This window comes from Microcoleus sp. F4-D5 (assembly GCF_036704885.1).
Taxonomy (GTDB): Bacteria; Cyanobacteriota; Cyanobacteriia; order Cyanobacteriales; family Microcoleaceae; genus Microcoleus.
Map to the genome: position 1 here is coordinate 1 of NZ_JAUBSX010000019.1, position 105,008 is coordinate 105,008.

Consider the following 105,008-nt stretch of genomic DNA (forward strand, 5'->3'; position numbering starts at 1 on the left):
TTCCTTCTTCCTTCTTCCTTCTTCCTTCTTCCTTCTTCCTTCTTCCTTCTTCCTTCTTCCTTCTTCCTTCTTCCTTCAGAAGCCTTCCACATTGTCAAACAATAGAAAGCAAAAGTAATCGCCGCAGTGAGGGGATAGTCGAGCAAAAATTGCAAGCGGAACCGATAAAGTCCCGGTAACAAAACGCAAATTGCAGCGGCCCACAAACCGACTTGCCGGTTAAATAATTGGACGCCTAGACTGTAGACTGAAGCGAGGAGAATTGCACTAAATAATAGATGAACGAGGGTTGCCCGATCGCCCCCAGTACCGAAAACCTGAAGAAATGGAACCGTTAAGATGTATGCCAAGGGCGGAATTTTCGTCGAAAGCAGCCAGAAGTTTGTCCACCACTCCCCGGAAAACCACTGAGGATGCTGCAACGCCTGCAAGTATTTCAGGGTGCTAGTCAGATAGTCTGCTTGATCCCACGCCGGGACAGATCGATCGAGGGCAAACCAGAGGCGATCGCTAATTGCCCCCAGCAGCCAAATTATGCCCAAGACAAGCAGACTCTTGCCCTCGCTGTCCCGATGTTGCTGTGCCATTGCGATTCTTGGATTTTAGGTTGCAGCTTTTAGCTTACAGGAGGGCGGTTCGGGCGATCGAAAATTAATTTAAAAAAGTGCTTGCTAAATTCTGTATGTGTCTGCTAAGATAGTAAAGCGCGAAAAAACAAGCCGGGATAGCTCAGTTGGTAGAGCAGTGGACTGAAAATCCACGTGTCACGAGTTCAAGTCTCGTTCCTGGCATCGCAAAGCCCTCACAAAGTTGAGGGTTTTTTTTTAGGAAAAATGCGGGCAATGCAGCTAATCAAGATGTATGTTTGCCGGTGGCGGGGTGACAACCCCGCCGGAAACCCAGACAGAGCTGATATTTGACCGACTTGTGCTAAAAAAACATAGGTCAAATCAGACAAAAATTACATTCGAGTGTAATTGTCAGATTAATAAGTCCAATTTTGCTTGGTCTGCAAGCTATAGGTTCCATCTTTCACATTCACCCGCTCAGGAATCAGATCTAAATCTCTAAATATATTTGCCTGGTGCTGTAGGGCAGTGAGCGATTGGTCGTCGATCGGGATAATAGCGCGTTCCGCACTACGTTGCTGTAAAATTTCTACAATCGATGGATCTATTTCATGGTGTTCTGCCAATCGCACAGCAGCTTCTAATTCCTGTTTCTTAGCCCAAGCTCCCGCTTCATTTACCTCTTCTAAAATCACCTTGAGCAAGTCGGGATAGTCGCGTACTAACTCTGGAATCGCGTAGTAATAGGTCGGAACTTCTAAAGAGGCTTTGTCACCAAAGATGCTCTCTAAGTCTGCAATCGATCGCCCTGGATAAGCGCTTCGGGCTTGAGTTGTCGTGTACGGAACCCAAATCACCCAAGCATCGACTTCACCTTGTCGGAATAGGCGCAACGCCTGTGGCTGGGTCACATAAATTGGCTCAATGTCACTAAACTCTAATCCCACTTTTGCCAGTGCTCGCACCAGCACGTAATGAGCGCTTGAGCCTTTGTCAAAAGCTATCTTTTTACCCTTCAGGTCGGCAACCGTCTGAATTGGCGAATCTTCTGGTACTAGAATCGCTTGACCTTTGGGAGCAGTATATTTTTCTTTAGCCACCCGCACAAACACATGATCCGCTGCTTGCGAGAAGATGCTGGCCGTACCACCGCCGCCGCAGAAATCGATCGTCCCGTTGCTTAATGCTTCTATCAGAGAAGAAGCTGATAAGAAGCTCGTCCAAGTAACAATCAGCCCAAATGGTCGCAAACGGCTTTCGAGCAAACCTCGATCGCGCATGACTTCCAGATTTGTCATACCCTCTGGATAACCGATTTTGAGTTGCTTGAGCCGCCGCGCTTGCTCAGCTAAGGGTGTGTTGCCCGATTGAGCAGAACGGTTAGAAAACCAGCGATCCAAAACTACACAGAAAAGTATGCCCCCCACAAACAGTCCCACCGTTTCCAGTAACCGGATTGTTGAGTCTTTAGGCAATTTGACCTGATTTACCTGACTGACTGCAGGGGAGAGTACATTGCCAGAGGCAGAAGCGGCAACAGCATGACTGTCAAAAGCCAGACTCAAGACCAAAACCGAGACCAGGCCGATACAAAACAGACCTGCCAACCGATAGGCCGCCGATCTGCGAGCGGCCGAACTGAGCGACCGTAAGATATTTTGACCTCTGCCTCTGGGCAGAAGGTCAATCAAACGGCTAATCATAATGACTCCTTTGATAAACACAGGTGATGGACATTCTTGGATGAATTGAAGATGGGGGCTCAAGTCAAAGCACCGCTTGATACGGATAAACTACCAAATTTGCTCGCTTGTTACACCCAATATGCGATACTCACATTATCATATCGAGATTATGGTGATTTTTCACAGCGGTTGAGAAATCGGTAGTTTCGGCGATCGGATAGGTATTGAGCGAGAGATGGTAATGGATTGGTTAATTGCAACAATTAAGATCGGACTGGCTGTTGCTGTCGCAACAACTTTTGACGACAACATTTATCTGACGGCCTTCTTCAGTGAGGTCAATCGTACTTTTCGTCCTCAACACGTTGTGGTGGGTGAGCTTCTGGGGTTCACCGCATTAATCGCGGTCAGTTTAGTTGGTTTTTTGCTGGGGCTAGCAATTCCCTCAACTTGGACTGGGCTACTGGGGATTTTGCCGATACTCATTGGCTTGAATAATTTACTCAACCTTAACAAGGATGATTCAGCCGAAGATAAGTCAGATAATCTGAAAAGAAACTCTAAATTTCGAGGCTTTGATTCAAGAAGGCGATCGCTCTGGGAAATAATTCGCGATCCGCAGACTTATCGCGTTTCCGCAGTCACGATTTCTAACGGCGGCAACAATCTTGGCATCTATATTCCCCTATTTGCTACTAGCAGCATTCAAAATCTGGCTGTGATCGTACCGATTTGCTATTTTATTGTTGGCTGCTGGCTGTTTATGTCCTATACTCTGACGCATCTACCTGGTATTGCTGTGGTGCTCAGCCGTTATGCGAGCAAGTTTTTCCCTTTCGTGCTGATGTGGCTGGGTTTCAGAATTCTGATGGACAGCGAATCCTATCGTCTTTTTCTACCGAACGCTTGACAGACTCATGCGATCGCAGCATCGAAAAAATCGATGACAACAGTACCATTCTCTACAATAAAGGAAGAAAAAAGACTTGAACATAATAGATTAATACTAAAAAAAGCTAGGCCGTAAATCTCAAATCAGTGGTCTATCAATTTAATCTCCTTGCCATTCCCTATCTCTGGCAGTTCCTTTTTAGGGAGTAGCGGCGTGGCTTCAATTTCTTGCCGGATTGCTGTTCTGACCTCGCAGTTACTATTCAAGCAATCGATCGGGATTTGAACGGAAACAGAGGTAAAAATCATCTCTGTATCGCTGGTTGTGCTAGTCATTCATACCCACCAATCCATTCTCAACAGTCAGCCCAGAAAATACTTATTGATTGCAACGCCATCAAGCATCGAAGTGACAAGAATCATGCCCTGGACATCTTGGCAAACCTGCTCGGATTTCAACCATTGCCGTTGAGCTGAGATTGTTGAGAACAGACACGGGCGATCGCCAAATTTAGATTGTATCGTTTCATGTCGCATTGCCAGATAATAGTTGCTCAGACAGCATTTCACTGCGGTTATCACCCTCTCGATCCGTTGAGTTTTGTGCTGTTTCTGGGGGCTTTACGTGCTGATTGCGTTACTGTCGCCGAGAATTTTTTTGAGAGTGAATTATTTAACTGTCTTATTTTTGAGTGAGGTACGACGCTAATTCTGGAATTTCACCGGCGCGCTGCCACTCGGCTTCCCCGCGCCGGACTTTGGTTCGGGCTGTGATTGCCTGAACCTCCCATAATTGCAATTTGGTATAGGGCCCCTTGGCTTCTCCGCTGCGAAATACATACCATTGAGCAACTTCAGGAGTTGGCTGGGTCGATCGTCTTACTGACTTCATCCGATTCATTCCAGTTGTGGCTTTGAGCTGGTTGAGTTCTTGTTCTACCGGATTCGGAGGCGGTGAGTTAGAATTGGGCGAGCGCTTTTTTGTAGCCTCCTGAGCTTTAGCTTTGGCGGCTGACTTTGCAGCCCGTCGATGCCGAGCCCACAGATCGTACTGGTAAAGGTAGGCTGAAATTATCATCATCCCGATGGGGATTATGTCGAGTTTCAGCAAGATCATGCTTCGCCTTAGCAAGTAAAAATCGTACTCGTAAGCGTCGGCTTTACTAGGAATCGGCACCAGGTAAGACACAACAAAGGCTGAGATAATAAACGCTACAAAACTGATAATGAAAGCATTTAACCCTTCTTTCCAGTGCGCTCGCTTCAAGCCAGGCCAGCGGTCAATTAGGTACTGGCGGACACCATCAAGCTTAGGATGCGCTGGTAGATGTGTCAGCAAGGGCTTTACAGCAGATGCAATTGCCCAATGAAAAAAGGTAAACACAAACGGTACTGTAACCCAGGCTCCAATCATGACGGCGAAAATGCTGTCACTGTGTCGGAGGGGAAGTTGAGACTTAACTAGGAGAGTAAGAGTGTAGAGCAGTGCACAGGCTCGCATCCAGGAGATAGGATAAGGGAGCCACTTTGGCCAAGTTATTGCGGTCATCTGAGAAAATCGTATTGTGTGGTAATAAGATTTTCTCAGATGTTGGGTCAGCGTTTTAACAATAGCGCTACTTTCTGGGCAGTGCGATCGGCGCTTAAGACGATCGCTTGAGACCGCTCGCCCGCTCTGGAACAATTTAAATTAAGTTCCTGCAATTTACCAACTCTAGAAAAAAGATAACTGTGCTTCTCTGAGTTCCTTGTCCCTCAAAAAATCATCGATTCTATTAGCCACAATCTCACAGTAATCAGCCCTAATTTCAAATCCAATAACTTGACGCTGCAAACCCAGAGCCACAATTGCTGTAGTACCGGAACCCATAAACGGATCTAAAACAATGTCGTTTAAATTCGATGCAGACTTGATGATGCGATCGACAACAGCAACAGGAAATTGAGCTGGATGAGGCGTGCATTCTTTTGAAGCTCGATTTTTCCCCGAGGTAACTTTTGGGAACTGCCAAACATCCGTCGGATTTTTGCCTTTTAAGTTTACTTTAATCTTGCCGTTCTTTTTCTGATTCGGGTATTTCACATTTGGGTCGCGCACTTCATCCAAATTAAATGTATACTTGTCTTGATTTTTCACATACCAGAGAAACTTTTCATTGCGGGGCGAAAAGAACTTGCTGCCCGCAACTCCCGCGCCGTAGTTCCAGACAACTTCTTGAATCAGATAAAAAGGCACTTTGTCCCAAAGCAGGTAGGAAATCGGAATTGCTTTTGCCCGATCGCGAATTGACAAATAACCTAAATTCAGCCAAAAAGCTCCTCGATCGAGCGTTAGCCGATAAACCTCGGCTATCCACTGCTGGCACCAGTTTAAATACTCATCTAACCCCAAGGATTTTTCGTACTCTTTGCCGATGTTATAAGGCGGGCTGGTAACGGTTCAATCTACAAATTGATCCGGCAGCAGCTTCAATGCTTCCAAACAATCCATGTTATAAATTAGGCAATTAGGAGCTTGGAAGTACGGTTTACCTAAAATATTCGCGATATCAGTCAAGCTCATGAAATATTAGGGAAATATTTTGTTGACAAGATGCAATAATTATAGTAAGTGAGTTGAGAAATATTGTCAAACTCATCTGGATTGGGCGATCGCCCTGCCGGAAACAAAAGGTTACAATCAAAAATAGATTCTATTTCCATAACATTACTGTTTATAGCTTGAACTTCTCTGTGCCCAATAACAACTCCTCAACTCAATCCTTTCAATTTGACTCAATTGACAGCGCCCTCGCAGACCTCAAAGCAGGTCGCCCCTTGGTAGTAGTCGATGACGAAAATCGCGAAAACGAAGGCGATGTGATTTGTGCCGCCCAATTCGCCACCCCCGACAACATCAATTTTATGGCCGTCAACGCGCGGGGTTTGATTTGTCTGGCCTTGAGTGGCGAAAGGCTCGATCGCCTGGAACTGCCCCTGATGGTCAGCAAAAACACTGACAACAACCAAACTGCCTTCACCGTCAGCATCGATGCAGTCAACGGCGTCAGTACCGGCATCTCGGCCGAAGACCGCGCCCGCACCATCCAAGTCGCCATCCACCCGGACACCAAACCTCAAGACTTGCGCCGTCCCGGTCACATTTTCCCCCTGCGGGCGATCGACGGCGGCGTCCTCAAACGCGCCGGTCACACCGAGGCCTCGGTTGACCTCGCCAGACTCGCCGGTCTGTATCCCAGCGGCGTCATCTGCGAAATTCAAAACCCCGACGGTTCGATGGCGAGGTTGCCCGAATTAATCGAGTACGCCAAAACCCACAACCTCAAAATAATCAGTATTGCCGACTTAATTAGCTACCGGCTCAAGCACGATCGATTCGTCCGCCGCGAAACTGTCGCCAAATTGCCCACTCAATTCGGCGAGTTTATGATTTACGCCTACCGCGACACTCAAGACAATTCAGAACACGTTGCTATTGTCAAGGGCGACCCGGCAGAATTTAAAGACAAACCCGTGATGGTGCGGGTGCATTCCGAATGCCTGACCGGCGATGCTTTGGGCTCCCTGCGCTGCGACTGCCGGATGCAACTGCAAGCGGCACTGAAAATGATCGAAAATGTCGGTTCTGGCGTCATCGTTTATTTGCGCCAAGAAGGTCGGGGCATTGGATTGGTAAATAAACTAAAAGCTTACTCGCTGCAAGATTTGGGATTCGATACAGTAGAAGCTAACGAACGGTTGGGATTTCCCGCCGACTTGCGAAACTACGGCGTCGGAGCGCAAATGCTCAACGATTTGGGAGTTCAAAAAATTCGGTTGATTACCAACAACCCGCGCAAAATTGCCGGTTTGAAAGGTTACGGCATTGAAGTAGCCGATCGCGTCCCCTTACTAATTGAAGCCACAGATTACAACTCGATCTATCTGGCAACAAAAGCCGAAAAACTCGGTCATATGCTACTGCAAACTTATTTAGTAACAGTGGCAATTCAGTGGAACGAAACGAAGGAAGAAGCCAGAAGCCAGAAAGCAGAAGGAAAAGAGGAAGATTCTGCTATTCAAAATCGTTACGAACACCTCGAAAAACTGCGGCATTTGGCGGCTAGCCAGCACTTGCTGCTGCAAGAAGAAGCGCGGCCGGTCGGAATAGCCCTTTTCGGAGAAGGCTCCCTCATCGTTCACCTCGGCTTCGATCAACCCGGACTCGCAGCCCCCGACTGGTACTCGGAGGTAAACCATCCTTACGTCAAGGCGATCGGCAAAATTCTGCGCGAAATCAGCACCGAGCCGAATTTGGAAACATTAGAATTCATGGTTTCCTCCGGTGCAGATCCGCTCAAAACCCTGCAAGTCCAGCTCGATCGCGAGACATTCCTTTTGTCAGAATTAACCGGAATTTGCGATCGGCTCGAACCTCAAAAAATCTACAGTTTTGCCCCTATTCGCTGAAGCTAGAAGGTAGAAGGCAACCCCCCTACCCCAGCAGGGGGGAACGCAGAAGCCAAGAAAAACTGTGAATTACAGAACAATACTTGTTGATACCAGCATCTTTATTTCCTCAGAAAGCAGCAGCCAAGAAAAACAGTTAACAACAAAGTTGGTTGCAGTCTAACAAGTCGATGCAGCGGAGATTTGAGAGAGTATCGTAGATGCAAATTTATATTATTAAACAGTATTAATAGTCATTAAATTATTCATTAGGAGTTTTAGTTAATGTTAATTTTTTTAGACATTGATGGTGTACTTATTCCAGACAGAAGACATGAAACATCGAGCTGGCAAACAGAGATAATGAAATTTAATTCAGATTGCCTCAATCACTTTGAAAATGTTCTTCGTTCCTACCCTAATGCACGAGTAGTAATTTCATCGTCTTGGCGTGAAATGTTTCCCTTCGAGGTAATCCCGCCATTATTTTCACCAGATATCGCTACCCGTATTATCGGATTCACCCCTTTTCTCAACCCCAAAAATATTCACCAACACAAATATCTACGACACCAGGAAGTTCTTGAATATCTTCGACAAAATCAAGCCGAAAACTCACCTTGGGTAGCCGTTGACGATATTCCAGAACACTATCCGCCAGATGCACCTGTTGTGGCTATTGATGATTACAATGGTTTTGACCAGAACTCAGCCAAGGTACTTTCAGAATATCTAACTTGATTTCAAAGGTTAGGAAAAAAGTATCGGAATACAGAGGGTGAATTTGACATGGAAATGAACGTTGGTGACTTTCTGCACCGACTCGACCTCAGGGGACAACCGCTTAAAGGCACCAACCTCGGCGGTGCGGAACTCCGGGGAGCAAACCTCAGAGGCACCGACCTCCGAGAAACCAACCTCAGCGACGCTATGCTCAGGTATGCAGACCTGATCGAAGCCGACCTCACCGGCGCCAATCTCAGCGGGGCGGATTTAGGTGAATCATTTCTCAATTTAGCTAACCTCACTAGAGCGGATTTGACCGGTGCTGTCCTCCGAGAAGCTACTCTGGTAGGAGCAGAACTCACTCAAACCAACCTCAAACAAGCAAGTTTGATCAAGGCTAATTTAGTTGGAGCAAATTTCCAGGAAGCCAACTTAACCAGAGCCAACCTCAGCGGAGCTGATTTGCGCGGTTCTCAGTTGAGCGGGGCCATTTTAGACAAAGCCGTCTACAACAACCGGACTATCTTTCCCGACGATATTGACCCGGGTGCAATGGGAGCATTTTTGCTAGCTCCCAATGCTTCTCTCCCCGGCTTAAATCTGGCTATGGTAGATTTGACCGAAGCCGATTTAAAAGGAGCCGATTTGCGGCGGACCAACTTATACAAAGCTATTTTATTTGGTGCAAAACTCGATCGGGCAAACTTAGCAGGAGCCAACCTCAGCGGCGCGGACTTGAGGGAAGCCAGTTTGAGCGGCACGATTTTGGAAAAAGCTGTTTACAGCAACAAAACATTGTTTTCAGAAGGCATCGATCCGGGTCTGGGCGGCGCTTATTTAATTGCTCCCAATGTATCGCTGCAAGGGGTAAACTTAACGGGAGCAGACTTAAATGGGTCAGATTTAAGCGGAGCTAATTTGAGCGGTTCTAACTTAAGTTCGGTTAATCTCAAAAATGTAGACCTCACCAGAGCCAGCTTAAAAAAAGCTTATCTCAAAGGTGCAAACTTGGAGGGAACTGATTTAAGAGGAGCCGATTTAAGCGGCGCAATTTTGCACCAAGTAAACTTGAGTTCTGCTGACCTCCGGGGTGTAGACTTAACAAGAGCCGACCTCAGCGGGGCTAATTTAAGCGATGCCGATTTGAGGGAGACAGATTTCACCGGAGCTACTTTGCTGTTCGCTAACTTGAGCGGGGCAGACTTAAGAGGTGTAGACTTGACAAAAGCTGACCTCAGCGGCGCGAAGTTAAACGAAGCTGACCTCAGAAAAGCAGATTTGATGAGAGTAAATTTGGAGGGAGCAGATTTAACTGAGGTAGACTTGAGCGATGCTCATTTATTCCGAGTTAATCTTAGAGGTGCTAACCTCAAAGGTGCTAACCTCAAAGGTGCAAGTTTAAAAGGGGTATTTTTGACCGACGCTTATTTGAGCGAAACTGATTTGACCGATATACATCTGAATCCGAGTTTTTTTGACTTGCCACTAGAATCGGAATGGTAATTAGTTGACTGTTAACAATCGAAAATCTAAAATAAAAAATTGCCCAGCGAAAATTGCTCGATTATTAACAATCTAAAATCTAAAATCTAAAATCTAAAATGGATCGACCGTTAGGCTCTGTTATTCAAGGCTCCCTGAGCAAGGGATTAGAAGTGCGACTGCACGCCGACGTTTCGGTGGAAGATATGAGGGTGGGAAAATTTCTAGTAGTGCGGGGGGTGCGATCGCACTTTTTCTGCATGCTCACCGACGTGTCTCTCGGAACTTCCAGCGCCCGCATTTTATCGAACCCTCCCAATCCCGACGACGATTTTCTTCTAGCAGTGCTAGCCGGTAGCAGCACCTACGGTACGATCGAACTGTCGCCGATGTTGATGCTGACTGCGGAACGAGAAAAACAGCAGGCAATTTTCGACCCGACGAAAAACGGCGGAGTCCGCGAGAAGGAGTTGGCTTTAGGAAATTTGGCTTCTTTTGAGTCACAAACGGGCGCGGATATTGAGTTGCTGCCGGTCAAAACTATTCCCAGCCACTTTTCGCAGGTGTTTGATGCCAAAGAAACCGATTTTCGGGCAGTTTTTGGCTGGGAAGATGACCCGTACCGCCGCAATTTTGCGATCGGCAAACCGATTGACATGGACGTTGCTGTGTGCTTGGATTTAGATCGGTTTGTGGAACGCAGCAACGGAGTTTTTGGCAAGTCGGGAACGGGAAAATCTTTTCTGACGCGCTTGCTGCTATCGGGAATTATTCGCAAGCAAGCTGCGGTTAATCTAATTTTTGATATGCACTCGGAGTACGGGTGGGAAGCAGTTTCGGAAGGGAAACAGTTCAGCACTGTTAAAGGTTTGCGCCAGTTGTTTCCCGGTCAAATTCAGATTTATACCCTCGATCCAGAATCGACAAAACGCCGGGGAGTCCGCGACGCTCAAGAGCTATTTTTAAGTTTCGATCAAATTGAAGTCGAAGACATCGCGCTGGTGCAGCGCGAGTTGAATTTGTCGGAAGCTAGTATCGAAAATGCGATTATTTTGCGGAACGAACTGGGCAGCGGTTGGATAAATAAGTTGCTGGAAATGACCAACGAAGATATCCAAATGTTTTGCGAAGAAAAGCGGGGAAATAAGTCTTCGATTATGGCTTTGCAGCGGAAGTTAGAGCGATTAAACGATTTGAAATACATCCGCACGCGCTGTCAGAAAAATTATGTAACTGAAGTTTTGCAGTGTTTAGATGGTGGAAAAAATGTAGTAATTGAGTTTGGTTCGCACTCGGATTTGCTGTCGTATATGTTGGCGGCCAACGTGATTACTCGCCGCATTCACCAAGCTTATGTACGGAAAGCTGAGAAGTTTTTGCAGAGCAAAAATCCGTGCGATCGCCCGCAGCCGTTGGTGATTACCATTGAGGAAGCTCACCGCTTTCTCGATCCGGCGATCGTCCGATCGACTATTTTCGGTACAATTGCCCGAGAAATGCGAAAATACTTCGTAACCCTGCTAATTGTAGACCAGCGCCCCTCCGGCATCGATGCCGAAGTCATGTCGCAAGTCGGCACTCGCATTACAGCCTTGTTAAACGACGATAAAGACATCGATGCTATTTTCACCGGCGTTTCTGGAGGGCAGAGTTTGCGATCGGTTTTGGCTAAACTCGATTCCAAACAGCAAGCATTAGTTTTGGGGCACGCCGTACCGATGCCCGTAGTCGTGCAAACTCGTCCTTACGACGAGCAATTCTACAGGGAAATCGGGGATATTGACTGGCAAGAAATGCCCGACGAACAAGTATTTGCCGAGGCAGAAGCTGCTAAAATGGATTTGGGATTTTAGATTGACAAAAAGGCTAGATTAATTACAGAAATTAGGCCAATGTTACTGTAAGTTAATCCTTGCAAAAAATTGGCGATCGCTGGTAATGACCGAAATACCTGATTTTTGCCTTAGTTATCAAGGAAAAAGTCCATCCAACGTCAAAAAAAATTAGCCCCCAGCTTTGGGCCAGAAGCTTTTCCCCTTTCACCCCCTCACCCCTCATCCCTACCTTCAAAAAACTTGCCTAAGCTTAAATATGGTTGAGCATCGCGGCACAATTCAACTTAAACAGCCCAACAGCCAGCCTTTCTACACCTTTACTTACTCACAGCCGAGTTGCAATAGCATATTCTAAGAAAAATGTCAATATATATTTTAAAGCGTAAGTCGTAGCTAATACGGCGATCGAGTTCGGTTATCTCGCATCGCAGCATCTAGGCACCGAGAAAATTTCAAGCGATGATGGAACAGAGAGCAAAATAAAGCCCTCGAATTGCATGAGTCTGTTTGCATGAGTATTGTGAAGTTGAGTTGCAGTTACAACTAGCAGGGAATTTAAAACCTTAAGGAAAAATGTAGAATCTTGACCTTAAGACAGAGGTTTTTACCCTTTACGATCCTCAAAATTTGGAATAATATTGAGCAAAGTAAACTTAAATTCACTTCGCCTTAAACTAGCCGTTAAAGCTAGCGATCTACCGAAAATCGACGGGGATTACTGAAAAATCAAGCACAAAAGTAATCCAAACAAAAAGCTTCTACCGATCGTCACCGATAAACAGGAGGGGAAACATCCCCCCTGTCGCAGTCTTTATCCCACTTGCAAAAGTGGGACAGGGTATCACCAACTTTTTATCTGTTGTTACAAGGAGTGCAATACTCACCCATGTCCACCACAACCCCCAAAAACAAAACAGTGAAAGCCGATCGCATGGGCAGCCGGCCATACTCCTCAACGGATACGGTTCGTACCTATCTGCACGAGATCGGTCGCGTACCCCTGTTAACCCGAGAAGAAGAAATTGTTTTCGGGAAGCAGGTGCAGCAAATGATGAAATTAATCGAAGCAAAACAAGAACTTGCCAAAGAATGGCAGCGGGAACCCAGTCAGCATGAGTGGGCTGCCGAAATGGAGTTGACCGAAGCTGAACTGAACCGGATATTGCAGTTAGGGCGACGCGCCAAGCAAAAGATGATTGAAGCGAATTTGCGACTAGTAGTGGCGATCGCCAAAAAATACCAGAAACGCAATATGGAATTCTTGGATTTAATTCAAGAAGGTACCCTAGGTTTAGAACGAGGAGTTGAAAAATTTGACCCGATGCGGGGATACAAATTTTCTACCTATGCCTATTGGTGGATTCGGCAAGCAATTACTCGTGCGATCGCCCAACACGCCCGCACAATTCGATTGCCAATTCACATCACCGAAAAACTCAACAAAATCAAAAAAGTGCAGCGGGAACTCACGCAGCAGTTGGGCCGGTCTCCCACACCCGCAGAAATTGCCGCAGCCTTGGAACTGCACCCTTCCCAAATTCGGGAATACCTGCTGATGGCAAGACATCCAGTTTCTTTGGACTTGCGGGTAGGAGACAACCAAGATACCGAACTGCAAGAACTCTTAGAAGACGAAACTGCATCTCCAGACAACTACATTACCTCGGAATTGCTGCGGCAAGACCTCGATACTTTGATATCAGAACTGACCCCCCAGCAGCGAGATGTGATAATTCTGCGCTTCGGTTTGGAAGACGGCACCGAAATGTCGCTGGCGAAAGTCGGAGAACGGCTCAATCTCAGCCGGGAACGGGTGCGGCAGCTAGAACATCAAGCCCTCGCCCACCTGCGGCGCCGCCAATCTCAAGTCCGAGAATACTTGGCTAGTTAGTCACTAAAAAAGTTGAGATTTTTCCGCACAATCTCAACTTTTTTTATGTGTTGGCGCTGCTGGGAAGAATACTTTTATACTCGCATCTTGCACAATTCTTGCTTAAAAATCCTGACGGCCTGTTTGACAAAGAGTAAATTTGATAGTGGGGTGCACCCCAGAACCCGGCGGTGCAAGCCTGATTAACAGCGGTGCAAAATATGAGTTTATACCTGTAAAAAAAAATGCAACTGCAGACCTGCGATCCAAGCCCTTAAAGAATAGGTCATTCCCAATTGTTCAATTCTTTAATCTAAAATTTAAAATCTAGAATGGGATAATTTGAGGGGTCGATCGCACTTTTGGGGCGGACGCAAAATTTGTCAAAACAAATTTTAGATTTGAGTTCAGGAACCGGGCGGGCGATCGTTCCTTCAAGTTAATAGCCAGCATTCAGCCAAATACCCGGTTTCTCTACGATCTTTTTGAAACTGGTACAAGAGGCGCTTGGAACCAGCTATTTAAAATTTTGGGGTCTGGAGTGGTTTTGACTTATTTGATATTGACAGGAAGTTTAGAAGCGATCGCGATCGTGCTTGCTATCTCGCCCGGTAACTTTAGCATCGGATTCCCCGCACGCCCGGTTGGGAACTCGGACATCAAATCCGGCGTTTTAAGCTCGCCATCTGCCCCAAATCCTGCGCCGGATTCGGCTAGCACAGGTTTAGCAGAGGGCATTTACCTCTACGGCCAGTCGAGCAAGCCAGATGAAATTAAAACAGAATATTTTGTATTTGAAATGCGGCAGAGTAAGGTAATCGGCGCTTTTTACCTGCCTCGGTCTGCTTTTTACTGTTTTTACGGCACAAGCGATCGAACTCAGTTAAATTTAACAGTAGTGGACAGTTACGACGGCAGTCGCTCTCCCTACTCTGTCAACCTGGAACAGTATTACCAAATTTCCAGCATCAGCGAGAACGATCGGCGCATCTTGGGTATTTGCCAGGAAGCTCACAAACAGCAGGTTTGGGAAAATTAGCAGGCAGGTGCAGCCCCAGCAGTCAATCGATTTTAGATTTTAGATTTTAGATTTTAGAATTGAAGAAAGCAACCCCACTAATACATCGGGAACCCCGGACCAAATTGCTTTCGGTCATGGTTGAAACAGCAGTAAAATTGCTCCTGAGTAGAGATTTCGGACGGACACCACACACACGGCAAGATGAAACTGCGTCGGAAAACACTATCGATAGTTGGCATTACCATCGCTGGACTGACTGGCATTCTGTATGTCGCCTCATCAAGCATCCTCTTGGGCAGCGTGGTCAAAGCAGAAGAACAAGAAGCCACACAGGTTGTCAAGGGAGTGCTCAGCGTGTTCGGGCAAACCGCAGACGAATTCAACTCGCGCTTTGCCGACTGGTCGTCTTGGGACGACACCTACGATTTTATCCAAAACCCCAACTCAGAATTCATTGCCTCCAATTTAATTCCAGAAGGGCTCGCTAATGTGAGAGTTAATATCGCCGTATTTGTCAATACTTCTGGCAAAATAGTTTACGGTACGGGTTTGGACAGCGAAAAGCTGAAACTGACGCCTATTCCAGAAGCATTAAAACGGCGCATTTCTCTCAGCGACCGGCTGTTGCAGCACCCCAACGCCAAAAGCAGCCTCGCTGGTATCCTGCTGCTACCGTCAGGGCCGATACTGATTACTTCCCGGCCTATTCTCACGACTAAAAGCACCGGCCCGATCCGAGGTACGCTGATATTCGGGCGCAATTTGGATGCTGCGGGCATTGCGAAGGTTTCTCAAATTACTCGCTTGCCGCTAATCGTACACAGCGTTAATGAGGCTCGGTTGCCTGCAGACTTTCAGCAAGCGCGGGAGAAACTGTCGGAAAAAAAACCGATTTTGGTGCGTCCTTTAAGCGAAGAGTCGATCGCGGGTTACGCTTTGATCCGCGATATTTACGATCGACCGGCGCTGCTATTGCGAGTGGATATCCCCAGAGAAATATACCGGCAAGGTCAAATTAGTTTGCTGTACCTGCTGGGGTCTGTAGCGTTAGCGGGAGTTGGGTTTGTCGGCTGCACTCTGCTGCTGCTAGAGCGTCTTGTACTGTCTCGGTTGAGCGGTTTGGCGAAAGCAGTTAACCGCGTCAGCAGCAGCCAAGACCTCTCCGTGCGGCTGCCCGTGACGGGCGAAGACGAGTTGTCCGACCTTGCCCATACTATCAACGGAATGCTGAGCGCGATCGCCCAAGCCGAAAGCGAACAACTTGAGGAAAAAGCCCGCTACCGAGGCGTAGTCGAGCAAGCTACAGATTGCATTTTCCTGTGGGACGCTCAAACCAAACGCCTTTTGGAAGCCAATACAGCTTTTAGAAACTTGCTGGATTACAGTCTCGATCAGATTTCGCAACTGACTGTTTACGATATCACCGCTTACTCGAAAGACCTAATTGACACCAATATCGAGTTGCTGCTGGCTGACAAAAAAGTAAGACTTGGCGAAGTTCTTTACCGCCGTCGAGACGGTTCCTGCGTGGACGTGGAAGTAAGCGCCAGCGTAATTTCCTACGGCGGCCGCGAGATTATTTGCACTGTTGTACGCGACATTACCGAGCGCAAGCAAGCCGAAGCTGAACTGCGAGCCTCGGAAGAACGCTACAGACTTTTATTTAAAAACAACCCCCATCCGATGTGGGTTTACGATTTAGAAACTATGAAATTTATAGCCGTCAATCTCGCAGCTATCCAACATTACGGCTACACTCGCGACGAATTTCTCAACATGACTGTTGCGGACATCCGTCCTTCCCAAGAGCTGCCTAGATTGCTAACAAATATATCCCAAGTAGATGCCGATATTAATTTTGCAGGTGTGTGCCAGCACCAGAAAAAAGACGGAACAATTATTGATGTAGAAATTACTTCTTATGCCCTGCTATTTGATAGCAGAAATGCTGAATTAGTGCTGGCTCACGACGTAACTGACCGCTTGCAAGCGGGGGCAGAACTCTACAAGGCAAAGGAAGCCGCAGAAGCCGCTAGTTTGGCTAAAAGTCAGTTTTTGGCTAACATGAGCCACGAACTGCGAACTCCTCTGAATGCGATTATCGGTTACAGCGAGATTTTGCAAGAAGAGGCTTTAGATTTAGGCGAAAAAGATTTTATTTTGGATTTGGAAAGAATTCACAATGCAGGTCAGCTTTTACTAACCTTAATTAACGATATTCTCGACTTGTCCAAGATAGAAGCCGGTCGCGCGGAACTTGAATTAGAAACTTTTGACGTGTTGGAGGCCGTTCAAGATGTAGTGACAACTGTTGAACCGCTATTTTTGCGAAACACCAATCGCCTGAATGTTGAGTGTCCTAATAATATTGGCGAATTGCATTCAGATCAAATTAAGTTGACTCAAATTTTGTTTAATTTACTGAGCAACGCAGCTAAGTTTACTCAGAAAGGGACAATTACACTAACTGTTACAAGAATTAAAAATGACTCCAACAGTACGCATTCTGAACAGTTAATTTTTAACTGTACTGATACGGGGATTGGCATGACTCCTGAACAGCTAGAAAAGTTATTTCAACCTTTTACGCAAGCTGATGCTTCGACTACCCGCAAGTACGGAGGTACGGGTTTGGGTTTGGCAATAGCACAGAAATACTCTCAGATGCTGGGGGGAGAAATTACGGTGGATAGCGAGTTTGGCAAGGGGTCAACTTTTACTTTAACGTTGCCAGCATAGATCGATTTTAGATTTTAGATTTTAGATTTTAGATTTTAGATTTTAGATTTTAGATTTTAGATTGGGTAAAAAGTCCTGACTATAAACAACATAAATACGGTTTGTAGTCAGGGCTTCAATCCACTCCCAATCAGCTTTTAGGTAATTAGGACTAAACTCTTGAAGACCAAAAACATTAATACTCAATACCTGGTTGAGCTTTAATACCTTGTTCTCGGAATGGATGCTTAACTAATGTCATTTCTGTCACCAAATCGGCTCGTTCAATTAGTGCATCCGGCGCGCCTCTGCCTGTTAAAATAATGTGGGTTTGTTCTGGTTTTTTTTCTAACCCGGAGATTACTTGCTCTACTTGCAAGTAACCTAGTTTTAATGCTATGTTGACTTCATCTAGAAGAACTAATTTAAAATCGGGATTGCAGATAAAAGTTAGGGCTTTGTCCCAGGCTTTTTGAGCTGTTTCGATATCTCGGTCGCGGTCTTGCGTGTCCCAGGTAAAACCTTCTCCCATTGCATGAAATTCTAGCTGTTTTTCCCAGAGTTGAAAAACGGCTTTCTCTGCCGGTTCCCACGCGCCTTTGATAAATTGTACTATGGCGACGCGGTAGCCGTGACCGAGCGATCGCACAACCATTCCCAAGGCAGCCGTGGTTTTGCCTTTGCCATTACCAGTATTGACTATAATTAAACCTTTTTCTTTTGAGGAGTTAGCAATTCGCTGTGATTGCACTTCTTGGCGGCGCTGCATTTTCTGTTTGTATTGTTGGGCTGTTAAGCCAGTGGTTGCAGTGGTTTCTGTATTGGTTTCCATTGGATTTTTTTTGACCGCAGATGAACGCAAATAAACGCTGATAGATGCAAGATGTCTAGTTATTGCCACAGTGTTTTCAAGTTTAGCACGAAACCGGGCAAAATATCTTCTCCTGAAAGTTCCGTTGGACATTCCAAAACTTCTTTTTCTTGTCCTTGGCGATAGATTTCTACTCGGCGGGTTTTGCGGTTGATTAACCAGCCTAGTTTTACTTGGTTATTCATGTATTCTTCCATTTTGTCTTGAGTGTCTTTTAGGCTATCGGTGGGCGACATTAACTCTAAGACAAAATCCGGGGCAATCGGAGGAAATTTTTGTTTTTGTTCGGGACTGAGTGCATCCCATCTTGATTTTTCAATCCAAGAGACATCGGGAGAACGGTTGGCACCGCTGGGGAGTTTGAAGCAAGTTGAAGAATCGAAACAAATTCCCAGTTTAGTTTGTCTGTTCCAAATTCCAAAATCAGTAGCTATTTCAAAATTGTAATTTCCAGTTTCTCCTCCTGTGGGTGACATAACGATTATTTCTCCTTTGGAATTGCGTTCAAATTTGACATCGGGGTTTTCGCGGCACAGTTGATAAAATTGGTCGTCGGTTATTTGGGCGATCGCATTGAAGTTGATGGTAACTGCTAGCATGGTACTTTATCAGGATGCGTTGGGATTTTTCAGCCACATAATGTAATCTGAAGGCCGAGCGATGCAGATGCTGTAAATTTTATCGTGACGGGTGGATTTGCGTTTGGTTTTTTTAACCAATTTGGCTATCATTATATCACCTACAGATCCCTAGCTATCAATAGTTTGATAAAAAGTTTTCTGGAGAACATATTGACAGACATACCAATAATAAAAGGAAATGTTAATTTCGCTAAACAATTTAGGTACTCCTTCTAGTAAGCTGGAAAAAAGCTTGTTTTTTAAATGCAGGGAATCCACGCCGATCGCAAAAAACAACAAGCCCAAACCAGCTAACAGTATTTGGTAGGGAGTCAACTGCAGTTCTCGCCGAAAAAACCATCCGTAGGAGGACAAAACAACGGCGTATAAAAGACTTACTCCTAGCTTAGGAATTCCTAATGCTATCATATATATATGAATTCTGTAAATTTCATTCAGGAGAAAGCCGCCTGTTAACAAAGCCGAGAACAGAATAAATCGATTTTCATAATTGCGCGGTTGAATACTTTTCGCTAACCCATAGGTGAAAGTACAAACAATGACTGGTACAGAACATAAAATCTGGAATGTCCGAGTTAATAAGGCGACATTGGGATTTGGGGAAAAATAAGGGTGAAAGAATAAATCGCTGACTTTTAAACCGGAAAATAGAGTGAGAATTATCAGCAGCATCACCACAAATAAGGATAAACAATTTAGTCTAACCACCAAACGAGAAATAGTCATAAGCAATTAATACCAAAAATTTGTGGGCTGCCGAAACACAAAAAAATTATATCACCAATATCTCGGGATATTTTGCTAAACTTAATCATGAGTGTTATCAAAATAAGGAGACAGTCGTGCTGTCAGTGAAAGAAGCAGAATCGATCGTTCTAAATTTGGCGCAACCCCTCGACAGTCAGCGGGATGTAGAAACTGTAAACTTGCTGGCAGCATCGGGCCGCATTTTGGCTGCATCCGTAACTGGTTCCCTCGATTTTCCTTATTGGGATAATTCGGCAATGGATGGGTACGCAGTGCGGTTTGCTGATGTGGAAAATTGCAGCGCTGAAACACCAGTCGCACTTGATACAGTTGAAGAGATTCCAGCGGGATATCAGCCTCAACATACTGTACAATCGGGGCAAGCGGCGCGAATTTTTACGGGTGCTATGATGCCTGCGGGTGCTGATACGGTGGTAATGCAGGAAGAAACAAGGCGTGAGGGCGATCGTATTTTTATCTTAGTTTCTCCTGAAAAACCGCAAGCATTTGTCAGACACAAAGGCGCTTTTTATCAAGCAGGAACAACTTTGCTAACTCCCGGTACAGTTATCAATGCCCCAGAAATGGCGGTGTTAGCAACTGCCCAGTGCATTCAAGTTCCAGTTTATCGGCGGCTGCGGGTGGCAATTTTTTCTACTGGTGACGAATTGGTATCGCCTGACGAAGCTTTAGCACCGGGGAAACTGGTAGACTCGAATCAGTATGCTTTGACAGTTTTGTTGGCGCAGATGGGATTTGAACCGATTCGATTGGGGATTGTTCCTGATAATGAAGATGCGTTACACAAGGTAATATCCCGGGCTGTTGCGACAGCAGATGTAGTGCTTTCTACGGGCGGCGTTTCGGTTGGAGACTACGATTATATTGATAAAATATTGGCAGAGTTGGGAGGAAAAATTCACATTAGTTCTGTGGCGATTAAGCCGGGTAAACCTTTAACGCTTGCGACATTTAAACGAGGTAAAAAAAATGATGATTTGCCGAGTTTGAGTTCGGATTGTCTCTATTTTGGTTTGCCGGGAAATCCGGTTTCGGCTTTAGTCTGCTGTTGGCGGTTTGTTGTGCCTGCTTTGAGAAAGATGTCTGGGCTTGGCGCGGATGCTTGGGGGCCGGAGTTTGTCAAAGCTAGGTGTAATGCTGAATTGCGATCGCCTGGCCGGCGCGAAACTTATGTTTGGGGTAAACTAAATTTAGTTGCGGGAGTGTGGGAATTTGAACCTGCTAGCGGCAGCCAAAATTCAGCGAATTTAATTAACCTCGCCAATACAAATGGTTTAGCCGTTTTGCCACCGACGGGAACCTGGATTTTACCAGGCGAATTTGTGGAAGTTTTAAAAGTTAGTCATTGGTAATGGTTAATGGGTAATTGGTAATTGGTAATCCATTTCACAATCCGTGTTATTCTTCCTTCTGACTTCGTATTATGAGAATTTTAATTGTTGAAGACGATCCGATGATGCAACTGGGACTAGAGCAAGTTTTAGCCGACTCCCCAGAAATAGAAATAGTAGGACAAGCAGAAGACGGGTATTTAGGCGTAGCAGCCGCACTGAAACTCAAACCTGATATTATTGTGATGGATATCGGTTTGCCGCGGCTGGACGGCATAGCAGCGACGCAGCAAATTAAAGCACAACTGCCAGAAGTTCGAGTAGTAATGTTAACTTCTCACACGGCAGAAACTGAAATTATTGCTGCCCTTTCTAGCGGTGCTGATGCTTATTGTATTAAAGGTGCTTCTGTAGACAGGCTGTTAGCAGCGATTGCAGCCGCAGCAGAGGGGGCTACATATCTTGACCCTCAAATTGCGCGGACTGTCATCGAACACCTCAAACCCCCGATACCTGCCTCTACAACTACTTTTGGTCAGTTATCGCAGCGGGAATTGGAGGTGTTAAAATTAATGGTGGAAGGTAACAGCAATCCCGAAATTGCAGCGGCGCTTTACTTGAGTCCAAATACTATTAAAACTCACGTTCGCGGTATTATGAATAAGTTGGCAGTGGATGACCGCGTGCAAGCAGCAGTTGTAGCGCTGAGAACTGGATTGGTGTAAAAAAGGAAGTTCGGCAACGGATTGTTTAACAGATTTAACTGATGTAGCGGATGGATGTTGATGGAAGAGGGAGGTTTGGTAACGGATTGTTTAATTTTTTCAGGTATTTAAGGGATGTTAAGAAGAGATTCGAGGGAATAATTCTTAGCTACCAATTCCTAGTTACCAATTACCAATTAGCAATTCGGACTTGCCAATTACCAATTATCAATTAATAGCAATTTGAGTGATATAATCTATGTCTGAGTTGATAGAAATCGGTAAAATTGTAGCAGCTCAAGGTTTGGACGGGGAAGTGCGAGTCTATCCCGATTCTGATTTCCCGGAAAGGTTTATCGAACCGGGGAAGCGGTGGATTTTGCGCCCTAACAAAAGTGAACCGGAACCGATCGAGTTTTTGGGCGGTCGCTACATTCCGGGCAAAGGGCTGTATGTTGTAGAGGTAGAGGGTGTAGAAGACCGCGATGGTGCTGAGGCATTGCGGGGCTGCAAGTTGTTTGTTGAAAAGACCGATCGACCTTACCTCGAATCTGATGAGTTTTACGTCCAAGATTTGATCGGTATGGAAGTTTTTAACCAGTTAACCGGGGAAATTTTAGGCAAGGTAAGTGATATTATTCCCGCAGGTAACGACCTTTTAGAGGTAGAAACGAATCTAACGGCGCCGGAAACTGTCGCCGCAGAATTAGAAAACCCAAAACCGCCTGACACTCCCCAAGCCAACGCTGACCCTAGAAATACCCGCAAACCACGGAAAATTCGCGTTAAACAGCCTAAATCCACAAAAATATTGATTCCTTTTGTGGAAGAGATTGTACCAGTTGTTGACTTAGAACAAGGCAGAATTGAAATTGTTCCTCCTCCTGGTTTATTGGAATAATATCATATCCGGTCGCTCGACCGGACATGATATTAGTTATTAAAAAATCCCCCTACTTCGGCGAGGCGGTTCCTAATTCCCGATATTAATCTTTTTCTTTATTGGTGTACCGCACTATCAAGTAACTGATGGAAAGCGCGAAAATTGCAATCGCCAAACCAATCAAGTCGGCTGCGGTTTTCTTTTCCAGGTCAAGAATGATGATTTTTCGAGATACGGCTATCAAAGAAGTTACAATAACTAGCTCTACTTGAATTACGTGCTTTTTGAGATAAGCTGTAATATTTTCCAATATTTCCAGAGCTATTAAAACATTTAAAAATAATCCAAATATAGCAAACAACGTATCTCTTAACAAAGTCTGGGGGTAGTTTAGCAATTCTTTTGTTAAAAAAACCAGCAAATCGCAAACGCTGACGATAATTACCAAAATCATCGCCAGTGATAAAATTTTCGATATTATTACTTCTACACTTTCTGTAAAATGCAGAAAATTTTCTTCGTTGCCTAACTTAGAAATTTGTCTAAATATTTTTTTCAGCATACCAGTGATTTAGTCATTATTCACTGATAATTCTGTCATTGTTCAGTACAGTTTGCAAGCGCCCAACTCTGCGATTGCTTGGTTTCACTGCGCCACCAGGCTGTGGGGAAGGTGGCTGCGGCGGCTATGCCTGCCGATTGTACAGCCTATTCCAAGTTTATGAAGTACACCGCACAAACCGGGTTTCTTTACAGTTTTGGCATCATTACTGATTCTGTTGCTCGAAACCCGGTGGAACGCGATCTACATCTACATGGAATATGCTCTATTTTAGAGTTTTTCATGTCTGTCAGGAATCGATCGCACGCGATGGAACTCCTAATTTATAAAATTTTGCCTTTAAAAATCCTCAAACTATTGACTAGCAATATTTTGAGGACTTTAATCAACGGTGCGATCGCAGGAGCAACTATTCTCAACAGACAATAATTGTTGACTCCCAGCTCGCTCCGACCGAAAACACAAGAGAGCTAAAAATTTAGCTCGGGTGGTTTAGTAGCGACGAGAATTGCCACCGCGATCGTTGTTGCCCCAGTTACCGCTGTTACCGCGTTCTTCGCGGGGTTTTGCCTTGTTGACCTTGAGGTCGCGACCCATCCACTCAGCACCGTCAAGAGCCTCAATGGCTGCGGCTTCTTCTGCTTCGGTAGACATTTCTACAAAAGCGAAGCCCCGCATCCGACCTGTTTCCCGGTCAGCAGGCAACTGAACGCGCTTTACTGTTCCGTACTCTCCAAAAGTTTGGTTGAGGTGTTCCTGCGTTACTTCGTAGGATAAATTGCCGACATAAATTGACATTGAACATTCTCCAGAATTAGAGGGTGTAGAGATTTAAATCCGGAGGAACGCCGATCGAACGAACTGTACTGCCGAAAATAAAGCCTTATAAAAACATCATAGCACATATAGGTGCAAACTGCAATTGTCTGACTCGATTAATTACAAAGAAGGCAGAAGTCATTCATCAGAAGGAAAAACCCCGAATTAAAGAAGGAAAAACTCAGAATAATTTAATTTTCCTTGTTCCCGGGTTCTGGGGAAACCTAGCTTTTAGGGTGCGTAATGGCTCAAAATCGATCGCTCGACAGAGTTTTTGAGTCCAGTAGAGCACCCTGCGATCGTGCCTCAGCAACTGATCGGAAACCAATTTTTTTGACAAAAAACTAGGATTTTACGCGAGTCTTTACCAAAAAACCAAGGTCATGACCTTGGTATCACTATGTGAGTTTTAACATCCCATAGTTAGACCCCAGCTCAAGAAGTGACGGCGAGGGTAGATTTTGCCCAATTAAATTCCCCAACTTCAGCGACAACTTCCCCCGCAGTTTCTGCCCCAACCAGCACCAACTGTACCGCACAAGCTTTTAACTCTGGCTGTTTGGAATCTGGACAGCTTGCAGCATGAGTCAGGCCATTGGCTTCAGCACTTTCGGCCCACAGATAACCCCAGTGCATCGGTACAAACAGAGTACCGGGCGCGATCGCCTTGGTGACTTTTGCCGGAAACTGCGACTTGCCGCGGCGCGATCGAACTTCCAGCAAATCCCCCTCCTTAATCTGCAATTTGGCAGCATCGCGCGGGTGAATTTCCAAAAACGGATCGGGGTGCAATTGATTGATTTTGTCAGTTCTACCCGTGCGCGTCATCGTGTGCCAGTGTCCGTAAAGTCTCCCTGTCGTCAGCACAAACGGATAGTTCGGATCGGGAGGTTCTGACAGTCCCCGGGAGTGATAGGCGGAAAATCTCGCCCGCGCGTCGTCCGTGTGAAAACGCCGGTCAGTATACAGCCGTTTCGCTTCCTTCCCGCGAGGCACAGGCTGATTTTCCGGGCAAGGCCACTGCTGGGGGCCTTGGAGGCGCAAATACTCATGGCTCAGGCCAGTTACATCGCAAGGCCTCCCTTCTGTCAACTGCACGTACTCTTTGAATACGTCACCAACATTCTCGAAAGCAAAGTGTTGGGCAAAACCCAATCGGCGGCCCACTTCAGCGAAAATCCTCCAGTCGTCGCGCGCTTCTCCGGAGGGAGTGTCGAAACCCGGACACAACGTAACGCGGCGTTCGGAATTCGTCATTACTCCGGTTTTTTCGCTCCACTGCGTTGCCGGCAGCAGGATGTGAGCGTAGGCCGACGTTTCAGTGGGATAGTAAGCTTCTTGATAAATAGTAAAGGGCGATCGCAGCAAAGCGGCTTTAGTGCGTTCCAAATCCGGCATACTCACCACCGGATTAGTAGCTGCAATCCACAGCAACTCGACATCGCCAGTTTCCAAACCGGTAATCATCTCCCAAGCTGTGCGGCCCGGATTCGGGGAAATACTTCCCGGTGCGATTCCCCAAAACTTCTCGACTTGGGTTCTGTGTTCGGCATTTTTCACAAACCGGTAGCCTGGGAGCAAGTGAGACAGTCCTCCGGCTTCCCGCCCTCCCATCGCGTTTGGCTGGCCGGTCAGGGAAAACGGGCCGCATCCCGGTTTGCCGATTTGACCGGTCATCAAGTGCAAATTAATCAGCGATCGCACCTTTGCCGTGCCTTCGGAGGACTGGTTGATTCCCATCGACCACAGCGACAAAACCCGCTGCGACTGTTCCCAGTAGTTTGCCGCCGTTTCTAACTCGCCCACAGTAATGCCGCAGCGCGATGCTACAAACTCCGGCGTGTAGCTGCCAATCACCTCAGCAAAAGCTGAAAAATTCGCCGTGCATTCTTCAATAAACTCAGGATCTATTGCTTGCCCGCGCAACAGCAAATATGCAATTCCGTTAAGCAAATCTATATCCGTACCCGGTTTAATTGCTAAGTGCAAATCGGCCGCTTCAGCAGTCGGAGTCCGCCTCGGATCTACCACAATCATCTTGACATGTGGATGCTTTTTGTGGTATTTTGCTAATCGATTAAACACAATCGGATGGCATTCCGCTGCATTGCTGCCGATAATAAAAGCGCAATCTGTTAATTCTAAATCCTCGTAACAGCAAGGCGGCCCGTCCGAACCAAAACTTTGAACGTATCCCGAAACTGCTGAAGACATACACAAGCGAGAATTCGCATCAAAATTATTTGTACCCAGACAACCTTTCATGAGTTTCTGGGCAACATAATAATCTTCTGTTACGAATTGACCCGAACCGTAAACGCACAAAGCATCGGGGCCGCTGGTGCTGCGAATTGTTTGGATGCGGTTAACAATTGCATCGAGAGCTTCGTCCCAGCTAGCGCGGCGGAAGGGTTGGTCGAGAGCATCTCGCATCATCGGATACAGCAGCCGATCGCTCCGAATCGACTCTGTTACAGTTGCTCCCTTAATACAAACCATGCCCTGACTTGATGGGTGATTGCGATCGCCCCGGACTTTCCAATTTTGTTTTGTGTCAGGAACAACTTCTAGACCGCAACCTACACCGCAGTATGGGCAAAGAGTTTTTATAGTTTCCATCTGGTGATTTTAGATGCTAATTTTTGAAAGCTAATGGGTAATTGGTAATTCGTCATTATAGTCGGAACAGAGGGCTCCTGCAAATAATGTATCAATAATTACTAAATTACCGCAAAAATGCTTTACAACAACGGACAATACCCTGATTTAAAATTAACCGCTCTCTTACTAAAACTCGCGATCTATCGGGGTTGTAGCCAGCTTGTCGCTGCTTTTAAATTCCTCTCAAATAGAGGGACTCCTGCCCTAAATTTTGTCACCCCAAGGATGGGGCTAGGAAGAATATTTGCAGGACTAAAACAGCGGGCAGGTACTACTTTTGACTTGGTTGTTGATACCAATCATAGATTAAGTGCGGCACTGTTATGTCGCTTACTTCCCTGTTTTAACTTCTAATACGCCGCCGTTGTTGGGGCTAAAAGTTACTTGGAATTCAGCAATTTTTTCAGCGCCTGCTGCGGCACCTGCAGGAGTTTGCAAAATCGGCAAAGGAGTTTCTGTGAGGAAATCTTTAGCTGCTTTATTTGTGGGCTCGAACTGTAGGATATCGCCGTTTTGTTTCGCTTTGACCCGATAAGTCAAACTTTCGGTAAATGTTGGAATTGTTCTCCACTTTTGGTCGATTTGTGCATACAACTTCTGTCCGATCGCATCGAGTTCGGCTTGGTCAGAAATCTCTGATGTGGCACTGGTTGCTGCATTGGGCGAGGCAGCCGTCGCGGCGGCAGCGATGGGTGCAGGGCTGGCAGCAGCAGCGATGGGTGCAGGACTGACAGCAGCGATGGGTGCAGGGCTGGCAGCAGCGATGGGTGCAGGACTGACAGCAGCGATGGGTGCAGGGCTGGCAGCAGCAGCGATGGGTGCAGGGCTGGCAGCAGCAGCGATGGGTGCAGGGCTGGCAGCATCAGCGATCGAACTTGCTGCAATTTGCGGGCTGGGGGGAGAACTCACAACCGCCGCCGCAGTCGCCGCCTGCGGTGCAGTTTCTGCTAGTTTCGCTTGCTTTAGCTGGCTGGAAATACCCGACATATTGACCGCAGCTAAAGTAACCATTGCTACCAACCAGGAGACGGCCAGGATGCCGCCTTTGATCGGCGAGGCTTCTCGGGGTTCGGCAGCGTGAGGCACAAAGGGTGCAGGTGCGATCGGCTTGTTAGCAGTCTCCCCAAGCGCACGCTTTTTGCTAGCAGGTAATGGCATCGGTAGCGCGACGGCTTCTGTCTCCGAGTCCGTTGCTTCACCTTCTTCGTGGTGCGCGTAGCGAGAAAACAGGAACTCCAAAGCAAAGTTCCGCAGTTCGTAGTATTTCGGGTCTTCCATAATCCGCGCCCGGTTGCGGGGACGGCTGAACGGAACGTGCATATCTTCGCCGATGGAAGCAGCAGGCCCGTTGGTCATCATCACGATGCGATCGGCTAAAAACAGCGCTTCGTCAATATCGTGAGTAATCATAATGACGGTAATTTTGTGTTCCCGCCAAATTTTCAGCAATTCTTCCTGCAACTCTTCGCGCGTAATTGGGTCTAGAGCCCCGAAAGGTTCGTCTAAAATCAAGAGTTTGGGTTGAGTTGCCAGAGCTCGGGCGATCGCCACCCGCTGTTTCATCCCCCCGGACAATTGGCCCGGTCTTTTGTTACCAGCTTCGGTCAGCCCCACTAATTCCAAGTGTTCCTTGACGATGGTATTGTGTTCGTCTGGGGACTTTTCCGGGTAAACATTTTCAACGCCGAGGTGAATGTTTTCAGTAGCAGTCAGCCACGGTAGCAGCGAGTAGTTTTGAAACACCACCATTCTGTCTGGTCCAGGTTCAGTAATCCGCGAACCTTGCAGGGCCACTTCTCCGTTTGTCGGGCCGTTGAATCCCGCGATCATATTCAGCAAAGTTGATTTGCCGCAGCCAGAGTGACCGATCAAACAAATAAATTCGCCTTCATTAATAGTCAGGTTTACACCGTCGAGAACGACGTAAGGGCCTTTAGGAGTTTCGTAGACTTTCGATACGTCTTTAATAGTAAGAAAGTCTGGCTTGTCCGTTTGAATTTTGGTTGTTTGGGGGGTTTTGAGAGTTTGCATATTTTCAGGAGGGGGATTTTGAGTTGGGGAATTAGACATGACAACTGAGGATTGAGAAGTTGAAATTAGGGAGTTAGGAAGCGGGAAATGTGGAGTCTTGTTTCCTGATTTCTTGCTCCTGATTCCCTTCCTATTTGCTGCTTATGCTGGCAGTTTGATGGAACACTGACTGCCTATTTGTTCAATTAAGATTTCTTCAATGCGGACGCCGCGCTTGATTTTGACATTGTGAAGATAGTCGATCGGGTCGTCTAGATTAAATACAGTGCCGTCAAATAGCTCGATCGTCCGGCGATCTCTGGCGATATCCGGCAAACCCAATTCGCGCACTGCTTGACCGAAAACATCGGGCCGCAAAACTCGATCGACCACTTCCACCCAGTTTTTCGGGAACGGAATCAGTCCCCAGCGAGCCATCTGCGCCATTACCCACACCATTTCTAGGCGGTCTGGACAATTGGTTTTGTCAACGTAGAACTGGTTGAAGTTGTAAAGCATTTCTGGTTCTGCCTCCGTACCGCAGTTGTACGGGTCGAGGAACCCCGGACGGATGTCTTTGGGATCGACACCGATGTATTGTCCTTGGCTAATCAATTCAAGGACTTCTTCGCGGTTGCGGCGGTCGTCGCAGTAGTCGCAGGCTTCCAAAAGCGCTTTGACGAGGGCGAGGTGAGTTTGAGGATATTTCTGAGCCCAATCTTCGGTAACACCGAGAACTTTTTCGATGTGTCCGGGCAGAATATCGAGGGAACGGGTCATGACAAAACCCGTACCGCTGTTGACTGCGTGGGAGTTCCAGGGGTCGCCCGAACAGTAGCCGTCAATATTGCCTGCTTTTAAATTCGATACCATCTGCGGGGGCGGAATCACGGTCAAGCCCACGTCGAGGTCGGGGTCGATGCCGCCGGCGGCCAGCCAGTAGCGGAACAGCAGGTTGTGCATGGAGGCCGAGTGTACCGTGCCCAAGGTGTGAACTTTATCCGGAGTCTTGGCGATCGCAGCTTTGAAATCCTCTAATGTCCGAATGCCTTGTTGGTAAAGGTGTTTGCTGAAAACAATCGAATTGCCGTTGCGAGACAGGGTGAGGGCGCTGCAGACGGGCACAGGGGCTTCACCGTCGAGGCCCAACAGCATGGCGACCGGCATTCCTGCGACCATTTGCGCCGCGTCCAGCCGTCCTTCGGCGACTCCTTTGGCGATCGCTTTCCAGCTAGGTTCGCGGCTGAGAGTAACTTCTTCCAAGCCGTGCGCTTGGAAAAATCCTTTTTCTTTAGCTACAACTAGGGGCGCGCAGTCGGTGAGGGGAATAAAGCCGATGTCGAGGTTGATTTTTTCCAGACCGTTGCGGGCGATGACAGGCGGTTGTTGTTTGGCCCGGCGCTGTTTGACCCGCTTTTGCTGGTTGAGGAAGTAAACCATTTCGTTCCGCAGCGCGTAGTAACTCGGATGGTTGACCACTTCCATGCGCTTGCGGGGGCGGGGAATGTTCACTTCGAGGATTTGCCCGATTTGCGCTTCCGGGCCGTTGGTGAGCATTACGATGCGATCGCTCAATAATAAAGCCTCATCCACGTCGTGAGTTACCATCACGCTGGTGACTTTGCTTTCCTCGCAAATTTTCATCAACTGGTCTTGCAAACCGCCGCGAGTTAAGGCATCGAGGGCTCCGAAGGGTTCGTCTAGCAGCAGCAGTTTGGGGCGAATCGCCAGGGCGCGGGCGATCGCAACTCTTTGTTTCATCCCCCCAGAAATTTCGCCCGGGCGTTTGTCGGCCGCGTGTCCGAGTCCGACCAATTTAATGTGGTGTTCGATCACCAACTCGCGATCTTCTTGAGAGTTACCGCTGTAAATTTCATTTACTGCTAGGGCAATATTTTCGCGCACCGTCAGCCAAGGTAGCAGTGAGTAATTTTGAAACACCACCATTCTGTCCGGGCCTGGATCGCGGACTTCGCGCCCTTCTAAAGTAATCCCGCCCTGACTTGCTTTGTCGAGGCCGGCGATGATATTTAGCAGCGTAGATTTGCCGCAGCCAGAGTGTCCGATTAAGGTGATGAATTCTCCCTTTTTAATTTTAAGTTCGATATTTTTAAGAGCGATGTATTGCTCTCCATTGGGCAAGTTAAATACGCGGTCAACGTGGTCTACTTCAACAAATACTGACATGGCTATTTTAGGTTAGTTTGTAATTTCTAGATGCTGATTATTAATTGGGCATCGGGCACTCGTACTGAGCGCAGTCGAAGTATTGGGCATTGGGGATGGGGAATTGGGAATGGGCCAAACAGGGCCTTGGGGATTTGGAATTGTTAGTCATAAAAAGACTGTTGAATAACTAATCAGGGTATAAAATACTAGCCATTAACCCTTAATTCTTACTCATTCCCCATTCCCAATTTCCCATTCCCCATTCCCATTCCCAAATCCTATTTCTGTTCTTCTGGAACAACTTTGGAGGCGATGAAACCAACGATTCTGTCTAAAATCAAACCGACGATTCCTACATAAAGCACTGCCAAAATCACGTGGCTGAGTCGAGAACTGTTGTAAGCGTCCCAGATGAAGAAGCCGATACCGACGCCGCCGACTAACATTTCCGCAGCTACGATCGCCAGCCAAGACAAACCGATGCCAATTCTCAAGCCAGTGAAGATGTAAGGAACTGAAGAAGGGAGCAGGATTTTCCAGAAGTATTTTTGGTTGGGGAGGCGCAAGACGCGGGCGACGTTTCTGTAGTCTTGGGGTATTTGTTGAACGCCTACTGTGGTATTAATTAAAATCGGCCAAATTGCTGTAATTAAAATTACAAAAAGTGCTGAAACTTCGTTAGCTTTCACCCCCATTGCTTCAAAGGGGTTGAACTGTTGAAATACGGCCAGGGCGATCGGGAGCCAAGCCAGGGGCGGGATAGTTCTGAATACTTGAAACAGCGGGTCTAAAGCATCGAACATTAAGGAGTTTGTGCCGATGAGGATTCCCAAACTGATGCCGAGAACTGCTGCTAGAGTAAATCCGATCGCCACCCGCTGCAAGCTTGCCGCCAGTTGCCAAAATAAGCCTTTGTCGGTGCCGCCTCTGTCAAAGAACGGATTGATAATCAGTTCCCAGCTTTCTTGGACAGCTTTAATTGGCCCCGGCAAGCTGGATGAGGCATCGTGGCAGAGGATTTGCCAAACTACGAGCAGAACTGCGATCGCAACTAGCGGGCGGATGATTTTTCTGCGGTTTTTTTGAACCCGATCCAAAACGAAATTTACGGGATTTTTGCTTTTAGTAACAGCGATGTTTGTTGCCATTTTTGTTCTTGGAGTATTGTGAATAATCGATTATTTGTAGATACTTTGAAGTGTTCGCCGTGTCTGGGGTGGGTTGAGTTAGGAAACCCAACTCCACTCAATTTTAAACTCGGTCAACTATCACCAGCGAACAGTCAACAGTGAACAGTCAACAAACTAATTATGCTTTTTTGATTGCCAGACCCTTCAGATATTCTTCTGGTTTTTCTGGGTCAAACTTCACGCCGTCAAAGAAGGTTTCGACACCGCGAGAACTGGTAGTAGGAATTTGGGCCGCGGGGACGCCAAGTGCTGTCGCTGCTGCTTTCCAAATATCTTCGCGGTTAACTTTATCAACGGTTGCTTTGATGTCGGTAGTTGCCGGGATATAACCCCAGCGAATATTTTCAGTGAGGAACCAAGCATCGTGACTCTTGTAGGGATAGGAAGCATTGTCAGCCCAGAATTTCATGGCCACTGGGCTGGCGGCTTCAATGCGACCGGTACCGTAGTCAATTTGACCTTTAGAGCGACCGATAATATCTGCTACGGGTACTTTTAACCACTTATCTTGAGAGATAATTTGGCACATCTCATCGTGATTTTCTGCCTTATCGCACCACTGCTGGGCTTCCAGTACGGCCATTGTAATTGCTTTTGCAGCTTTGGGGTTTTTGTCAACCCAATCTCCTCTTAAACCTAAAGCTTTTTCAGGATGATCTTTCCACATTTCTCCTGTTATTAAGGCGGTGTATCCTACCTTTTGAGTAACTAGCTGAGCATTCCAAGGTTCGCCTACGCAAAAGGCTTCCATGCTGCCAGATTTCATGTTCGCTACCATTTGGGGCGGCGGTATGGGAATCACGGAAACATCTGTATCTGGATTAATACCGCCGGCTGCTAGCCAATAGCGTATCCACAAGTCGTGGGTGCCGCCGGGAAAGGTCATAGCAATAGGAACGTTTTGATTTGCAAAAGCTGCTTTCAGCGGTGCGCTGTCTGTACCTACTTTTAAATCTAGGTATTTCTTGCTGAGCGAAATTGCCTGACCGTTTGTATTTAACCGGGCGAGAATGTACATCGGCACAGGCTGGTTGCCTTTGGTAATTGTGCCTAATGTCATTTGGTAAGGTATGGGGGATAAGATGTGGGCTCCGTCAATGCCGCCTTTGTCGGAACCGAGTTCTAAGTTGTCGCGAGTAACTGGCCAAGATGCTTGTTTGGTAACTTGTACGTCTTTCATGCCGTACTTGGCAAATAGCCCTTTTTCTTGGGCAATGATTAAGGGCGCTGAGTCGGTGAGGGCGATGAATCCGAGTTTGGCTGCGGTAACTTCTGGGGCGTCGGCAGGGTTGATGTTGACTGCTGGGGCGGCAGTGGGCGAAGCGCCGCCGGCTGCGGGGGTGGCACCTCCGTTAGATGTGGTGGAACTGGAACTGCAACCGTGGGCTAGGAGGGTGCCGGCTGCTGTTGCTCCGGCGGTTATAATGAATTTTCTTCTGGAAAGGTTGCTCATTTGTCTTGAATTGTTGTTGTACTTTGAGATGGTGGAAATGTGAAATGTGAGATTGATTGGCGACCTTGGCATCGCATCTCACATTGTGAGATCAGGCGTCGATCGACACTTTGCCGATCGCCCGCGCGCTGCAAGCTAAAATGAACCCTGGTTCTAAGTCTCGGGCCGCGTCGGGTTGGCTGTCGTAGACTGTTTGGCCTTCTAGGAGTTGCTGCTTGCAAGTGCCGCAGGTTCCCGACCGGCAACTGCTGTCAAGTTCGACTCCGGCCCGTTCGGCAACATCGAGAATGAACTCATCTTCGCTGCAAGGAACTTCTTTGCCCGATCGAGCGAAAATTACAGTAGATGTCTGAGGTTTGGCTGCCGAGACTGCTGTTTCGTCCCTGTCAACCGTCAGTTGCAGTTGCCGGTTGAGCGAAACTACATTTTCTTGAGATGGATTGGGAACCGCCCCGAAGTTATCGACTAACAGTTGGCGCAGCACTGGTTTGAGGTCTTCGCAAGGGATGCTTTTTTGGACGCAAGTACCCAAATGAGCGTCTTTTCCAACCGTGCCTCCCATGTAAATGTCTACACCTTCAAGGGTTTTGCCGTTCTTGCGAACTTTTGTTCCCATCAAACCAATGTCTGCTACTTGGGGTTGACCGCAGGAATTGGGGCAACCCGTCCAGTGAATTCTGACCGGTTTGGGAACTGACAGTTCGAGTTCGAGTTCCTCAATCATTGCCACGGCGCGGCTTTTGGTTTCGATGAGGGCGAAGTTGCAAAACTTAGCGCCGGTGCAGGAAACCAATGCCCGCATCAGGGGTGCGGGGTTGATGGAAAAACGCTGCAACAGCGGTTCTTTGACCAGCGATTCAATCCGCGAGTCGGGAACGTTAGGAACAATCACGTTTTCTTCGACGGTGAGCCTGAGCTCGCCGCTGCCGTAAACCTCGGCGATTCTGGCCAAATCGAACAAATCCGATGCCTGCAGCCGTCCGACGGGAACGTGCAACCCTACATAGTTGAGCCCTGATTGTTTTTGCGGGTAGATGCCGATGTGGTCGCGTTTGTCCCAGAGGATTTCATCTTTGGGGGCGGCGGCGGGCAAAGTGCGACCTAATTCTTGTTCGACTTCGGATCGGAATTGTTCGATTCCCAGTTCGTCAATCAGCCACATCAGTCGCGATTTTTGGCGGTTTACTCTCGGGCCTCGATCGCGAAACACAGTTAAAATTGCTTTGCACAAATCTACAACGTCGCCGGGACTTGCCCAGGCGTTGAGGGGAACTGCTGCCTCGCAGCGTTTGGCGGAGAAGAAACCGCCGACTAAAACGTTAAAGCCGATGTTGCCGTCTTTGTAGGCTGGTACGAAGGCGATGTCGTTGATTTCTGCGTGGACTGAGTTGTCGCGGCAGCCTGCGATCGCAATATTAAACTTTCTCGGCAAATTTGAAAACGCGGGGTTGCCTTCGCCGCTGTTCGTAATCAAATCTTGGACTTGGTTCGCCAGTTCTCGCGTATCAATCAGTTCGTCGGCGTCCAGGCCCGCGACTGGGGAACCCGTGATGTTACGCACGTTGTCCATCCCGGACTGGATGCTGGTCATGCCCGCTTCTTTGAGGCGGCGGAAGATGTCGGGTACGTCTTCGATGCGAATTCCTCGCAGTTGCAGGTTTTGTCTGGTGGTGATGTCGGCGCTGCCGTCGTCCCCGTAGCGCTGGACGATTTCTGCTAGCGTTCTGGTTTGATTGCTAGTAATGATGCCGTTGGGCAAGCGCAGCCGCATCATAAATTTGCCGGGAGTTACTGGCCGAAAAAAGATGCCGAGCCATTTGAGGCGGTGCTCGCGATCGATTTCGTCCATTGCTTGCCAGCCGATTGCGGCGAAGTGGTCGAGTTCGGCTGTTAATGCTAAGCCATCTTTTTCGGCTTTGAGTTTTTCAAACTTGTTCAGGCTCGCTTGGGCTTTGGGTTCTACTGTTTGGGTCATCGGTTTACCCTCGCTGCTGGCTTGTTGGGGAGAAGTATTGACTTGGAGCATAAAGTGTGTGTTTCCTGCTAACCTTAGTGAGTGTATGGATTTAAAACTGTATATTTAGTTACTCGATCGAATTTCTTTTAAGCATGGTTAGTCTTCTGTATATTTCAGCTTTACTAGGCGCTGCCTCGAACTGCGCCAAACTATGTATAGTTATAGTTGCTACCGATGGTTCGGTCGATCGCTGCGTTTCGATGCACCTTTGTTATGAGCTAATGTAAAGCCCGCGATTGTAAATATTCGTAGCTATTTTTACAAAATATTGAGTTTTATGAATATTTCGCATCAGGCAGATGCGTTTTATACATGGGTAATGGGTAAAGAGGCCCACATAACCGAAAAATCTCTCTAAATCTTTAGAATTGGAAGGGGAGAGGGGGAATTTGGGATATCTAAGATTAATGTTGTGAGTGCGATCGCAGAATTAAAACGCGATCGTCACACAATTAGATGGGTTCCTGTCACATAATTTGTCTCAAAACATCACCTTCTCTGCTATGCCAGCGTCACTCTTGATTTTCCAATAACGAGAGAAGATACAAGTATCGAATTCAGGGAATGTCTCATGTTTTTAGTTCAACTTATTCCCGGGGCTATTTCCGAAATGCTTGCCTCTGTTACCGATACGGGTTGTTTGACTTTAGCCGATCGCTACGGTTTGATGGCCGCTGTTTTGGACGACTCTCTCGACGATGAATGCAGACTTTCGATCAACCGCCTGCTGCGTTCTGTAGTGAAGGGAAGAGTCAAGATAGTCAACGAACTCTCGGCGATATGTTAACAGCATTTAAATAACAGCATTTAAAAAATAGCAATGCCCAATAGTTGCGAGCAACTATTTGTGAAATTTGATTGATTTTATGCAGCGCTTCAAGTGTTGAAAACACCGCCCGAGTTAGAAGGAACCAGCGATGCCTGCACCGGATGTATTGCAGGAACTTTGTTGACTGTTGTAAAAACGTGCGATCGCTCCTCGCCGTCAATCGATTTTAGATTTGAGATTTGAGATTTTAGATTGACTCTACGGATAAATGCTCTTTCTTGAGGATTTTCGATTTGAGATGCTTTCGATTGATTCCACGGATAAATCCCGGGGCTTGTACCACCTTTGAAATTCTTGGTCAGTCGATTTTCGATTTTCGATTTACTCCACAAGACTGGCACTGCATCAATCTTCGATCGATAAATTGACCGCAGATGAAAAGCAGATAAACAGCAATCAACGCTGATGCTTTTCCTGAATAGTTTGTGAATGAATCCAATGCAAGTCTACAGATGAATCTGGGATCTTGAACAAGACCGTTACCCGTTCACCTGCCCAAGAGTCGAAGGGTGTCAAGTTTTTCTCCCTCCACTACAGCAGTCGGGGGCTTGGCTCCATTTTGGGGCGGGGTCAAAAAAATTTCGGATTATCCAATTCTGGCAACAAGTGCGGCACTTAAAAAAAAAGTGCATCTCCACAGAGAGTTTCGATCGGCGAGCGAGTCGGTGCGGTCGATCGCCTATAATAGAATTCTGGGCGATCGGCATTTTAGGACTTTGAAGACTGAAGTCCTCACTACAAAAATAATTATCATTATTGAACCACCGGGCTGGAGATGACCGAAAGCATCCAGGATACAAGCCCCCGGATTCATCCGTGGAGAAATCAAAAACGTGTATCCGAGAAACTTGCCCCCAAATTTATCCGTGGGGTCAATGCTTCAATTCTTTAATCTCAAATCTCAAATCTAAAATCGATTGACAGGCAACTTATGAAAATTATTAATCAAACAATCGAAATACTAACAGAGTCAGGCATCGGTATCTACAACATCACGCCCCAAATTGTCGAGTTTCTTGACAGCAGTGCGATCAAAAATGGACAATTGCTAGTATTTTCCCGACACACTACTACAGCTTTAGCAATCAATGAAGATGAAGAAAGATTGCTAACAGATATTAAAGTATACCTGCAAAAATTAGCGCCTCCTGGCGACAAATACCTGCACAACGACTTGCATTTAAGAATAGTTCCGCCAGATGAACCGATCAACGCTCACTCTCACTTGATGGCAATGACGCTCAATACCAGCGAAGTAATTCCAATTGCTGAAGGTAAATTAGCACTGGGGACTTGGCAATCTGTTTTATTTTTCGATTTAGACGGGCCGCGAAATAGAACTGTATTTATTCAAATTATGGGTGAATAGTTAGTAAAAAGAAGAAACAAGAAGTCAGCAGGAAGAAAACATACACAGCAAGCTTTTGAGCGAGCCATATTTTATGTTTAATTAGGTGGATTTACTGATGGCGCGATCGCCGGACCAAATCTTTACCGAAACTTTAATAAACTGGGTCGGAATTTGTGATTTACTGAAAATTAAAAACAGTCGATCGTGCAGACTGGACACTTTAAAACTCATTCCCAGGGAGCATTTTATGAATTCTATTGCTAAAAACAGCATCCACTGGACTTACTCAGTGGCTGTTTTCTGTGCCCTTTTCGCAATACAGCCACAAAAAGCTACAGCAGCAACGCTATCTAACGGCTGGAATTATGCGATCGATTCCTTCAACGACGGCGTGACAGGGGCCCAAATCGGCGGGGGCGAATTTGAATTTTACGGCATCGCCATCAAAGAAACATCAGATACAGCTTTCATCGCGATTAACTCCAATCTAAGTTTAGCAGGATACGCCGACCCGCTAGCTCAAAGAGGCAACATCAACTACGGCGATTTATTCTTCAATTTTTCCGGTCAAGATTTCAAGACAGCTAACGCAAACGGCAGCTTGTTTGGTATCCGCTTTGCCGAAGGAAATGACTCCGGCGTAGCGACCACAGGCATTTACAGTAACGTTACTGCTAAAAACGTCACCCAAATTAACTCTGGATTTACAAATATAAGTCAATTCAATACGGTAGTTGCATCTCAAGGTGGAACCCCATCAATGGGCGATTTAGCTGCCACCGACCCCTATTTTGAACAAACAGGTAACTGGACGGTTCTCAACTCAATAGCTACGGGTACAAAAGTAGGAGACATCAATCTTTTAACGCCAGCTACTTTGAGCGCCCTCGGTCTTAATTTCGGTCAGTTTAATGCAGTAGGTTCTCAAACAATCGGATTCAGTTTCAATAAATCCTCAATGCCTTCGGGGAACTATATTGCTAACTTGTTGGCCGAGTGCGCTAACGATGCGATCGCCATTAAAGGATCGTTTGAACAAGGCTATGCTGAACCAGTACCAGAACCTGCTACTATATTCGGTACTTTAGCCGGATTTGCGATTCTAGGCATTGGCGCAGCGAAACGCAAAATTAAGTGCAAGATTAGCTAAAATGGATTTTAGATCGAGTCCCGTAGGGACACGGCAATCCCGTGTCCTGCACTTCATAAACTGCAATCTGCTGTATCTACTACTCCTCTAAGCTAGATTGAAATTGGCAGCATTAATCTGGCTGGCAGACACTCCATTCAGAGAAGCTAAAATCTGACCACTTGCTGACAAACGGATGAAACTTGCACTGTTTTCTTGAGTAATTGACAGTTGGGAGAAAGTGAGATTGTTGGCCAGTATTAGCAAATCTTTGCCCTCCTCAAAATCCAAGATAGTATCGATGCCAGAATTGGTGGAAAGCAAGAATCGATCGTTGCCAGCACCTCCTGACAAAACATCACTTCCCAAACCGCCAGTCAGCAAATCATCACCGTTACCACCCAGTAGAAGATCGGTGCCATCACCGCCATTCAAACTGTCATCACCGCGACCGGCATACAAAACATCATCACCGCTACCTCCCAGCAATGTATCGTTACCATTGCCACCATAAAGAGTGTCATTCCCAAGGCATCCATCTAGCAAATCGTTATTTTGATTTCCGCTTAAGAAATCATTGCCATCACCTCCGCAGATACTATCATCTCCGAAGTTACCGTAAAGACTATCCTCACCTTCGCTGCCCGAGATAATATCATTTCCCTTACCCCCCAATCCGATATCATTTCCTTTATCGCCGTCGATAAAATCAGCACCGAAATTGCCAAAAAGTAAGTCGTTGTCTTCCTTGCCATTTATCGAATCGTTCCCCCGATCGCCGAAAATGAGATCTTCACCTTCACCGCCCAAAATGATATCATTGTGTTTGCCACCCGACAGGATATCATCTCCCCGATCGCCGCTAACAAAATCATTTTGTTTGTTGCCGTAAAAAGTATCGTTGTTTTCGCCTCCGTATAAGTTGTCATTGCCGAAACCCGCATCGAATATGTTCGGACTTGAACTGCCGTAAAAAGCGTCATTGTCCGGCGTACCAAACTGGATTTCACCACTGCCATTGCTGGTGATAGTATTTTCAAATTCATTGGGTACATCCAAATTTGGATACTCAATAGTATTGCAAATGCAATCAGTTTCAGTTGAAGTGGGTGTCGGCGTTTCCAGTGGCGTTGGCGTCGGAGTTGCCGATGGTGTGGGAGTTGGTGAAGTCGGAGTTTCCGATGGTGTGGGAGTTGGCGTCGGTGTTGGTGTTGGCGCTGGTGTTGGCGCTGGCGTCGGTGTTGGTGTTGGCGCTGGTGTTGGCGCTGGCGTCGGAGTTTCCGATGGCGTCGGAGTTTCCGATGGCGTCGGCGGTGTTGGCGCTGGCGTCGGTGTTGGCGTCGGCGGTGTCGGCGGTGTTGGCGCTGGCGTCGGTGTCGGCGTTGGTGTAGGCGCTGGTGTCGGTGTCGGTGGTTCTGGTGTGGGCGTTGGTGTGGGCGTCGGCGGTGTGGGCGTCGGTGTGGGCGCTGGTGTCGGTGTCGGTGGTTCTGGTGTCGGTGTCGGTGGTTCTGGTGTGGGCGTTGGTGTCGGTGTCGGTGGTTCTGGTGTGGGCGTTGGTGTAGGCGTTGGTGGTTCTGGTGTGGGCGTTGGTGGTTCTGGTGTGGGCGTTGGTGTCGGTGTCGGTGGTTCTGGTGTCGGCGTTGGCGTTGGTGTCGGCGTTGGCGGTGTCGGTGTCGGTGGTTCTGGTGTCGGCGTCGGCGCTGGCGTCGGTGCAGTGTAGTTAATAATAGTTGTGGTAGCGGTATCAGCGGTAATTATTGGTGTTACCGCTGCGATGCCTGTGGGATCTGACAGGGTGACGGTAATAGTTTCATCGGGTTCAACCGTGGTGTCGCCCAACACATCCAGAGTGATGGTTTTTGATGTTTCACCTGTCGCAAAATTAATTGTGCCAGTAGCAGTTTTTGCCCCAGAAGTGCCGCCGATATTGTTGTAATCGCTGCCGTTGGTAGCTGTTCCTGCGATCGCATATTTGACGCTACTTGCCCCGTTAGTGACGTTGCTGCGAGTCACAGTGAAAGTTAGAGGTTTTTTGCCGCTATTGCCTTCGTCAATGCTGGCAGTATCGGTGGCAATGGCATAAGCAACAGAAACCCGATCGGAAATAGTTAGTGTTGTTTTTTTTGTGAAGCCCGCAATCCCACCAGTAATTGTCCCCAAGTTGAAAATTACAGTTTCGGGGTTTTCAGAGAGATTGTCAGGCTTGATAGTAACTGCAATATTCTTGGTGAGTTCGTCACCTGTTGAACCTGCGGGGAAGGTAATCGAAGTAGGGGAAAAGGTGTAGTCTGTATTTTGGGTGGCTGTGCTGCTGGAGTCGAGGAGAATTGGCACAACTACATCGTTTAAGGGAGTGCCACCGGTGATGTTGACGGGAATATTAACTACTGTGTCTGTTGTTCCTTCCACGCCGCTGTAAGTTGCTGCACCGAAATTAACTGTATTCGATGTATTCAGTAGAACCGAGACAGTTTGATCGAAAGCCGTAGCTATATCCAACTTGCCGTCAGCATTAAAATCTCTCGCAAGCATATAAGCATATGCGAAAGAATTCGGGATCGTAAAGTTGCTGATAGTACCAAATTTACCCGTACCATCTCCTAACAAAACTGAAAGGTAGGTACTAAAGTAGTTAGACGTGGCTAAATCGAGTTGGCCGTCGGCATTAAAATCCCCTGCAACCACAGATTGGGGAAATCCTCCAGTAGTTGCGACATTAAAGTTGTTAGCAGTATCAAAATTACCCGTACCATCTCCCAAGAAGACTGAGACAGATTTATCGGTGCTGTTATTAGTGGCGATATCGAGTTTGCTGTCACCATTAAAGTCGCCTGTGACGACGGTTCGCTGAGTCCCGCCGATGCTGCCATTGTTAGTGGGGGAGCTAAGGTTAACGGGGGAGTTAAAGTTGCCTTTACCATCTCCTAAGAAAACGGAGATGTTATTAGTCTTTTCATTGTTAGACGTGACTAAATCGAGTTTGCCGTCGCCGTTAAAGTCGGCTGTGGCAACAGTAAACTTTGGTGTTTGTGTACTAATCTTAACGGGAGTGCCAAAGCTACCAGTACCGTCTCCAAAAAGTATTGAAATGAAGTTATCAAAAATGGAGTAAGGAGTTGTGGCTAAATCTAACTTGCCATCTCCATTAAAGTCACCGGTTACGATCGACTTATGATCTATCCCTTGACCGAAATTGGTAGGATCGCCAAAACTGCCAGTACCCGTCCCCAGTCGGATCGAAACGAAATTGCCGTTATTGGAAAAACCGAAATTCGTTGTAGCTAAATCGAGTTTGCCATCTCCATTAAAGTCGCCCACTGCAACGCCATTGGGATTCTCTTTACCTGGCTTAAATAAGCTGATAGGAGTACCAAAGCTGCCCGTAGTACCCGTCCCCAACAATATGGCAAGATCTTTTGGGAAGTTGTTTTCCCCCATTGGCACTACTAAGTCGAGGAAACCGTCACCATTAAAATCGCCGGTACCAATGTCAGAAATCCTTCCTTGGCCCGAACTATAGTTTCTGGCTTCACTTAAGGTTGCAAGGACGTGGTTGTATGCTGCTAGAACTTCGGGCCGAAATGCTAAAGGGGCTGCTATTTTCCCGGTAGTGACTTCTAGTTCCCAGTCGCCGCCTTTTGCTGCACTTCCGGTGAGGTTTTTGGAGGCGGCAACGTTGGTATTTGTGAGTTGGGCGATGCGCTGGATGAAGGTGAAACCGTCTATTTTGTGTTTGCGATCGATCGCAGATTGATTATCGATCGCGCGTCGATCGTCTATGGCGTATTCTCGATCTATTATGGCGTTTTCACGATCGATCGCGTATTCATCATCGATCGCCCGTCGATCGTTTATCGCGTACTCATCGGTTCCGCCGTTCGTTTCAACCCCCGTCTCATAGCGAAAGTCCTCTGAAGAGGACTGTTTATTGAGGTTGTTTTCAGTCGGTTTCAACCGACTTTCGCTTTGAGACAGGGTTTCAACCCCTGGCGGACTTTCGGACTAGCGTGAGAATCTGATGCGACATTGCAACCGTAAATCAGAATGTCCGCACCCAGAGTTAAGGCACTCCGCCACTGCTGCAATTTCTCGGAATAAGTTTCCAGATTTTCAGAACACAATCTGGTTTTGCCCAGTTGCAAGCTGCCCGGAGCCCCGTGAGAAACTATGTGAACGCTATCTATATTAGTGCGAAGAGCTAAAATTTGAGTAATTTGGTCTATCGCATCCCGATTCCCATCCAAAACCACTACTTCCGTACCCGGTGTTACCCCGGCAATCAAACTTTGATAATCTGTAACAAGGCGATCGATAAAGGCGATCGCACTTCCTGAAACTTGAAAATTAAAATTTGGCATCACACCACCTATTGCTGGTTTAAAAAAGAGTGAAAATTTGTATGCAATCATAACCATTGATTGCATACAACTCTGTAAATTTTTGATAAAGATGTATTGATAAATAGTCCCTCGATCGACCTTGGGAGTGCCAAGAGTGCCTCCCCTCCGCCCACGAGGGCAACCGCGCCGCGGGGGGATTGCCCCTACAAAGAATGGGCGGGATATGCAAATCGGGTCGATCGCACTTTCTACCGTCTTGCTATTAAATCGGTGGCTATTTGAGAACTTGAGTGAGTTCTCATCGACTTCTCATCGACTTTTGATTAGACCTCTCCCATAATTGGGTTTTTGTGCAGATGGGACAAGGCGTAACGCAATGAAAATAGTTAAAATTATTAAGTAATCTTGCGGGCGATCGAGACTGCGATACAAACGATATATCTAATAGAGGTAGGGACACGGCAATGCCGTGTCCCTACGGGGATATTGATAGTACCTATAAACCTGCAATCTGCTGTAAATTGACACAAATGCACTGCCAACCCTAGCCGGATCGACTGTCGCAATCTCGATCGCACCTAAAAAGCTTAGCGCGAGATAAAATGCGCCCAAACATTCCCATCTGGCCCTGCAACTTGATTGACGTAACTGTAGGGATACATCAACTTTCTCCCCTCAGTATTGCTGTAACCAGTGAGTGCATCTCCCCAAGGATCTTGCACGATATAACCCTGAGAATTGTAGCCAATTACAGTAAGAATGTGACCGGCAGCAGTAAAATCTCCAGCTAAAACTACCGGTCGCCGATTCAGCAATTCCGATCGCACCTCGGCCCACGTGCGAGTCGTACTAAAACTCGTCTTAAACCCGTAGGCTTGGATCAGCGCCGAAAGCACGCTGTGATCCGTTTGAGAACCCTGACCGGCATAGTCGAAACACCACTGCAACAACTCATCCTCCAACTGTCCGCCCCACTGAGAACGAACGCCATAGTAATAAAATACCATCGCGATCGAAGTTACGTTGCAAGTAGACCAGTCAAAACGCGGATTGTCCCGCTGCGAAAAATACGGCACATTCAATTCCACATTGTTCGGAACCGGGTCGAAAATTTTATCTCCCCGCTTGAACTGAACAAAACTAGGAAAAACATAACCTGTATTGCCAAAATTCGGCAGTTCTTCAGTCAGGGAAACTTTCAGGTGAGAGCCTTCCGCACCGTAGCTGTTCACGCCGTAAACTCGACCTAAAGGCAGCGTAGTTTTCTCGGTACTGCTCAGGCTCGCAGCATCTACCGGCCGTTTTTTAAACACAGTTGCTTGCAGGATTGTCATCGTCAAAGCAGCGGGGTCAAAGGGAACTTCTTTGCCGTCTTTTTTAATTTTAACGTCCTGCCAATAAATAAATCCGATATTGCCGAAACCGGGAATAGATTCGGCAAGAGTTACTCGGAAATGCCCCAAAATGCAGGCATAACCAGTAATGGCATAGGTAGTGCCTAAAAGTAGGTTAGCAATTTGATCGGCCGGCAGTTTCGATGAATCTTCGGGTTTAGATTTAATCTGAGTTGTTTGAGTTACCAACAGTTGAGCGCTGACGTTGCTATTCGGTACGTCTGCTAGGTCAAATCTTAGGATTTGAGTACCTTTAGCAAGCTGAACGTCGGGTTCGTAAAAATAGCCAAAAGTGCCGATCGGCCAAATTGCTGAATCCAGAACCACCTTGAGATGCCCGTCAATAAATCCGTATTTGCTAACGGTCAACGTCTGGCCTGCTTTGACAAAAACTTTTTGCTGATTGTTGAGCCGGGAAGAATCAAGGGGACTGACCTTAAACAAAGTGTCAGAAACTATTTTTAAGGTCAAACCTTTTCCGACAGTTAGCGGATCGGAAGTTACGGTAATGTAAATTATTTGGCTGCCAGTAACGTTACCTTTGCTGTCAGTTGCCCGCAACCTCAGCCACCGAGCTCCCGCTACGCTAAATCCTTTAGGCAAATTAACTTCCCAAGTGCTGGCAGTTTGGTTTAGCGTGACGCTTAGGGACAATGTATCCTCAGCTATCACCTCAATTTTTGCTGCTTGTTGCCGGTCAAAAGTACCCCGAAGGACGATCGGCTGATTTACTAAAACTTCTGACGGCCCTTGATAGGTTAAATTCACAGCGGGATTAAAAGATTTGCCGCCGCGGCTGAATTGCACAAAATCGGGATAAATGAAACCTGTATTGCCAAATTGCGGCAAATTCTCGGTCAGAGAGACTTTTATGTGGCTTTGTTCGATCGAGAATCCGGCAATTCCGTAAATCATTCCCGCCGGCAAGGTAATTTTTTCTTGGGGTGGCAGGCTAGCGGCATTTACCGGGCGCTTTTTAAACACAGTCGTTTTGATGATTGTCATCGTAACTGCATTTCTATCATACTCAATTCCCCTCCCGTCTCGCAAAATTTGGACGTGCAGCCAGTACAGAAATCCAGAAGTTCCTAAGTTAGGAACTGCCCGAGCAAAAGCGACTCGGAAATGGTTTTCAACGCAAGCGTAGCCGAGAAGATTGAAAGTTTCTCCTGAGTTAAATTGTAATTTCTGAGTAGGTCCTAAAGTTCCAGAATCTGCGGGGGTAAACTTTAACCATGTCTTTTTGATTACCCACAGTAACTGCATTCCAGGCGGCGGGACGGGCAACTCGGCGCGATCGAAGATCAGAATTTTTGCGCCTTTGGTGATCGCTACGTGTTTTTCGTAGAAAAAACCAGAGGTTCCCACCGGAGGAATTGAATTATTTAGTTGAACATTCAGGTGACCGTCTTCTAACTCGTAGTCCCTAATTTGATAAATTTTCCCGGCTGGTACGTCCGCTTTTTGCAGGTTGTTAAGATTGCTGGCGGGCAGTGTTCCGGCTTTGAATTTGGTATCTGTGAGAGTAATTAACGTGAAAAATTGAGCGGGTGACCCAGAAGCAGGATTAACTTTGATGTTAATTGTTTGTTGGCCGATAACTTTGCCAGTCTTATCAGTTGCCCTCACCTGCACTGTGCGAGTTCCTGCGCTATCGAATCCTTTTTCTAAACTGATGTTCCAAATGCCTCTAGAGAGATTTATCCCGACATTCAGGGCATTTGAGCCTTCTAATGCTGAAATCGCTGTCACTAGATTTTTGTCAAAAGTGCCAACTAAGACAGCGGCTTTATTGACCTCAATTTCTCGCGGGCCTAAGTAACTCAAAATAATATTGCTGCTTGTCATTATATATCCCCCTACCTACTTAATTATTCAGCTAAAGCAAGGATAACTTCTGATTTTATCAAACACAATGACTCGAACCAGGACAAAATCGCCCCTAGATTCAGCCTACGGGCGGTTAATGCCTTTTACAGCATAAGTTTTTAATTATTGGCGGGATTGTCGCCACAAATCTCACTTTAGGCGTACAATAAGCACCTTAACCGAATATATGCCTGGTTGAGAGGATTTGCGGTGCAAGTTTTGACGGAAGGAATTTAGTTCGAGTAAGTTGCTTCCCCCTGTACCCTTGACCCCTCACTTGCTGAGTCAATCGATTTTAGATTTTAGATTTTAGATTTTAGATTAAATAAGGGATGAGAATTAAATAAAATCCACTTTTCATGACTGTTGTGGGATGGGCTCTTATAGCCCGTCCAAAAAGGGCGGGCTCATAGGCCCACCCCACAAACTTGTGTAAGTTATTTAATTCTCATTCCTAATTGAAGCATTGACCCCACGGAAAAATCCGGGGGCTTGTATCCTGGATGCTTGATTGTCAGGACTTACGAAAAAAACCCGGTTCCTAGGAGAATATTGCTTATAGCAACGAGGCATCTAGGAAGAAGCCGGGTTTTTAGCCGTTTGGTGCGTCCAGGAAGGTTAGTGCGATCGGCTAAACTTCGACTAAACTATGGTGACGAGAATATCTTGAGCGTGAGTGTCAACTTTCATGGTTTCCCCTTCATAAACCTGAATAATTTTGCCGGTACCGTCGATGACGAAAGTAACGCGCTTGGCATAACCGCCTTTCTCGACATTCTCGACATCGTAAGCTTTGGTAATCGTGCCATCAACATCTGCTAGTAGCTGGAAAGGCAAACCGTATTTCTCTGTGAACTTTTGGTGCGATTCCTCGTTGTCGCGGCTGACACCGAGAATTACAATATCTTTGCCCTTGTATTCTTCATAAGCTGCTTTGAAACTTTGGGCTTGTCTCGTGCAGCCTGGGGTGTCATCTTTCGGGTAGAAATACAAGATTACGGTTTTACCTGCGAATTGGGACAGGGAGACTGTGTTGCCATTAGTGTCTTTGGCGGTAAATTGAGGGGCAGCGCACCCAACTGGTAATGTCATAGTTTTGTTTCCCTTGTTTGGTTTTTCTTGCAGTTCCTCAACTTATTTTAGTGGGTTCTGTCGCTTTGCAAGAGACCTTTGTTAAAAATCGCGTGAAGCGAAGCTATCCTGTGCTCTTAATCGCCCCCAACTCCATGACGTTAAGCTTTACTGCTTTTAACTTGCACCTAAGACGCGGGCTAAGAATGCCTATTACACGCATAGTTTCAATACTGAGATATTGCACCCTTGTCCATAATCGTTTTTTGAACAGGCAAGATGCCTGTGAAGCGAGAAAATCTAGTCTTTGTGGAACAGGCCGGAAAGCCTGTTCAGCGATCGTAGTGCAAGCTGTGAGATTAGACATCTGCTTTTTAGCAGATGTCTAATTGAATGTTCGCGGGTTCTACACACCAACCGGTTGACCAGCAGCAGCCATCATCGACGGATCGATCGCAATTCCTAAACCTTCTGCAACTTGGCGGCCGTAATTCGGATCGGCGCGGAAGAAATGGCAAAGTTGGCGCATCTGAATCTCCGGTTTTGCTGCACTCAAACTGTCCACAATGTTAGCGACAAGCCGCTGCTGTGCGTCGGGTTTCATCAAGCGATAGAGGTCTCCTGCTTGGGTGTAATCGTCATTGCCCTTGCGGTGATCGTAGCGATCGACTTTGACATTTCCTAAGTCCCAAGCTGGGTCAGCATACGCACAGTTTTGTTTCGGCGCATCCTCGTGGCTGTTGGGTTCGTAGTTCGGCCCGCTACCGCCGTTGTTACCCGGTGCCATTGCGCCATCCCGTTGGTAGTGCATCACCGGACACTTTGGTTGATTGACGGGCAATTGCTGATAGTTTGCACCGAGACGGTAGCGTTGAGCATCTGGATAGGACATGATGCGAGATTGCAGCACTTTGTCTGGAGAGAAGCTAATACCTGGAACGACATTAGAAGGAGAAAATGCCGCCTGTTCCACCTCAGCAAAAAAGTTTTGTGGATTGCGATTGAGTTCAAGAATTCCCACGTCAATTAACGGAAACTCTGAGTGCTTCCACACTTTTGTCAAGTCAAAGGGGTTTTCGCGATACTCGGAGGCTTGGGCCTCGGTCATTACTTGAATGCAAAACCGCCATTTGGGATAATTACCTTGGTCGATCGCCTCAAACAAATCGCGAGTCGCATGATCGGGGTCTTCGCCTTTAATCCGCGTCGCTTCTTCGGCGGTGAAATTATCAATACCCTGCATGGTTTTGAAGTGGAATTTGCACCAAACCCGTTCTCCTCCAGCATTGATGAGGCTGAACGTATGGCTGCCAAAACCGTCCATGTGGCGGTGGCTTTTCGGGGTACCGCGATCGGAAAACAGAATTGTCACCTGATGCAAAGCTTCTGGACTCAGCGACCAAAAATCCCATTTCGCGTCAGGATCTTTGAGATGCGTTTGGGGATGGCGCTTTTGCGTGTGGATAAAATCAGGGAATTTGAGAGGATCGCGGATGAAGAAAATAGGCGTGTTGTTGCCTACTAAATCCCAGTTGCCTTCTTCGGTGTAGAACTTAATCGAAAAACCTCTGGGGTCGCGTTCGGCATCCGCTGAACCTTGTTCGCCGCCTACGGTAGAGAAGCGGAGGAGTACCTGAGTTTGTTTGCCCACTTCTGAGAATAGCTGAGCTTTGGTGTAGCGAGTAATGTCATGGGTGACGGTAAACGTGCCAAATGCAGCGGCTCCTTTGGCATGGACAACGCGCTCGGGAATCCGTTCCCGGTTGAAGTGAGCCAGTTTTTCCATCAGGTGAAAATCCTGCATGAGGATAGGCCCGCGTTCACCTGCTGTCAAGGAGTTCTGGTTATCTGCAACTGGAATCCCGTCAGCGGTTGTCAATGTTTTGTGTTCTGTCATAGTCCGTAAATAGATTGCTCCATCCTAAGTATTCTATAGCTTTGTGGGATGGAGGTGTATCTGCAGAGGTAATTCTCAAATGGGCGATCGGGTGTTATATTATAAGTGTTTCATCCTATTGTTATAAAAATTTTGTAATAAAGGTAACAAATTTATGAAGCTAGATATTTTTGAATATGTGTATAATAAAGGTTTGCCTGGTGAATGGCGAGTTGAAGAATGTCGATTAAGCCAAACAAATTTAATTGTAGGTAAAAATGCTACTGGTAAATCAAGAATTTTGAGGGCAATACATACTCTATCAGAGTTACTATCAGAAAGTGGCTCTCTTGCTCCCCGACCCAAAAGCTATGAATGGCGTTTGTTGTTTGATATTGATCGGCATGAAGAAAAAACAGAATATATATTGAAAATAGAGAAAGGTCTGGTAACTCAAGAAAAATTAATTATCTACAGTGAAAGTGATGAGCCACTTTTAGATAGGGATGAATCAGGTGAAGGAAAAATATTCGCCAAGAAAATTAAGCAAAAAATAGATTTTCAAACTGACAAAACAGAACTCGCAGTTGTTAAGCGTAGAGATTCTATTCAGCATCCATTTTTAGAGAATTTATATCAATGGTCTAGTTCCCTAAGATTTTATGAGTTTGGAACACAGCTAGGTAAAAATCTGATGGCTCGTATTCCTTCCGCAATGGAATTACTGAAAAATAAAACAGATTTCAAGGATTCTGATTTTGTGGTCGGTATATTTGTGATTGGAAAAGAGGAAAGAGGCGATGAGTTTATAAACGCCATTCTCTCTGACATGAGAGAAATTGGTTATAAATTATCAAAGATTGGCACAAAAGTGCCATCTTTAATCAATCCCGATATTTCTGTTGTTGATAGCCCAGATAACTTACCACAATTTTTATATATTCAGGAAGAAGATTTAACTTCGGTTACAGAACAATCAGAAATGTCACAAGGAATGTTTCGAGCTTTATCATTGTTTATTCAAATTAACTACTCTTTACTAGCGAGTAAACCTAGTTGTATTGTGATTGATGATATTGGAGAAGGGTTAGATTATCAACGCTCTTCGTCTATAATTAAACTTCTAATAGACAAAGCTAAAACAGGATTAATTCAACTTATTATGACTACCAATGATGAGTTTATTATGAATGGTGTTCCGCTAGAATATTGGTCATTGATTGAACGAACTCCTGGGAGTGCAAAATTACATAATATTTATAATTCCCGCGAGAAGATTGAGGAGTTTAAATTTATTGGACTTAATAACTTTGATTTGTTCACCAGTGAGTTTCTGTTACAAAAAGAAGGTGATGAAGAGGCAGCATAAATTATGACACCAAAGAAAATTGCTTGTTTTGTTGAAGGACAAACAGAACAGATATTTGTTGAAAGGTTATTTCAGGAAATTGCTGGTTATAAAAAAATATCTATTGAAACTTATAAATTTCAAGGTGGCAAAGCTAATCGTATAATTCAACCACTTAAATTAAGTACGATAAAAAATGCTCCTTTTTTTGTCCTTTTATATGATTGTGGTAATGATGCTCATGTAGTTTCTGATATCAGAAAACAGCATCAGAGCTTAATCAAGAATGGTTATGAAAAAATTTTAGGGCTTAGAGATTTATACCCAATACCTTTAGGAAGAAAAGAAGAAATAGAAACAGGAATCAGAGGATTTTTGAAACTTTTGCAAAAAATAGGAGTTCCAATTTCTGTAATTTTAGCTGTAATGGAAGTTGAAGCATGGTTTTTAGCAGAATGGAATTATTTGGCTAAAATAGATAATCGTTTAACCTGTGATTTTATCATACAAAAATGTGGTTTAGACCTAAGAATCATCGATCCTGAACAAAGGGTACGTCCTAGTCAAGATTTAGATGAAATTTATCGATTAGTAAGTAGAAATTATGATAAAAGTGAAAAAGTCTCGCAAGAGATTATAAATAATCTTGATTATGAATTTTTGTATTTGCACTTGGTTAACAGTGTTAAGCAACTCAAAAAGTTTATTGATGAGATAGATAGTTTCTTGGTTTAGTAAATCAACCGCCAAACTTACCATATAATCGGTAACAATTAAAAATATACAACCTGTTCAGAGATGCTCGCAATGACTTTTATCCCATCCGAAGCGTTTAAATCTATTAGTTATCCCAGCCGCACTGTCAAAAGAGCCGATCGCGCCGTCCGGTGCAGCCCTTTTCAATTACACTTCTTCCAGACCATCCGCGATAACAGTGTTTTCCTAAGTGCGATCGCCTCAAATGCGGGTGTCGAAAGCGGCTACACGCGATCGCCCGTATCCGAACTCGCAGCCGAAAACTCCCTGCTGTGGCTGATCCAAGTCGGCGTACTGCGGCGGGAAGTAGACGGACAAGGGATTACCGACAGTTTTCGCCTCACGCCCCTGGGCCGCCAACTCGTGGAAAAATGGGAACAGGAAGGACAGGGAGTGCCGGCCGCGTCATTGTGCGATCGCATGGGAAATGCCGTTAGCCGCGGGTTGGGAGTATTTCTATGAGGGCTTTTCACTTGCCAGAGTCCGACATTCCGACATTCCGACATTCCGACAGGGAATGAATTCCCTGTCTCATAGCGAAAGTCGGTTAAAACCGACTGCAAGTGTCAATTCAATTCGATGTTGAGTTTCGCCTAAAACCGACTGCAAGTGTCAATTCAATTCGATGTTGAGTTGTGCATTGCACGTCAATCAACCTCCTCAGTCCTCTTGCAGAGGACTTGCGCTATGAGACAGGGATTTCAATCCCTGTCGGACTCGCCGTCAAACGAGTTAGACCCCTTAAAGCCGTCAAGCGAAGGACGGGGTTTTAGACCCATTTTCTTGATAAATTAAATCCGCGATCGCTTAACTATTACAAATTAAATTTAAATCGAATAAAAACAATGGTTCAAACCCCAACTAAACCTTTGACTCTCGATGAATTTCTCCAACTGTCGGAAACCAAACCCGCTAGCGAATTCATCGATGGCCAGATTATCCAAAAACCTATGCCCCAAGGAAAACACAGCACAATTCAAAGCGATTTGGGTGCTGACATCAACCGGGTACTCAAACCCCAACGCATCGCCCGCGCCTATTCAGAATTACGGTGCACCTTTGGCGGTCGATCGACAGTACCCGATCTTGCAGTCTTTACCTGGGAACGCATTCCCCGCGATGAAAACGGCGAAGTAGCCAACACTTTCGCCATCGCCCCCGACTGGACAATCGAAATTCTTTCCCCCGACCAAAGCCAAACTAAAGTCGTCCGCAACATTCTCCACAGTCTCGGCCACGGAACCCAGATGGGCTGGTTGATTGACCCGGAAGAAGAACTGGTATTTGTCTATTTTGCCGATCGCACCATAGCAGTTTTTGAAGAACCGGGCGATCGCATCCCCGTTCCCACCTTCGCCGCATCCTTTAATCTCACCGTCGGTGAAATGTTCAGTTGGCTGAGTGAGTAGCGCCACCTCGGTTTATGAATGATTTAACCGCAGAGGGCGCAGAGGGCGCAGAGTCCGAGAAGAGAGAGAGCTCTACGGATTTGCTTTGCTCAAATGTGCGGTCGATCGCCTATACTAGAATATCTGGTTGTCAGCCCTTCAAGGACGAGAGATGACTAAAGTTGTCACTACAAACTTAATTATGATTATTTAACCGGACTTGATACCATCTCTCAAATAACCGCTAACTACTAACAACTAACTACATAAAAAGTTTGTCAAAAATGGAAGCTAAATCTTACAAAGACACCGTAAATCTGCCCAAAACCAAGTTTGATATGCGCGCCAACGCCGCCAAGCGCGAACCAGAATTGCAAGAATTTTGGGCCGATCGAGAAATCTACGATCGCCTCTCGGAAAATAACCCGGGCGACTTGTTCATCCTCCACGACGGCCCGCCCTACGCTAACGGACAACTCCACATCGGCCACGCCCTCAACAAAATCCTCAAAGATTTCATCAACCGCTACCAAATCCTGCGCGGCAAAAAAGTCCGCTACGTGCCCGGTTGGGATTGTCACGGATTGCCGATCGAACTTAAAGTATTGCAGAACATGAAATCGGAGGAGCGGCTAAATCTTTCCCCGATCGAACTCCGCCGCAAAGCCTCAGCCTTCGCGCAGCAAACAATGGAACAGCAGCGCGAATCCTTCCAGCGCTACGGCGTTTGGGGCGACTGGAAACACCCGTATTTAACTCTGAAGCCCGAATACGAAGCCGCCCAAATCGGCGTTTTCGGTCAAATGGTGCTCAAAGGCTACATCTACCGCGGCTTCAAACCGGTTCACTGGAGCCCGAGCTCGAAAACAGCCCTCGCCGAAGCGGAATTGGAATATCCCGAAGGCCACACGTCGCGCAGCATCTACGTCGGCTTCCACGTGAAAAAACTGTCAAAATCCCTGCAAACGAAGCTCAAGCGCTATATGCCGAGCCTCTGGGCGGCGATTTGGACGACTACCCCCTGGACGATTCCGGCAAACTTGGCGATCGCCGTCAATCCCGAACTGACTTATGCGGTGGTGGAACCGCCGGCAAATTCCCACATCGCGCAACAATTTATGTTAGTAGCTGTCGATGCGGTCGATCGGCTGGCGGCAACTTTTAACACTCAATTAAAAATACTCGCAACCTTCAAAGGCAAAGAATTAGAAGGCTGCATCTACAAACACCCGCTGTTCGATCGCGAAAGTCCGATTGTTGCCGGGGGTGACTACATTACCGCCGATTCTGGTACGGGATTGGTGCACACTGCCCCCGGGCACGGACAAGAAGACTTTATAGTAGGAAAACGCTGCGGTTTGCCAATTTTAACGCCCGTAGACGAGAACGGAAATTTCACCGCAGAAGCCGGACAGTTTGCAGGTTTAAATGTCCTCGGAAATGGCAATGCCGCAGTGATTGATGCCCTTGCAGAAGCAAATTGTTTGATTAAAGAGGAAAGTTACGCTCACTCTTATCCTTACGATTGGCGCACGAAAAAGCCGACCATTTTTCGGGCGACGGAACAGTGGTTTGCCTCCGTTGAAGGGTTCCGCGATGAAGCCCTAAAAGCGATCGCCGGTGTGAATTGGATTCCCGCCCAAGGGGAAAATCGGATTACTGCAATGGTGGGCGATCGATCGGATTGGTGTATTTCTCGCCAGCGGACTTGGGGCGTTCCCATTCCCGTATTCTACGACGAAGAAACCAACGAACCGCTGTTAAATGAAGAAACCATCGCCCACGTACAAGGCATCTTTGCCGAACGCGGTTCGGATGCTTGGTGGGAATTGTCGATCGATGAATTGCTGCCGGAATCTTACCGCAACAACGGTCGCACTTACCGCAAGGGCACAGACACGATGGATGTGTGGTTTGACTCCGGTTCTTCCTGGGCCGCAGTTGCCAAAGGTCGATCGGAATTAAACTATCCTGCTGATATCTATTTGGAAGGTTCAGACCAACACCGCGGCTGGTTTCAATCCAGCTTACTTACCAGTGTAGCTACTAACGGCGTTGCTCCTTACAAAACAGTTTTGACTCACGGTTTTGTGCTAGATGAAAAAGGCCGGAAGCAAAGCAAATCTCTAGGCAATGTCGTCGATCCGGCAGTCGTAATTAATGAATATGGAGCCGATGTTTTGCGGTTGTGGGTGTCTTCGGTAGACTACTCTGCAGACGTGCCTTTGGGCAAAAACATTCTCAAACAGCAGTCGGATGTTTACCGCAAAATTCGCAATACAGCTAAGTTTTTGCTGGGCAATTTGCACGACTTCGATCCGGCAAAAGATGCCGTTGCTTACGAGGAACTGCCGGAACTCGACCGCTATATGCTGCACAGAATGGGCGAAGTTTTTGCGGAAGTCCAAGATGCTTTTGAAAGCTTCCAATTTTCCAGATTTTTCCAAACTGTGCAGAATTTTTGCACGGTGGATTTGTCGAATTTTTACTTGGATATTGCCAAAGACAGACTTTACATCAGCGCGACAGATACCCGTCGCCGCCGCAGTTGTCAGACGGTGATTGCAATTGCTGTGGAGAATTTAGCAAGGGCGATCGCACCTGTTTTGTGTCACATGGCTGAGGATATTTGGCAGTACCTTCCCTATCCGACTCCTTACAAGTCAGTATTTGAAGCCGGCTGGGTGCAAATTGATGCTTCGTGGCACAATCCAGAATTGGCGGCGCGCTGGCAGTATTTGCGACAAGTGCGCGGCGAAGTTAACAAGGTTTTGGAAAAAGCCCGGATTGAAAAGGCGATCGGTTCTTCTTTGGAAGCTAAGGTTTTATTGTACGTTCCCAATGTTGAGAAAAGAGAGCAATTGCAAGCTTTGAATCCCAGCAGCGAAGAATTGGTGGATTACGTGCGATCGCAAAATTCAGTCATCGAGTTAGCCGCAGAGGAGAAAGCAAAAGCAGCACAAGATCGACAGGAAGAACAGGCGGCAAAAGTTGCTAAAGTCTTGACAGAAAACACAGTTTATGTTGAGGCAGAAGCGATAGAAAAGGGCGATCGATCTTCTGAGATCGTACAGTATTCCGCCCCTGAACCGTCGGCTTTAGATTGGCAGGAAATCTTAGATCGAAGCATCCAGTTTGTGGCGGATCTGCCTGAATACGCGGGCAACTTTTTTACAGAATACCAAAAAGTTTTGGTAACACTTGGGCTGTTAGCCTCTGTGTTAGTAACGGGCAGAGTAACGCTGGCGATTTTGGATACGATGAATCAGATTCCGCTGTTGGGAGGCCTCTTTGAAGTCATCGGCATCTTATTTACAATCTGGTTTGCTTTCCGTCACTTGTTGTTTGCCGCCAACCGTCAAGAAATTGCAGAACAAATTGAATTCCTGACAGCAGATGTGGTGGGCAGGAGTACAGCGCTTGTACTTGCAGAAACAAAGGCGATGGTACTGGCACCGGCATTAGATACAGCGCTTGTGCTTGTAGAAACACAGGCGATCGCACAAACAGCCCCAGCCGAAAAAGTGTTTGTAGAAACACCCCAAATCCCGCAAGCAGAATTAGTTGCGATCGAACCGGAACCAGAAATTCCTGCTGAAATAGCTGCAGGGCACGATTCTACAATGACCGGCAACGGTGTAGACGAACTGCGGTATTTGTTCATTACTTCGGAAGTGGAACTGGTAGAATCGAATGCAATCCTGCAGGAATTGCCGTACAGTTATCAGTCTCCCGAGTTGGCGATTGGTGTAGTGAAAGCAGACGGTGAAAAGTGCGATCGTTGCTGGAACTACTCTACTCACGTCGGAGAGTCGATCGAACATCCGCTAATTTGCGAACGCTGCGTGTCAGCAGTAGACGGCAAATTCTAACGTAGGCTGCGCTTCGGGAAAAATTTTTGAGTTTGTGGTAGCCACATTCACCCCGAAGCGCACCCTACAATAACTTCATTTACTTATTTCTGATTAAAAAAACGGCAGACGATTTCACCAGGGTTGTTTTGTCCAAACGCCAAAACTGTGCCATCTTTTTTAACTGTAGTGCGATCGCGGCAATTGTAGACTTCCAGAGGCTGTTTCACTCCGTCAACACTAAGAATTACCCTGTATTCCCAATAATTTTTCGCACTGCGTTTGATATTGACAATGCAAATCTCGCGTCCTCGATAATTGCGGCATACAGAGGCGTCAGCAGGAAGCGCCACCCAGAAAAAAGATATTAATAACAAAAAGTAGCAAACACATTTCATCATCTGCGATCGCATTTTCCTTTACGCTACTCCGAACCCAGTATGCGGACGCTTGTAAGGCGGATGCAACCCCAACACAATATCCTCCTCAGACACTCCCATCTCCACAAATTCCCGTGCAATATCCACTTCTGTCATATTGCGCTGAATCCAAATTTTGCTATCCTTAATATCCAAATGAATGAAACAGTTGTATATCCGCTTTAGTCCCTCCCAGCCAACATCTAGTAACTGATAGTGGTCATGTTCCCCATCAAAAACAAGCTGGCATTCAACATCTGAATTAGGCTTTTCTATCGTTGCTTGTTGAGTTAGCAATTTGCGGATACACTGGCGGTAATGCTCTACTCTTTCCATTCCACAATTACCTCCTTTTGCGGATCGTAAACGACGAGTTTAATTTGATACACATTGACCGCTTCTTGTATAAATGACTCTTGAAAAAACGATTTAAAAGTATCAAAGGGTACTGCTAGATACAGTGTTCTGTCCGGTTCTTTGATTTGTAAGGCAAGCCGATAATTCAAAAATTGACCAAAGGCGAGATGAAAGTCAGTAATTGCAGAGTTGTTGAGAAAGCTTTTAATTTTAACAGCAATTTTTTGCCCTAATTTTTCCGCAGCCAAAATCTTCTCTGCGGCTAAATCAATCTCAAACTTAACGCCCTGAATTTTGACGATCAGCGGATCTGCGGTGATTTCCCACTCCTCCTTCTGAAGCGCTTTTTTTACAGCATCGTGAAATAAATCTCTAGCAGCCATTTTTCCCTCATACAGCTTCTATATATATCTTATAGCAGCCAAAGCGCACAAGCTGCTGCGATCGCCCTCAAGTCGCGACATCATAAGATAGCTGAACCATACCAGAACTGTATGTCTGACAGCCAGTTAACTGTAAAGCTGTAGTATTTATGGGATTAGCAAATAAAGGGATTCCCTCGCCCAAAATAATCGGGTGTACCGAGAGAATCACTTCGTCAACAAAATTTTGATTCAGGAAATCGCGAATCAGCAGAGAACCTCCCACCAACCAAATATTTTTGCCGTCCAGCAAGCGCAAGTCATTGACAAAACTCTCTAAATTTGTTACTATTTCGACATCTGAAGTGGCTTTAAAATCTAGATTTTTCGTAAAAACATAACTCTTTTTTTCCTGGTACGGGTACTCGCCAAAAGTTAGAACTTGTTCGTAAGTTTTCCGACCCATGAAAACTGTATCGATGCTATCTAAGAATTTAGTATAACCGTAATTTTGGTCTGTAAATAGCCAGTCAATATCGCCATTTGAGCGAGCGATATAACCGTCCAGACTAGATGCAATGAATAGTACAATTTTCCGCATGGCAACACCGAGGTTTGTGGAATGATTGGGGTGATCATCGCCCCAATCACCTTAATTTTAAATGATTTAGCGTCCTAACGGTAGCTTGAGTTCGATACCCACTTTCTCGCCTAAATCGATCGCCTTGTGAGCAAAGTCAACAGCACCTGAGATACCAACTCCGATCGCAGTACCCGCCGCTACAATAGCTTTTAAGCTTTTCTTTAATCTGGCTTTATTCCATTGGCTTTCCGGTTTCTTAATTTCCGCTTCGACATCTTCAATATCGATAATTATCCCCTCGCGGATGTCTTCGGGAAAGTGCTCGGCGGTTTCACGCATCGAGGAAATCAGTTTCAAAAGTTCTGCCGTATTGGCATTATTGTTTTGCACTGATTGATTGCCGCCAACTTCGGCACTGTTCGACGAACCGCCGATATTGCCGGAAAAGTTAGCACCTTGAAAAGCACCTTGAAAGTTGTTGGTTTCAGAAGAATTTTGAGTCATTTTTGCTTCGGCTTTATTATTAATCGGTCTGCTAGCGAGTCGTTTAGCGATATCTACAATGTCATCATATTCTCTTCCGTATTTTTCATCGCCCATTTGGTTTCTGCGCCGAAGTTCGATCGACTCATACCCATCCAGCAACTGCCGCAAATCGAGTTTGAGTTTAAGTTTGCCGACGCGCACTGTATTCTCGCCCATATCCTCCAGCCCTAGCAATTCATCATAATCCAGCGGATCGGCATCGGGATAACCGGGAATCGGCACCCATTGACTGATTTCCAGATTGGCAAAAGAATTGTGGATTTTGGTAAACGTATCGCGGATCATGCTGAGGAAAGAACGCCGCGTCGATTCCCGCCCGCTAACAGCAATAAAAATTTTCTCATCTTCCGGGTCAGATTTGATCCGGGCGATGTTGTACACCTCAGCGCCTTCCCTGTACTCCAGCATAACCCCCGTGCGCCAGTGGGTGCAGTTGTGGATTTTCTCGTGCATCAGGACGATGAAACGCGAGAGGATGCTGTCGGGGAGGATGCGGTAGTGATATTGAAATTCCAGGGTTTCGCCTTGAAGTTTGGTGTTTTGCGGTTCCTCTTTGGGCAAGATGCCGGGGATGAGGAAAGTCGGCGCGGGACAATGGCTGACGGGGAAGCAGAGTTCAAATTCGCCCATCAACCCGGTGAGGCAGTGGTAGCGGTGGCTGGGATATTTATTTGAGTCGAGGATGCGGCTGAGTTCGGCGTAGGTGAGAATGCCTTTGGTTTTGACTTTGAGTTTCTCGTCGCTGAGGAGGGCATAGATGCCTTCTGTCACCCAGTGGGGATTGAGGATGTTGGTGGATTGCAAAATCGGATGTTCGCGGAAGTTGAGGACAATGCCCAGGTTGTGCAGCAGTCCGATTAGTTGGGTTTGGTCGGTTTCTTCAAAGATGTTTTCTTTGGCGCAGATGGTGGCGTATTCGCTGATGCTGATGATGTCTTTGTCGAGGTTTTCCAGGCGCTGCTTGACTTGGAACCAGCTTAGCGGCAAAAGATCGTAGACTTCTTTGAGTTGGGAGATTTCCGTGTGGATGGCGCTGCGGAGTTCCTCGATGCCGGTTCCGCTTTGGCAGGAGGTTTCGATAATCGCTTTGATGTTGGGATACTTGTCGCGCAACGCTTTGCGGTTGAGATCCAGGGGTTGTTCGTCGCATTTGTTGCCGACGATGATGACGGGGGATGCGTCGCCGAAGCTTTCGATCAGTTTCAGCCAGTATTCGAGGCGGTTTTCGTCTTCGCTGGTGCGGCAGTTGCACACGAGGAGGTAGAGGCTGCGTTTGGTAAGAAAAAATTGGTGGGTGGCGTGGTAGATTTCTTGTCCGCCGAAGTCCCAGACGTTGAGTTTGACGGATTTGGTGTTGACTGTAATTTTCCAGTCTCTGATGTTGAGTCCGTGGGTTTGAGACTCGTTGGGGTTGTATTTGTTGTCGATGAGGCGGTTGATCAGGCAGGTTTTGCCGACGCTGCCTTGCCCGACGAGAAGGACTTTGGCTTCGTTGAGGGGGCGGACTTCGCCGCTGCGGAGTTGGCGGAGGTAGTTGAAGATGGCGGTGGGAGTGCCGGGGGCTTTGTAATGTTGAGTCGGCCCTAGAATTTCTGGAGAAATGGGCAGGGGATTGCAGCGAAGGTCGAGTTTTTCAAGTTTTGGCAGTGTTTCCAAGCATTCCGGAATCTTTTCAATCTGATTTTTTCTGAGGTCAAGTCCTGTCAGATGGGACAGTTGGGCGATCGCGTCTGGGATGGAGGTAATCTGATTGTCACTGAGGTAAAGTGCTGTCAGATTCGACAGTTGGGCGATCGCATCTGGGATGGAGGTAATCTGATTGTCACTGAGGTCAAGCCGTGTCAGATTCGACAGTTGGGCGATCGCATCTGGGATGGAGGTAATGCGATTGTTCCAGAGGGAAAGCTGTGTCAGATTGGACAGTTGCCCGAACGACTCTGGGATGGAGGTAATCTGATTGCCACTGAGGTAAAGTCCTGTCAGATTCGACAGTTTGCCGATCGCATCTGGGATGGAGGTAATCTGATTGCCACTGAGGTAAAGTGCTGTCAGATTCGACAGTTTGCCGATCGCTTCTGGGATGGAGGTAATCTGATTCTCACCGAGGTTAAGCTGTGTCAGATTCGACAGTTGCCCGATCACATCTGGGATGGGGGTAATCTGATTGTTATGGAGGTGAAGCTGTGTCAGATTCGACAGTTGGGTGATCGCCTCTGGGATGGAGGTAATCTGATTTTCACCGAGCCAAAGCTCTCTCAGATTCGACAGTTTGCCGAGCGCCTCTGGGATGGAGGTAATCTTATTGTTATTGAGGTGAAGCTGTGTCAGATTCGACAGTTGGGTGATCGCCTCTGGGATAGAGGTAATCTGATTGCTACCAAGGTAAAGCTCTCTCAGATTCGACAGTTTGCCGAGCGCCTCTGGGAGGGAGGTAATCTTATTGTTATTGAGGTAAAGCTTTGTCAGATTCGACAGTTGCCCGATCGTCTCTGGGATGGAGGTAATCTGATTTTCACCGAGCCAAAGCTTTGTCAGATTCGATAGTTGCCCGAGATCCCCTGGAATTTTGGTGATCTGATTGTCACTGAGGTTAAGCTCTGCCAGATTCGACAGTTGCCCGAACTCCTCTGGGATCGCTGTTAAACCAATCCTGGTTAAATTTAAACTCTCTAATTGCTTCCTTTCCAGCAGCAATTCTGGCATCGTTCCGAATGGATTGCCGCTGAGGTCAATCGAGCGCAAATTCCCCAGCGCTCGCAATTCCTCCGGCAGTGTTCTTAATTGATTGGTGATTAGTTTCGCACTGTATTTACCATCACACCATTCCCAATCTTGTGTCTTCTTCCCCAACACCAACGTCTCAAGCTGCGTACACTTGCCAATCTCCGCCGGCAATTCCTCCAAGTCGAGCCCCGACAAATCCAGTTGGGTCAATTTTTCCTCGGCTACTTGGTCAATTCGCCGCACTGCTTCCTCTCGCGTCATGCCCTTTGTCTCTCGGTAGGATTCATTTTATTGTGACAGGAATTTTTGCTTGGTGGGGAGTTGCCCGCGCGTCACAATCAAAGAAACCGGTTTTTTTGTTTTCTACACTGTCATGCGTCTTCTGGGCAAAAACCCGGTTTCTGAGCGAGACATCACAACTATAATAAAATAACCGTTAAAAGAGGAAAGCCAATGGTGACGAGCCTGAATGTGGATACGGCGCTGCTGCAAGAGGCGATCGAACTTGAGGGAGAAATTGAGATCGAGACTCTAGTTGAAATCGCCTTGCGCGAATACATTCAACGGCGCAAACAGCCACAGAATCTCGAACTTAGCTTTGGAGAATCTCTCAGTGCATTTCGTGAAAAATATCAACTGCACGAACTGGGTTTAAATCCTGATGAAATTTGGGGAGAGGTTCGCGATCGAACTTTTGCAGGACGCGAGGTCATCTTTGAATGACGCTGCGTTATTTACTCGATACCAACATTATCTCCGAACCTGTTCGTCCTCTTCCGAATGCGAATGTGATGACTAAACTAATTGAGGCAAAATCCACGGTGGCGATCGCCTCGATCGTTTGGCATGAAGTTCTGCTGGGCTGTTATCGAATGCCAGATTCTAAGCGTCGCAGTGCGATCGAAGCTTATCTTCAGGAAGAAGTAAAAGTAAAATTACCGATTTTGCCCTACACCCAAGAAGCCGCTGAGTGGTTGGCCGCATAACGAGCAAGACTCATCCCGATCGGGCTTACACCGTCTTATGCTGATGGGCAAATTGCAGCGATAGCTAAAGTCAATAATTTGATTCTGGTGACACGAAATGTTGCTGATTATGCAAACTTTCAAGACTTGGCAATCGAAAACTGGTTTTCTTAAACTTAATCGATTTAATCATCTGTATGATGAGAAACAATAATGCGATCGATTTCTTCGCGGTGGCGATCGTAATAACGCCAAGCATTAATCTCCGGATCGAGAGTGCTTTTTGGGGGTGTACCAATTTCGCCCACTGACCAAACTACTAAATCAGGGCGTTTTTGCCGAAGTTGTGTAGCATAAATGGGCGTAACATTCTCGTCCATTAAATATTTCAGCGCCATCGATCAAGCACCCTGGATAACAGATTGTCTTTCCCGTTCAGCTTTCAATTTTCGCAATCTTTCCGCAGCGGGATGAGGATTTGCTGCTTGCAGCTTTCGCTGTTGATGCGACCATTCCAACCAATCTTGCAAATATCTACTTACTGATTCCTTGTTCAGCAAATAATATAAAATAGTCGTATAAACTTCTGCTAAAGTTAGAGATGGATAGAGTTGCTGAATTTCTTCGGCGGTGCGTTCTCGATACAAATACTCATACAGCACCGTCTCAATCCCGATGCGATGTCCTTTAATCCGAATATCATCCGCTGCTAAGAAATCAAAATACTCATTCAGTCCCATATCAAAAACCCCTCTTTTAGCTATCTACTATTCTACTATTCGGTTCGATCGGAAACAATAATGCGATCGATTTCTTCGCGGTGGCGATCGTAATAACGCCAAGCATTCTCTAAATTGCGATCGTCCAAGACTGGATAATTCCGAAGTAACTCAGCCTCATCAGCGCCCTGTTGGTGAAGCGAAACCAGTGTCCAAACAGGAATGCGGCTGTTGCGAATCCGGGCATTTCCTCCACAGACTCCAGGCGTAATCTGAATCGCCCTAGCTGAGAGTTTTTCTTGAAGCAGCAAACTCTCTTCAGGTGTCAGCGACTCAATGACTTGAATTAAGGAGTCAACCAACTGAATGTTCATAGCTGGTAATTTACAGAATATATAATAGCGCGATCGCTCAAACTATCATAGCAAATTTCCCCAGCACCAACCTTTCAAGCGGAGCGCACTTGCCAATCTGTGGCGGCAATTCCTCCACAGATTGGCAAATCGAATTCTGTCTGGCCTTCATCTGGGGCTTTGTCGATTAACTGCAACAACTCCTCTGGTGTCATATCCTTTATCTTTCGGTAGTCTTCATTTTATTGTGACAGGATCGGATAAACTGGGTTTCCAAGGTCTGCGCGTGATACCTATTTACTTAAACTTTAGCTAATCTCAATATAAACACACAATCAACCTCAATCTGATGTTTTTTACCAACAGATGACAAATGGTGCTACGCTTGGGATAGGAAGTTATTTGTTTATGAACCAAATTAAACGTGTTGCCATAGTGGGAGGAACCCACGGAAACGAACTCACAGGAATTTACCTAGTGAAGAAATTCGATCGCGCGCCAGAGTTAATTGGGCGATCGACTTTTGAAACTATGACTCTGCTAGCCAATCCCAAAGCTTGCGAAATCGGGACGCGCTACGTCGATATCGACCTCAACCGCTGCTTTCGACAAGAAGATTTAGAAAATCCCCATCTCTCCAGCTATGAAGCCCAGCGGGCGAAAGAAATCTACGGCATTTTTAGCTCAAAAAACACTCATCAGCCCAACGTAATTATCGATTTGCACAGCACCACCTCCAACATGGGGCTAACTTTTATTCTCGCCAGCCATCATCCATTTAACCTGCAACTAGCAGCTTATTTAACCTCTGTGCATCCCCACCTCAAGCTACTCGCTTCGGCAACCAAGAGTCATGATAGTAATTTGCTGCGATCGCTTTCGGAATTAGGCGGTACGCTGGAAGTTGGTGCAGTCCCGCAAGGCATATTAGATGCGTCTTTATTTCAGCAAACTGAGCAAGTTGTGGGCACGATCTTAGACGGCGTAGAAGCCTACAATCAAGGCACAATGCCTGCTGCAAAGAATCCCCTGACTATTTATCATACCATTGGGGCGATCGACTATCCCAGAAACGAAAACAGAGAAATTCAGGCAATGATTCATCCTCACCTGCAATCCAGAGATTATCAAGCCCTGAATCCCGGCGATCCGATGTTTTTGACCTTTGATGGCGAGTCGGTATTCTATGAAGATAAATCGACCGTATATCCAATTTTTATTAACGAGGCAGCTTACTACGAAAAAGGAATTGCCATGTGTTTTACCCAAAAGCAAATAGTCAGTCTTGAGTAGAAATTTAAAAATTATTCTTGAGAATTGTCCGGTGACAAAAACTCTTCTTTAGAAGCTGTAGTCAAAGAACGCAATTCCTTCCATATTTCCAAACTGAGAATACAGGTGATCAGCCACACCAAACCCGCCGTATAACCAGCAATAACATCGGTAGGCCAGTGAACTCCTAGGTAAAGCCTGCTCAAACCAATAGCAGCAATCAATACAACTGTCAAGCTGTAAATCAACCAGCGCTGCTTGGGAAAGCGGGAACCCAAGAAATATCCTAGCAAACCGTAAATAACCATTGAAATCATCGCGTGTCCGCTAGGAAAACTGTAAAAGCGAACGTCAACAACGCGCTCCCAAAGTTGAGGTCGAGCGCGGGCAAAAAGTGTTTTTAACAGTAAATTTAAACCGATCGCTCCCCCAGCCGCGATCGCAATAGTTGCAGCTTCCGATCGGTGATTGCGCGCTAGCAAAACAATACCCAAGGTCAGACAAATCACTAGCAGCAACTTCGGTTCGCCCAAAAAGGTAAAGCCCAGCATTACTCGATCGCCCAGCGGAGTGTGCAATTCCCTCAGAGCTAGTAAAATAGAGGTATCGAAAGCGTAACTTTCTTTTTCCAACACCTCTTCGGCAATAGTGGCAAATCCCCACATCGCCAAAGCCGCCACAGCCAGCCCGGCCAGCCGAATTATCGAAATGAGCGATCGAATTTTAGAGCGCATTCTTGAAATAATTGAAATTTTAAAAGTTCAAACTCAAAATAATACAACAAATATAGGAAACGAAACAGCCTGACCCATCGTCTAGATTCTAGAGCAACTCTATTCTGAATGATTAATTGATTTTTCACTACCCACCTCAGCTTTTACATCCAATCGGCGAATGACTATACTCTCCACAAAACACATTTCTGCAATTTTGTTGACCGTGGGATTGACAAGCCTGTCTAGCTGTGGTAAGACAACCGGAGTCAATGCCCCGATCGCCGAAGCCAACACGATCGCGCAGCGTCTCGTTTCGACCGCAGTCGCCCAAAAGCCCAACAACCCGCAATTCGGCCAGCCGATCGACTGTACCCTAGGCAAAGACTGTTTTGTATTGCTGTATTTCGATCGAGAACCCGGCCCCACCGCCGTCGATTTTGGTTGCGGGCGCCAAACCTACGACGGCCACGACGGCACAGACTTTGCGATTCCCGACGCCAAAGCAATGGCAAAAGGAGTGCCAGTTATTGCCTCCGCAGCAGGCAAAGTTTTGCGATCGCGAGATGGTGTGGTCGATCGGCGTTTACAGAACGATACAGACAAAGCCAGCATCGCAGGTACAGAATGCGGCAACGGCATGGTAATCGACCACGGCGGTGGTTGGGAAGCCCAATACTGCCACCTCCGCAAAGGCAGCGTTGCCGTCAAACCCGGTACGCAGGTACAAAAAGGCACTTTTTTGGGCATGGTGGGAAACTCTGGCATGGCCTCTTTCCCCCACGTACACGTAACTTTTCGCTATCAAGGCAAACCCGTAGATCCCTTTGTCGGCCCCGACGCGAAGGTAGGCTGCAACATCGCCCGCAATCCAATTTGGGACAAGCCTCTAGACTATATTTCTACAGGTTTAATTCGGGCCGGTTTTGCCAATAAGGCACCCGATATGAACGCTGTCTGGGAAGGACAATTTTCCGAGACTCAACTCCCTGCAAACAGTCCAGCTTTGTTGTTTTGGGTGCAAAGTTACGGAGTGCTCAAGGGCGATCGCGAACAATACAAATTATTTGCACCCAACGGCACAACCATCGCTGACCAGACCAACGAAATTAAAGCCCCCAGCCGCACTTGGTTGGGCTATGTCGGCAAAAGAAACAGTACGAATTCTCCTCTGATTCCCGGAGTTTGGCGGGCCGAATACCGGTTGACGCGGGGCGATCGAGTTTTGGCAGAAGTCAAGCGAGAAGTTGAGTTGCGTTAGTTGCCAAGTTACTCATACGAAATTCCTTTGAAAACGAGAATCAAATATGTTAAAATACCAACAATATTTTTTCATTTTTGAGGGTCAAGTTTTCCAGATATCGGAATAAGAATGTCATACAGCCAATTCACAAACCTAGAAATGATTGAAACCAACTTTGGCATAACCATTGCTGACAAAGTTGGTATTTTTGCCGATTTACCAGACGCCGAGTATAGCGAGCTTCTCAGCCAAACTCTGCAAGAAAACATTTCTTTGGCTTTAGCAATTAATACCGAAAAAGCTCGCTCCGAATTAATTGTCGCACCTATTTTAGTAGAACTTAGAAAGCAGTTTAAGTATCAAATTAGCTTTTTTTCAGGAAAAGAGTTTAATGTAGATTTAGAAAAAGGATTAACGAGTTTCTGTGATTTTATGATTAGCCGTTCTCCCGAACAACTGCTAATCAAAGCCCCCGTGGTCGCCTTAGTAGAAGCTAAAAATGATAATATCCAAGCTGGGCTGCCACAATGTATGGCAGAAATGATTGCCGCTCAAATCTTTAATGAAAGAAGAAACAATAATATTCCCGAAATATATGGAGCGGTCACAACAGGGACAAATTGGAAATTTTTACGGCTTAGCAATCAACTTATGGAAGTTGATTTAAATGATTATTTTATTGATAACATTAGTAAAATTATTGGCATCTTAAAAAATTCGATCGATGCAGCTAACCTATGAAACTGGAAGCAAATTTATGAAATTTGCTCAATATAGATAAATTTAACAATAACTTAACCATAATTTTTACAAGAACGCAAATTCTCCGGCACAATGTAGCTTTCGTCAGCTTGTTGTCGCCGGTTCGATCGCTCATCCTTCCGCATCGAACGCGATCGTTCGGGAGGGTGGTTTGGATGGGGACAATTTAGGGCAAATTGTTCCAAGCTTGAGCCACAATCTCGCTCAGCCATAGCCTTTGAGGCAAATCGAGCAGATTGTCGTCGGCGAGCAACTCAGCCTTTAACTCATCCAAAGACTGAGACCGCGATCGAGCTATCTGAATCACACCCGCGATCGCCGACGCCACCAATTCTTCATTCAGCGGCTGCTGTCGCAAAGCAATCATTTCTTGAGGATTCGTAGGAATGGGATAATTCATAGGAGTGCATACCGAAGGGAGTAGATATTCAGCCGCTGTGGGGCTTCCGGCTAATCAGCTAAAAATCTGAGAACACTGTAAACTTATTTAAAACTAAATAAGTATTCGGGAGTATAACTTACTTTGCTCCCTTGTCAACTCCCTCATCTTTATTAATTTATTCTGAATAGAGACCCTAATCATGCAAGAAATTCTTTATCTAGAAGTCCCGACACCGGATACAGCAGCCGTCTGCACTTGGTTGCAGCACGAATTCGATCCGGGAATCGGAGAAAAAATTATTACTCCTGACGGTTTTCGGCTGCTGTCAACCGCAACAGCAGCCGAGGTTGTGTTGTCGGGAACTCAAAATGCCAATCCAAAACCCGCCTTCGCTAACACCAATTCAGAAAACGACAATTCCCGATCGACAGAACTTTCCCTCTTTGTCTGGTCAGTACAACGCACAACTTATTTAAAAGTCTTTCGTCTAGAAGACGCGCCCGTTGGAGAAAGAAAGTTCCTGCAAGCTCTGAATCTTGCTGTGAGAAACAAGTTTCCCGATCGCTACCCGGAACCCCCTGTGATAGACCTCTCCAAACAGTCAATTTTTGACGCTCTTGCCCCCTATTACCCCCTGACAGTCAAATATTTCCAAAAAATGCCTGAAGGCGAATACGACCTCAAGCGCGTCTACTGGTGGGAGCAGCGTTGGCGCGAAGGCACTCGCAATCCTCAAACGCCAAAACAAGTAGTGTTTTTGAAGGAAGAGGGAACAGGGAAGAGGGAAGAAGGAAGAAGGAAGAAGGAAGAAGGAAGAGGGAAGAAGGAAGAAGACACGATTTCGGTGTCCGATTCTGGCGATACTTTTTACGACTTAATTTATATTGGCGGGGCATTGGGAGTGATTCACGCCGCAGTCATGGCGAGATTGGGCTACCGGGTGCTGCTAGTTGAGCGAATGCCTTTCGGGCGGATGAATCGCGAGTGGAATATTTCGCGCGACGAAATTCAAAGCTTAATTGATTTGGGTTTATTTACTGCTGCGGAAATCGAAACTTTGATTGCCCGAGAATATAAAGATGGCTACAACAAGTTTTTTGATGCTAACAATCCGCCCGTTGCTCAAGCACCTATTCTGCACACGCCGAAGGTGCTAAATGTAGCTTTGGACAGCGAAAAACTTCTCTATTTGGCGGGAGTTAAGCTAACAGAAGCTGGCGGAGAAATATGGGATGAAACTGAGTTTATTAGAGCTGATGTTGAAGCGGAAAAAGTAGTATTTCAGGGCCGCCACTTGCCCACCAAAGCCGATCGCGCAGCATTAGGACGGCTGCTGGTCGATGCCATGGGTTCGGCTTCTCCCATCGCTTGGCAGTTGAACGGAGGGCGGACTTTTGAGAGCGTTTGTCCGACAGTGGGAGCAGTCATCGACGGAGGATTTGAGCCGGGAGTATGGGATTCCGAGTACGGGGATGTGCTCTGCAGTCACGGCGACATTTCCCGGGGCCGCCAGCTCATTTGGGAGTTATTTCCCGGCGCAGGCACAGAACTGACAGTTTATCTATTTCACTACCACCAAGTACATCCCGAGAATCCCGGTTCTTTGCTGGAAATGTACGAGGATTTTTTCGCAATTTTACCGGAATACCGCCGCTGCGATGTCGATAAATTGGTGTGGAAAAAGCCGACTTTTGGTTATATTCCCGGGCATTTTAGCACCAACAGCAGCGATCGATCCGTGGCGATCGATCGCCTAATCTCGATCGGCGACGCAGCATCCCTGCAATCTCCCCTCGTTTTCACTGGCTTCGGCTCTCTAGTCCGCAATCTTTTCCGCTTAACAGACCTTTTGGATACAGCATTAAAGCACAATTTGTTGAGGGCAAATCACTTAAACCAAATTCGCGCCTACCAGAGCAATGTTTCAGTAACTTGGCTGTTTTCTAAAGGCATGATGGTTCCTACGGGTCTTAGTTTGCCACCTCAAAGAATTAATTCAATTCTCAATACCTTTTTTGGTATTTTGGCAGCGCAAAAACTCGCAGTAGCCGAAACTTTTATTAAAGACAGAACCGACTGGCTAACTTTCAACCGACTGGCGATCGAAGCAGCCGGAAAAAACCCTTCTCTACTGCTGTGGATTTTAGATTTTGTCAGCTTGGGGGATATTTGGCGCTGGCTGGGAAGTTACTTGAATTTTACTCTGCTGGCTTTGGCCAGTTTCCTCTTCGGATGGCTTCCCAGCTTCGCCCGCAGCGTACAGCCTTGGTTGGAGCCCCGGTATCCGGCTGTTTGGCTGTGGCTGTTGGCTACCAGCTACGATCTCACCTACGGCATGGGAAAGGGGAGAAAAGAGTGTTGAGTTTTGAGTCAAAACTCAACACTAGCAACTTCAGTTCGCTATCGAAAACTCGGCAATTCAATTTCAGCTAGCGATCGACGTTTTTTAGAAGCCCGCAGCGGACTGGCAATCAAGGTCAGCCAGTCGGGTTGGGCGACTGCTGTAGTTTTGGTCACACTCGATCGCACTTCTTGAATCCCAAAGGTTTCAACGGAGTTCAAAATTTGAAAAGCCCTGGTCAATTCTTGGGTGTCCACTTTGGTAGCAGTTTCGGGTTCAGACTCCGCCACCGGCATTTCAGGTTCCGCAACCGCAGGGGCCGAGTCAGTTGCCGGCTCATGAGGCTGGTAGGTTTCGATCTCCTGCAATTGAATAACCGATACTTTGGCTAATTTGTTGACTTCCATATTGGCTGGGGATTCAGGCTCGATCGCATCGACAACAGCCGCTACCTCTGGATGCTCTTCTGATTCCGACCAAGGTTGGACAGGGGAAGCGTTGAAGGCTGGCGGCAGCGGAACTTGAGAGCTTTTAACCGCCGCCAGCAATGATTCTAATTGGGCGCTGGCGGTATCGGGAGCACTCTCAGGCGGCTGGATAATCGGCGACTTCACCTGTGGTCTCTCCAAACTTCTTTCCAAGGCAGCTTTGAATTGCAGGGTGTGGCGCTGCTGGCGGTGCAAGCGGGCTCGCAATTCCCTGCAAATATTTTCTGTGGTTACTAACTGGTGTAACTGTTCGTTGTAGCGCTGCACAGTAGACGCACATTCTCGCTCAACAGTCGCTAGCCTGACTTGGCTGGTTGCCAACTGACTTCTTAAATTTTCGACTAAAATTTCTTGACTTTGGAGGGTTTGATGGGAAACTTCCACTTTCCCAAAAAGCCGCGTCAATTGTTCTTGAGTATTTTCTAGTTCTGCAGTCCGCTGTTCTAGCAAAGTTTCGCGATTCTGCAAGGTTTTTTGGGACTCTTCGAGAGCTGCTTCTAGCTGCGCGATGCGCTGCAAAAGGTCGCGGTTGCATTCGTGCAGCGCTTGCATGAGGGTGACTGGGGTCGATCCTTTGCCCTGACGCTGTTCGGCATTCCCAAGCATATTTTTTAGATTGTCTGAAATCGGGGGCGAGCCCGCCTCAGTCGGCTGTGTCTGAGATTGCGAATTTTTTGTTTCAGGTTGTGTGGGAATTGCATCTACGCCGATGGCGTTGGGAAAATCTACTGTTTGCCAGTCTTCTTCTGGCTGTTGGGGAACGGTTGCGGGAGTGTCTGTCGGATGGGGGGCGATCGGCTCAAAACCCCCAGCATCAGCAATATTTGACTGCAATGGTTCGGTATTGGATGGAACAGCAGGGTGCGGTTGGTGCTGATGGGCTCGAAGATCAGCTTCTGACATGGCTTTTTATCCCAATAGTCACAGGGTCTGTGATACAGTCTATCCTTAGAGATTCTACAGAAGAAAGCCCCTAAGTGACAGTTGTTGTCATTTTTCCTGTTTTTTCGGACAATAGCCTCTGAATCGAGTGGCGCGATCGAACTACAACCCGAACTCGAATTAAGGCGTAAGATGCGCCTGCGATCGCCCTACAGACGTGAGTTTTTGGCCCTGAGTCCTATCCTGTCAAAATAATTTTTCCCGATTTCTAACGCACTGTTTCGGTATCCCGGCGATCGCCTAAGCTTTAACAACTGCACAATGTTTGTCAATAATTGCTGGAACTTCTGCCGGTGCAATGCGACTGTAGCGAGTTTTGTCCGGCATCACAACTATATTTGGGCCTGCTTTACACTGTTTGAGACATCCGGTTCCCTGTACTGTCACTTGGTCTTCTAAACCGCGCGCATTCAAAGCATTTTCTAAAGCTTTACAGACTCCTCCAGCGCCCCGCTTCTGGCAGTCTGATTTTTGACATACTAATATTTTGGTTTGGGTTTTTGCCCGAGCTTTTACAGTTTGAGCTGCTGCGGGAGAGGTGACTTGGGTTTTGCCGGTCGCGCGATCGTCGGATGTCCATACCGCAACAGGCACATTGGTGGAGTCGAGGTGTTCGTGCGAGCGATCGTCGTTGCCCTGAGCCAGCTTGAGGCTGCGAGCTTTAAGTTTTATTTTACCGTTTTTCAAGTTGAGTTCTTTCTCACCTACAATTTGAACTTTCAACCCGGGCGTCAAAATAGGTGACAGAAATGACCGCAATTCCTTGCAAAGTTTAACAAGATATTCTACTCCGCGATCGCTACTAATTCGCAAATATTTAAGTTTACAGCCATCTTCAATAATCAGGCCGAGGATTTCTCCCTCTAAGTAGAATTCGGAAACGTGCTTGCCAGATTTATACATCGTTATAGCTCCTTTAAATCAGTTACATCCGTTACATTTTGTACGCTGCTCTTTCTCTAACTTCCTGCTTCCTTTACCCCCTTTGCCAGCAGCACTCCAGCCACTGCACGAGTTCGCCCCGAGGGGCGCTGACTTGCCTCAACACGCTCTTTAATTGAGCAGCTTGTTTGACAGTGTTGACTTTTGCCCGCAAAGGTTGGTCAACCGCACACCAGCAGGGAATTTCTAGCTCTTGCAAGCGTTTGTAAACTTGCCACCTATCTAGCCAACTAACTTGCACAATGTCACAAACTTCTAATTCTGGATCTGCTGGATTCATTTTTTGACAACAGTAATAATTTGCATTAATTTTTACCCTGACTGATAGCGGGCAGAAGTTAAAAGCTAGATTTCTGAAGAACCTCAAGGATTATCAACAGCCCTTCCTAAAAAATTTTGCCTTTTGCCCTATGCCTTCTGCCTTCAGAAGGTTCGCCCCGCTTTCAGGAAGCGTTCAGAACGAGCATCTTGTTAAAGCATAACCCAACTGCTAATTATTCTCAATAGGTTTCCCAAAAAAATTTCCTACTCTACAAAATCTTCTACTATCGAGGCAGACCCTGCTTGACGGGTAAATCTAGGGTGCTAGACTGACTCTATTGGCAACAAAACTGCCTATTGAGAGGAGAACACACATGGCTGAGACTCAGAGTGCATTGAGACCGTTTGGCCACATAGCCGAAAATCCTGTTCTACTTGAACATTCAGTCACAGCACCGATTTGTGAAGGGATGAACGCGCTGCTGGCCAGTTTTCAGGCTCTATACCTGCAATATCAAAAACATCATTTTGTGGTGGAAGGGGCAGAATTTTACTCCTTGCACAAATTCTTTGAAGAAAGCTACGGAGAAGCTCAAGATAGCGTCCACGAGTTGGGCGAACGGTTAAACGGGTTGGGCGGCATACCAGCAGCGGGTTTTAGCAAGTTAGCCGAACTTTGCTGTTTCGAGCCGGAACCAGACGGCGTGTATTCTTGCCGCCAAATGCTAGAACACGATTTGACGGCGGAACAAGCTATTATAGGTTTGCTGCGCCGTCAAGCAGGACAAGCAGAAAGTTTGGGCGATCGAGCTACCCGCTACCTCTACGAAAAAATCCTGCTGAAAACCGAGGAACGGGCTTATCACATTTCCCACTTCCTCGCCCCCGATACCTTAGTGCAATTCAACTTGAACTAACAATTCTTCTTCTGGCTCTTCCTTAGCAGACGTGGCACAGGCGTCTCGCCTGTGAATTTTGACAGTTTATTATCTTAGCTGTAAAAAAAAGCGAGCAGTTTTGTGACTGCCCGCTTTTTTTATACAAAGTTAGTTTAAAACCAGGGAACTAAGGCGCTAAAGCATTGCCGCGCAACAAGCTACCAATGGTTTTGGCGGTAATCTTCATCTGAATGAAGGGATTGGCCGGTACCACTGTTTTATACAAGTAGCTATCGAATGTGAGTTTCTGCACGTCGCGATCGGCACACATTTCCACAAAAGCTTCGCGAGTAGCGTCGGAACGGTAAAACACGCGCTGCAAAATGTCCAGAACTTTGTAAGTAATGCCGTAGGCTTTATCCCACCGCTTCAGGTAAAGCTTGATTTCCTGTTCAGTAGGAATGCGCGCGCCTTTATTGGAAATCTCCACAATAGTTTCGGCGCACATCCGGCCAGACTTGGCTGCAAAATAGATACCTTCGCCGGAAGACTTGGTAACGTAACCTGCGGCATCGCCTACGAGAGCAACTCGACCGACAACCCGGCGGGGACGCGGATGTTCCGGGATGGGGTGAGCTTCTACTTTAATAATCTCACCGCCCATCAGTTTTTTGGCAGCGCGGGCGCGGACTCCTGCTTGCAGCTTTTTGATATCGGCTTGATTGACTTTCATCGTGCCGGTACCGACGGCTACGTGGTCGTATTTGGGGAACACCCAAGCGTAGAAGTCGGTAGATACGTCGTTGCCGACGTACATTTCGGCTAAATCTTCGTAGTAAGCCATTTTATCTTCTGGCAGGCGGATTCGTTCTTGGAAGGCGATCGCATAATTGTAGTCGCCAGCGTCGATCGCCTTTGCTACGCGGGAGTTAGCGCCGTCAGCCCCAATTACCAAATCCACCTTCAGAGTTTTCTGAATTCCCATGGCGCTGCCGTCGGAGTGGTCGGCGTAGTGGAGAATGTAGGGGTCGGTGTTGTTTGAAGGAATCTCTAATTTGTGAACGGTGCCGTTAATCAGTTTTGCACCCAAGGAAGCTGCACGATCGCGCAGGAAGCCATCGAGCACTTCGCGGCGGCACATACCGATGTATTCATGTGCGTTTTCAATATTGATGTCCACCTCGACGTTGGAGGGGGAGATCATTTTCATTTTTCTGACTTGGCGGTCAATAATATTTTGCGGCAAGTCAAATTCGCTGACCATGCACAGGGGAATCGCCCCGCCACAGGGTTTCGCGTTGTCTAATTTACGCTCGAATAGGTATGTTTCGATTCCTGCTTTTACCAATGTTTCGGCGGCGGAAGAACCCGCAGGGCCTGAACCTACTACTGCAACCCTTAGTGTCAAAGCTTTTCTCTCCAGTTTTTTACTATAGGCATTACTCAGGTGTGATGGTATCACGGAGTTTGGATGCGGTGGCGTGAAGCAGGGAAGATTTCAATGAAATGAAACAGAGCTTAACAGTTCGATACGAAAATCGGGTTTGGGGCGATGGTTCGGGCGCAGGGAATTGTTGAGCTGTTGGTTGTAGTTGTTAGCAGGAAGGAAATATATAACGTATGGGAAACCAATGCAAACGCCTATCTTTGATGCAGCCCTCCGACACTTAGCTGTAGCTTCTATTAGCGGATACCAGAAACACATCTCGCCGAGAAAAGGGTTTTCTTGCGCTCACCGAGTGCTGTACGGGGGGGAGTCTTGCTCGCAGTATATCAAGGGCGCGATCGCCAAATTGGGCTTGTTTGGGGCGATTAAAGCATCGCGCCGCCGGTTTGCCGCTTGCAAGCGCGCGAATCAAATCTTGAAAGCCCGGTTTAGCAGTCAATCTGGCAGTGAAGACTCCAATTTCGAGGGTAACGACGAACCAAAATCCGATCGACCAAAATCTCAGGGGGAAACTCCTCGCAGAAGCTCTCAGGGTGAAAATTACTGTATTGAAGGGCTAGATTGTGGAATCTCGGAATGTTTTTCGGGACTCGATTGTAGCGGTGCGGATTGTTGTGGACTCGATGGTGGCGGCGCGGATTGTTGTGGACTCGATGGTGGCGGCGCGGATTGTTGTGGACTCGATTGTAGCGGCGCGGATTGTAGTTGACTCGATGGTGGCAGCGCGGATTGTGGCAGTTGTTTCTAGTTTTACTCCCCAACCGCTCTCCAAATAGGTAAATTTTTTTTACTAAATGTACGGGAATTTTCAGAGGGTGCGATCGCGATTGTCGATCGAACGCGGTGCAATAAGTTACATTTAAGTTACGTAAAGTTCCTATATAAAATTTCAAATTCCTATGCTCGGTAATTTTCAACAAAGCAACCTGCGGATCGAGCTTGAAGCTTCCGAAACAGCGATTAGAGACAGCTTGTTGCGTCCGAGTCAATTGCAGCAGTGGCTGTGGCCGCAGCAGTTGTCTAGCGGTTTGCCAGAAGAATTTTCTCGAGGTTTGACCTTTACGACTTGGCTGGGCCCCGTGGCAGTTCAGCATCACGTTGATACTGCTGAGCACAATTGTCTGCGGCTATTATTGAGTCAGGGCATTGACGGATTCCACGAGTGGTATTGGGGCGACGGTTGGGTGCAGTCTCGGTTGGAGGGAGTGTCCCTGCTGCCGCTAAATTTGGGGCAAACCGCTAGTTTACTGCGGCTGCGGGAGTTTGTGGTCCGCAAGGGTAAGGGGAAGTAGATAAATCACTCTCCAAAATCATTAGAACAAAGCCTGGTACTCCTGCATAGCAACGAAAAATTCTCAATCCTTTTAGGGATAAAGAAGCGTTGTAATGATGAATAAAATACCACAAGACTCTCACACGATTGGAGAGCTTTTTAGATTAGGAAAGACTCTTTCTTACAACAATAGCAAGATATCCTCTAGATCGGGGAGTTCTTGCATCTTTCGATATCAGAAGTTTTGCCCGTATCTTTCCCGACAGATTTGTGTCGGTCGCGAGGCAAAACTTTTTTATATGCGACCCAAAAATCTGTATCAGAGACGGCACATTGTCTGTAAACATGGGAGAGAATCCGACAAACCTTTAGCACCCATTTCAACTCGACTTCCTATATATAGCCATCCTCGCATCATTTGTGAATTTCTTGCTCCATCCCCGCGAATTCGGGAAGGGTTGGGGTGGGGTAAAAACTTTACGACTCATGTAGGATTGCTATAAACCCCTATAATTTTTTTGGTTAAGGCATCAATTGGCAGCTATTTTCACTGCTTGTTAGCCTTAGGGTTTACGAAAAACTACATTTCATCACCTTGGATTGTTAACTTGCCTTTTTTTTACTTTACTTGAACTTGCCGGAAGGCTGATGCTAATTGTTGAAAAAGACAGAGTATTGCAAGCAGCGGGGCTACACTCCCGTGACTTTGACGATCGCGGCTCAAGATATTTTTGATAATAAAAGCCGATCGATCAATTATTTGGTTTCTTGTCAAATCGGTCGATCTCTGGGCTTTTGAGCAAACTACCTGTGACCGTCTATACATGGAAAATTTTGCTGACCGCTGTGGGTGGAGCCATTTTTAACGATGTTTGAAAAACCGCAAGGGGGACAATTTATGGAATTGAGAATTAACCAGGTTGAGATATGTAGCATGATAACTCCTTACCCTTAGTCTGCCAGACCACCTGAAAGCCTGTTCGCTGCCGAAAAACTAAGAGTGTGTTATAAAAACATAATTTGTTACTTTCTAAAGCGCTATTCTCGACACAACGAACCCTGTGTGTTTTGAATTCGCGTTAATTTTTACCAGAAAAATAAATATGCTGTCCATTCCAGGCATTGCCATCCAGAAGCTGCTTTACGAAAGTGCCAGCTCTCTGGTTTACCGGGCCCTTCGGGAAGCGGATCGCCAACCGCTCATCCTCAAACTTCTCAAAGAGAGCTACCCCACACCTCAAGAATTGCTGCGCTACCGCACCGAATACCGCATCACCCGAGAGCTGCAAGAGGCGGGAGTCGTGCGAGTCTATGACTTGAAAAAATACCAAAACAGCCTCGTGATTTTTGTGGAGGACTTTGGCGGGGAATCCTTGAAAATATGGATGCAGCAGCGAAAGTTTAGCCTCAACGAGTTTCTGCTGCTGGCGATCGCCACCACAGAAATATTAGGGCAAATTCACAGCGCCAATATTATTCACAAGGATATTAACCCTTCTAATATAGTATTTAATCCAGCCACCGACCAGCTCAAAATTATCGACTTTGGCATTTCTACTCAGTTAAAAAGAGAAACCCCGACCCTGAAAAACCCCAACATTTTAGAAGGAACCTTAGCTTATATTTCACCCGAACAAACCGGCAGGATGAATCGCACTCTCGATTACCGCACAGATTTTTACTCTCTCGGCGTCACCTTCTACGAATTGCTCACAGGAAAACTACCTTTTGACACAGAAGACGCTTTAGAGTTGGTGCACTGCCACATTGCCAGACAACCAATTCCTGCCCACGAATCCGCTCCAGAAATTCCTCTAGCTATCTCGAAAATTATCAGTAAATTGATGGCTAAGAATGCCGAAAATCGCTATCAAACAGCCTTGGGACTCAAGCACGATCTAGAAATGTGTTTGGTTCAATTACAAGAAACGCATAGCATAGAAGAATTTGACTTGGGAAAGCACGATCTTACAGACCGTTTTCTGATTCCAGAAAAGTTATACGGTAGAGAAACTGAAGTAGAGCATCTATTAGCAGCCTTTGAAAGAGTCAGTACGGCCAGTGCCGAAATGATGCTAGTAGCTGGCTTTTCTGGGATTGGTAAAACCGCCGTAGTGAACGAAGTCCACAAGCCGATCGCCAGACAGCGCGGCTATTTTATTCAAGGCAAATACGATCAATTTGGGCGCAATATTCCTTTCAGTGCATTTGTGCAAGCATTTCGAGAATTGATGGGGCAATTATTATCAGAAAGTGACGCTCAATTACAAACATGGAAGACCAATATTCTGACAGCAGTGGGCGATAGCGGGCAAGTGCTGATTGAGGTAATTCCTGAGTTAGAACGCATTATTGGCCCTCAACCGGCCGCACTAGAACTGTCAGGGAATGCAGCACAAAATCGCTTCAATCTGCTGATGCAAAAGTTTGTACAAGTATTTACTACTGCCGAACATCCCTTAGTGATTTTTTTGGACGATTTGCAGTGGGCAGATTCAGCATCGCTCAACTTGCTACAACTGTTAATGCAGGATACAGGGCATCTGTTAGTATTGGGTGCTTATCGGGATAATGAAGTCTCCCCTGTTCACCCGTTTATGTTGACGGTGGATGAGATTGTGAAGTCTGGGGCAGTGGTGAATACGATTACGCTGCAACCGTTGAGTTTAGCAGATATGAATCAGTTGGTAGCAGATACGCTGATTTGCGATTTATCCTTGGCTGAGCCGTTGACAGAACTGGTTTATCAAAAAACCAAAGGTAATCCCTTTTTCTCTACTCAATTCCTCAAGTCGTTGTATGAAGATGGTCACATTATATTTGCTCCCCCTGGGTTCCCCACCCCCCTTTCATCCCCCCTTACCAACGGGAGACCCAGGGGGGTACAAGGAGGGTGGCAGTGCAATATCGATCGAGTTAAATTTGCCGACGCCTCGGATGTGGTTGAGTTTATGGCGGCGCAATTGCAGAAGTTGCCTGCCCAAACTCAGGATGTTCTCAAACTTGCCGCGTGCATAGGGGCGCAGTTTGATTTAGAGACCTTGGCAATAGTCAGCGAAGAATTACCAGAACAAACGGAATCAGCGCTGTGGAAAGCCTTGCAAGAAGGACTCATTTTAGTGATTTCAGAAGGCTATGATTTAATTCAAGCAGACGATCGACCTCCGAATCAGTCTGTTGCTAATCCCACTTATCGCTTCCTGCACGATCGCGTCCAGCAAGCGGCTTATTCATTGATTCCCGACGAGCAAAAAAAAGCCACTCATCTGAAAATAGGACAGTTACTGCTACAAAATTCTTCCGACATTGAAACAGAAGAAAAACTGTTTGATATTGTGGGGCATTTAAATCAAGGAATTGAGTTAATCGATCGATTAAGCGAACGAGAAGCCTTAGCCCAACTCAACTTAGAAGCAGGACGTAAAGCCAGAAGTTCTACCGCCTACGCGGCGGCAAATATTTATCTACAAACGGGAATCGAGCTACTGACACCTCAATGCTGGCAAACTCAATATCAACTGGCGCTAAATCTCTATGTTGCTGCTGCTGAAATTGCCTATTTGAATGGTGACTTTGATGGTATGGAACAGATAGCCGCACTGGTTTTGCAAGAAGCCCAAACAATTTTAGATCGAGTTAAAATTTACGAAATTAAAATTGCCGCTCAGACAGCCCAGAGCAAGGTTTTAGAAACGATCGCCGTAGCAAGAGAGGCACTCTTACAATTGGGGATTGAGCTCCCTGCCGAACCTGATGAAGCCAAGATTGGCAAAGCGCTACAAGCCCTTGCGGGCTCCCTCGGCGACAGAAAGATTGAGGAATTGGTTGACCTACCTGTGATGACAAATCCACAGACTCAGGCAGCTATCCAACTGTCTGGTATGTTGTTTCCACCCATTTTCCAGGGAATGCCCGGTTTGCTGCCTCTTCTGAGCTCTACGATGGTGAGTTTATCCCTCTCCTTTGGGAATGCGCCCGCATCGACAGTGGGTTATGCGATGCACGGGATGGTGTTCTGTGCCTTTTTACAAGAGGTGGAAACGGGCTATGGCTTTGGGCAATTGGCACTTTCATTGCTCGATAGGTTCAATGTACGGGAATTCAAGTCTATAATTCTGCTGTTGTTTGGTGGTTGGATTCAGCATCGCCAAGAAGCTCTTTTGGCAACGATACCGACGCTGAAAGAAGGCTATAGGTTGGGTATGGAAACCGGCGACTTTGTAGACGCTGGGTACAACATATATATTTGTTTTTATACTCATTTATTCGCTGGGGTAGAACTAGACACTTGGGAACCAGAAATAGCAAGTTACAGGGCTGTCATGGCGCAGTTAAAACAATATTCTGCTCGGGTTTATTTGGATATGATTCAGCAGACGGTGCAAAACTTGAGGGAAACCCGTACTCGGCCGGATTTGTTAATAGGCTCTGCCTACGATGAAACGGTGATGATTCCCAGGCACTATCAGGATAATGAATTTACGGCGATCGCTTGTGCCTGCATCTTCAAACTGCTGCTTGCTTACTGCTATGGCAATTATACGGCTGCACTAGACCACATTACCCAAGTCAAACAGTATTTGATGGGAGTATCTGGATCGGCTTTTGTTCCAATTTTTCATTTTTATGCCGCCCTGACGCACCTGGCACTTTTTCCGGCACAGCCAGCAAGTGAGCAAACTGAAATTATTGCCTTAGTGGAAACCCATCAAAGCACGCTGCAACAGTGGGCGCAAAATGCTCCGATGAACTATCTGCATAAATGGTATTTAGTGGAAGCAGAACGGCAACGGGTGTTGGGCAATAAAGCCGAGGCGATTGAAATGTACGATCGCGCAATTGAAGGAGCCCAAGAAAACGAATATGTTAATGACGAAGCCCTGGCCAACGAACTAGCAGCAAAATTTTACGGGGAATGGGGCAAAACAAAAGTTGCTCAAGCCTACATATTTGAGGCGTATTATTGTTATGTTGAATGGGGAGCCACTGCTAAGGTAACGGATTTAGAAACGCGATATCCCCACTTATTCGCGGTAACTCAACCGGGAAGGAACAACACTCAAACTACCGTATCAATGACAACGACTGGTTCGGGTAATCACCTAGATATCACCGCAGTTATGAAGGCTTCTCAGGCGATTTCTGGAGAAATTATGCTAGATAAGCTACTGTCTAGCTTGATGAAAATTTTGATGGAAAATGCAGGGGCGCAACGAGGCTATCTGATTTTGTTAAGCCAGGGACAACTGTTGATTGAAGCTGAAGGGACAATCGATGACGAACTCGTCACCGTGTTGCAGTCAATCCCGGTTGAAACCTGTCAAGAACTTGCTACCGCAATTGTCAATTATGTGAGCCGCACTCAAGAAAGCGTGGTATTGGATGATGCTGCACGCTCGGGACAATTTACCAACGACCGCCACATCCGAAAGCATCAGCCCAAATCAATTTTATGTGTGCCGCTGATTAATCAATCTCAAATCATTAGTATTGTTTACCTAGAAAATAATTTGACAGCGGGAGCTTTTACCCCAGAAAGAGTGGAAATATTAAAAGTTTTATCTGGACAAGCGGCGATCTCGATTCAAAATTCTAAGCTTTATACAGAAGTACGCGAAAATGAAAGCAGGCTGGCTCAACTCAACAAAGCTTACGAGCGCTTCGTGCCCCATCAATTCCTCCAGTTTCTCAGGAAATCAAGCATCATTGATGTGGAATTGGGCGATCAAGTGCAGTTAGAAATGTCGGTACTGTTTTCTGACATTCGCAATTTTACCACGCTTTCGGAAACTATGACGCCGGAGGATAATTTCAAATTTATCAATTCTTATCTTTCTCGTATGGAACCCGTCATTAATGAAAATAAGGGGTTTATCGACAAATATATTGGCGATGCGATTATGGCGCTGTTTAGCGGTGAGGCGGATCATGCGGTGAAAGCGGGAATTGCTATGCTACACCGTCTCGCTGAATACAATGAATACTGCGCTAACGCTGGCTGTGCGCCGATTCAGATTGGAATTGGGATTAATACGGGTTCTTTGATGCTGGGAACTGTAGGAGGACCAAATCGCATGGACGGGACAGTCATCAGCGATGCGGTGAATTTAGCTTCTCGCGTGGAAAGTTTGACGAAAAATTATGGGGTGTCTCTATTAATTACCCAGCCAACTTACTCGCGCCTAAAAAATCCATCCCAGTACGCAATCCGCACTCTCGATACGGTAAAAGTCAAAGGAAAATCCGAAGCTGTGACGGTTTATGAGGTGTTTGATGCAGATCCGCTACAAATTAAAGAGGGCAAGTTAGCTACGCTGGAATTGTTTGCAAAAGCTTTGGCGATTTACTCGGAAGGGAATGTGGCTGAAGCGGCGTGGCTGTTTTCAGAGTGTTGGCGTCAGAATCAGGGCGATCGCATTGCTAAAATTTATTGGGAACGCTGTCAGTCTGCATTGGGGACTCGCACAAAAATCAAAGACAGGCTACACAATTTAAATTAAGCGGTTGCTATAGCGATCTTTGCAGGAGTCGTAAATTTTTGACCCCACCCCAACCCTCCCCGAAGTAGCTTGCTAGGGAGTAAGAAATTCACAAATGATGCGAGGATTGCTATATAAGCTGTGTTGCATCTAGATTGCCTATGGTATTAGAGAGGGAGAGGGGGAGAAGGGGAGAGGGGGAGAGGATTTGACGATTTTCGATCTGGACTAGAAATATACAATTTAAATGCACAACAGCTTACCTGAGAATCAAAACAAAAGTGCGATCGACTGCTGAGACACGCTACCAACTAGGCGATCTAAATCGCGTAGGTATATTGTGGCGCTTTAGCGCTAAAGCGCCACAACATACGAAGTCTAAAAAGTTACTGCCTGAACTATACTGCTGGCAGTGACTCCTTTCAAGACAGCTAAATATTCCCCTGTTACCTGATACTGAATTATAGTATCGCTCACATTCGCGCCGGTTCCTTGAAAAATATTTAACTGGTTAAAAGCAAGGGGGCTAATTAAATCAATTTTGTCTTGATTTAGGGTAAAATCAACGATCGTATCAGCAGTAGCTAAGTCTGTTGAACCAGTATCGATCGCGATCGCAAACACATCAAAACCCAATCCGCCTGTGAGAGTGTCGGCCCCCATTTCTCCAAATAAGTAATCATTGCCCCCGTCGCCAAACAATATATCGTCGCCATCGCCTCCGTAAATGCGATCGTTTGCCTTACCTCCGTAAATCAAATCAGAACCGCCGTCACCCTGAATAAATTCAATGCCTTGGCCGCCAAAAATAATGTCATTGCCATCACCGCCGTTGATGCCGTCATCCCCTTTTTGTCCGTACAGCAAGTCATCGCCTGCTTTGCCATCAAGATAATCATTGCCGGGGCGTGCGTGGATAATATCATTCAATGCCGATCCTGTGGCGCGATCGTCCTTATCTGTCAAACCGATTACTGACTTTTTCAACAAGGTTGTGACATCGCCTAAGTTGTCGTTATCGCTGATATTGACTGTGAGAGGGGCGACCAGGTTGTTATACAATGTGTCATTGCTGGTAGTGGCGTGGCTAATTGGACTTAGACGATCGCCCTCAGCAACCGCATCGTCAACCGCAGTCACCGTTACCGTTTGAGCGACATTCCAATTGGCGGAAGTAAAAGTAAGGGCCCTTTGGCTGACAGTAACTTGGGTTCCCGCAGTAATAGCAACGGTGACATTAGCAGTTGGTTGAGTATTTAGTCGCACTTTGTATATATCGCTGCCCAAGCTTTCGAGTACCTCGGTACTGCTAAGTGGTTGAATGAAAATGATAGCGGGAGTACCTGGAGTTGTTGTGGGAGTCCTAGTCGGCGGGGGAGTCGGTGTTGGCGTGGGAGTCGGCGGGGGAGTCGGTGTTGGCGGGGGAGTCGGAGTCGGCGTGGGAGTCGGCGGGGGAGTCGGTGTTGGCGGGGGAGTTGGTGTTGGCGTGGGAGTCGGAGTCGGCGGGGGAGTCGGTGTTGGCGTGGGAGTCGGAGTCGGCGTGGCTATGTTAACAGTAAAACTGCCTAAATTGCTACCTACAACTTGATTGCCAAAAGTATCTTTTACTTGCGATGCTTGCAAATTAACAGTGTAACTGCCATTATCTGTATCATCCCAACTTCCCCCAGGCGGAGTCAGCGAATAAATTGCCGTGCGAGGTGTGCCGTTACTATTAGTATCGACGCTGACAAATGTAGCGGGAATTGCACCACCTGACCAGTTTACTACCAGGTCAGAGTTATCTAAACTGCTAACATCAACTCCGCTACTATCACTGAAAGTAACTGTCAATGTCTGACTTGTGCCGCCCGCTGTAGTAATGTTAGAAATTGTACCCAAGCTAGCAGTAGGTGCGGTAACATCAGCAGTGCGAGTCAGTTGAGTGGCAGCGGTATTATTATTACTGGCAGTATCGGTAGCTTTAGCCTCCGGTACATCAACTGTGACGGGGCCATCAGCATTCGGTGTAACTGTAAAATTATAAGTCGTGCCGCTACCTGTAAAACCGCTCGCCGTACCGTTAGTAACATTAATGCCACTCGCACTAAATCCTGTCACATTTTCACTGAAAGTGGCTGTGACTAAAAATGGTGCATTTATTGTTGTGGGTGAAGTTGATGTTAAGGCAACTGTTGGTGCGGTAACATCAGCAGTACGAACCAGTTGAGTTGCAGCGATATTGTTATTACTGGCAGTATCGGTAGCTTTAGCCTCCGGTACATCAACTGTGACGGGGCCATCAGCATTCGGTGTAACTGTAAAATTATAAGTCGTGCCGCTACCTGTAAAACCGCTCACCGTACCGTTAGTAACATTAATGCCAGTTGCACTAAATCCTGTCACATTTTCACTGAAAGTTGCTGTGACTAAAAATGGTGCATTTATTGTTGTTGCTGAATTTGATGTTAAAGCAACTGTTGGTGCGGTAAAATCAGCAGTGCGAACCAGTCCAGTGGCAGCGATATTGTTATTACTGGCAATATCCGTAGCTTTAGCAGCAAGTACATCAACTGTGATGGGGCCATCAGCATTCGGTGTAACTGTAAAATTATAAGTCGTGCCGCTACCTGTAAAACCGCTAACCCTACCGTTAGTAACATTAATGCCAGTTGCACTAAATCCTGTCACATTTTCACTGAAAGTTGCTGTGACTAAAAATGGTGCATTGATTGTTGTTGCTGAAGTTGAAGTTAAGGCAACTGTTGGCGGTGTAATATCAGCAGTACGAGTCAGTTGAGTGGCAGCGGTATTGTTATTACTCGCAGTATCCTTCGCTTTAGCCTCCGGTACATCAACTGTGACGGGGCCATCAGCAGTAGGAGTGACATCAAAGGTGTAGGTTTTGGCATCAACTGTGACAAAGTTACCGATAGTCGCATTGGCTACGGTGATATCAGTATTATCAAACCCGGTGACATTTTCGCTGAATGTTGCTGTGACGCTAAATAAACCATTTAGTGTTGTTGGTGATGTGGATGTTAAAGCAACTGTTGGTGCAATGCCATCAATAACTATGGCTTTGCTACCGCCGAGCGAGTTGGCTGAGGCGGTAGCGGGCAGGGCTAAGATGGCATCCACAGTCAAATTATCTTTGATGGTGCCGCCGTTGAGGGTGAGGGCACTTGTGGAGAGGTATTCTAAGTCGAGGGAAGTGTCTCCGGCTTGGACTACATAGTTGAAAGTGAGGGCGGTACCGCCGCTACCACTGGCATAAGTGGCAAATTGGTCAGTTGTGCCAGTTTCTAGTTGCAGTCGGGGTGTGCCGATGACGGTGACAGCAGCATCGAAGGTGACGGTGATATTGATGGTGGAACCTACACCGTAGCTACCGTCTGCAGTGGTGGCAGTGACTGCAGTAACTTTGGGGCTGCTGGTGTTGAGCAGGATGGAGGCGGTGTCGTCTTGGTTCGCCGTTGCTAAGTCAGGTTTGCCGTCGCCGTTGATGTCGCCGATGCTGACGGAGAGGGGGCCAGTGCCAGTAAGGAAGTCTACTTTGGGGGCGAAAGTGGCAGTCGTGGCTCCCGTGGCGGTGGTGTTGAGCAAGATGGAGGCGTTGTCGTCATTGCGGTTCGCCACAGCTAAGTCAGGTTTGCCATCACCGTTGATGTCGCCGATGCTGACAGAGTAGGAGCCACTGCCAGTAGTGAAGTCAACTTTTGGCTCGAAGGTGGGGGTGGTGGCGAAGGTGGCGGTGGTGTTGAGCAGGATGGAGGCGGTGTTGCTGTCAAAATTCGCCGTTGCTAAGTCAGGTTTGCCGTCGCCGTTGATGTCGCCTATGCTGATGGATAGGGGGTTGCTACCAGTAACAAAGTCAACTGTCGGGTTGAAGGAGGGGGTGGCGGCTCCGGTGGCAGTGGTGTTCAGCAGGATGGAGGTACTGCTACCGAAGCCGATGTTCGCCGTTGCTAAGTCAGGTTTACCGTCGCCGTTGATGTCGCCGATGCTGACGGATTGGGGGTTATTGCCACCAGTGGCGAAGTCAGCTTTGGTGGCGAAGGTGGGGGTGGTGGCGAAGGTGGCGGTGGTGTTGAGCAGGATGGAGGCGGTGTTGCTGTCAAAATTCGCCGTTGCTAAGTCAGGTTTGCCGTCGCCGTTGATGTCGCCTATGCTGATGGATAGGGGTTTAACGCCAGTAGCGAACCCGACTTTGGGGGAGAAAGTGGGAGTGGTGGCTCCAGTGGCAGTGGTGTTGAGCAGGATGGAGACGCCGTTGCTGCCGGAGCTCGCCACAGCTAAGTCAAGTTTGCCGTCGCCGTTGATGTCGCCGATGCTGACGGATTGAGGCCAAAGATCAGTAGCGAAGTCAAATTTGGTGGTGAAGGTGGGAGTGCCGGCTCCGGTGGCGGTGGTGTTTATCAGGATGGAGGCGGTGCTGAAGGTGTAGTTGGCCGTTGCTAAGTCAGGTTTGCCGTCGCCGTTGATGTCGCCGATGCTGACGGATCTGGGGCTAGCGCCAGTTGCGAAGTCAACTTTGGGAGCGAAGCCTAGTAGACCGCTGTAGGTTTTCAGGGCATTGGCGTTAAATGGTATTGGTGTTTCAATGAGGCCTATTTGTACTTCCAGTTCCCAGTCTCCGCCCAGTGCGGCATTGCCGGTGGAGTTGGCGGAGGCGGCGATGTCGGCACCCGTTAATTCACTCAGGCGTTGGAGGAATTGGTTAGGTTTTGTGGGCTTAACACCAGTCCCGCCGGGGGTTAAAACCCCCGTCCGATCGCGAAAGTCCTCGATCGAGGACTGAATAAATGAATTGTCTTCAGTCGGTTTCAACCGACTTAAGCTATGAGACGGGGGTTTTAACCCCTGGCGGATGTGGCGGATGTGGCGGATGTGGCGGATGTCAATTTTCACCGATACATCAGCGGCAACATTACACCCGTAGAGGAGAATATCGGCACCGGGAATTAATGCTTTGCGCCACTGTTGGAGTTGAGGGGCGAAGCTGTCTATGTTGCTGGTGTTGAGTGTATTTGCACCGAGTTGTACTGCACCTGGACTGCCGTGAGAGATGATGTGGATTGCTTCTATATGTATATTTTGTTCAATTGCGAGCCTTTCGGTAATTTGCTCAATGCCATCGAGCGTTTCATCTAGGATAATTACTTCAGCATTTGGGGAAATCCCGCTAATTAAACTCTGGTAATCTTCAACATTTGAGGCTATAAAAACTAGATTTGAAACAATTTTTTGCTGTATCATTATGCAACCTTTTTAATTGTTAAATTTTATAGGTTTCACTCAAATATAACTTACAGCAGATTCGACGTTTATGAAGTACCCCCGCCTATCGTTATATCCGCGTAGGAACACGGCGAAAGCCTTTGTCCCTACACTTGATTAACTAGCATCTGATTGCGAGCTACGCCTAAATTTCTTATACCAATTTTTTATGAGGCCCCGTAGAATCCGATCCCCCCTAGCCCCCCTTAATAAGGGGGGGACAAGATTCCGCTCAAAGTCCCCCTTCTTAAGGGGGATGCGAGGGGGATCGAGATGTGTGCAACTTCACATTAAATTGGTATTACGATTGCTTTGTTCCTCGCAATGACATTACCAAGGACTTCCAATCATCGTAAAGCCCGACCAATAATAAGGATGGGAAAGATTTTCATTACTCAGTTTAGCTAATTCGGGCGGTAATTCTAACTCCTTATTTGAGTTAGACAAAATTAAACGGCCATTTTCAATGCGAACTTGACCTTTGAGCATAGCAATTTGAGCCTGCCGCAAGGCTTCAGCTTTAATAGGTGCGACTTTTAACCGATCGTAAAATTCAGCCATTAACCCTAAAGTACCTTCATCGCTGACGTACCAAAGACTAGCTAAAACTGACTTCACCCCCGCTTGCACAGCTAACCCCGCAAAACCTAATTCGGTGTCATCATCACCCACAGCAGTTCTGCAAGCGCTCAACACCAATAGCTCAACTTTAGGTGGCTGATTCCAGCCTAGTTCGCGCACGCGATCGAGTGTTAACCTTCTATCTGATAACTGAATGTAAGAATTGCTCGGTGCTCCTGACTTAAATTCTCCGTGAGTGGCGAGGTGAATAATCCGAAAGGCTTGGGCGGTGCGTTGCGACCTAAGATTGTTGAGAGTAAAGGTTTGGTTGAGGAAGGATTCGCCTTTCCATTCGGAGGCAATAGCATTAAGTTCTGCAGGCACTGCGGGTAATGGTTGGTTATTGGTAAATTGCGACGCTCCCATTGCTAAAACTTCAGCATTTTTAACACTTTCATAGCTAGTATCGGTTAAGTTGACGCTGGGAATGAGTCCGATGCTGTACTTTTCTACTAGAAATTGAGAACCGTCATGGAGGGCGGCTAAGGGGAGCGATCGCAATCCCGCATCCATACTAAAAACTAGGGTGTCGATGCCCTCAGCTTTCAAATCAGCTTCCAAGGGCGCAATTATCCACTGGTAAAGTTGTTGGGATGCTGGCAAATATCTCTGAGTATTTAGGTTTCTGGGATTAAGGAGTTCATCCCTAAAATTGGCGGCGACTTGCATCAAAGTTTCGCGCCGGGCGGCGGGGATGCTTTTGTAAATTGGGATGCCTGTAGGGGGAACTACGATCAGGTCTAGTTGTTCAGGGCGGGCTAAGGCGTAAATAATGGCTGGTTTTTTACCAGTTTGGCTGGCGATCGTTCTAGTTCTTTGCTGTATGGCGGTAAAAGATTGCAAATCCCGCCTGATTTGCTGGTTAATGTATGACCCCACTTGTTCGCTGTAGAAGATATCGATAAAGAAACTGGCTTGAGGGATATCGCCTTTATCGATTAGCCGTGTGATATCGCTGGGGCTAACTATACTTAGAGGCGATGCCGTTTGGACAACTTCGCTTACCCCATCGGATCTGTAGTTAAAAAGAGATTCAATTCTATTAATGCTATTCAGGTTGTCAGATTGAGAGAGTGCATTGGTAATTGAAATATCCGGTAATGTCGTTTGTTCTGATATTGGAGATGGCGCGGGTTCCGGTGTTGGAGATGGTGTTGGAGATGGTGTTGGAGATGGTGGTGGTGTTGGAGATGGTGATGGTGTCGGTTGTGGTGTCGGTTGTGGTGTCGGTTCTGGTGTTGGTTGTGGTGTCGGTTCCGGCGTTGGTTCCGGCGTTGGTTGTGGGGTTGGAGATGGGGTTGGTTGTGGTGTCGGAGATGGGGTTGGTTGTGGTGTCGGAGATGGGGTTGGTTGTGGGGTTGGAGATGGGGTCGGTTGTGGTGTCGGTTCCGGCGTTGGTTGTGGGGTTGGAGATGGTGTCGGTTGTGGTGTCGGTTCCGGCGTTGGTGTCGGTTCCGGTGTCGGTGTCGGTTCCGGTGTTGGAGATGGCGCGGAAGTAACGATCGCAATATTGCCCTGAGTGTAACTCCTAGGCGGCACCGGCACCGCAAACTCTGGCGAAATTGTTTCGGAACCTGATGTAATCGCTCCCGCCGTCCCATTCGTTGTCGCATCGCCGACAATAAAAGGTATAGTCGTGCTCCCCGCGTGGCGAATAGTAATCGCGCCGCCACCCGTGCCATTAGCGCTGGAAATGCTCGCATTTACACCGTTACTATCTGTAAAAGTGCCGCTGACTGTGAGAAGATTGCCAGCCGTGAGGTCAATACTGCCGCCAGTAGACTGAAGAGTGCCTGTAACGGCGATGTCGCTAGCAGCATTGAGAGTAATATTACCGCCAGAAGTGGCGATCGCATCCAGCGCAATGTCCCCTCCCGACTCTAAAATCACAGGCCCGCCTGCTGTCGAAATCGCTCCCACTCCGATGCTATTGCCCGAAGCAACACCCGATGAAACAAAAAATACCTCCCCTTGGATGACATCCGGCGGCAGATTCCCAGCATTCGCCACAGTCGAAACGCCCGATCGCAGAATTAAAGCTGCACTACCTGAAAGCACCGCCGCATCTGGATCGGCAGAACCTGACAAAGTAGTATCTGGCCCAGTGATACTAATATCTCCCGCCGCGATCGCGCCTTTTGCTTCTACCTTAAGTGAGGTTCCAGTATAATCCCCAAATCTCACATCTCCCTCCGAGCTAATAATCGGGTCGTACAAACTCAAAAAACTGCCGCCGTTGCCAGCCAATGTGAGAATACTTACATTACCTCCCGCAGTGAAGTGAGCATCACCGGAAACAGTGCCATTGCTCAATAATGTGATATCCCCGGAGGATTGGAATGCAGGGCTGGGGTAATTTAGGGCGAAGATATCAATATTTTGATTACCTTGTATAGTAAGATTGCCGCCTGCGATCGCCCTGAAAGGATAACTTCCATCCCTCACCCGCACCGTATCTCCAGCCAACAGATACAAATAGTTCTCAGTAAGTAGCTGGCTTTCTACCAAAGTGAGATTGCGTGCTGCCGAGAGTGTAGCATTCTGACTGTTAACAGTAGAACTAGCGATCGCCACATCCCCGCTTTCCACCCTCAAACCCGCCGTCAACACCACTTCCCCAGCACCGTTAACGGAGATACCAGTAGCAGAGTTCCCACCTGCGCCCGCAAGCAATTGCGGAAGAGACAAAGGCAGAGATAATTGCCCATTCTGTGCCAACAATTCCCCGTCAACCACCCCTATTTCTAAACTCAATAAATGTCCTTCTTGACTAAGCCGAACAGCATTTTTACCGGGTACAGCAGCGACAATAATATTACCTTGGGGAGCATTGAGCGAACCAGTGCTGATGACAGTACCGCCAATTAAAGTTATACTTTGTCCCCGCATAACTGCTAAATTACCTGCATTAATAATACTTCCCGGTTGGCTGAGATTAAAGTAAAAAGTGTTCGGAGTTCCTATCAGCGTACTGTAATCGTTCGCTCCAGCCACATTGAACAAACCGGAATCAAAACCTATGTTAGTAGCAGTAGTAGCCGTAAAAGCAGCCGGAAGATTCAAGCTAGCATTAGGGCCAAATATCATGCCCGAAGGATTGATTAAAAAAAGGTTGGAGTTGCCGCCACTTACTTGAAGTAAACCGTTAATAATAGAAGGATTGCCGCCTACTACCCGACCCAGAATGTTCCGAATAGCGGGATTAGAGATAAAATTAGCAATCTGCCCTTCGCTAAGCCCAAACTGTTGAAAACTGTGGAAAAGATTCGCTCCATCTCTAGAAGTTTTACCGCCTGTAATATTCAAGCGATCGCCGCTAGGCGTGACAGTAGTTCCAGTGTCATTGGGTGCGGGAACAATGGGTTGTGCTTGTAGCGCCCCTGTAGTGACAATAGTGGCTGCGATCGCCAGCATTGCAGCACCTTGTATAGAAAAAAATGCTAGTTTCATTGTAATTATGGTGTGTGATACCCCAGGCTGCGTAATGTGGGCTGGAAATAAAAACAAAAGTGCGATCGACTGTTGATGCACCCTACAAACTAGGCGATCGCAATCGGGGCTAGCACAAAGTATTTCCAGGCTGCTACTCAAAAACTCAACATTTGTTAACAAACCCCATTTTGTTCTTTCTAACGTGCTATTCTATACACAAACCTGGTGCGTTTTGACTGCGCGTTAATTTTTAGCAAAAAAATCAATATGCTCTCGATTCCAGGCGTCGCGGCTGTGGCGGTTCTTTACGAAAGTGTCAACTCTCTGGTTTACCGCGCGATTCGGGAAGCAAATAATCAGCCAATTATCCTCAAACTGCTCAAAGAAAGCTACCCCACACCTCAAGAATTGGTGCGCTACCGCACCGAATACCGCATCACTCAAGATCTAAAAGAGGCGGGAGTCGTGCGGGTTTATGACTTGCAAAAATACCAAAACAGCCTCGTGATGTTTGTAGAGGACTTTGGTGGCGAATCCTTGACTATTTGGATGCAGCAGCGAAAGTTTAGCCTCAAGGAATTTCTAAAAATTGCGATCGCCACAACTGAAATTTTAGGGCAAATTCACAGCGCCAACATCATCCACAAAGATATTAACCCCTCGAATATTGTTTACAACCCAGAAACGGAACAATTAAAAATTATCGACTTTGGCATTTCCACTCAGCTAAGCCGAGAAACACCGATACTGAAAAACCCCGGAATTCTGGAAGGAACCCTTGCTTACATCTCACCGGAACAAACTGGCAGGATGAATCGCACTCTCGATTACCGTACAGACTTTTACTCCCTCGGCGTCACCTTCTACGAATTGCTGACAGGAAAACTGCCTTTTGAGACAGAAGACGCTTTAGAGCTAGTTCACTGCCACATTGCCAGACAGCCATTACCCCCGCACGAAATCGACCCAGAAGTTCCCGTAATTGTGTCTCAAATTGTCAGCAAGCTGATGGCTAAAAATGCCGAAAACCGCTATCAAACAGCCTTGGGAATCAAGCAGGATTTAGAAACTTGTCTTTGTCAATTACAAGCAACAGGTAATATAGAGACGTTTGCCTTGGGAACGCAGGATATTACCGACCGTTTCCTGATTCCCGAAAAGTTATACGGCAGGGAAACTGAAGTTTTTAATCTATTATCAGCCTTTGAACGAGTCAGTACAGGTAGCGCCGAAATGATGCTAGTCGCTGGCTTATCGGGCATTGGTAAAACCGCAGTGGTGAATGAAGTCCACAAACCGATCGCCAGACAGCGCGGCTATTTTATCAAAGGGAAATACGACCAATTTGGGCGCAATATTCCTTTCAGTGCATTTGTGCAAGCATTTCGGGAATTGATGGGACAATTATTATCAGAAAGTGACGCTCAATTACAAACATGGAAGACCAATATTCTGACAGCAGTAGGCGACAGCGGGCAAGTGCTGATTGATGTAATTCCTGAGTTAGAACGCATCATTGGCCCTCAAAGTCCTGCACTAGAATTGTCGGGGAGTGCCGCCCAAAATCGCTTCAATCTGCTGATGCAGAAATTTGTGCAAGTATTTACCCAAGCAAAACATCCCTTAGTGATGTTTCTGGACGATTTGCAGTGGGCAGATTCGGCATCTTTGAAATTGCTACAACTGTTGATGAAAGATACGGGGCATCTGTTAGTATTGGGTGCTTATCGGGATAATGAGGTATCATCGGCTCATCCGTTTATGCTGACGACCTATGAGATTGTGAAGTCGGGAGCCACGGTGAATACGATTATCCTGCAACCGTTGAGTTTAGCAGATCTCAATCAGTTGGTAGCAGATACGCTGATGTGCGATTTATCTTTTGCTCAACCTTTGACAGAATTGGTTTATCAAAAAACCAAAGGTAATCCCTTTTTCTCGACTCAATTCCTCAAGGCGTTGCATGAAGATGCTCAAATTACTTTTGACTGGAATTTACGGCATTGGCAGTGCGATATTGCTCAAGCTAGACTTACCCATGCCTCGGATGTGGTGGAGTTTATGGCGGTGCAATTGCAGAAGTTGCCTGCCCAAACTCAGGATGTTCTCAAACTGGCGGCTTGCATTGGGGCGCAGTTTGATTTAGACACCTTGGCAATAGTCAGCGAAGAATTACCAGAACAAACTGCATCATCACTCTGGAGAGCATTGCAAGAAGGACTTATTTTACCCATTACAGAAGGCTATAAATGCTTCCTTCAAACACAGAATATATCCCCTACTGAGTCTATTACCAATCCCACTTATAAGTTTCTGCACGATCGCGTCCAGCAAGCAGCTTATTCCCTAATACCCGAAAACCAAAAACAAGCCACTCATCTCAAAATTGGACAGTTACTGCTACAAAATTCCTCGGCTCTTGAAAGAGAAGAAAAACTATTTGATATTGTGGGGCATTTGAATCAAGCAATTGAGTCGATCGATCGATTAAGCGAACGAGAAGCCTTAGCCAAACTCAACTTAGAAGCGGGAGGTAAGGCAAGAAGTTCTACCGCCTACGCGGCGGCCAATATCTATCTGCAAACAGGGATTGAGCTACTGAGGGCCAACTGCTGGCAAAGTCAGTATGAGTTGACCCTGAATCTCTATGTTGCTGCTGCTGAAATTGCCTATTTGAATGGTGACTTTGATGGCATGGAACAGATGGCAGCACAGGTTTTGCAAGAAGCTCAGACGATTTTAGACAAAGTTAAAATTTATGTAATTCAAATCGCCGCCCAGACAGCCCAGAGCAAGATGTTGGAGGCGATCGCAGTGGGTAGAGATGCACTCTTGCAATTGGGTGTTGAACTACCCGCCGAACCCGATAAAGCCACGATTGGTAAAGCGTTACAAGCCCTGGCCGGCCAACTTCAGGACATACAGATCGAGCAACTGTTTGACTTGCCTGTGATGACGGATCTTCAGACTCGGGCTGCTATGCAACTGTTAAGAATGTTATGTGCACCCATTTTTCAAGCAATACCGAGTTTAACGCCTCTAGTTAGCTCCACTATGGTGAGTTTATCGCTCTCCTTTGGGAATGCACCCGCATCAAGTGTGGGGTATGCGATGCACGGGATGGTGCTGAGTGCCTTTTTAGGAAAGGTGGAAACAGGCTATGCCTTTGGTAAATTGGCACTTTCATTGGTCGATAGGTTCAATGTCCGGGAATTCAAGTCGATGATTTTGCTGCTGTTTGGGTGCTTTATTCAGCATCACCAAGAATCTCTTTTGGCGACCGTACTGACGCTGAAAGAAGGCTATAGGTTGGGCATGGAAACCGGCGACTATGTATACGCTGGCTACAGCATAAACCAATACTTTGTAGGCAAGTTTATCGGTGGGGTAGAGCTAGACACTTGGGAAACCGAAGTAGTAAGTTACAGCGCTGCCTTGGCTCAGGTGAAACATTCTCATGCTTTTCGGGATATGACGCAGCAGACCGTGAAGAACTTGAGGGAATCCTGTATTCTGTCGGATTGTTTGAGCGGTCAAACCTACGATGAAACGGTGATGATTCCCAAGCAGCAGCAGGATAATCAACTTTCGGCGATCGCTGCTGTCTACATCTACAAACTGTTGCTTGCCTACTCATGCGGCAATTATACGGCTGCTCTAGACCACATTGCCCGCAGCCAACAGTATTTAATGGCAGTATCCGGATTAGTTTTTGTTCCCATTTTCCATTTCTATGCCGCTCTCACCTATCTGGCACTTTTTCGGGCACAGCCAGCAATTGAGCAAGCTGAAATTATTGCGCTGCTGGAAACCCATCAAACCATTTTGGAAAAATGGGCGCAAAATGCTCCGATGAATTATCTGCATAAATGGTATTTGGTTGAGGGAGAACGGCAACGGGTGTTGGGCAATAAAGCTGAGGCAATTGAAATGTACGATCGCGCAATTGAAGGAGCAAAAGAAAACAAATATGTTAATGACGAAGCCCTTGCCAACGAACTAGCAGCAAAATTCTACTGGGAATGGAGCAAAGAAAAACTTGCTCAAACCTACATGATTGAGGCATATTATTGTTATGTTCAATGGGGAGCCACTGCTAAGGTAACGGATTTAGAAACGCGATATCCGCAGTTATTGGCGCCCATCCAACCGGGAATAAAAATAACTAAAACTACGGCATCAGTGACGCTCACGGGTTCTGATTCTAACTTAGATATCACCACAGTAATGAAAGCTTCTCAGGCAATTTCCGGTGAAATTATGCTGGATAAACTACTGTCTAGCTTGATGAAAATTCTGATGGAAAGTGCCGGGGCGGAAATAGGATATCTAATTTTATCAAGTCAGGGAAAACTCTTAATTGAAGCTAAAGGAACAATAAATGCCCAACAAGTCACCGTCTTGCAGTCAATCCCAGTTGAAGATTGTCAAGAACTTTCCTGTGCAATTGTCAACTATGTGGCTCGCACTCAAGAAAGCGTGGTACTAGATGATGCTGCCCGAGAGGGACAATTTACCAACGACCCCTACATCCAAAAGCATCAGCCCAAATCAATTTTATGCGTGCCGCTGATTAACCAATCTCAAATCGTCAGTATTGTTTATCTAGAAAATAATTTGACTGCCGGAGCTTTTACCCCAGAAAGAGTGGAACTATTAAAAGTGTTATCTGGACAGGTAGCTATCTCGATTCAAAATTCTAAGCTTTATACAGAAGTCCGCGAAAGTGAGAACAGGCTCACTCAATTTTTAGAAGCAATTCCAGTCGGGGTGTCAGTGCTGGATGCTTCTGGCAAACCTTACTATAGTAATCGCGTTGCTATTCAATTATTGGGTAAAGGAGTGATTCCTGAAGTCACCAGCGAGCAAATACCCGAGGTTTATCAACTCTATCAAGCGGGAACAGAGCAGGAATATCCCTCGGCACAATTGCCCACTACGCGGGCGTTGAGTGGCGAAAGTGCCACTGTAGATGATATGGAAATTCACCAAGGCAACAAGATTATTCCGATCGAGGCTTGGGGTACACCCATCTATGATGAAAAGGACAATATTTCTTATGCAATTGTAGCCTTTCAAGATATCACGGAGCGCAAAAAAGCCGAAACAGAGCGAATCAGATTTACCGATGAATTGTTCCAACTCAACCAAGCTTACGAGCGTTTCGTTCCCAATCAGTTCCTCCAGTTTTTAGAGAAATCAAGCATTATTGATGTGGAATTGGGCGACCAAGTGCAGTTGGAAATGTCGGTGCTGTTTTCCGACATTCGCGATTTTACTACGCTTTCGGAAAGCATGACGCCGCAGGATAATTTCAAATTTATCAATTCCTATCTTTCTCGCATGGAACCCGTCATTAATGAAAATAACGGGTTTATTGATAAATATATTGGCGATGCGATTATGGCGCTGTTTAGCGGTGAGGCGGATAATGCAGTGAAAGCCGGAATTGCTATGCTGCAGGGCCTCGTTGGATACAATCAACACCGCGCTAATTCTGGCTATAGCCCCATTCAGATTGGGATTGGCATCAATACTGGAACTTTGATGCTGGGAACGGTGGGAGGACAAAATCGCATGGAGGGCACAGTAATTTCCGATGCGGTGAATTTAGCTTCTCGCGTGGAGGGATTGACAAAAAATTATGGGGTGTCGCTATTAATCACCCAGGCAACTTACTCGCGTTTAGAAAATCTATCCCAGTACGCAATCCGCACCCTCGATACGGTAAAAGTCAAGGGAAAATCTGAAGCGGTGACGGTTTATGAGGTGTTTGATGCCGATACGCCAGAAATCAAAGCGGGCAAGTTAGCTACGCTGGAATTGTTTGCCGAAGCCTTGGCAATTTATTCGGAAGGGAAGTTAGCTAAAGCGGGGCGGCTGTTTGCTGAGTGTTGTCGTCAGAATCCGGGCGATGCCGTCGCTAAAATTTACTGGCAACGCTGTCAGTCTACTTTAAGAAATCGCACAAAAATCAAAGACCGGCCACACAATTTAGATTAATCATAAAAGTCCCAAACTCGATCGCTACATTAAAAACTCAACATTTGTTACAAAAAAAATTTTTCTCTTCTAACGTGCTATTCTATACACAAAGCTGGTGGGTTTTAACTTAGCTTTAATTTTTACCCTAAAAATCAATATGCTCTCGATTCCAGGCGTTGCGGCTGTGGCGGTTCTTTACGAAAGTGTCAACTCTCTGGTTTACCGGGCGATTCGGGAAGCAGATAACCAGCCAATTATCCTCAAACTTCTCAAAGAAAGCTACCCCACACCTCAAGAATTGGTGCGCTACCGCACCGAATACCGCATCACCCAAGAGTTGAAAGAGGCGGGAGTAGTGCGAGTCTATGACTTGCAAAAATACCAAAACAGCCTCGTGATGTTTGTAGAGGACTTTGGCGGCGAATCCTTGACTATTTGGATGCAGCAGCGCTCCTTTACTCTAGAAGAATTTTTACAAATTGCGATCGCCACCACTGAAATTTTAGGGCAAATTCACAGCGCCAACATCATCCACAAAGATATTAACCCCTCCAATATTGTTTACAACCCGGAAACAGAACAATTAAAAATTATTGACTTTGGCATTTCCACTCAGCTAAGCCGAGAAACACCGATACTGAAAAACCCCGGCATTCTGGAAGGAACCCTCGCTTACATCTCGCCGGAACAAACTGGCAGGATGAACCGCGCTCTCGATTACCGCACAGACTTTTACTCCCTCGGCGTCACCTTCTACGAGTTGCTGACAGGAAAACTGCCTTTTGATACAGAAGATGCTTTAGAGCTAGTTCACTGCCACATTGCCAGACAACCAGTTCCCCCGCACGAAATCGAGCCAGTAATTCCCCTAATTGTCTCGCAACTTGTCAGTAAATTGATGGCAAAGAATGCCGAAAATCGCTATCAAACAGCCTTGGGAATCAAGCAGGATTTAGAAACTTGTCTTTTTCAATTACAAGCAACAGGTAATATAGAGACGTTTGCCTTGGGAACGCGGGATATTACCGACCGTTTCCTGATTCCCGAAAAGTTATACGGGAGAGAAAGTGAAGTCGATAATCTATTAGCGGCTTTTGAACGAGTCAGTACAGGTAGCGCCGAAATGATGCTAGTCGCTGGCTTATCGGGCATTGGTAAAACCGCAGTAGTGAACGAAGTCCACAAGCCAATCGCCAGACAGCGCGGCTATTTTATCAAAGGCAAATACGACCAATTTGGGCGCAATATTCCTTTCTCTGCATTTGTGCAAGCATTTCGGGAATTGATGGGGCAATTATTATCACAAAGTGACGCTCAATTACAAACCTGGAAGACCAATATTCTGACAGCATTGGGCGATAGCGGGCAAGTGCTGATTGAGGTGATTCCTGAGTTAGAACGCATTATTGGCGCTCAACCTCTAGCACTAGAATTATCCGGTATTGCTGCCCAAAATCGCTTTAATCTGCTGATGCAAAAGTTTGTGCAAGTATTTACTACTGTCGAACATCCCTTAGTGATATTTTTGGATGATTTACAGTGGGCGGATTCAGCATCGCTGAAATTGTTACAACTATTGATGGAAAATACAGGGAATCTATTGGTGTTGGGTGCTTATCGGGATAATGAAGTGTCACCTACTCATCCGTTTATGTTAACAGTGGATGAGATTGTGAAGTCTGGGGCAGCGGTGAATACGATTAACCTGCAACCGTTGAGTTTAGGAGATCTCAATCAGTTGGTAGCAGATACGCTGATTTGCGATTTATCTTTGGCTCAACCCTTGACCGAATTGGTTTATGAAAAAACTAAAGGTAATCCCTTTTTCTCAACTCAATTCCTCAAGGCGTTGCATGAAGATGGGCTGATTATTTTTGACCGCCCTGTGTCCCCCACCCCCCTTTCATCCTCCCTTACCAAGGGGGGACAGAGGGGGGTACAAGGGGGGTGGCAGTGCGATATTGCTCAAGTTAAATTTGCCGACTCCTCGGATGTGGTGGAGTTTATGGCGGTGCAATTGCAGAAGTTGCCCAAAGAAACTCAGGATGTTCTAAAATTGGCGGCTTGCATTGGGGCGCAGTTTGATTTAGATACATTAGCAGTAGTCAGCGAAGAAGTAGCCGAACCAACGGCATCAGCGCTATGGAAAGCTTTGCTTGAAGGACTCATTTTAGTCAGTGCAGAAGGCTATAACTTCATTCAAGCAGATGCTCAATCCCCGAATCAGTTTGTTGCTAATCCCACTTATAAGTTTCTGCACGATCGCGTCCAGCAAGCGGCTTATTCATTGATTCCCGACGACCAAAAACAAGCCACTCATCTCAAAATTGGACAGTTACTGCTACAAAATTTCTCGGATATTGAAAGAGAAGAAAAAATCTTTGATATTGTGGGGCATTTAAATCAAGGAATTGAGTTAATCAATCAATTAAGCGAACGAGAAGCCTTAGCCAAACTCAACTTAGAAGCTGGACGTAAGGCAAGAAGTTCTACCGCCTACGCAGCCGCCATGGTCTATCTGCAAACAGGGATTGAGCTACTGAGGGCCAACTGCTGGCAAAGTCAGTATGAGTTGACCCTGAATCTCTATATTGGTGCTACCGAAGCCGCCTATTTGAATGCTGATATTGAGGGTATGGAACAGATGGCAGCACAGGTATTGCACAATGCTCAGACGATTTTAGACAAAATTAAAATTTACGAAATTTCAATAGCCGCCCAGACAGCTCAGGGCAAGCTGTTGGAAGCGATCGCCGTCGGTAGAGAGGCCCTGCGACTATTGGGAATCGATCTCCCCACCGAACCTGACGGAGCCTTGATTGGCAAAGCGCTACAAACCCTGAAGAGCCAGCTCCACGAGAAACAGATTGATGAACTGGCGGACCTGCCTTTGATGACAAATCCCCAGACTCAAGCAGCCATGCAACTGTTAAGAATGTTACCGACACCGATTTTCATGGGAATGCCCGGTTTGCTGCCCCTACTTAGCTCGACAATGGTTAGTTTATCGCTCTCCTTTGGGAATGGACCCGCATCAAGCGTGGGGTATGCAATTCACGGTATAGTGTTGTGTGGTTTTTTGGGAGAGGTAGAAACAGGCTATCGCTTTGGTCGATTGGCACTAAGCTTGCTGGAGGGGTTCACTTCAGGGGAATTCAATTCCATCATTCTGATGATGTTTGGGGCTTTGATACAGCATCATCAGGAAGCTATGAGAGCCGCGATATTAACGCTGAAAGATGGCTATACGGTTGGGATGGAAATTGGCGATTTTGGTAACGCTGGCTACAGCATAATCAATTACTTTCACACCAACTTTTTAGGTGGGGTAGAACTAGAGAGTTGGGAACCTGAACTAGCAGATTACAGCACTGCCTTGGCTCTGGTGAAGCAGTATTCTGCTAAGGATTCTTTGGATATGACACGGCAGACGGTGCAGAACTTGACTGAAGCCGTTAGTCAACCGGATTGCTTAATGGGAACTGCCTACGATGAAACAGTGATGCTTCCTAAGCACCATCAGGATAATGAACTCAGTGCGATCGCTCTTGTCTACATTTACAAACTGCTGCTTGCCTACTCGTGGGGCAATTATCCGGCTGCCTTAAACCATATTTGCCAAGTCAAGCCGTATTTGATGGCATTATCGGGATTGGTTTTTGTTCCCGCTTTCCATTTTTATGCAGCTCTGACGCACTTGGCACTCTTCCCTACACAGCCAGAAACCCAGCAAGCTGAAATTATTACTCAGGCGGAAGCCCATCAAACGACTCTGCAACAGTGGGCGCAAAATGCTCCCATGAATCATCTGCATAAATCGTATTTAGTTGAGGCCGAAAAACATCGCGTTTTGGGCAATAAAGCTGAGGCGATTGAAATGTACGATCGCGCCATTTCTGAAGCTAAAGAAAATCAATTCCTCAACGAAGAAGCCCTTGCCAACGAACTAGCAGCCAAATTTTATCTAGAATGGGATAAAGAAAAATTTGCCCAACTCTACATGATTGAGGCGTATTATTGTTATATCCAATGGGGAGCCACTGCTAAGGTAAAAGATTTAGAAACGCGCTATCCACAGTTATTAAAACCCATACAACGGAAAAATAAAAACACTAAAACTACGGCAAGAGTGACGACAACTGGTTCGGAATCTAACTTAGATATCACCACAGTCATGAAGGCAACGAGCGCAATTTCCGACGAAATCTTACTAGATAAGCTACTGTCCAGATTGATGAAGATTTTGATGGAAAGTGCAGGGGCACATAGAGGATATCTAATTTTATCAAGCCAGGAAAAGCTGTTAATTGAAGCTGAAGGCACAATAAATTCCCAACAAGTGACCGTGTTGCAGTCAATCCCCGTTGAAGATTGTCAAGAACTTTCCTCCGCAATTGTCAATTATGTAGCCCGCACTCAAGAAACCGTGGTACTAGATGATGCTGCCCGATCGGGACAATTTACCAACGACCCCTACATCCAAAAAAATCAGCCCAAATCAATTTTATGCGTGCCGCTGATTAACCAATCTCAAATCGTCAGTATTGTTTATCTAGAAAACAATTTGACCGCCGGAGCTTTTACCCCAGAAAGAGTGGAACTATTAAAAGTGTTATCTGGACAGGTAGCTATCTCGATTCAAAATTCTAAACTCTATACAGAAGTACGCGAAAGTGAGAACAGACTGGCTCAATTTTTAGAAGCAATTCCAGTAGGTGTGACAGTGCTGGATGCTTCTGGCAAACCTTACTATAGTAATCGCGTTGCTATTCAATTAACAGGTAAAGGAGTTATTCCTGAAGTCACCAGCGAGCAAATACCCGAGGTTTATCAACTCTATCAAGCTGGAACACAGCAGGAATATCCCTCGGCAGAATTGCCTGGCGTGCGGGCGTTGAGGGGCGAAAGTGCCACCGCTGACGATATGGAAATCCACCAAGGCAACAAAATTATTCCGATCGAGGCTTGGGGTACTCCTATCTATGATGAAAAGGACAATATTTCTTATGCAATTGTAGCCTTTCAAGATATCACGGAGCGTAAAAAAGCCGAAACAGAGCAGATCAGGTTTACCAATGAACTGTTCCAACTCAACCAAGCTTACGAGCGTTTCGTTCCCAATCAATTCCTCCATTTTTTAGAAAAATCAAGCATTGTCGATGTCGAATTGGGCGACCAAGTGCAGTTGGAAATGTCGGTGCTATTTTCCGACATTCGCGACTTTACTACGCTTTCGGAAAGTATGACACCGGAGGACAATTTTCAGTTTATTAATGCTTATTTATCTCGGATGGAATCGGCGATTATTGAAAATAATGGCTTTATTGATAAATATATTGGTGATGCGATTATGGCGCTATTTAGCGGTAATGCTGATAATGCAGTAAATGCCAGTATTGCCATGGTGCATCAACTTCAACTCTACAATCAAGAGCGGGTTAATTCTGGTTATGTCCCGATTAAGATTGGCATTGGCATTAATACAGGAAATTTAATGTTAGGCACGGTGGGCGGGCCAAATCGCATGGACACGACGGTAATTAGTGATGCGGTGAATTTAGCTTCTCGTGTGGAAGGATTAACAAAAACTTATGGTGTTGCTTTACTGATTACAGAGCAGACTTTTAACAAATTAGCTAATCCTAACAATTATGCTATGCGGATGATTGCTCAAGTTAGTGTTAAGGGAAAAGTAAACTTATCTACAATTTATGAAGTTTTTGATGCAGATATTCCTGAAACAAAGCGAGGTAAATTAACAACAAAAAATTTATTCGATCGAGGTTTGAGCTTATACCGCCAACAAAAATTTATCGAAGCTACAGAATTTTTTGTTCAATGTTTAAGCTTCTGCCCTTCGGATCGAGTTGCTCAAATTTATTTGGAGTGGTGTGAACAAAAAACTATCACTTTAAATATCGAGCTATTAGAGAGAACTTTAGCATTAGTTCAACCTCGATCTGAGGAATTTGTCAGTCACTTTTATGAAATACTTTTTGATAGTTCTTCTCAGATTAAAAGTCTTTTTATGAATACAAAAATGGAACAGCAAAAAGAAAAGCTTTGGCAAAGCTTAGAAATAATTATTGAAAATTTACGGAAACCTCAGTTAATTAATGTTTTTGCTAAAGGATTAGGTGCAACTCATGCCAAATATGGCGTTTCAGTAGAACATTATCCTGTTGTGGCCAATGCACTCATTCAAGCCCTGAAGGCGCAGATGGGTTTAGAGTGGACACCTAAAACTGAAAAAGCTTGGGTAGAGGCTTATACAATTATTCAGTCAGCTATGATTGATGGAATGGCTGTTATGTGACCTGGATGAGGTGTTTGATGTTGACCCACTAGAAATCAAAACGGGCAAGTTAGCTACACTGGAATTGTTTGCCGAAGCCTTGGCAATTTACTCGGAAGGGAAGTTAGCTAAAGCGGGGCGGTTGTTTGCCGAGTGTTGGCGTCAGAATCCGGGCGATGCGGTCGCTAAAATTTACTGGGAACGCTGTCAGTCTACTTTAAGAAATCGTACAAAAATTAAAGACAGGCCACACAATTTAGATTAATCATAAAAGTCCCAAACTCGATCGCTACATTGTTGGAGGGGGAGATCATTTTCATTGTCTCATTCTTCAGGTTTAGCGATTTTGCCTGTTCAGGTGTAGTGCATCGCCTTAAGTTTTATACCATTTTTCTAAAGTTATGCTAGAGTTACCTGAAAAGTAAAGGAGAATATTAAAATGTCTGGGCGTCCTCATAT

At 46.5% G+C, this 105,008-nt stretch carries 73 protein-coding genes, 1 tRNA gene and 2 pseudogenes; 37 read left to right on the forward strand and 39 right to left on the reverse strand.

All coding sequences use genetic code 11. The annotated features are described in order from the left end of the window. A partial coding sequence (locus QUA80_RS11470) for a glycosyltransferase family 39 protein (RefSeq protein ID WP_333424218.1) occupies positions 1-587 on the reverse strand: 587 nt, incomplete at its 3' end. A 131-nt stretch (positions 588-718) separates the two neighbouring features. Here QUA80_RS11470 and QUA80_RS11475 point away from each other — a divergent pair. Beyond that, positions 719-791, forward strand: a tRNA-Phe gene (locus QUA80_RS11475). A 194-nt stretch (positions 792-985) separates the two neighbouring features. Here QUA80_RS11475 and QUA80_RS11480 read toward each other — a convergent pair. After that, entirely contained in the window at positions 986-2,272 is a 1,287-nt protein-coding gene (locus tag QUA80_RS11480) for an aliphatic sulfonate ABC transporter substrate-binding protein (protein WP_333424220.1), read from the reverse strand. A 223-nt stretch (positions 2,273-2,495) separates the two neighbouring features. On the opposite strand from QUA80_RS11480, the gene QUA80_RS11485 reads away from it, so the two are divergent. Further along, positions 2,496-3,164: a cadmium resistance transporter gene (locus tag QUA80_RS11485; protein WP_333424222.1), complete on the forward strand. Its 669-nt coding sequence runs from the start codon at positions 2,496-2,498 to the stop codon at positions 3,162-3,164. A gap of 125 nt (positions 3,165-3,289) precedes the next feature. On the opposite strand, the gene QUA80_RS11490 is transcribed toward QUA80_RS11485, so the two are convergent. The 3 genes and pseudogenes from QUA80_RS11490 to QUA80_RS11500 all read right to left on the reverse strand — a co-directional run. Beyond that, on the reverse strand, positions 3,290-3,481 hold the full coding sequence (locus tag QUA80_RS11490) for a hypothetical protein (RefSeq protein ID WP_333424224.1): 192 nt from the start codon (positions 3,479-3,481) through the stop codon (positions 3,290-3,292). A gap of 346 nt (positions 3,482-3,827) precedes the next feature. After that, positions 3,828-4,559: a DUF4339 domain-containing protein gene (locus QUA80_RS11495; RefSeq protein ID WP_333424226.1), complete on the reverse strand. Its 732-nt coding sequence runs from the start codon at positions 4,557-4,559 to the stop codon at positions 3,828-3,830. A gap of 300 nt (positions 4,560-4,859) precedes the next feature. Continuing rightward, positions 4,860-5,570, reverse strand: a pseudogene (locus QUA80_RS11500) (DNA-methyltransferase); the annotation flags it as partial. 308 nt (positions 5,571-5,878) lie between these two features. Here QUA80_RS11500 and ribBA point away from each other — a divergent pair. The 7 genes from ribBA (at position 5,879) to QUA80_RS11535 (ending at position 17,246) form a co-directional block, all read left to right on the forward strand. Beyond that, entirely contained in the window at positions 5,879-7,594 is a 1,716-nt protein-coding gene (ribBA, locus tag QUA80_RS11505) for a bifunctional 3,4-dihydroxy-2-butanone-4-phosphate synthase/GTP cyclohydrolase II (protein ID WP_333424228.1), read from the forward strand. Between the two features lie 264 nt (positions 7,595-7,858). Further along, the gene (locus tag QUA80_RS11510) at positions 7,859-8,314 is read left to right on the forward strand and encodes an HAD domain-containing protein (RefSeq protein WP_333424230.1); all 456 of its coding nucleotides are present in this window, start codon (positions 7,859-7,861) and stop codon (positions 8,312-8,314) included. Between the two features lie 48 nt (positions 8,315-8,362). Beyond that, positions 8,363-9,802, forward strand: coding sequence for a pentapeptide repeat-containing protein (locus QUA80_RS11515; RefSeq protein ID WP_333424231.1), 1,440 nt, complete (start codon positions 8,363-8,365; stop codon positions 9,800-9,802). Between the two features lie 98 nt (positions 9,803-9,900). After that, positions 9,901-11,634, forward strand: coding sequence for an ATP-binding protein (locus QUA80_RS11520; protein ID WP_333424233.1), 1,734 nt, complete (start codon positions 9,901-9,903; stop codon positions 11,632-11,634). A gap of 868 nt (positions 11,635-12,502) precedes the next feature. Further along, positions 12,503-13,507 carry an RNA polymerase sigma factor, RpoD/SigA family gene (locus tag QUA80_RS11525; protein ID WP_333244616.1) on the forward strand — a complete coding sequence of 335 codons (1,005 nt, stop codon included), beginning with the start codon at positions 12,503-12,505 and terminating at the stop codon, positions 13,505-13,507. 520 nt (positions 13,508-14,027) lie between these two features. Beyond that, complete coding sequence (locus tag QUA80_RS11530; RefSeq protein ID WP_333424334.1) at positions 14,028-14,525, forward strand: hypothetical protein; 498 nt, start codon at positions 14,028-14,030, stop codon at positions 14,523-14,525. Between the two features lie 183 nt (positions 14,526-14,708). Next, positions 14,709-17,246, forward strand: coding sequence for a CHASE4 domain-containing protein (locus tag QUA80_RS11535; RefSeq protein WP_333424235.1), 2,538 nt, complete (start codon positions 14,709-14,711; stop codon positions 17,244-17,246). Between the two features lie 175 nt (positions 17,247-17,421). On the opposite strand, the gene cobO is transcribed toward QUA80_RS11535, so the two are convergent. The 3 genes from cobO to QUA80_RS11550 all read right to left on the reverse strand — a co-directional run bounded on the left by cobO (position 17,422) and on the right by QUA80_RS11550 (position 19,463). Further along, the gene (gene cobO, locus QUA80_RS11540; protein WP_333424237.1) at positions 17,422-18,057 is read right to left on the reverse strand and encodes a cob(I)yrinic acid a,c-diamide adenosyltransferase; all 636 of its coding nucleotides are present in this window, start codon (positions 18,055-18,057) and stop codon (positions 17,422-17,424) included. Between the two features lie 59 nt (positions 18,058-18,116). Further along, entirely contained in the window at positions 18,117-18,695 is a 579-nt protein-coding gene (locus QUA80_RS11545) for a Uma2 family endonuclease (RefSeq protein WP_333424239.1), read from the reverse strand. Between the two features lie 150 nt (positions 18,696-18,845). Beyond that, positions 18,846-19,463, reverse strand: coding sequence for a hypothetical protein (locus QUA80_RS11550; protein WP_333424241.1), 618 nt, complete (start codon positions 19,461-19,463; stop codon positions 18,846-18,848). Positions 19,464-19,579: 116 nt separating this feature from the next. Between QUA80_RS11550 and QUA80_RS11555 the strand changes: the two genes are divergently transcribed. The 3 genes from QUA80_RS11555 to rimM all read left to right on the forward strand — a co-directional run bounded on the left by QUA80_RS11555 (position 19,580) and on the right by rimM (position 22,441). Further along, positions 19,580-20,857, forward strand: a complete 1,278-nt coding sequence (locus QUA80_RS11555) for a molybdopterin-binding protein (protein ID WP_333424243.1) — start codon at positions 19,580-19,582, stop codon at positions 20,855-20,857. Between the two features lie 71 nt (positions 20,858-20,928). After that, entirely contained in the window at positions 20,929-21,561 is a 633-nt protein-coding gene (locus tag QUA80_RS11560; RefSeq protein WP_006632834.1) for a response regulator, read from the forward strand. 238 nt (positions 21,562-21,799) lie between these two features. Beyond that, on the forward strand, positions 21,800-22,441 hold the full coding sequence (gene rimM / locus QUA80_RS11565; protein WP_333424244.1) for a ribosome maturation factor RimM: 642 nt from the start codon (positions 21,800-21,802) through the stop codon (positions 22,439-22,441). 85 nt (positions 22,442-22,526) lie between these two features. Here rimM and QUA80_RS11570 read toward each other — a convergent pair whose 3' ends face one another. Beyond that, the gene (locus tag QUA80_RS11570) at positions 22,527-22,985 is read right to left on the reverse strand and encodes a phosphate-starvation-inducible PsiE family protein (RefSeq protein ID WP_333424246.1); all 459 of its coding nucleotides are present in this window, start codon (positions 22,983-22,985) and stop codon (positions 22,527-22,529) included. Between the two features lie 159 nt (positions 22,986-23,144). On the opposite strand from QUA80_RS11570, the gene QUA80_RS11575 reads away from it, so the two are divergent. Beyond that, a complete protein-coding gene (locus tag QUA80_RS11575; protein WP_333424248.1) occupies positions 23,145-23,414 on the forward strand; it encodes a hypothetical protein in 270 nt (89 codons plus the stop codon). A 63-nt stretch (positions 23,415-23,477) separates the two neighbouring features. Here QUA80_RS11575 and QUA80_RS11580 read toward each other — a convergent pair whose 3' ends face one another. The 7 genes from QUA80_RS11580 to QUA80_RS11615 form a co-directional block, all read right to left on the reverse strand. Further along, positions 23,478-23,783 carry an RNA-binding protein gene (locus tag QUA80_RS11580; RefSeq protein ID WP_333241931.1) on the reverse strand — a complete coding sequence of 102 codons (306 nt, stop codon included), beginning with the start codon at positions 23,781-23,783 and terminating at the stop codon, positions 23,478-23,480. A gap of 456 nt (positions 23,784-24,239) precedes the next feature. Next, positions 24,240-26,423 carry a nitrate reductase gene (locus tag QUA80_RS11585; protein ID WP_333424250.1) on the reverse strand — a complete coding sequence of 728 codons (2,184 nt, stop codon included), beginning with the start codon at positions 26,421-26,423 and terminating at the stop codon, positions 24,240-24,242. 372 nt (positions 26,424-26,795) lie between these two features. Then, positions 26,796-28,535, reverse strand: coding sequence for a nitrate ABC transporter ATP-binding protein (locus tag QUA80_RS11590; RefSeq protein WP_333424252.1), 1,740 nt, complete (start codon positions 28,533-28,535; stop codon positions 26,796-26,798). A 102-nt stretch (positions 28,536-28,637) separates the two neighbouring features. Beyond that, on the reverse strand, positions 28,638-30,662 hold the full coding sequence (locus QUA80_RS11595; RefSeq protein ID WP_333424254.1) for a nitrate ABC transporter ATP-binding protein: 2,025 nt from the start codon (positions 30,660-30,662) through the stop codon (positions 28,638-28,640). A gap of 260 nt (positions 30,663-30,922) precedes the next feature. Beyond that, positions 30,923-31,792: a nitrate ABC transporter permease gene (ntrB, locus tag QUA80_RS11600; RefSeq protein ID WP_333424255.1), complete on the reverse strand. Its 870-nt coding sequence runs from the start codon at positions 31,790-31,792 to the stop codon at positions 30,923-30,925. A 160-nt stretch (positions 31,793-31,952) separates the two neighbouring features. Further along, on the reverse strand, positions 31,953-33,287 hold the full coding sequence (locus QUA80_RS11605; protein ID WP_333424256.1) for a CmpA/NrtA family ABC transporter substrate-binding protein: 1,335 nt from the start codon (positions 33,285-33,287) through the stop codon (positions 31,953-31,955). Between the two features lie 91 nt (positions 33,288-33,378). Next, complete coding sequence (locus tag QUA80_RS11615) at positions 33,379-35,313, reverse strand: ferredoxin--nitrite reductase (RefSeq protein WP_445302229.1); 1,935 nt, start codon at positions 35,311-35,313, stop codon at positions 33,379-33,381. Between the two features lie 562 nt (positions 35,314-35,875). On the opposite strand from QUA80_RS11615, the gene QUA80_RS11620 reads away from it, so the two are divergent. After that, positions 35,876-36,091 carry a hypothetical protein gene (locus tag QUA80_RS11620; RefSeq protein WP_333424257.1) on the forward strand — a complete coding sequence of 72 codons (216 nt, stop codon included), beginning with the start codon at positions 35,876-35,878 and terminating at the stop codon, positions 36,089-36,091. A gap of 89 nt (positions 36,092-36,180) precedes the next feature. Here QUA80_RS11620 and QUA80_RS11625 read toward each other — a convergent pair whose 3' ends face one another. Then, the gene (locus QUA80_RS11625; RefSeq protein WP_333424259.1) at positions 36,181-36,474 is read right to left on the reverse strand and encodes a hypothetical protein; all 294 of its coding nucleotides are present in this window, start codon (positions 36,472-36,474) and stop codon (positions 36,181-36,183) included. A gap of 168 nt (positions 36,475-36,642) precedes the next feature. Between QUA80_RS11625 and QUA80_RS11630 the strand changes: the two genes are divergently transcribed. The 3 genes from QUA80_RS11630 to QUA80_RS11640 all read left to right on the forward strand — a co-directional run bounded on the left by QUA80_RS11630 (position 36,643) and on the right by QUA80_RS11640 (position 38,634). Further along, the gene (locus tag QUA80_RS11630) at positions 36,643-36,912 is read left to right on the forward strand and encodes a hypothetical protein (RefSeq protein ID WP_333424260.1); all 270 of its coding nucleotides are present in this window, start codon (positions 36,643-36,645) and stop codon (positions 36,910-36,912) included. Between the two features lie 152 nt (positions 36,913-37,064). Beyond that, positions 37,065-37,502 (forward strand): secondary thiamine-phosphate synthase enzyme YjbQ, encoded by a 438-nt coding sequence (locus QUA80_RS11635; RefSeq protein WP_333424262.1) that lies wholly within the window; start codon positions 37,065-37,067, stop codon positions 37,500-37,502. A 229-nt stretch (positions 37,503-37,731) separates the two neighbouring features. Continuing rightward, a complete protein-coding gene (locus QUA80_RS11640) occupies positions 37,732-38,634 on the forward strand; it encodes a PEP-CTERM sorting domain-containing protein (protein ID WP_333424264.1) in 903 nt (300 codons plus the stop codon). Positions 38,635-38,721: 87 nt separating this feature from the next. On the opposite strand, the gene QUA80_RS11645 is transcribed toward QUA80_RS11640, so the two are convergent. From QUA80_RS11645 to QUA80_RS11665, 5 genes are all read right to left on the reverse strand, one after another. Beyond that, the gene (locus QUA80_RS11645) at positions 38,722-42,567 is read right to left on the reverse strand and encodes an FG-GAP-like repeat-containing protein (RefSeq protein ID WP_333424266.1); all 3,846 of its coding nucleotides are present in this window, start codon (positions 42,565-42,567) and stop codon (positions 38,722-38,724) included. Then, entirely contained in the window at positions 42,564-42,971 is a 408-nt protein-coding gene (locus tag QUA80_RS11650; protein ID WP_333424268.1) for a DUF4347 domain-containing protein, read from the reverse strand. The genes QUA80_RS11645 and QUA80_RS11650 overlap by 4 nt, the downstream gene beginning before the upstream one ends. 569 nt (positions 42,972-43,540) lie before the next feature. After that, entirely contained in the window at positions 43,541-46,195 is a 2,655-nt protein-coding gene (locus tag QUA80_RS11655) for a C39 family peptidase (protein WP_333424270.1), read from the reverse strand. A gap of 663 nt (positions 46,196-46,858) precedes the next feature. Beyond that, positions 46,859-47,308: a peroxiredoxin gene (locus tag QUA80_RS11660; RefSeq protein WP_333424272.1), complete on the reverse strand. Its 450-nt coding sequence runs from the start codon at positions 47,306-47,308 to the stop codon at positions 46,859-46,861. A gap of 385 nt (positions 47,309-47,693) precedes the next feature. Further along, positions 47,694-49,184 carry a catalase gene (locus tag QUA80_RS11665; protein ID WP_333424274.1) on the reverse strand — a complete coding sequence of 497 codons (1,491 nt, stop codon included), beginning with the start codon at positions 49,182-49,184 and terminating at the stop codon, positions 47,694-47,696. A 154-nt stretch (positions 49,185-49,338) separates the two neighbouring features. Here QUA80_RS11665 and QUA80_RS11670 point away from each other — a divergent pair, with 154 nt between their 5' ends. The 5 genes from QUA80_RS11670 to ileS all read left to right on the forward strand — a co-directional run bounded on the left by QUA80_RS11670 (position 49,339) and on the right by ileS (position 56,527). Beyond that, a complete protein-coding gene (locus QUA80_RS11670; protein ID WP_333424276.1) occupies positions 49,339-50,532 on the forward strand; it encodes an ATP-binding protein in 1,194 nt (397 codons plus the stop codon). 3 nt (positions 50,533-50,535) lie between these two features. After that, the gene (locus QUA80_RS11675; protein ID WP_333424278.1) at positions 50,536-51,246 is read left to right on the forward strand and encodes a hypothetical protein; all 711 of its coding nucleotides are present in this window, start codon (positions 50,536-50,538) and stop codon (positions 51,244-51,246) included. 72 nt (positions 51,247-51,318) lie between these two features. Beyond that, complete coding sequence (locus tag QUA80_RS11680) at positions 51,319-51,729, forward strand: Npun_F0494 family protein (protein ID WP_333424279.1); 411 nt, start codon at positions 51,319-51,321, stop codon at positions 51,727-51,729. 383 nt (positions 51,730-52,112) lie between these two features. Beyond that, positions 52,113-52,676 (forward strand): Uma2 family endonuclease, encoded by a 564-nt coding sequence (locus tag QUA80_RS11685; protein WP_333424281.1) that lies wholly within the window; start codon positions 52,113-52,115, stop codon positions 52,674-52,676. 263 nt (positions 52,677-52,939) lie between these two features. Next, on the forward strand, positions 52,940-56,527 hold the full coding sequence (gene ileS, locus QUA80_RS11690; RefSeq protein WP_333424283.1) for an isoleucine--tRNA ligase: 3,588 nt from the start codon (positions 52,940-52,942) through the stop codon (positions 56,525-56,527). A gap of 83 nt (positions 56,528-56,610) precedes the next feature. Here the strand turns inward: ileS and QUA80_RS11695 are convergent, their stop codons facing one another. The 5 genes from QUA80_RS11695 to QUA80_RS11715 form a co-directional block, all read right to left on the reverse strand. After that, positions 56,611-56,907 (reverse strand): hypothetical protein, encoded by a 297-nt coding sequence (locus QUA80_RS11695; protein ID WP_333424285.1) that lies wholly within the window; start codon positions 56,905-56,907, stop codon positions 56,611-56,613. An 18-nt stretch (positions 56,908-56,925) separates the two neighbouring features. After that, positions 56,926-57,261: a XisI protein gene (locus tag QUA80_RS11700; RefSeq protein WP_333224736.1), complete on the reverse strand. Its 336-nt coding sequence runs from the start codon at positions 57,259-57,261 to the stop codon at positions 56,926-56,928. Continuing rightward, positions 57,249-57,665 carry a XisH family protein gene (locus QUA80_RS11705; protein ID WP_333424287.1) on the reverse strand — a complete coding sequence of 139 codons (417 nt, stop codon included), beginning with the start codon at positions 57,663-57,665 and terminating at the stop codon, positions 57,249-57,251. The genes QUA80_RS11700 and QUA80_RS11705 overlap by 13 nt, the downstream gene beginning before the upstream one ends. A 67-nt stretch (positions 57,666-57,732) precedes the next feature. Beyond that, the gene (locus tag QUA80_RS11710) at positions 57,733-58,245 is read right to left on the reverse strand and encodes a dihydrofolate reductase family protein (protein ID WP_333424289.1); all 513 of its coding nucleotides are present in this window, start codon (positions 58,243-58,245) and stop codon (positions 57,733-57,735) included. Between the two features lie 66 nt (positions 58,246-58,311). Next, positions 58,312-61,758, reverse strand: coding sequence for a leucine-rich repeat domain-containing protein (locus QUA80_RS11715; protein ID WP_333424291.1), 3,447 nt, complete (start codon positions 61,756-61,758; stop codon positions 58,312-58,314). Between the two features lie 192 nt (positions 61,759-61,950). Here QUA80_RS11715 and QUA80_RS11720 point away from each other — a divergent pair, with 192 nt between their 5' ends. Continuing rightward, positions 61,951-62,220 (forward strand): type II toxin-antitoxin system VapB family antitoxin, encoded by a 270-nt coding sequence (locus QUA80_RS11720; protein ID WP_333347729.1) that lies wholly within the window; start codon positions 61,951-61,953, stop codon positions 62,218-62,220. Beyond that, positions 62,217-62,483 carry a PIN domain-containing protein gene (locus tag QUA80_RS11725; RefSeq protein WP_333424293.1) on the forward strand — a complete coding sequence of 89 codons (267 nt, stop codon included), beginning with the start codon at positions 62,217-62,219 and terminating at the stop codon, positions 62,481-62,483. The genes QUA80_RS11720 and QUA80_RS11725 overlap by 4 nt, the downstream gene beginning before the upstream one ends. A gap of 164 nt (positions 62,484-62,647) precedes the next feature. Here QUA80_RS11725 and QUA80_RS11730 read toward each other — a convergent pair whose 3' ends face one another. Genes QUA80_RS11730 through QUA80_RS11740 form a run of 3 tightly spaced genes read right to left on the reverse strand, consistent with a single transcriptional unit; the run spans position 62,648 to position 63,555 of the window. After that, on the reverse strand, positions 62,648-62,860 hold the full coding sequence (locus QUA80_RS11730; protein WP_333424295.1) for a hypothetical protein: 213 nt from the start codon (positions 62,858-62,860) through the stop codon (positions 62,648-62,650). Positions 62,861-62,863: 3 nt separating this feature from the next. Continuing rightward, positions 62,864-63,202 carry a DUF433 domain-containing protein gene (locus QUA80_RS11735; RefSeq protein ID WP_333424297.1) on the reverse strand — a complete coding sequence of 113 codons (339 nt, stop codon included), beginning with the start codon at positions 63,200-63,202 and terminating at the stop codon, positions 62,864-62,866. A 35-nt stretch (positions 63,203-63,237) separates the two neighbouring features. Then, complete coding sequence (locus QUA80_RS11740; protein ID WP_333424298.1) at positions 63,238-63,555, reverse strand: DUF433 domain-containing protein; 318 nt, start codon at positions 63,553-63,555, stop codon at positions 63,238-63,240. A 387-nt stretch (positions 63,556-63,942) separates the two neighbouring features. Between QUA80_RS11740 and QUA80_RS11745 the strand changes: the two genes are divergently transcribed. Continuing rightward, positions 63,943-64,827, forward strand: coding sequence for an aspartoacylase (locus QUA80_RS11745; protein ID WP_333424300.1), 885 nt, complete (start codon positions 63,943-63,945; stop codon positions 64,825-64,827). An 11-nt stretch (positions 64,828-64,838) separates the two neighbouring features. Here QUA80_RS11745 and QUA80_RS11750 read toward each other — a convergent pair whose 3' ends face one another. Beyond that, positions 64,839-65,540, reverse strand: coding sequence for a phosphatase PAP2 family protein (locus tag QUA80_RS11750; RefSeq protein WP_333424301.1), 702 nt, complete (start codon positions 65,538-65,540; stop codon positions 64,839-64,841). 160 nt (positions 65,541-65,700) lie between these two features. Between QUA80_RS11750 and QUA80_RS11755 the strand changes: the two genes are divergently transcribed. Both QUA80_RS11755 and QUA80_RS11760 read left to right on the forward strand, forming a co-directional pair. Beyond that, positions 65,701-66,780 carry a M23 family metallopeptidase gene (locus tag QUA80_RS11755; protein WP_333424303.1) on the forward strand — a complete coding sequence of 360 codons (1,080 nt, stop codon included), beginning with the start codon at positions 65,701-65,703 and terminating at the stop codon, positions 66,778-66,780. A 141-nt stretch (positions 66,781-66,921) separates the two neighbouring features. Further along, positions 66,922-67,503 carry a hypothetical protein gene (locus tag QUA80_RS11760; RefSeq protein ID WP_333424305.1) on the forward strand — a complete coding sequence of 194 codons (582 nt, stop codon included), beginning with the start codon at positions 66,922-66,924 and terminating at the stop codon, positions 67,501-67,503. A 187-nt stretch (positions 67,504-67,690) separates the two neighbouring features. Here the strand turns inward: QUA80_RS11760 and QUA80_RS11765 are convergent, their stop codons facing one another. After that, the gene (locus tag QUA80_RS11765; RefSeq protein ID WP_333424307.1) at positions 67,691-67,924 is read right to left on the reverse strand and encodes a hypothetical protein; all 234 of its coding nucleotides are present in this window, start codon (positions 67,922-67,924) and stop codon (positions 67,691-67,693) included. Between the two features lie 181 nt (positions 67,925-68,105). Here QUA80_RS11765 and QUA80_RS11770 point away from each other — a divergent pair, with 181 nt between their 5' ends. Then, complete coding sequence (locus QUA80_RS11770) at positions 68,106-70,268, forward strand: flavin-dependent dehydrogenase (protein WP_333424309.1); 2,163 nt, start codon at positions 68,106-68,108, stop codon at positions 70,266-70,268. A gap of 38 nt (positions 70,269-70,306) precedes the next feature. Here the strand turns inward: QUA80_RS11770 and QUA80_RS11775 are convergent, their stop codons facing one another. The 3 genes from QUA80_RS11775 to QUA80_RS11785 form a co-directional block, all read right to left on the reverse strand. After that, a complete protein-coding gene (locus QUA80_RS11775; protein ID WP_333424311.1) occupies positions 70,307-71,638 on the reverse strand; it encodes a hypothetical protein in 1,332 nt (443 codons plus the stop codon). Positions 71,639-71,917: 279 nt separating this feature from the next. Then, positions 71,918-72,580 (reverse strand): (2Fe-2S) ferredoxin domain-containing protein, encoded by a 663-nt coding sequence (locus QUA80_RS11780; RefSeq protein WP_333424313.1) that lies wholly within the window; start codon positions 72,578-72,580, stop codon positions 71,918-71,920. A gap of 73 nt (positions 72,581-72,653) precedes the next feature. Then, on the reverse strand, positions 72,654-72,899 hold the full coding sequence (locus QUA80_RS11785; protein ID WP_333336527.1) for an Asr1405/Asl0597 family protein: 246 nt from the start codon (positions 72,897-72,899) through the stop codon (positions 72,654-72,656). Between the two features lie 355 nt (positions 72,900-73,254). On the opposite strand from QUA80_RS11785, the gene QUA80_RS11790 reads away from it, so the two are divergent. Next, positions 73,255-73,797 carry a Dps family protein gene (locus QUA80_RS11790; protein ID WP_333424315.1) on the forward strand — a complete coding sequence of 181 codons (543 nt, stop codon included), beginning with the start codon at positions 73,255-73,257 and terminating at the stop codon, positions 73,795-73,797. 148 nt (positions 73,798-73,945) lie between these two features. Here QUA80_RS11790 and chlP read toward each other — a convergent pair whose 3' ends face one another. Beyond that, positions 73,946-75,166, reverse strand: coding sequence for a geranylgeranyl reductase (gene chlP, locus QUA80_RS11795; protein ID WP_333424316.1), 1,221 nt, complete (start codon positions 75,164-75,166; stop codon positions 73,946-73,948). A gap of 223 nt (positions 75,167-75,389) precedes the next feature. Between chlP and yidD the strand changes: the two are divergent. The 4 genes and pseudogenes from yidD to QUA80_RS11815 form a co-directional block, all read left to right on the forward strand. Further along, positions 75,390-75,614, forward strand: a pseudogene (gene yidD / locus QUA80_RS11800) (membrane protein insertion efficiency factor YidD); the annotation flags it as partial. Positions 75,615-75,768: 154 nt separating this feature from the next. Beyond that, positions 75,769-75,981, forward strand: coding sequence for a hypothetical protein (locus QUA80_RS11805; protein WP_333424338.1), 213 nt, complete (start codon positions 75,769-75,771; stop codon positions 75,979-75,981). A 123-nt stretch (positions 75,982-76,104) separates the two neighbouring features. Beyond that, a complete protein-coding gene (locus QUA80_RS11810; RefSeq protein ID WP_333424318.1) occupies positions 76,105-76,497 on the forward strand; it encodes a hypothetical protein in 393 nt (130 codons plus the stop codon). Positions 76,498-77,133: 636 nt separating this feature from the next. Continuing rightward, positions 77,134-77,277, forward strand: coding sequence for a hypothetical protein (locus tag QUA80_RS11815; protein WP_333424320.1), 144 nt, complete (start codon positions 77,134-77,136; stop codon positions 77,275-77,277). A 5-nt stretch (positions 77,278-77,282) separates the two neighbouring features. Here QUA80_RS11815 and QUA80_RS33770 read toward each other — a convergent pair whose 3' ends face one another. Further along, on the reverse strand, positions 77,283-77,414 hold the full coding sequence (locus QUA80_RS33770) for an IS1/IS1595 family N-terminal zinc-binding domain-containing protein (RefSeq protein ID WP_445302230.1): 132 nt from the start codon (positions 77,412-77,414) through the stop codon (positions 77,283-77,285). 167 nt (positions 77,415-77,581) lie between these two features. On the opposite strand from QUA80_RS33770, the gene QUA80_RS11820 reads away from it, so the two are divergent. After that, positions 77,582-82,978: an AAA family ATPase gene (locus tag QUA80_RS11820; protein ID WP_333424322.1), complete on the forward strand. Its 5,397-nt coding sequence runs from the start codon at positions 77,582-77,584 to the stop codon at positions 82,976-82,978. A gap of 357 nt (positions 82,979-83,335) precedes the next feature. On the opposite strand, the gene QUA80_RS11825 is transcribed toward QUA80_RS11820, so the two are convergent. Together QUA80_RS11825 and QUA80_RS11830 are read right to left on the reverse strand one after the other, a co-directional pair. After that, complete coding sequence (locus QUA80_RS11825) at positions 83,336-88,195, reverse strand: DUF4347 domain-containing protein (RefSeq protein ID WP_333424324.1); 4,860 nt, start codon at positions 88,193-88,195, stop codon at positions 83,336-83,338. 351 nt (positions 88,196-88,546) lie between these two features. Beyond that, complete coding sequence (locus QUA80_RS11830) at positions 88,547-92,251, reverse strand: CHAT domain-containing protein (protein WP_445302231.1); 3,705 nt, start codon at positions 92,249-92,251, stop codon at positions 88,547-88,549. A 285-nt stretch (positions 92,252-92,536) separates the two neighbouring features. Here QUA80_RS11830 and QUA80_RS11835 point away from each other — a divergent pair, with 285 nt between their 5' ends. From QUA80_RS11835 to QUA80_RS11845, 3 genes are all read left to right on the forward strand, one after another. Further along, positions 92,537-98,272, forward strand: a complete 5,736-nt coding sequence (locus QUA80_RS11835) for an AAA family ATPase (RefSeq protein WP_333424328.1) — start codon at positions 92,537-92,539, stop codon at positions 98,270-98,272. Positions 98,273-98,411: 139 nt separating this feature from the next. Continuing rightward, entirely contained in the window at positions 98,412-104,570 is a 6,159-nt protein-coding gene (locus QUA80_RS11840; protein WP_333424330.1) for an AAA family ATPase, read from the forward strand. Continuing rightward, a complete protein-coding gene (locus tag QUA80_RS11845; protein ID WP_333424332.1) occupies positions 104,551-104,814 on the forward strand; it encodes a hypothetical protein in 264 nt (87 codons plus the stop codon). Before QUA80_RS11840 ends, QUA80_RS11845 begins: the two co-directional genes overlap by 20 nt. Positions 104,815-105,008: the final 194 nt, after the last annotated feature.

Bases quoted from the DNA above. Each gene is read 5' to 3' on its own strand.
- QUA80_RS11550 (WP_333424241.1), bottom strand. From the start codon at position 19,463: ATGACTATTTCTCGTTTGGTGGTTAGACTAAATTGTTTATCCTTATTT.
- QUA80_RS11750 (WP_333424301.1), bottom strand. From the start codon at position 65,540: ATGCGCTCTAAAATTCGATCGCTCATTTCGATAATTCGGCTGGCCGGG.
- QUA80_RS11485 (WP_333424222.1), top strand. From the start codon at position 2,496: ATGGATTGGTTAATTGCAACAATTAAGATCGGACTGGCTGTTGCTGTC.
- QUA80_RS11665 (WP_333424274.1), bottom strand. From the start codon at position 49,184: ATGACAGAACACAAAACATTGACAACCGCTGACGGGATTCCAGTTGCA.
- QUA80_RS11640 (WP_333424264.1), top strand. From the start codon at position 37,732: ATGAATTCTATTGCTAAAAACAGCATCCACTGGACTTACTCAGTGGCT.
- QUA80_RS11700 (WP_333224736.1), bottom strand. From the start codon at position 57,261: ATGGAAAGAGTAGAGCATTACCGCCAGTGTATCCGCAAATTGCTAACT.
- QUA80_RS11820 (WP_333424322.1), top strand. From the start codon at position 77,582: ATGCTGTCCATTCCAGGCATTGCCATCCAGAAGCTGCTTTACGAAAGT.
- QUA80_RS11595 (WP_333424254.1), bottom strand. From the start codon at position 30,662: ATGTCAGTATTTGTTGAAGTAGACCACGTTGACCGCGTATTTAACTTG.
- QUA80_RS11570 (WP_333424246.1), bottom strand. From the start codon at position 22,985: ATGCTGAAAAAAATATTTAGACAAATTTCTAAGTTAGGCAACGAAGAA.
- QUA80_RS11685 (WP_333424281.1), top strand. From the start codon at position 52,113: ATGGTTCAAACCCCAACTAAACCTTTGACTCTCGATGAATTTCTCCAA.
- QUA80_RS11620 (WP_333424257.1), top strand. From the start codon at position 35,876: ATGTTTTTAGTTCAACTTATTCCCGGGGCTATTTCCGAAATGCTTGCC.
- QUA80_RS33770 (WP_445302230.1), bottom strand. From the start codon at position 77,414: ATGCTACATATCTCAACCTGGTTAATTCTCAATTCCATAAATTGTCCC.
- QUA80_RS11515 (WP_333424231.1), top strand. From the start codon at position 8,363: ATGGAAATGAACGTTGGTGACTTTCTGCACCGACTCGACCTCAGGGGA.
- QUA80_RS11775 (WP_333424311.1), bottom strand. From the start codon at position 71,638: ATGTCAGAAGCTGATCTTCGAGCCCATCAGCACCAACCGCACCCTGCT.
- QUA80_RS11495 (WP_333424226.1), bottom strand. From the start codon at position 4,559: ATGATTGGAGCCTGGGTTACAGTACCGTTTGTGTTTACCTTTTTTCAT.
- QUA80_RS11840 (WP_333424330.1), top strand. From the start codon at position 98,412: ATGCTCTCGATTCCAGGCGTTGCGGCTGTGGCGGTTCTTTACGAAAGT.
- QUA80_RS11770 (WP_333424309.1), top strand. From the start codon at position 68,106: ATGCAAGAAATTCTTTATCTAGAAGTCCCGACACCGGATACAGCAGCC.
- QUA80_RS11660 (WP_333424272.1), bottom strand. From the start codon at position 47,308: ATGACATTACCAGTTGGGTGCGCTGCCCCTCAATTTACCGCCAAAGAC.
- QUA80_RS11730 (WP_333424295.1), bottom strand. From the start codon at position 62,860: ATGGCGCTGAAATATTTAATGGACGAGAATGTTACGCCCATTTATGCT.
- QUA80_RS11670 (WP_333424276.1), top strand. From the start codon at position 49,339: ATGAAGCTAGATATTTTTGAATATGTGTATAATAAAGGTTTGCCTGGT.
- QUA80_RS11590 (WP_333424252.1), bottom strand. From the start codon at position 28,535: ATGTCTAATTCCCCAACTCAAAATCCCCCTCCTGAAAATATGCAAACT.
- QUA80_RS11825 (WP_333424324.1), bottom strand. From the start codon at position 88,195: ATGATACAGCAAAAAATTGTTTCAAATCTAGTTTTTATAGCCTCAAAT.
- QUA80_RS11575 (WP_333424248.1), top strand. From the start codon at position 23,145: ATGAAGTACACCGCACAAACCGGGTTTCTTTACAGTTTTGGCATCATT.
- QUA80_RS11785 (WP_333336527.1), bottom strand. From the start codon at position 72,899: ATGAATCCAGCAGATCCAGAATTAGAAGTTTGTGACATTGTGCAAGTT.
- QUA80_RS11480 (WP_333424220.1), bottom strand. From the start codon at position 2,272: ATGATTAGCCGTTTGATTGACCTTCTGCCCAGAGGCAGAGGTCAAAAT.
- QUA80_RS11740 (WP_333424298.1), bottom strand. From the start codon at position 63,555: ATGAACATTCAGTTGGTTGACTCCTTAATTCAAGTCATTGAGTCGCTG.
- QUA80_RS11830 (WP_445302231.1), bottom strand. From the start codon at position 92,251: ATGCTGGCGATCGCAGCCACTATTGTCACTACAGGGGCGCTACAAGCA.
- QUA80_RS11790 (WP_333424315.1), top strand. From the start codon at position 73,255: ATGGCTGAGACTCAGAGTGCATTGAGACCGTTTGGCCACATAGCCGAA.
- QUA80_RS11655 (WP_333424270.1), bottom strand. From the start codon at position 46,195: ATGACAAGCAGCAATATTATTTTGAGTTACTTAGGCCCGCGAGAAATT.
- ntrB (WP_333424255.1), bottom strand. From the start codon at position 31,792: ATGGCAACAAACATCGCTGTTACTAAAAGCAAAAATCCCGTAAATTTC.
- QUA80_RS11715 (WP_333424291.1), bottom strand. From the start codon at position 61,758: ATGACGCGAGAGGAAGCAGTGCGGCGAATTGACCAAGTAGCCGAGGAA.
- cobO (WP_333424237.1), bottom strand. From the start codon at position 18,057: ATGGAAACCAATACAGAAACCACTGCAACCACTGGCTTAACAGCCCAA.
- QUA80_RS11755 (WP_333424303.1), top strand. From the start codon at position 65,701: ATGACTATACTCTCCACAAAACACATTTCTGCAATTTTGTTGACCGTG.
- QUA80_RS11760 (WP_333424305.1), top strand. From the start codon at position 66,922: ATGATTGAAACCAACTTTGGCATAACCATTGCTGACAAAGTTGGTATT.
- QUA80_RS11560 (WP_006632834.1), top strand. From the start codon at position 20,929: ATGAGAATTTTAATTGTTGAAGACGATCCGATGATGCAACTGGGACTA.
- QUA80_RS11835 (WP_333424328.1), top strand. From the start codon at position 92,537: ATGCTCTCGATTCCAGGCGTCGCGGCTGTGGCGGTTCTTTACGAAAGT.
- rimM (WP_333424244.1), top strand. From the start codon at position 21,800: ATGTCTGAGTTGATAGAAATCGGTAAAATTGTAGCAGCTCAAGGTTTG.
- QUA80_RS11520 (WP_333424233.1), top strand. From the start codon at position 9,901: ATGGATCGACCGTTAGGCTCTGTTATTCAAGGCTCCCTGAGCAAGGGA.
- QUA80_RS11545 (WP_333424239.1), bottom strand. From the start codon at position 18,695: ATGCTAGCAGTTACCATCAACTTCAATGCGATCGCCCAAATAACCGAC.
- QUA80_RS11580 (WP_333241931.1), bottom strand. From the start codon at position 23,783: ATGTCAATTTATGTCGGCAATTTATCCTACGAAGTAACGCAGGAACAC.
- QUA80_RS11845 (WP_333424332.1), top strand. From the start codon at position 104,551: ATGGAATGGCTGTTATGTGACCTGGATGAGGTGTTTGATGTTGACCCA.
- QUA80_RS11525 (WP_333244616.1), top strand. From the start codon at position 12,503: ATGTCCACCACAACCCCCAAAAACAAAACAGTGAAAGCCGATCGCATG.
- ileS (WP_333424283.1), top strand. From the start codon at position 52,940: ATGGAAGCTAAATCTTACAAAGACACCGTAAATCTGCCCAAAACCAAG.
- QUA80_RS11675 (WP_333424278.1), top strand. From the start codon at position 50,536: ATGACACCAAAGAAAATTGCTTGTTTTGTTGAAGGACAAACAGAACAG.
- QUA80_RS11780 (WP_333424313.1), bottom strand. From the start codon at position 72,580: ATGTATAAATCTGGCAAGCACGTTTCCGAATTCTACTTAGAGGGAGAA.
- QUA80_RS11720 (WP_333347729.1), top strand. From the start codon at position 61,951: ATGGTGACGAGCCTGAATGTGGATACGGCGCTGCTGCAAGAGGCGATC.
- QUA80_RS11510 (WP_333424230.1), top strand. From the start codon at position 7,859: ATGTTAATTTTTTTAGACATTGATGGTGTACTTATTCCAGACAGAAGA.
- QUA80_RS11725 (WP_333424293.1), top strand. From the start codon at position 62,217: ATGACGCTGCGTTATTTACTCGATACCAACATTATCTCCGAACCTGTT.
- QUA80_RS11765 (WP_333424307.1), bottom strand. From the start codon at position 67,924: ATGAATTATCCCATTCCTACGAATCCTCAAGAAATGATTGCTTTGCGA.
- QUA80_RS11635 (WP_333424262.1), top strand. From the start codon at position 37,065: ATGAAAATTATTAATCAAACAATCGAAATACTAACAGAGTCAGGCATC.
- QUA80_RS11810 (WP_333424318.1), top strand. From the start codon at position 76,105: ATGCTCGGTAATTTTCAACAAAGCAACCTGCGGATCGAGCTTGAAGCT.
- QUA80_RS11745 (WP_333424300.1), top strand. From the start codon at position 63,943: ATGAACCAAATTAAACGTGTTGCCATAGTGGGAGGAACCCACGGAAAC.
- QUA80_RS11615 (WP_445302229.1), bottom strand. From the start codon at position 35,313: ATGCTCCAAGTCAATACTTCTCCCCAACAAGCCAGCAGCGAGGGTAAA.
- QUA80_RS11605 (WP_333424256.1), bottom strand. From the start codon at position 33,287: ATGAGCAACCTTTCCAGAAGAAAATTCATTATAACCGCCGGAGCAACA.
- QUA80_RS11705 (WP_333424287.1), bottom strand. From the start codon at position 57,665: ATGGCTGCTAGAGATTTATTTCACGATGCTGTAAAAAAAGCGCTTCAG.
- QUA80_RS11490 (WP_333424224.1), bottom strand. From the start codon at position 3,481: ATGACTAGCACAACCAGCGATACAGAGATGATTTTTACCTCTGTTTCC.
- QUA80_RS11650 (WP_333424268.1), bottom strand. From the start codon at position 42,971: ATGCCAAATTTTAATTTTCAAGTTTCAGGAAGTGCGATCGCCTTTATC.
- QUA80_RS11695 (WP_333424285.1), bottom strand. From the start codon at position 56,907: ATGATGAAATGTGTTTGCTACTTTTTGTTATTAATATCTTTTTTCTGG.
- QUA80_RS11680 (WP_333424279.1), top strand. From the start codon at position 51,319: ATGACTTTTATCCCATCCGAAGCGTTTAAATCTATTAGTTATCCCAGC.
- QUA80_RS11585 (WP_333424250.1), bottom strand. From the start codon at position 26,423: ATGGAAACTATAAAAACTCTTTGCCCATACTGCGGTGTAGGTTGCGGT.
- QUA80_RS11735 (WP_333424297.1), bottom strand. From the start codon at position 63,202: ATGGGACTGAATGAGTATTTTGATTTCTTAGCAGCGGATGATATTCGG.
- QUA80_RS11535 (WP_333424235.1), top strand. From the start codon at position 14,709: ATGAAACTGCGTCGGAAAACACTATCGATAGTTGGCATTACCATCGCT.
- QUA80_RS11710 (WP_333424289.1), bottom strand. From the start codon at position 58,245: ATGCGGAAAATTGTACTATTCATTGCATCTAGTCTGGACGGTTATATC.